Genomic DNA, 88524 nt, shown 5'->3' on the forward strand with positions numbered 1-88524 from the left:
ATCGCCGGTGACGCGATGACCGGGACGCCAGAAACGCCCGAGCTTCTTGATGTCCAGATGCAACAGGCCCCCGGGGTTCGGGTACTCATACCGGTTTACCGGGCGCGCCGGCTCCAGTTCCGCCAGGCGATGGAAGCCGGCGCGCTTGACCAGGCGGCCGACCGTGCTCGCCGCCATGGTCAGGTGCTGGGCGATCTGCCGATAGGTCCAGCGCTCACGGCGGTGCTCGATGACCTGGCTCGCAATGGCTGCGTCCGTAGCATGGGGGCAGCGATGCGGCCGGGAGGATCGATCGAGCAGCCCGGTGGCGCCCTCATCGCGGAAGCGCCGCAGCCACTTGTACGCCGTGCGCACGCTCACCCCCGCTGCATGGGCCGCTTCCTCCACCCGCAAGCCGTGTTTAAGCACCCGCTCCACGAGCAGGGCTCGACCTCGGGGCGTAAGACGGGCATGTTTATGCAGGTTCATCCGGGGCTCCTGGCGTGCTGGTTGGGTCGCACCTCCAGAATCCCGGGATCGCCCCGGGTGAACAACCTACTGAGAGATCACAGCTAGTTGATGCTGCGAAGCCGGGCCCGGCCGGCGGACGTCGGCAGCGACGAGGATGTCCGCTTTGGGTCGATAGCGGACGCCGGACAGTCAGACGGGATTCGATAGTTGCGCCTCGAACGGGCGGATGCTCAGACGCGCATCGTGCCTGACGAACGTGCCTCAGCCCGCCATCGCGCGCAGCCGTTCGGCCGTGGTGGCGTCGGCCGGCACGAATGCTTCCAGCGCCAGCTCGGCCAGGGTGATGTCGACCGGCGTGCCGAACACGGTGGTGGTGCTGAGCATGGAGAGCACATGGCCGTCGACTTCCAGTTGCATGGGCACGGCGATGGTCGAGGCGATGTCGGTGCCCGGCGTCCCACCGGGCATGGGCAGCGCGTGCAACTCGCGCAGCAGGGCGATGAGTTGTGGGTCGTGGCTGGCGTCGATCTGCTGGTGCAGGCGGTGCAGCAGGTGCGCGCGCCACTGGCCCAGGTTGCGGATGCGTGGCGCGAGACCGGCCGGGTGCAGGCTCAGGCGAAGTACGTTGACTGGCGGTTCGAGCAGCTCCGGTGCAACGCCGCCGAGCAGGCGCAACGTGGCCTGGTTGCTGGCGACAAGTTGCCAGTAGCGATCCACCGCGAGCGCGGGGTAGGGCTCAAGGCCCTTGAGCAGCAGGTCGATGGTGGCGCGGGCGCTGGCGAGGGCGGGATCGTCCAGCGTGCGCTCGCGGAAGGCCGGGGCGAAGCCGGCGGCGACGAGCAGTGCGTTTCGTTCGCGCAGCGGCACGTCCAGGTATTGGGCCAGGTGCAGGATCATGTCGCGGCTCGGGTTGGCGCGGCCGGATTCGACGAAGCTCAGGTGGCGCGCGGATATCTCCGCACCGGTGGCCAGATCGAGCTGCGAGAGGCGGCGATGGCGACGCCATTCGCGCAACAGGTCACCGATGGGGCGCTGGGTGTCGAGGGCTTGGGCGTTCATGGCATCCATGATGCTGTAGGAGCGCACCCTGTGCGCGAGCGCCGCGCCGGGTTGCGCGGGATGGTGAGGTTGCCGGTCCCGCCCAAGGGCGCTCCTGCGGGGGCGGGCGTTTCGCGGCTTGCGAATGAAGACCTTGGGCGAGGGCGTTGGCGTTGCCCCGGGGGGGCGCCCTTGGGCGCGACCGCCATGCGAGGCTGCGCGGGGACGGTGAGCTTGCCGCTTCGCGCACCAGGGTGCGTCCTACAAGGGGCAGGCCGGCTGCAGTTCGGTCTCGCGCAGGAACACGCCGATGTCCTCCACCAGTCGCTCGAAGTGCGTGTGATACAGCCCGTGCGGCGCGCCGGCGTACTCGACGTAACGGCTGTGCGGCACCAGCGTGGCGATCGCGCGGCCTTGCTCCACCGGCTCGCTGACGTCGCGGTCGCCGTGGATGACCAGCAGCGGCACGTCGATGGCGGCCAGCTCCGCGCGTTGGTCGTCGCGTTTGGCGCGGAAGCATTCGACCAGGGCCTGCAACGAGGCATCGCGGATGATGTCGATGGTGTGCTGCACGAACTCAGGCGAGGTATGGGTCTCGGCGGGCAGGAAGAAGCCGTCGGCGTTGTCGGCGAGCCAGCGTGGGAGGTCGTCGCGGATGGCAGCGAGCACGGCCTCGGTGGTGGACTCGTCCATGCTCCACGACGTACGGCTGCCCTCGGCGTAACTGGGCGCGACCGGGGCCAGGAAGACCGCACGCGCCACCCGGGCGCTGCCGTGGCGGGCGAGATAGCGGGTCGCTTCGCCGCTGGCCATCGAATGGGTGACCAGCGTGGCCTCGTGCAGGTCCAGGTACTCGAGCAGTTCGGCCACGTCGTCGGCCAGGCGATCGAGCTGGTAGCCGCGGCCGGGATCGTCCGAGCGACCGTGGCCGCGACGGTCCAGCGCGATGCAGCGGTAGCCGAGCGCGTTGAAGTGCAGCATGTGCCGGTCCCACGCGCGCGAGTCCAGTGCCCAGGAGGCGAGGAAGACGATCGGCTGGCCGTGGCCCCAGTCGCGGTAGAACAACGTGGTCCGGTCGGTGGTGGCGAAGTGGCTCATGAGTGTGGACTCCGAATGCGGGGCGGGAAGGAGTGCCTGGCGGCGCGGGCTCAGGCGGCCATCGGGACCTTGTCGAGGAAGCCATGCACGCGGCGGATGCGTCCCTCGTCCAACTCAGCGACGTCAAACCCGATCACCAGCGGTTCGTCCGCACCTGGCGCGGCCAGGTGCCAGTGGAAGCGGGCCACGTCGTGGTGCGCGTCGACGTCGCCGGCCAGCGTGAAGACGTGGCCGGGGAACATGCCCTGCACCGCATCGATGGTCGTGTCGATGGCTTCCCAGCCGCGCGCCTGCGCCAGCGGGTCGGTGTAGACGGCGTGCTCGGCATAGACGTCCTCGATCAGCACGCGGCGGCGCAGTGGGTCGGTCTCGTTCCAGGCGCGGATGTAGTTGGCGATGAGTTCGCGGGTGGCGTTCATGGCGGTGCTCCGTGGTGGGTGTGGGCACAGCTTGCGGCCGCTGCCGAGGCGAGGCGATTACCTGGCAGGTAATGGAACGCGTCGGGCTTCTCGCCGCCGCGACGTCGTGCGCCGGATGCTGGCCGCCCCTGCAGAGGGAGCCCAAGGCCATGAGCAGACAGCGCAACCCCGACGAACCCGAACGACGCATCACGCGCCCCGGCACGGGCGCCGACCACCCGCCCGACGAACCGGCACGCGCCGGCGAGCACGGCGGCGACCTGCGTCGCGACCGCCTGGACACCATCGAGTGGGCCGACGACCGCACGCGGGCGCTCGACCGCCCAGCCGGCATGGCGGAAGCGCCGATCGAGGACCTGATGGACGGCGGCGAGACGGACGCGGCCTACCGCGCGGAGGCGCGGCAGGCGACGCCCACGATCGACCCCGAAAGCGGGAGCAGCGACGACGGCGCCTAGTGCGCCGGCGTGGCTTCCGCTGCCACCATCGACGGGCGCGGACGCAGCAGCAACCCGCCGAGCAGCGCGGCCAGTACCGCGAAGCCGGTCCCGGCCAGGAACGCGGCGCGATAGCCTGCGTTGAGCGCGGCCGCCTGCGCGAGCCCGGCGTCCAGCGCCGTCCCGGTGCGCGCCGCCGCCAGGCTGGCGAGCACCGCCAGGCCGAGCGCGCCGCCCATCATGAAGGCGGTGTTGACGATGCCCGAGGCGAGCCCGGCATCGCGCGGCGCGACGTCGTTCATCGCCGCCAGCAGCACCGGATTGAACGCGATGCCGGCACCCAGGCCGAGCAGCACCATGCCCGGCAGCACGTCGACGAGGAAATGTCCGTCCGCCGGTGCGCGCGCAAACAACGCCAGGCCGATCGCTGCCACCAGCAGGCCGCCGGCCAGCGGACGGCGGATGCCGAACCGCATCACGATGCGCGCGGACAAGCCCAGCGAGCAGGCCGCCATCACCAGATTGCCGGGCAGGAAGGCCAGGCCCACTTCCATAGGCCCGTAGCCGAGCACCAGCTGCAGGTACAGCGCGGACAGGAAGAACCACGCAAACATCGCGCCGGCCCACAGCACGCCGACCACGTTGGCGATCGCCAGATTGCGCAGGCGGAACAGCTTCAGCGGCACCAGCGGCGCGCGCACGCGCGTCTCGATGAAAACGAACAGCACGAACAGCGCCACCGCCTCGGCGAGCATGCCCAGAGTGCGCGCCGACAGCCAGCCGGCCTGGTTGCCGTCGACGATCGCGTAGACCGCCAGGATCAGCGCCGCGGTGACGGCCAGCGCGCCGCCGACGTCCAGCTGGCGCACGTCGCTGCTGCCGTGCACGGCCGGCAGCAGCCTGAGCGAGGCGACGAACACCGCCAGCCCGATCGGCAGGTTGACCAGGAACACCCAGTGCCAGCTCAGCGTGCTCACCAGCCGGCCGCCCAGCAGCACGCCCACGCTGCCGCCGCCGGCGCAGACGAAGCCGTACACGCCCATCGCCTTGGCCCGCTCGGACGGTTCGGCGAACAGGTCCATGATCAGCGACAGCGCCACCGCGGTGACTACCGCGCCGCCCAGCCCCTGGATGCCGCGCGCGATCACCAGCCACTCGCGCGAAGCGGCCATGCCGCACGCCAGCGACGCGGCGGTGAACGCCACCAGCCCCAGCAGGAACAGCTTGCGATGCCCGAACAGGTCGCCCAGCCGCCCGCCCAGCAGCAGGAAGCCGCCATAGGTCAGCACGTAGGCGTTCACCACCCAGGCCAGCGTCGCCTCGGAGAAGCCCAGGTCGGCACGGATCGAGGGCAGCGCCACGTTCACGATGGTGGTGTCGAGCACGATCATCAGCACGCCCAGGCACAGCACGGTAAGGGCGAGCCAGCGGCCGTCGCGGGTCGGGGTTGGCATGTTCAAGCGGGCGCTCCTTTGGGGGCGGGCAGCATGGCAGGGATGGATGGGGCGATCAGCTGTCATGACGACGATCCAAGCCGGCCGGGATCGACATTCCGCCGCGCCGGTGGGGGCGTGCGAGAATTCCCCGCATGAACCTGCTCGCCATCGAAACCAGCACCGAAGCCTGCTCCGTCGCACTCGTGCACGGGCAGGAAGTGATCGCCCGCAGCGAACTGGCCCCGCGCCGACACGCCGAGCTGGCGCTGCCGATGGCCGACGCGTTGCTCGCCGAGGCCGGACTGGGGCGGCACGCGCTGGACGCGATCGCGGTCGGCCGTGGCCCGGGTGCGTTCACCGGCGTGCGGCTGGGCGTAGCGCTTGCCCAGGGCATGGCGCTGGCGCTGGACCGGCCGGTGGTGCCGGTGTCCTCGCTGGCCGCGCTGGCGCTGGAGGCTCCCGAAGACGACGCAGCGATACTGGCCGTGATCGACGCGCGCATGGGCGAGATCTATGCAGCCTGTTATCGACGCGACGGCAACGGCGGACTGGTGGCGCTGGATGAGGAGCGCGTCTGCGCACCCGATGCGCTGGTGGTGCCGCAAGCCGAGGTGTGGAACGTCGTCGGCAGCGGCTGGACGACGTACGCGCAGGTGCTGCGCGGGCATCTGACCGGCGAGCTGCAACAGGCCGAAGGCGACCGCTATCCGCAGGCCCGCCGCGTGGCGGAACTGGCCGTGCGCGAATACGAGGCCGGCCGAGCCGTTGCGCCGGAACATGCCTTGCCGGTGTACCTGCGCGACAAGGTCGCGCTGACGCTGGCAGAGCAGGGGCGCGCCACGCCCTAGCTTCCGGGACCCTTCGACTTCGGCCCTGCGTGCCTACGCTCAGGGCGAACGGTTACGGAGACCATGCGCTTTCGATCCGGCGTGGCCTCGAGCTCGGGGACGGTCACCGAAACGCGGGCTCCAGTCCGATACGGCATGCGGCAGCTGCGCCGAACGAACGGAAAATGCCTCCGTTCGCCCTGAGCGTAGCGCAGCGAAGTCGAAGGGCCGCGATCCCCGTGGCTGCCTCAAAGCTGCCCGATCGCCAACTGCACCAGCAGGCTGCTCACCGCCACCGCCACCCACACGCCGAACCCCAGCAGGATCGGCCGCGGTCCGCTGGAGATCATCCGGCGCAGGTTCGCCGACAGCCCGATCGCGGTCAGCGCCGTGATGATCAGGAACTCCGCCAGCTGGTGGATCAACGGCTGCACCGCCGCCGGCACTAGCCCCGCCGTGCGCACCGCCGAGGCGACCAGGAACCACAGGATGAACCAGGGAAAGATGCGCTTGAGGCTGAAGTCGGCGGTGCCTTTCTTTTTCTCGCGCATCGCCACCATGACTGCCAGGGTGATGCACACCGGGATGATCAGCGTGGCGCGGGTGAGCTTGACGATGGTGGCGTAGTCGCCCGCCGCGTGGCTGTAGCTGTAGCCGGCCGCGACCACCGAGGAGGTGTCGTTGATCGCCGTGCCCGCCCAAAGGCCGAAGCCGAGGTCGGACAGGTGCATCAGGTGCCCCAGCAGCGGGAACAGCAGCACTGCCACCACATTGAACAGGAAGATGGTGGAGATCGCGAACGCGGTGTCGTGCTCGTCCGGCTTGATGATCGGCGTCACCGCCGCGATCGCCGAGCCACCGCAGATCGCCGTGCCCACGCCGATCAGCACCTTGAGCTGGTCGTGCACGCCGAGCAGCTGGCCCAACCCCCATGCCGCGACGAAGGCCGCGCTCATGGTGATCAGCGTCACCGACAGCGACTCCAGGCCCGTCTTCGCCACCTGGTCGAGGCTGAGCCCGAAGCCCAGCGCGATGATCGACCACTGCAGCACCTGCTTGCCGGCGAACTGGATGCCGGGCGTGAAACGGGCGCCGGGCGACACGGTGTTGCGCACCAGGATGCCAAGCACGATGCCGATTACCGGTCCGCCGACCAGCGGCGCGAGCCGGCCCAGCCACAACGCCACCAGCGCGATGACGAGCGCGAGGCCCAGACCGGGCAGGCGGGCGGACAGGGTGGGTGCGGGCGTGGTGGAGACGGCGGTCATGTGAGGCTCGGATGGCGAAGCGCGGCCATTGTCCTTGCGCGCTGCCATCAACAAAACTTTGCATGTTTGATGATCGGTATAAGCTTCGCTGAATGCTCAACATCACACCCCGCCAGCTCGACGTGTTCGTGCAGACCGCACTGCACGGCAGCCTGCGCGCCGCCGCCGAGCGCGTTCACCTGACCCAGCCGGCCGCCAGCATGGCGCTGGCGGAGCTCGAGCGGCAGCTCGGCGCACCGCTGTTCGACCGCGAACGGGGGCGGCTGTACCTCAACGCGCGCGGGCGTGAACTGCTGCCGCGCGCGCAGGAACTGCTCGAGCGCCACGCGGAGCTGGCCCGCTTCGGGCAGGGCGATGCGCAGGCGCTGGCCGGCGAGCTGCGCATCGGCGCCAGCAACACGGTCGGCAACTACCTGGTCGGCGAACTGCTGGGCGGTTTCGTGCGCGCGCAGCCGCAGGTGGCGATCCGCCTTCGCGTGGCCAATACCGACACCATCGCCTCGCAGCTGCTCGACCACGCGCTGGACGTCGGCTGTGTGGAGGGCCCGGTCGCGCATCCGCAACTGGAACTCAAGCCCTGGCGCGAAGACCGGTTGCGCGTGTGCGCGGCGCCGGAGCATCCGCTGGCGCGCAAACGCGCGCTCAAGCCGGCAGACTTCGCCGGCGCCCGCTGGGTGCTGCGCGAACCGGGTTCGGCCACGCGCGCCACCACCGAGCGTGTGCTGGCACAACTGCCGCCGGGCGACACCGTGCTCGAGCTGGACCAGATCGAGGCCATCAAGCAGGCCGTCGCCGCCGGCCTCGGCATCGCCTGCTTGCCCGACGTGGCGCTGGTCGATGCGCTGGCAACCGGACGGCTGGTCGCACTGAAGACACCGTTCCTCGACCTCCGGCGCACGCTGTCGCTCTTGCTGCACCGCCAGAAATACCGCGGCGCATTGCTGGAAGCCTTCCTGCAAACCGTCCGCTGACCAGTGAATCCCTCCCCCGCAGTCGCGAGGGAAGGATTCGGTTGTGCGGGTCGCCGTAGCTGGAACGGGACTCCCGCGGCGCGCTCTGGAAGCCTTCCCGCCAACCGTCCGCTGACCAGTGAATCCTTCCCCCGCGCGCGGGGGAAGGTGCCCGAAGGGCGGATGGGGGAAGCCTTGCGAAAGCTCCCCGTCGACCCGGCCCAAGAGCGCCACCATCCGCCTGTCGGCACCTTCCCCGCAGTCGCGAGGGGAGGATTCGGTTGTGCGGGTCGGCGTGGCTGGAACGGAAATCCCGCGTCGCGTTCTGGAAGCCATCCCGCCAACCGTCCGCTGACCAGTGAATCCTTCCCCCGCGCGCGGGGGAAGGTGCCCGAAGGGCGGATGGGGGAAGCCTTGCGAAAGACCTCCCCTCCGATCCGGCCCAAGAGCGCCCCCATCCGCCTGTCGGCGCCTTCCCCGCAGTCGCGAGGGAAGGATTCGGTTGTGCGGGTCGAGGTCGCCTTTTGCAGGTACGGCCTCTTTGCCGATGGATTCACCTGATCGACGCTAGCGTCCGGTGGCCATGCCATCGCGTCCCGTCAGCAACCCTTTCGGCGTCCCGCTTGCCAAACCGGTGGACGAGGTGCCGGCGGGCGCGCTCGCCACGTTGCGGCGCAAGGCGCGCGATTGCCAGGCGTGTCCGCTGTGGCGCTATGGCACGCAGACGGTGTTCGGGCAGGGGCCGGCCTCGGCGCGGGTGATGTTGATCGGCGAGCAGCCGGGCCTGCACGAGGACCGCGAAGGCGTACCGTTCGTCGGCCCCGCCGGGCAGTTGCTCGACCGCGCGCTGGGCGAGGCGGGGCTGGACCGCGAGAAGCTGTACCTGACCAACACTGTCAAGCACTTCAAGTACGAAACCCGCGGCACGGCCAAGCTGCACAAGCGCGCCAACGCCGCCGAGCAGGCCGCCTGCCGGATGTGGCTGGCGGCCGAACTGCTGCGGGTGAAGCCGAAGCTGGTAGTGGGTCTGGGCGCGATGGCCGCGCAGACGATGTTCGGCAACGCCTTCCGCATCACCCGCGAGCGTGGCGTGTGGCGGCCGTTGGGCGAGGGTGCGCGGGGCTTGGCGACGTGGCATCCGTCGGCGGTGTTGCGTATGCCTGAGGAAGAGAAGCGGCACGCGGCATTTGCCGAGCTGGCGGCAGATCTGCGGGCGGTGGCCGGGGCGCTTGAAGCGCTGGATCGGGCAGGCCGCTAATGGAAGTCCCGCGACCGCACGTCCAGCTCGCCCAGCATGGGCGTCAGATCCTCCAGCGAACGCGCGATCAGGTGCCGCACGCCGTGCTCGCTCTCCACGTGACCCTCGATCGCCAATAGCCGCGACGCGAGCAGCACACGTCGCTGGCGCAGCACCACGCGTCGCCAGATCACCACGTTGGTCAGCCCGAATTCGTCCTCGATCGTCAGGAACACCACGCCGCTGGAGGTCTGCGGCTGCTGGCGCAAGGTGACGATGCCGGCCACGCGCACCGGACGTCCGTTGGGCACGCCGGCCAGTTCGTTCGAGGCGAGGTAGTGCCGTGCGCGCAGCCGCGGACGGAGAAGCCGCAGCGGATGTGGGCCCAGCGTGGTGCCGGTGAGCGCGTAGTCGGCGCGCAGGTCCTCGCCGCGCGTAGGCAGCGGCAGCGCGATGGCCTCGGTTTCGGGCGTGGAGCCGGGAAACAGCGGCAGCTGCGGTTCCACCCCGGCGATCGCCCAGCGCGCGCGATGACGATGGCCGGCCAGCGCGCGCAAGGCTCCCGAATCGGCGAGCAGGGCCTGGTCACGGCGATCGAGTTGCGCGCGAATGCTCAGGTCCGCCACGTCGACGAACGGCCATTGTTTGCGAGCGGCCATGATGTCTTTCGCGGTCGCTTCAGAGAATCCCCGGATCAGCCGCAGGCCCATGCGGATCGCCGGCTGCAGACGTGCATCGCGTTCGGGTTCCAGCGTGCAGTCCCAGTCGCTGTGGCGCACGTCGACCGGTAGCGTGCGGATGCCGTGGCGGCGGGCGTCCTGCAGCAACTGGTCCGGCGAGTAGAAGCCCATCGGCGCGGAGTTGATCAACGCGCAGGCGAACGCCGCCGGCTCGTGGCATTTGAGCCAGCTGCTGACGTAGGCGAGCAGGGCGAAGCTGGCGGCGTGCGATTCGGGAAAGCCGTAGCTGCCGAAGCCCTTGATCTGTTCGAACAGGTGCTCGCCGAACTCGCGGCTGTAGCCGTTCTTCAGCATGCCGGCAAGCAGTTTCTCGCGATGCGGTTCCAGTCCGCCATGGCGCTTCCAGGCTGCCATCGAACGGCGCAGCGCGTCAGCCTGGCTGCCGTTGAAGTCGGCCGCGACCATGGCGATCTGCATCACCTGTTCCTGGAACAACGGAACGCCGAGCGTGCGCTCGAGGACTCTCTTCAATTTCTCGGATGGGTAGTTGACCGGCTCTTCGCCATTCCGCCGGCGCAGGTAGGGATGCACCATGTCGCCCTGGATTGGGCCAGGACGCACGATCGCCACCTCGATCACCAGATCGTAGAACGCCTTCGGCTTCAGGCGCGGCAGCATGGCCATCTGCGCGCGCGATTCGATCTGGAACACACCAATGGTGTCGGCGCGGCTGATCATGTCGTAGGTGGGTTTGTCGTCCTTGTGGTCCTTGTTGATACCGGCGATGGTGTACTCGCCGCGACCGCTGTCACGCAGCAGGTCGAAGGTCTTGCGTATTGCCGTGAGCATGCCCAGCGCCAGGCAATCCACTTTCAGCATGCCCAGCGTGTCCAGGTCGTCCTTGTTCCACTGGATCACCGTACGGCCGTCCATCGCGGTGTTCTCGACCGGCACCAGCGTGGTGAGCGGGTGCTCGGAAATGACGAAGCCGCCGGGGTGCTGGGAGAGGTGGCGCGGGAAGCCGATCAGCTGCACGGTGAGTGCGAGGACCTGGCGTATCAGCGGCGTGTCCGGATCGAAGCCGCGCTCGCGCAGGCGGTCCGATGGTGGGACTTCGCCGCTCCAGCGGTCCAGCGTCGAGGAAAGCTCACCGACAAGCTCCGGCGTCATGCCCAGCGCACGCGCCACGTCGCGGATGGCGCCGCGACCGCGGTACTCGGTGGCCACCGCGGTGAGTGCGGCCCGGTCGCGGCCGTAGCGCTTGAACACGTACTGCAGGACTTCCTCGCGGCGCTCGTGCTCGAAGTCGACGTCGATGTCCGGCGGCTCGTCCCGGTCGGCCGAGATGAAGCGCTCGAAGAGCAGGTTGCTCGTTTCCGGATCGGCTTCGGTAATGCCGAGCACAAAGCAGACGAGCGAATTGGCCGCCGAGCCGCGGCCCTGGCACAGAATGTTTTCCGATCGCGCGAAACGCACGATGTCGTGCACGGTGAGGAAGTAGGACTCGTACGCCTTGGTCCGGATCAGCGCCAGTTCGTCCTCGATCTGCTTGCGCCACGCGTCCCTTTCGCCGCCTGGCCAGCGCCAGCGCACACCTTCCTCGACCAGTTGGCGCAGCCAGGTGGTCGGGGTGTGGCCTTGCGGCACCAGCTCGTGCGGGTAGGTGTAATCAAGTTCCTCCAGCTTGAACGTGCAGCGCTGCGCGATCTCGACGCTCTCCGCGAGAAGTTCGGGCGGATAGATGGCCGAAAGCGCACGGCGTGTGCGCAAGTGGCGCTCGCCGTTGGGGAACAGGCGATGGCCGGCCTGCGCCACGGTGGTGTGGTGGCGGATGGCGGTCATGACGTCCTGCAGCGGGCGGCGGGCGCGCACGTGCATGTGCGCGTCGCCGCTGGCGACCAGCGGCAGGCTGAGGCGTTCGCCGACGGCACGCAGGGATGCCAGGCGCGCGGCGTCGTCGGGACCGCGGTGCAACTCGACCGCGAGCCAGCAGCGGCCCGGGAAGCGTTCCTTCAACCAGCTGCCTTCGGACTCGTCCGGTTGCGCGCCCGGCAACCACAGGGCGAGCAGGCCGCCGGTTTCTCCCAGATCCTCGCGCAGGAATTCATAGCTACCCTTGGGCGCACGACGGCGTGCGGTGGTGATGAGCTGGCACAGCCGCGCGTAACCTTGGCCGCTCTCCACCAGCAGTACGCATTTGTCGCCGTCGGCGAACTGGAACTCGCTGCCGACGATCAGCCTGACGCCGGTTTCGCGGGAGGCTTCCAGCGCGCGCACGATGCCGGCGAGGGTGCATTCGTCGGTGATCGCGAGCGCACTGTAGCCCTGTTGCTGTGCGCGTTCGAACAGTTCGATTGCCCGCGAAGCGCCGCGCTGGAAGCTGAAGGCGGAGAGGCAATGGAGTTCGGCGTAGTCCGGCAGGCTCATGCCGCTGCCTTTCGACTCTGGCGCGCCTTTCGCAGGAGCGCACCCTGTGCGCGACCGGTGACGCCGTGAACTTCGGTTGCGTGAGGATGGTGGTCGCGCACAGGGTGCGCTCCTGCAGGGAAGGCATGCGGGGTCGTGACGAAACGACATTGCACGGCAAACGCGGTTTGGAGTTGGAGGTTCATGCGAACCACCCGTGCAGCATGAAGCCCTCGCGCTCGCCGACCGGGCAATAGGCCCAGGCGCGCTGGCCGGCGGCGGTTTCCACCACGTAGTAGTCGCGCCGCACGTCGCCATCCCACCAGCCGCTTTCGACGCGCTCGGGGCCGGCCAGGATGCGCAGTTCGCGCTCGCGCAGCGGAATCGGCTGCGGCAGCAGCCAGCCGGGGCGGGGCTGGGGTGGGGCGGGGGCGCTCTGGCCATGGTCGCGCCAGGCGCGTTCGGGGCGGTGGTCGGCGTGGACCGACAGGCCGTGCACGGCTTCGTCGCCCAGACGCGCGCGCAGGCGCTCGCGCAGTTGCTCCCACGGCACCGCCTGTTGCGGACGCACGTCGAAAAGGTCACGGCCAGCCGGGACGAATGGCGGCAGTTCGCGCGCGATCAGTTGCAGGGCACGCACCGGCGCGGCCAGTTGCACCACATCGAGCCGTCCGCGGGCCAGTTCGAACAGCATGCCCCCGTCGCGCTCGGGAGCGAGCAGGCCGACCGGCACTTCGGTGGCGGCGCCACGCTCGTGCTCCAGCCGCAGCACGAAGCGTTGTACGCCGCCGTCGCGACCGGCGAGGTATGCGGCGAGATCGCCGGTCATGCGGCGCAGCGGGAACAGCAACTGGCCTGTCGCGCCGACCTCGTAGTTGAACTCGATGCGCGACTCGAAATGATCCGGCGGCTGGTAGCAGGTAAGCGGCGTGGCGAGTGTGCCGGTGAGGCGATCGAGCTGGTCGAGGGTGTCGGCGCCGACGCGCCGCCCCAGCGCCGCGCGCGGCAGGGCATAGACCTGGGCGAGCCGGCGCAGGCCCATGCGGCGCAGGCTGTCGGCCGCTTCCGGCGGCAGCCCGGCGCGTTCTACCGGCAGCTGGCCGAGCGCCTGCTTCAGCGGCGCGTCGTGGGTGATCGCCAGGCCGTCGTGCACGCCGGCCAACGCGCGTGCGGCCCACGGGTTGGGTGCGAGCGCGATGCGATGGCGGAAGCCGAGCGCGACCAAGTCCTCGCGCAGCAGCGCTTCCATCCGCGGCCATGGCCCGAACAGGCGGAAACTCGCCTCCACTTCGATCAGCAGCGAAGCGGGCATCTGCCGGCTGACCTGCGCACCGTAGCGGTAGGCCCAGGCGGCCAGGAAGTCGTGCCAGCGCGTGGTTTCGAGCGGATCGTGCTCGACCGTGGCAAACCGCGCGCAGATCGCCTGCGCGGTGGCCAGCGGCAGGCCCGCACGCAGGCCCTGTGCCTTCGCGGCGGCGTTGACCGCGCGCAGCACGCGCCGCTGCACGGGGCCGTCGACCAGCACCAGCGGCTCGTCCGGCGTGGCATGGCGCCGGAGAACGCCGTCGAGCGCCAACTGCGGCAACAGGATGCAGGCCCACAACATGCCGTGGCCTCAGGCGCGATCCGGGACAGCCGTGGCGGGACTGTCCGGGGGAGCTTCGGACGTGCCCGTCGGCAGCGGCCAGGGCAGCGGCTGCGCTGGCGGATTGCCACCGCGGCACTTGAGCACGCGCAGGCGTGCGGGGCGGGTTTCCATAACCAATCGCAGCGCGGCGGGCGAGGCATGCGCCGCGGCCGAGGCAGGGCGCATCGCGATGCCCAGGCACTGTCCGGTTTCCGCCGCCAGTTGCAGCCGGCGCAGCGTGCGGTCGTCGGCATGTTGCGGCCAGCACAGCACGGCGGCGCAGGCGGCCGAGCGCAGGCATTGCTCGGTTGCCCAGGGCACGTCACGCGCTTCGGCGCGCACCACCTGCAGCCGGTCCAGTCGCACGCCGGCGTTGGCCCAGGCGGCGGGGAAAGGCAGGTAGGGCGGGGCGATCAGCGCGACCCGCCCGTCGGCCTGGGTCAGGCGCGCGAGCGTGGGCCACAGCAAGGTCAGTTCGCCGATGCCATCGAGTGGCAGCAGCACTTCGCTCAAGGCGGCTTCGGGCCAGCCGCCGCTGGGCAGGGTGGCGTCCAGCCGCGGGAAGCCGGTCGGCTGGCGCGAGGGCGGACGGGCCTGCGGCTGGCCGCGCCAGAGGCGGCGGGCATCGAACAGGTGATCGAGGGCGACGACGTTGCTCATGCGCACAGCCCCATCGAGTGCGCTTCAACCCATCGCTCCGCATGTCCATGGAGGGCTGAAGCCCGTCCTGCGGCAGCTGCGCATGATGCGGCCTGGTCGCAAGGCCTCCCCCATCCGCCCTGCGGGCACCTTCCCCCGTGGGACGGGGGAAGGCTCATCCTCGCAGCCGCACGCTTCCGATCCTTCCCCCGCTTGCGGGGGAAGGTGCCCGAAGGGCGGATGGGGGTGAGCGGAGCGCGGCCTTCCCGATGGGCCGCCGCCGGGAGGCGCTGGCGCCCGCCCCAGCCTGCGTGGGCGTTCATCAGCCGGGCCTCACCAGCCCCGCGAACAAACCCTCGATGGCGAAGTCGGTGGCGCGCGGGTCCACTTCGATCGGCGCATAGGCGGGATTGCGCGGCAGCAGGCGGATGTGGCCGTCCCTGCGTTCGAACCGCTTGACCGTGAACTCGCCCTCCAGCCGCGCCACCACCGTCTGGCCGTGGCGTGCCTCGGGCGTGCGGTGCACGCCGATCAGGTCGCCGGGGAGGATGCCGTCGAGCAGCATCGATTCGCCCACCACTTCCAGCAGGTAATCCGGCTTGAGGCGGAACAGCGAGGCGTCCAACGCGACCTCCCGTCGTACCTCGGCGTCCGAACCGATCGGCCGGCCCGCCGCCACGCGACCGAGCAGCGGCACGGTGAGCGTCGGCACCGGCTCGCCTTGGCGCAGGCGGATGCCGCGTGCCTGGCCGGGCACCCATTCGATGTGTCCCTCGCGCGCCAGCGCTTCCAGGTGCAGCCGCGCCGAGCGGTTCTGCTTCAGGCCCAGCGCGGCGGCGATCTGCAGCTGCGAGGGCGGATAGCCGTGTGCCGCGACGTGTTCTCGCAGGTAGTCGAGCAGGGCCTGGCGGATGGGGGTCAGGGTCATGTTACTAATATTAGTACATCGAAGAAGGTCGCGGCAGGGGGAGGCTTTTGGCATTATTTCGTTAAGGGGAATCCGGCACTTTGCCGAAAGCCTGAAGGCCCGAGGGACTGCGATGCGTCCGCGAAGGACTTCAGGCGTGTGGGGAAAACACATGATGTGCGCTTTGCTGCTGGGCGTTGGCTTGCTGCTGGGTGTGCCCGCGGCGGCCGCCAATGCGCCGGCCCCCGCTCCCGTTGCTGTCGAAGCGTCCCCGGACCGGGTCCTGCCGACTCCGCAGTTCCGCCGCTACGGCAGCGCCGATGGCCTGCCCAGCAGCCTGGTCTACACCGCCGTGCAGGCGCCGGACGGCACCATGTGGTTCGGCACCAAGAACGGCATTGCGCGTTTTGACGGTGTCGAGTTCCGCAATTTCCGCCACGTTTCCGGCGACCCCGATTCGCTCGCCGGCAACGGCATCTCCTCGCTGCTGATCGACAAACAGGGGCGGCTGTGGGCCGCCGGTCTGGACGCCGGCCTGAACCGGCTCAATGCCTCCACCGGCAGGTTCGAGCACTGGAAACACGACCCGGCCGATCCCGACAGCCTGGTGAGCGAGAAGGTGTGGGCGCTGGCGCAGACGGCCGACGGCCTGTGGGTGGGCACCCGCTTCGGGCTGGACCGCATGCGCCCGGACGGCAGCTTCGAGCACGTCGTCAACCCGCTGCTCGGCCCCGGGCCCGCCGACTTCGGCGAGGTGGCGACGCTCTACGTCGATCCGCGCCAGCGCCTGTGGGTCGGCAGCATCCACGGCATTTTCCGGCGCGACACGGACGGCAGCTGGCACCAGATATTGCCGGCCGACCCGGCACAGACGGTGGACGCCTGGCGCATCGACGGCAACGGCGAGGAGGTACGCATCGCCACCGTGCGCGGGTTGCTGGTGGTCGGGGCCGACGGCCGCGCGCACCGTTTCGCACGCGACGTGCTGCCCGACACCAACGTGATGGCGAGCACCCGCGATCAGTCCGGCCGGCTGTGGATCGGCACCCAGCGCGGCCTGTTCCTGCAGGAACGGCCGGACGGCCCGGTCCTTCCCGTGATGAACCGCCCGGTGCTCTACGGCAACCTGCCGGGCACCTGGGTGTGGCAGCTATTCGTCGATCGCGAAGGCGGCCTGTGGGTGACCACGCTCGATGGCGGCGTGGCCTACCTGGCGCCGGGCTGGTTCAGTTTCAGCCGCTACACGCACGTGCCGGACAATCCGGCGAGCCTGCGCGACTCGGTGGCCACGACCATGGCGCGCGGACGCGACGGCCGTCGCATCTGGGTCGGCGAGCGCGACGGGCGCGTGGATCGGCTCGACCCCTACACCGGCAAGGTCGAACATGTGCTCTCGGGCCTGCGCGGCGACGTGCTGGGCATGACCGAGGGCAATGGCGGCCGCCTGTGGGTCGCGGTGCAGGGCACGCTCTATCGCACGCAGGGTTCGCAGGCCGTCGCGGTCGACCCGGAAGGCCGGATGTTCCGTCGCCCGCTGGAAGTCGAGCCCGGCCCCGACCATCGCCTGTACGTTCGCACCTTCCGCGAGGGACTGTTCCGCGTCGATCCGGACACGCTCCAGGTGACCCGCGTGCCGATGCACCAGGCCGACGACAAGATGCTGTGGGGCGCCCAGATGACGCTCAACGACCGCGGCACCTTTTACTACGCCAGCGAAGGCGGGCTGATGCAGCTGGACGCCACGCACAGCTTCTTCGAGCCGGTGCCCGGCGGGCCCACCGGCATCTCGGTGGAGGCCTTCAGTTTTTCCACCGACGGTTTGTGGCTGGCCACGCCCGACGGGCTGGAACAGTACCGCTACCGCGACGACGGCCTGGCGCTGGTGCGCCACGTGGACATGGCGCACGGCTGGCCCTCGGTCGGCGTGGTCGACATGCGCGTGGATGCGCGCGGGCGGGTGTGGATCTTCGGCACCGATGGCCTGTGGCGCTTCGATCCGGATACCGGCCGCTTCCGCTCGTTCGGCCTGCAGGACGGCCTGAGCAACACCGAGTTCTCGCGCGGCTTCGCGCTGATGCCCGATGGCAATCTGTACGCCCCCACGCTCGGCGGCGTAGTTGCCTTCAACCCCGACCGCGTGTGCGAGCAGGCCACCGTGCCGCAACTGGCGCTGACCCGTGTGCGGGTGCGCCGCCACGGCGTGCTGGTGGATCTGCCGCTGGGCCCCGGTCCGATCGAGGTGGACTGGCGCGACCGTGAGTTGGGCGTCGAGGCGCGCGTGTTCTCCTATGTCGACCCCTCGGCCAACCATTACCGCTTTCGGCTTGATGGGCTGGACAACAGCTGGGTGGACGTCGACAGCCGGGGCCAGCGCGACTTCGCCGGGCTGGGCGCAGGTGACTACACCTTGCGCGTGATGGCGGTCGGCGCCGGTGGCGCCTGGGCGCACCTGGCCGCGCCGCTGCGCATCCATGTCGAAGCGCCACCGTGGGCACGCTGGTGGGCCTGGCTGACCTACGCCATCACCCTGGTGCTGGTCGTATGGACCGCGCTGCGGTTCTGGCGCCGGCGCATCGCGCAACGCCACCGCATCGCGATGTCCGAGCAGCAGCGCTGCCTGGCCGAGGAGGCCAGCGCCGCCAAGACCCAGTTCCTGGCCACCCTGAGCCACGAGATACGCACGCCGATGACCGGCGTGATGGGCATGGCCGAGCTGCTGCTGACCACGTCGCTCAAGCCCGAGCAGCGCGAGTACACCCTGGCCATGCAGCGCTCCGGCGGCATGCTGCTCAAGCTGCTCAACGACGCGCTGGACCTTGCGCGCATCGAGGCTGGCCGGCTCGATCTGGAATGCGCGCCGTTCGACCCGCGCCAGCTCGTCGACGACGTGGCGCAACTGCAATTGGGCCACGCGCAGGCCAAGCGCCTGTCGCTCACCGTGGACCTGGCCGACGACCTGCCGCCGAAGGTGGTCGGCGATGCGGTGCGTATCAAGCAGGTACTGCTCAACCTCACCCACAACGCGCTGAAGTTCACCGAATACGGCAGCGTGAAACTGTGCGTGCAGCGCTACACCGATGGCCTGGTCTTCAGCATCGCCGACACCGGCCCGGGCATCCCCGAATCGGCGCAGGCGCGGCTGTTCCAGCGCTTCGAGCAGGTCGATGGCCCGCAACGGCGCGCCGGCAGCGGCCTGGGACTGGCGATCTGCCGCGAGCTGGTCGGCATGATGGGCGGCGACATCGAACTGGAATCGCGCCTGGCCCAGGGCACGACCTTCCGCGTGTGTCTGCCGCTGCAGCCGCCCGCGGGCGGCGTCGGTGCGACCGTTGTGGCCTCCGCGCCGATCGGCCGCTCGTTGCATGTGCTGCTGGTCGAGGACGACGCGATCGTCGCGGCGGTGATCCGCGGCCAGCTCGAACGCCAGCATCACCGCGTCTGCTACGTCGCCAACGGCCTGGGCGCGCTGGCCGAACTGGATCAGTCGCGCTTCGATGCGATGCTGCTGGACCTGGACCTTCCCGGCGTGGATGGGTTCCAGGTCGCCCGCCTGATCCGCCAGCGCGAGGAGGCCGGCCGGCGCACCCCGATCATCGCCATCACCGCACGCTCCGGCGGCAGCGAGGAAGCGCAAGCGTACGAAGCGGGAATGGATGCGTTCCTGCGCAAGCCCTTCAGTGGCGAGGAGCTCGCCGAGCTGTTCGTGGCACTCGTGCCCGAACCGGCCATGCCCGCGGGCGAGGTGGTGGATCCGGCCTGAGCGCGCGCCGGCACGTCGGCGCTCAGCTCAGCAGGAGCAACCGATGGGCGTCATTGACCTGTTCGAGCGTGGCATAGCAGTGCGCCATGACACACGCGCCTGTCCATTCCGGCGCCACGCTCGTCGCGGAGGTCATCGTCATCGGATGATAAAGCTCGCCCTCGACGCTCAACGTGGGCGGGAAGGAGAGGGCCGCATCCGTGACCTTACTGACGATCTTTCCGTGATGGCTTCCGCCGGCCAGCAGGCATTTCCAGGTGCGGTGGTTCACGAGGCCGACTCCTTTGCGTCAGCCGGGCAAGATCGGTCTAAAACCGTGAAGGACAAGTGAAAGCGGAGACGGCTGCACCAGGACAATCAAGGCAAAGCCGGCACGTTTCTGAACGGGCCTTCGAGCGGCAACGAGGTCCGTCCCGCGGGCAAAAGAAAAGGGCCTGCATATCTGCAGGCCCTTCGGGACACCTGGTGGCCGGGGACGGAATCGAACCGCCGACACGGGGATTTTCAATCCCCTGCTCTACCAACTGAGCTACCCGGCCGGGAAGACGTCAGCACACTTGAATGCGTGCTATGCGAGCCGCGCATTAAACAGTGTGCGGGGGCTTGCGTCAAGGCTCGTCGGGGGCGACGTAGCCGGCCGGTTGGGTAACCTCGCCGCCGCCGAAGAAGTATTTTTCCATCTCACCGGCGAGGAACTGGCGGGTCTTCGCTTCCAGCGGGTTGAGGCGGTATTCGTTGATCAGCATGGTCTGGTGGCCGAGCCATTGTTGCCACGCCTGTCTGGAGACCTGTTCGTAGACGCGCTGGCCGAGCGGGCCGGGCCAGGGGGCGAAGTCGAGGCCTTCGGCGTCGATGTCGAGCTTGGCGCAGTGGACGGTGCGGGGCATGGCGGATTTCCAGTGTTACCCGGGATGCCGTTCGCGCTGAGCGTCGCTTGCGCCAGCAAGCGGAGTCGAAGCGTGGCGCGATGTGGCGACAGTCCTTCGACTTGGGCCTGCGGCCCGCGCTCAGGACGAACGGCTGTGGGGCGGTTGTGGTTCAGGACGAAAGGCGTGGTTCGTGGGCCAGTGCTTCGAGCAAGGTACGCACGGGGGCGGGCAGGCCGAGCTTCGGCCATTCGTCGCGGGCGTACCAGCGCGGCGACGCATTATCGGCGATGGAGGGATGGCCTGTCGCGCCCTCGAACAGCAGCGGCTCGACCTGCAGCCGGTAATGGCTGAAGACGTGGACGAAAGGCGTGAGCGGTTGCGCGTCGTCCAGTTGCGCGTGCGTCTGCGCCAGGCGCCAGGCCGTGTCGTGATCGGGTGCCTCGGGCAGGCTCCACAGGCCCGACCACACGCCGCTCGGGCCGCGCCGCTCCAGCAGCACGCGGCCCTGCGCATCGCGCAGCACGAGCATCGTGGTGCCGCGCGTGGGCAGCGTCTTGCCGGGCTTGGGCGTAGGCAGCTGCGCGGTACGCCCTTCGCGGTGCGCGACGCAGGCGTCGGCGAGCGGGCAGGCCAGGCACAGCGGGCGCGAGCGCACGCAGACGGTGGCGCCGAGATCCATGATCGCCTGGGTATAGTCGGCTACGCGCTCGTATGGCGTGTGCGCGTCGGCCCGTTCCCACAACTGTTTTTCGACCACGCTCGAGCCCGGGTGGCCTTCGATGCCGTGGTAGCGGGTGAGCACGCGCTTGACGTTGCCGTCGAGTATCGGCAAGCGCAGGCCGTGCGCCTGGGCGAGGATCGCACCGGCGGTCGAGCGGCCGATGCCCGGCAGTGCGGCGAGCGCGTCGAAGTCGCGCGGCAGCTCGCCGCCGTGTCGCTCCACGCACAGTTGCGCGGCGCGATGCAGGAAGCGTGCGCGGCGGTAGTAGCCCAGGCCCGACCACAACGCGAGCACGCGGTCTTCGTCGGCCGCGCCGAGCTCGCGCAACGTCCGCAGGGCCTCGGTGAAACGCTGGAAATAGGGGATGACCGTGGCGACCTGCGTCTGCTGCAGCATCACTTCGGACAGCCATACGCGGTAGGCGTCGCGCCGCCCATCCGGCGTGGCAGCCTGCCAGGGGAGGTCGTGGCGCCCGTGGCGGTCGAACCAGGGCAGCAGGTCGGCGGCGAGGGTCGAATTCATCGGCCGTCGCTGGCCGTTGTGGCGGGTGAGCTGGTACTGGACGCGGGGGCGGGCGTCAATGTCATCTGCAGGCCCTCGACGTGCACGCCGGCCACGTCCAGCGTGGCCGCATCCACGCTTCCGCTGCCGGGAGGCACGCCCAGCCGTGGACCTTCCTCGTCGCCGATGTGCGACCACCATCGCGCCACGCCCAGCGGCGGCAGGCGCAGGTCCAGGTGGTTGCCCGGACCGTCCAGCTTGAGCGCGAGCAGCAGTGGGTCGCTCTGGTTGGCGGGACTGAGCTGCAGCGAGATGTCGTAGCGACCGGCGTCGGCATGGTCGAGCGAGCCGGCGAGCGTGGCTGCGGCATCGGCGGCACCGTGCCAGTGCGCCTCGCCGGTCAGGCGCATCGCCAGCACGACACCGCGGGTGAAGTTCAGGTCGATGTCGTTGAGCTGCAGCGCGTTGCCCTGGATGCGCGGGGTGGCGGTCAGGCGCAGCTGCATCGGCGTGCCGCCGGCGTCCTTGGCGGAGATCACCAACGGGAACGGCTGGCCGGAAAGCAGGTTGCCGGCGTCGAGCGAGAAATCGCGCAGCAGCAGCTTGTTGCCGCTGACGATGGTGCCGCGGGCGATGCGCACGCCGGTGTCGATACGCGGGATATTGGGAGCGCCGTTGCCGCCCGAAGGCAGGCTGGAAAGCCAGGCCTGCAGGGCGTCCAGGTCCACGCGTGGCGCGTCGATCTCCAGTCGGGAGATGACCGTCGGGCCGCCGAACAGCGTGCTCCAGGGCAACGCCAGGCGGCCGTTGGCGGCCAGCAGGATCGGCATGGTCGCGCCCTGCGCGGTAAGCGTGAGCCCCTCCAGTTCCAGCGCCGGGCGCGGGAACAGGGTGGGGCTGGCGGGGCTGGCCAGGCTGAGCTCGAGGCCTGCCTGGCGCGCCTGCTCCTGCAGCATTGCGGTGAAGCGCTCCGGCTGCAGCAGCAGGTAGACAGTGACCAGCAACGCGACCAGCCCGGCGACCAGGACGCCGGCCAGGCCCAGCAGCGCGATGCGCAGCCGTCGCGACATCGCCGCTCAGGTCCGCGCCAGCGTGGCCGGCAGCAGGCCGTCGACGAAGGCGCGCGCGTCGAACTGGCGCAGGTCGGTGGCGCTCTCGCCCAGGCCGACGAAGCGGATCGGCAGGCCGAACTCGCGCGCCAGCGCGAACACCACGCCGCCCTTGGCGGTGCCATCGAGCTTGGTCACGACCAGGCCGGTCACGCCCACGATCTGCTGGAACTGGCGCAACTGGCTGATCGCGTTCTGGCCGGTGGTGCCGTCGATCACCATCAGCACTTCGTGCGGCGCGTCGGCGTCGATCTTCTTGAGCACGCGGGCGATCTTGGACAGTTCGTCCATCAAGCCGCCCTGCGTGTGCAGGCGGCCGGCAGTGTCGGCGACCAGCACGTCGGCGTTGCGCGAGCGAGCGGCCTGCAGCGCATCGAAGATCACGCTGGCCGCGTCCGCATCCTGGCCCTGCGCGATCACCGGCACGTTGTTGCGCTCGCCCCAGGTCTTCAGCTGCGCCACCGCGGCAGCGCGGAAGGTGTCACCGGCGGCGAGCAGCACCTGGCGGCCCTCGTCGCGCCAGCGGCGCGCGAGCTTGCCGATCGTGGTGGTCTTGCCCACGCCGTTGATGCCCACGGTGAGTACGACGAACGGCTTGTGGCCGCCGATGTCCAGCGGCTGCTGCACCGGCACCAGCATCGCCACCAGCGCCTCGCGCAGCGCAGCCAGCAGCGCGTCCGCGTCGGCGAATTCGCGTTTGTGCATGCGCTTGCGCAGGCCCTCGACCAGCGTGGTGCTGGCTTCCACGCCCACGTCGGCGGTGATCAGCAGGGTTTCGAGTTCGTCGAGCAGGTCGTCGTCGAGCTTGGGGTGGCGCACGAACAGCGAACTGAGGCCCTTGGCGAAGCCGCTGCCGGCGAGACGTTCGCGCCAGCTGCGCCTGGCGGGTGCGGATTCGGCCTCGGTCGCGGGGGGCGGCGGCTCGTCGACGACGGCCGGCTCATCGGGGGCAAGTTCGGCGCGCGCCTCGTCCAGCACCGGGCTGGCGTTGTCCAGCGCGGTCGCGTCCGCGGCGTGCGCGTCGCCCGGCGGCGTCTGCCCCTGCTCGGCCGGCTGCTCCGAAGTCGTTTCGGTGGGTTTCTTCTTCCAGAATTTGAGCATTGCGGCGGCGTTTCCAAGACAATGCGCGGATGCTATCACCCGCTACCAGACTGGCCGCTGAGGGCCGTTCGTACCTGCGCCTTGCATGGGAACGACGGATTGCGGCTTGCGCAAAGATGGCGGTCGCGCACGGGGTACGCTCCCACGAGGGGATGTCGAAGTGACCGGTCGCATCCGCATCATTGGGGGCAGCCTTCGGAATTCGCGGCTGGACGTGCCCGACCTGCCCGGGCTGCGGCCGACGCCGGAGCGTGTGCGCGAGACGCTGTTCAACTGGCTCGCGCCGGTGATCGCCGGCGTGCAGGCGCTGGACCTGTGCGCCGGGACCGGCGCACTGGGCATCGAGGCGCTGTCGCGTGGTGCCGGTGCGGTCCGCTTCGTCGAACGAGACGCGCTCGCGGCCAAGGCCTTGCGTGACAACCTCGCACGGCTGAAGGTCGAGGGCGCGGTGACCGCCGCCGATGCGGCGGCATACCTGGACGGCGCGGCAACGCCCTTCGGACTGGTGTTCCTGGATCCGCCCTTCGCCGCGGACCTGTGGCCGGTGCTCGCGCAGCGGCTGGAGCAGGGCGGCTGGCTCACGCCGACGGCCTGGATCTATGTCGAGTCGCCGCGTGACCGGGTGCCGGCACTGCCGATCAACTGGTCGCTGCATCGTGAGGGAAAGGCGGGCGAAGTGCGCCATGCGCTCTATCGCCGCTGCACGGCGCTTCCGTTAAGCTAGCCGCCACTTTTGCGCTGCAGCCCCCACGTGAACAAAGCCTCGGTGAACAAGCGCCTGGCCGTGTATCCCGGCACCTTCGACCCGATCACCAACGGCCATGCCGACCTGGTGTCACGCGCCGCGCCGCTGTTCGAGCGGGTGGTGGTGGCGGTGGCCGAAAGTTCCGGCAAAGGCCCGGGCTTCAGCCTGGACGAGCGCATCACGCTGGCTCGTCTGGCCCTGGCCGACCTTCCCAACGTGGAGGTGCGCGGCTTCAACAGCCTGCTGGCCGACTTCGTCACCGACATGGGCGCGGGCGTGATCATCCGCGGCCTACGCGCGGTGTCGGACTTCGAATACGAGTTCCAGCTGGCGAGCATGAACCGCCACCTGATCCCGCAGGCGGAAACGCTGTTCCTCACCCCGGCGGAGCAGTACAGCTTCATTTCCTCCTCGCTGGTGCGCGAGATCGGTCGCCTTGGCGGCGATATCTCCAGTTTCGTGCATCCGGCAGTGCAACAGGCCATGCGGCAGCGCTGGCGCAAATGAGGATGCCCTGATCCATTCGATGCAGCCTGCGTAGAATGGAAGCGGCCATCCTCCAATCCATTCACAGGGAGACACCCATGCGTAAGTTCCTGATCGCCGCAACCTTCGCCCTGGCCGGCAGCCTGGCGCTGTCCGCCTGCAACAAGCAGGACGACAGCCAGCAGACCACCCAGCAGGCCGCCGCGCCCAAGCCGACCAACCCGAACGACGCGCAGGCCTGGAACGCGTACCTGGGCCAGATCGTGCAGAACAACATGCAGGGCATGACCGCCGAGCGCCCGTACGCCTACCTGGTGCCGGCCGGCGACGACGAGGATGCCAAGGCCAAGTACGACCGCCAGCTGAGCAACGTGCAGGACGTCATCGCCCGCGGCGTGCTGCCGGGCAACCTGCTGGCCTTCGCCGGCCCGAACTCGGCCAAGACCGCCGACTTCGTGACCGCCGCCTTCGCGGGTGCCAAGCCGGGCTCGTTCAAGGACGTGATCGTGCTTTTCATCGGCGATGAGGCCGACAAGGATCGCGTGACGACCGCGCTGCAGCCGACCGGTGCGACCGTGCGTTTCGTGGCGATGTAAGCCACGCTCAACGCGCCCGATGCGCCCGCGATGCCACAAGGCGTCGCGGGCGTTTTCGTTTGCGGGCCACGCAGGGCGGGCTTGAGCGCACCACCCCGCGCCGGCCGTGGCACTCTCAAGGTGGGCTGAAGCCCACCTTGAGAGTGCCGTGGAATGGAGCGGCCGGGTAAGGATGGCCGCGCCGCGCTACCATTGAGGCCATGTCCCTGAAGATTCTCGACACCTGCGTCAACTGCGACGTCTGCGAGCCCGCGTGCCCCAACAAGGCCATATCGATGGGCGAGGACTATTACGTCATCGACCCGGCCCTGTGCACCGAATGCGTGGGCCACCATGACGAGCCGCAGTGCATGGTGGTCTGTCCGGTCGAATGCATCATCCTCGACCCCGGCCACGCCGAGACGCGCGAGCAACTCGAACTGAAATACCGCCAGTTGATGGCCAAGGAGACCACGGCATGAGTCTGTCCCTGCGTTGGCGAGCCCTGTTGCTGAGCCTGTTGCTGACCAGTACCGCCGCCTTCGCAACGGACCCGCCGGCCCAGGCGAAACCCGTCGCTCCCGCCACCACGGCAGCACCGAAACCCGGTCATGCGGCGATCGCCAGCGCCAACTTCCTGGCCACCAACGCCGGCCTGGACGTGCTGGCCAGGGGCGGCAACGCGTTCGACGCGGCAGTGGCGGTGGCCTCGACGCTGTCGGTGGTCGAGCCGGAGAGTTCCGGGCTGGGCGGCGGTTTCATGGCCGTGCTGCGACGCGCCTCGGATGGGCGCGAGGTGTTCATCGACGCACGCGAGGTAGCGCCGGCAGCGGTCGATGCGAAGGATTACCTCAACGCCGATGGCTCGCCCAACCGCGACGCGGCGCTGAACGGTCCGCTTTCGGCCGGCATTCCGGGCGAACCGGCGGGCCTGGCCTGGCTCTCCCGGCATTACGGCAAGCTCCCGCTGTCGGCCTCGCTGGCGCCGGCGATCCGCACCGCGCGCGACGGCTTCCAGCCCGACAGCCGCCTGCGCAACGCGATCGCCGAGCGTGCGGACGACCTGAAGCGCTGGCCCGCTTCCGAAGCGAAATATTTCGTCGACGGCAAGCCGCCCGTCGAAGGCAGGCTCTGGCACGATCCGGACCAGGCCCGCACGCTCGAGATCCTCGCCAAAGAAGGCCGCGACGGCTTCTACCGGGGTGAGGTGGCCAGGAAGCTGGTGGCCGCCGTGCGCGCGGCCGGCGGCAACTGGACCGAGGCGGACCTGGCCGGCTACCAGGTCAAGGAGCGCGCGCCGATCAGCGTGGACTACCGCGGCTACCGCATCGTCACCGCGCCGCCGCCGTCCTCCGGTGGCGTGGCCATCGCCGAGATCCTCAACATCCTGCGCGGCGTGGACATGGACAAGCTCGACCGTGCCCATCGCGTGCATTACGTGGTCGAGGCGATGCGCCGCGCCTTTCGCGACCACAACGATTACCTGGGCGATCCGGACTTCGTGAAGATGCCGCTGGACATGCTGCTGTCGCCGTTCTACGCCGACGGCCTGCGCCAGAGCATCCTGCCGGACAAGGCCACGCCCTCCTCGATGCTGCCGCACACCGGCGCCTCCGATCCCGGTCCGCACACCACGCATTTCTCGATCATCGACAAGGACGGCAACATGATCGCCGTCACCTCGACGGTGAACTACACGCTCGGTTCCACCTTCGTCGCCGCCGGCACCGGCGTGCTGCTCAACGACGAGATGGACGACTTCGCGCTGGTGCCGGGCAAGCCCAACGTCTACGGCCTGCTCGGCAGCAAGGCGAACGCGCCGGTCGGGGGCAAGCGCATGCTTTCCTCGATGTCGCCCAGCCTGGTGATCGGCCAGGACCGCACCGCGGTAATCGGTTCGCCCGGCGGCTCGACCATCATCACCCAGGTGCTCGAAGGCATCCTCGCCTTCATCGATGGTAAGGACGCCGGCGCCATCGTGGCGCAGAAGCGCTACCACCACCAGTTCCTGCCCGACCGGGTGGACGTGGAACCGGGCGTGTTCGACCCGGCCACCGCGAAAGAGCTCCAGCGCATGGGCTACACGCTGCACCCGCGTGATCCTTGGGGCTTCATGAACGTGGTCACCTGGGACCACCGCAGCAATACGCTGCAGGCGGCCAGCGATCCGCGACGGCCTTCGGGCCTGGGCAAGGTGCAGTAGGCCGTACTTCCCCGCAAGGCTTCCCCCATCCGCCTGTCGGCACCTTCCCCCGTGCAACGGGGGAAGGCTCGGTGACCTCCCTCCCGCAAGGTCCGCGCCGCCGGTTCTTCCCGTGCCACGGACAAGGTGCCCGTCGGCGGATGGGTGCCTTTGCCTCGCGCCCCATCCTCGCCACCGGCAGACAGCAGTGCCCCCCCTGCGTAGAATCCGGGGAAGCATCCTTTGACGGGGGACGTGTCATGCAGCTGTGGTCCCTTGAGGGCAACACCCAGAAACTCGACGGCGGGGCGATGTTCGGCAATGCGCCGCGGGCCATGTGGGCGCGCTGGATCGAACCGGATGCGGAGAACCGCATCCCGCTGGCCTGCCGCTGCCTGCTGGTGAAGGACCTGGACGGCCGCAACGTGCTGTTCGAAACCGGCATCGGCGCGTTCTTCGAGCCGAAGCTGCGCGAGCGCTACGGCGTGGTCGAGGACCGCCACGTCCTGCTCGAGTCGCTGGCCGAAGCCGGCCTCTCGCACGAGGACATCGACGCGGTGGTCCTCTCCCACCTGCACTTCGACCACGCCGGCGGCCTGCTGGCGCCGTGGGCGGAAGGGCAGCCGCCGCGGCTGCTGTTTCCCAAGGCCATCTTCGTGGTCGGCGCCGAGCACTGGCGCCGCGCACAGTCGCCGCATCCGCGCGACCGCGCCTCGTTCATCCCCGAACTGGCCGGTCTGCTGGAATCCAGCGGCCGGCTGGAACGGGTCGAGGGGCCGCATTCGAAGGCGCTCGGCGAATCGGTGCGCTTCCACTTTTCCGATGGCCACACGCCCGGGCTGATGCTGTCCGAGGTCGGCGGCGTGGTGTTCTGCGCCGACCTGATCCCGGGCCGGCCCTGGGTGCACCTGCCGATCACCATGGGTTACGACCGCGCGCCGGAAACCCTGATCGACGAGAAACGCGGCTTCCTCGAAGACAAGCTCGCGCGCGGCGTGCGGCTGTTCTTCACCCATGACCACGCCTGCGCGGTGGCCAAAGTGACCCGCGATGACCGCGGCCGCTTCGGCACGACGGACGAACAGGCCCGGCTGCGTGGCCAGCCTGCCGGGGCGGTGGGGTGAGGCGCCACCTGCGGGTCGGCACGCGGGCCCTGCTGCTGCGCGGCATCGGCGCCGTGCTGTTGATTGCGGGTCTGGGACTGGCGGCGGTCACCGAACGCGGTCTGCTGGTGCATCACCTGGCCGCGGCGCGCCACGGCGGCGACGTGGTCCAGGCCGGCTCGCGCGGTCCGCAGCCGGGACAGCACGGCAGCATGGTGCTGGTCTCCGGTACGCCCGAAGTGACCGAGGCGCCGCACGACCCGGACTTCAATCTGACCGTATCCACGCCGGTGCTGAGCCGCCGTGTGGAGATGTTCCAGTGGCGCGAGGTACACGTCGGCGATGACGTGCACTACGAGCTGGACTGGTCCGACGACCTGCAAGACACCAGCCGGTTCGAGCAGCCGCGCGGGCACGCCAATCCGAAGGAGCTGCCGCTCAAGGGGCAACGCATCATGGCGGGCAAGGTCCGCGTAGGCGGCTTTGCGCTGGGGCCGCTGCTGGTGCGTGCGCTGCCCGGCACGGAGACGGTGGCGCCCGATCCGTCGCATCTGCCGGCCAACCTGGCCGCGAGCTTCAGCCTCTATCACGACTACCTGACTACCAGCGTCGACCCCGGCTCACCGCGGTTGGGCGACGTGCGGGTGAGCTGGCAGGCGGTGCCGGTGCAGCCGGTGACCATCTTCGCCCAACTGGATGGCGACCGACTGGTGCGCGCCAGCCAGGCGGATGACCAGGGTTACCAGGTGCAGGTGGGCGACCGCGCGCTCAGCGACGTGCTGCCGGACGTGCCCGAGCCGCCGGAGTTCACCGTGTTCCGCCGCCTCGGCGCGATCCTGCTGGCCGCGTTGGGTGCGTTCCTGCTGCTGTGGGAGCGCCGCCAGCGCGTCGGTGACGTGGCTCTGGCGCTGGGCGTCGGCGTGGCGGCCATCGGCGCGGTGTCGTGCGCTTCGTGGCTGGGCGGCGAGTGGGCACCCGTACTGAGCTGGCTAGCCGTGACGGTCGCCGGCGTGCTGGTGGTGGTCCTGCTGCACCGACGGATGTGGCGGTCGGACAGGGCGCACTGACGGGGCGCTCCGTGTTCGCGGGGAGCTCCAGCTGGCGCAGTGTGACATCCTGAGATCCTTCCCCGTTCACGGGGGAAGGTGCCCGCAGGGCAGATGGGGGAGGCCTCGCGAAAGGCTCACCCAGGCGCTCCGCTCAAGAGCGCCCCCATCCGCCTGTCGGCATCTTCCTTCGCGTTCGCGGGGGTGGGGGGAGGCTCGCAGGGAGGTGGCGTCGCGTCCGGGAACTTGCCCCGCGACGGCCGCTGCCGGTGACAGTCGACCAGCGAAAGGCCCGGGCCCTTACGGGAAAGGGCCCCGTTCGGGGCCCCGAGAAAGAAGAACGCCTCTGCGAGCCTTAAGCCGCCGCAGCCTGCGCTTTGTGATCGGCGAAGGCGTACACCTGGTCCGCCCATTGGGTCGCTTCCAGGTAGATGCCGGCCATGCGCTGGATCTGCTGGGGCTGGGCCTGGCCGCTCAACTGGCCGGCTTCCCAGGCATGGATCTGCTCCAGCAGCGGGCCGAACGGTCCGCGGTTGCCGACCAGCGCCTCACGGATCTCGGGCACCAGCGGCAGCTGTTCGAGCACGAACTCCATCGGCGCACACATCAGCGTGTCCAGCAGCGAGAACAGTCCGACGGTGAAGGCCATTTCCTTCTGCTGGCGCGGCATGTGCGACGCCAGCTGCTCGCACATGTGTGCGCGGATCAGCGCGGTGCGCAGCAGCTCCGGCGGGCGGTCGTCCATGCCGCCGAGCGACATGGTGTAGATCCAGTTGCGCATGCGCGTGACGCCGAAGAAGATCGCCGCCTGCTGCACCGACTTCAGCTGCTTGGGCAGGCCGAAGTAGGCCGAGTTGACGCAGCTCAGGAGCTTGTATGAAAGGATCGCGTCGTTGCGGATGATGTCGCCCAGCTCCACCGGGCCGGGGCTGTTTTCCTGCAGTTCGCGCATCAGGCGCAGCATCGACAGGCGGTTGGCCGAGAGCACCGGGACCTCCACCTGGTCGGGGATCAGCAGGTAACGGCCCTGGATCGCCTGCAGCGGAAGCTCCAGGCAGCGGTGGTAGGTAGCGTGGTCGTCGACGTGGCCGGCGATCACCCAGATGCCGCGCTCGTGCAACTGCTGCGCGCGCTCGCGCAGTTGCTCGGGCGACAGCGCGCGGGCGTCCAGCCGCACGAACTGCACGATCTGCAGCAGTGCCTCGAACGCGACCGAGCCATGCAGATCGGCCGCGCCGACGTCCAGCATCAACAGGCAGCCGCGCTGGGCCATCCTGTTGAGCCGCTCCATCAGTTCGGGGTCGTCGGCCATCGCCGGCTGCAGCACCACGCCGAAGCGCGGCTGATGCTGCAGTACGTCGGTCTGACCCAGCAGCAGTTCGCGCGAGAGGGTCAGGAAGGTGCGGTTGCCGCGCACCAGGCGGGTCAGCGCGCCATCGGCCAGGGTCGAGAGCACGCGCTGCATCAGTTCGTGCTCGTCGCCGGCGTGGCGGTGAAACATCACCTCGTAGGCGAACAGCTCGCGTTTCTGGTCCAGCATCGGCACCCGTACCACCGGCAGCGGGATGTCGCGGTTGCCGGCAAGGCGGGACTGGGCAGAAACGGCGGTATCGCTCATGGTCTTGATCTACTCGCGGGCTTGCCCGCCTGGGGTGGATCGCCACCGGCCTCGCGGCACGGTGTCCGTAAGACTTGACTCTCTGGGTCAGGCCGAAGCCAGGTGGTGCGAGCGCAAGGCCGTGCGCACTTCGCCACCGGGTCCGTACACGCTGCGCGCTTCGCCGCCCTGGCCGCTCAGCACGGCCAGCGCTTCACGCACCTGTGCCAGCCGCTGGCTGACCAGGCTGCCGTTGCGCTGGTTCATCTCGTGGCACCCACGCAGCAGGCCGAGCACCTCGCGCCAGCGCGGTTCGGTGCGCGCGGCTGCGGTCGGCTCCAGCTTGAGCATCTGCACCCGTTCGGCGTCCAGCTCTTCCAGTCGCTGCATCAGCGCCTGTTTCTGGCTCCCGGCGCGGTCCAGTGCGGCCGCATCGGCGGCGACCAGTGCTTCGCGCTCGGCGACCAGGGTGGCCGAAAGCTCGGTGGCGGCCCGGTGCAGGTCCTCCACCACCGCATCCAGCGCGGCTTCGAGCTCGTGGTGCAGCAGCTTGCCCATGACGTGCGGTTACGGCTTCGCCGGGCCGGCGATCTGCGCGTCGAGCGCGATCATCTTGTCGGCGATGGCGGCCGGATTGACTTGGTAGCTGCCGTCGGCGATCGCCTGGCGGATCTTCTCCACCCGCTTGGTGTCGATCGCGGACTGGCCGTCCACCCTGGCGGCATCCTGCAGCGCGCGCGCCGAGTCGGTCAGGCGGACGCTGTCGTCCTTGCCCGGCACGCTGGCGGGGGCGTCGGTCGCGGCGTTGTTGCTGCCGGCCGCGGCACCGTTGGCCTGGTTGCCGGGCGCCTGGGGCAGAAGCGGCAAGCCGTTGTTGGAAATGGTCGTGTTCATCGGTCCTTCTCGAGTCGGTTAGGGCCCTGTCCTTTGGGGAATCGGCCGGGCTGGAGAAAACTTTAGTGGTGTCGGGAACATCGGTTTTCGGCGACCGTTCTAAGGTAGCGCCACGACGACGCCGGGGCCGCGCACGATCGCGTCCACCACCCGGCCGGAGCTGGGGTTGCGCACCCGCAGACGGGCCCCCGCGTCGCCGCTGCCCAGGGCAATGCCCTCGGCGCGCACCGCGATGCCGCCCAGTTCGGCGACCAGCTGCACGTGGTCGCCCGCGCGGACCGTCTGCCGCCCGCCCAGTGCGCCGGGCGTGAGTACGCTGCCGGCGGCGACCGGGCGCGACAGGCTGCGCTCGGCCACCTGGTCCAGGCCGCCGATGTAGCCGTAGGGCAGGCGGGTGACGTCGCGCTCCTCGATGCGCACGTCGGCCGCCACGATGCCGTCGCCGCGGATCAGCGGCCGGTTGGCGACCAGCACCTGGCGCCAGACCTTCAGCGTGACCGGCACGCGCAGGCTCCAGCCATCGGCGGTCGGGCAACGCATCAATACGCTCAGCCGCGGCGTCGTGCGCAACCCGCCAGGCAGGCTGGCGGTCAGCGGCACGGCGCAGTCGGCGATGTGCAGGCGCGGGTCCAGCGCCTCGGATTTCACCTCGACGCGGCTCCCCGGCGCGGCGTACTGCTGTTCGACGAACCGCTCGGCCTGGGCGCGCAAATCCGCTTCCGCCAGCGGCGCGGCGAGGGCCGGCAGCGGCAGCAACAGCGCGAGCAGCAGGCCGCGGCGCGCCAGGGCCATCAGGCCTCCGCCAGCAGGGCGGCGAGCTGGGTGACCAGTGCCTCGCGCTCGGATTCCAGCCGCTGGCTGAGCTGCTGAGCCTGTTCGACCTGGCCGTTGCAGAGCAGGCCGACAAAGGCATTGCCGTGCTCGGACAGGCGTGCGCCGGCCTCGCTGAGCGCGCTGGCGGCGGGGTGATCCGGATGCTGTGCGGCCAGACGGCGTACCGTGCGGTCCAGCGCCTCGGTATCGAACCAGCGCCGGTCCAGCGCGCCCGGTTCGAGCAACGCCAGCTCGGTCGCCTGGCGGATGCCCTGGGCCGATTCGCGCACCGCCAGGCTCAGGCTGGCCGGGTCGTTGCCCGCCTCCTGCTCCAGCCAGCCCAGCGCAAGGCGGTGAGCGAGCAGGGCGGCACGGCTGAGCGACTCGCTCTGCCGGCGCGCCTCGGTGCTGCGCCGCTGCAGCGCGCCGAGCGCGGCCTGCGCGGCGGCCGCACGGGCCTGCTGCACGTCCTGTCCCTGGCGCAGTTGGGCGATCTTTTCGCTGGCACTGGCAAGCGCCTCGGCGCTCTTGCCCATCGCGCCGTTGGCCTGGCTGACGCCGGACTGGGCATGCTCCAGGCGCTTCATGCCCTGCTGCACGTCGACGTCCAGTTGCCGGGAGAAATCGCCGATGGAGCCGGTGACCGTCTCGATCTCGGTGGTGGCCTGGGTGGTTTTCTCGGCCAATTGCTTGACCTCGTCGGCGACCACCGCGAAACCACGACCCGCCTCGCCCGCGCGGGCCGCCTCAATCGCCGCGTTCAGCGCGACCAGGTTGGTCTGGTGGGCGATTTCCTGCACGACACCGGTGAGTTTGCGGATCTGCTCGACTTGCTCGGCCAGGCGGGACTGGTTGCGGTTCATCGCCGAAAGCGCGCTGCGCAGCAAGCGCAGTTGGCCATCGAGCTCGCTCACGCCGGTGCTGCCGGTCTGGCGGGCCTGTTCGACTTGCGCCAAGCCATTGGCGACCTGCTGCAAGGCCGTCGAGATTCCGGCACTGGCGTCCGTCAAGCGGCCGACGCCGTCGCGGCTTTCCTGGGTGGCCTTGTCCAGCGAGGACTGCTCACGCCCCAGCAGTTGCGCGGCGGCGAGCACCAGGCCTTGCTGTTCCAGGGTCTGCAGCGCCAGCACCGACGGCTGGCCGGCGTCCAGGCGGGCCAGTAGCGGCGCCAGTGCGCGGGCGACCGCGGGATGCTGGTTGGACAGCTGTACGAGGCGGGCCTCGTCGCCAGCGGCGGCCGCTTGGACCAGCGCGGCCAGGGACTGGCTACGGATCAGGCTCATGGGGATTGCGGTTCCTGCGGATGAATGTTCAGGACATCGTCTGGATGCGTCGAAACTTGAACAAGCAACGCCTGTGCCACCCCTGGCTCGCCTTTCCCCGTTCACGGCGGAAGCTGCCCGGAGGGCGGATGGGGGAAGGCTTGCGGGGAGCCCGCCCGGGCATCGCGCCCAAGAGCGCCCCCATCCGCCTGTCGGCACCTTCCCCCGCGTTCGCGGGGGAAGGCTCGGGGTGGCGACCCGCGGCTCTGGTCCTTCCCCTCCGCGTTCGCGAGGGAAAGCTCGGGGTGGCGGCCTGCGGCACTGGTCCTTCCCCTCCGCGTTCGCGAGGGAAGGCTCGGGGTGGCGGCCTGCGGCACTGGTCCTTCCCCCGCGTTCGCGAGGGAAGGCTCGGGAAGGTGCCCGGAGGGCGGATGGGGGAAGGCTTGCGGGGAGCCCGCCCGGGCATCGCGCCCAAGAGCGCCCCCATCCGCCTGTCGGCACCTTCCCCCGCGTTCGCGGGGGAAGGCTCGGGGAGGCGACCCGCGGCTCTGCTCTTTCCCTCCGCGTTCGCGAGGGAAGGCCCGGCGGTGGGATTCCGTCCTTTGGCCTTTTGCGGTGAACGCTCGCGAGTGCGGGCCGGCACCTCAAGCACACGGATGGGCGGCCGATACGCGGGGGCTAGTCCTTAACTTTGCTGGAGAACTGCATGGCCGGCGCGCTGCTGGAAAACGTCGAACGCCAGACCCGCCTGGCCGGGCACAACCGCGTGGCGATGCTGCTGTTCCGCCTGGGCGATGAGCAGCTGTTCGGCATCAACGTGTTCAAGGTGCGCGAGGTGCTGCGCCGTCCGCCGCTGGAACGGATGCCCGGCGCGCACGCGCTGATTGCCGGCAGCTGCGACTACCGCGGGCAGACGATCCCGGTGATCGACCTGGCCGCGGCCCTGGGTTACCCGGCGCTGATCGAGGAGCCGTCGGCGCATCTGATGGTCACCGAGTTCAGCCGCACGGTGCAGGGCTTCCTGGTCTCGGACCTGAAGAACATGGTCCATTGCGAGGGCGAATCGCTGGTCGCCCCCAGCGCCGCGCTGGGCTTCGGCCCGCGCGTCAACGCAGTAACCCGGATCAACGGCGCGCTGGTGGCGGTGGTCGACGTGGAGCACGTGCTGGCGAGCATCGATGGTGCGCCGGGCGAGCTCTCCACCCAGATGCAGCGCGCCGCCGGCGCCCACACGCTGCGCCCGCGCCGCGTGCTGGTAGCGGACGATTCGGTGGTCGCGCGGCGCCGGCTGATCAGCATCTTCCAGCAGATGAACATCGAGTGCGTGGTGGCGCAGGACGGCCGCGAGGCGCTCGACCGCCTGAACGCACTGGCCGATGGCGACCCGGAAGAGGGCGTCAACCTGGTGGTCTCCGATATCGAGATGCCGCGACTGGACGGTTACGCGCTGACCCGCGCGATCCGTGAGACGCCTACGCTGCGGCGCCTCAAGGTCGTGCTGCACAGCTCGCTGAGCGGGCTGTTCAACGAGGCGATGGTGCGCGAGGTCAACGCCGACCGCTTCATCGCCAAGTTCCAGCCGGACCTGCTGGCGCAGGCGGTGATCGACCTGCTGCCGGAAGAGGGCGAAGGCTGACTCCACCTGTAGGAGCGCCCTCGGGCGCGACCGCCGTGCGTCCAGGTCGCGCCCAAGGGCGCTCCTACAAGGTCATCGGGTGGGTGTCGGAAATCCGACTCTGCCCGTAACCGAAAACCCGACTCAACGCGCAAAGCCAGTCACGCCAAGGCTTCGCGACCCCATGGCACACAACTTGCCTCCAGCCCCGTGCGGACGAACCAGCCGCGCGGAGGCAAGCGATGAGCCAACCCATCGACAACCTGTTCGGCATGCACACCGGCGCCATGGCGCTGTGGCAGCGCCGTACCGAAGTGCTGGCCAGCAACCTGGCTAATGCCGACACGCCCGGGTACCTCGCCCGCGACGTCGACTTCCGCAAGGCACTGGCTGCCGCCGGCAGCAGCGGCGACGGCAGCCTGCCGCTGGCCGCACCGACCGCCGGCCAGATCGATCCGGTGGCGCAGGCGCGCGACACGCTCGCCTACCGCGTGCCGACCCAGCCGAGCATGGACGGCAACACCGTCGACGCGCAGCAGGAGCAGGCCGCCTTCGCCGCCAACAGCGTCCATTACCAGGCAAGCATGGCCTTCATCACCGCGCAGATCCGCATGCTGCGGACCGCGATCACCGGAGGCCAGGGCTGATGTCGCTGTTCAACGTCTTCAACGTCGCCGGCTCGGGCATGGCGGCGCAGTCTACCCGGCTCAACACCGTGGCCAGCAACCTGGCCAACGCCGACAGCGTGGCCAGTTCGCCCGACGCCGCCTACCGCGCCAAGGAGCCGCTGTTCGCCGCGATCCGCAACGGCCTCAACGGCCAGCCGGCCGACGCCGGCAGCGAGGGCGTCAAGGTGCTGGGCGTGACCGAAAGCCCCAACGCCATCACCAGCCGCTACGAGCCGGGCAACCCGCTGGCCGATGCCGACGGCTACGTCTACCAGAGCAACGTCAACCCGGTGGACGAGCTGGTCAACATGATTTCCGCCTCGCGTTCGTACCAGAACAACGTCGAGGTGATGAACACCGCGCGCCAGCTGATGCAGAAGACGCTGGACCTCGGCAAATAAGGAACGGCCATGAGCGACCTCGCCATCAACTCCAACACGGCCGCCGGCGCCGCCAGCGCCCTGGGTCAGACCAAGACGCTGAGCCAGTCGGACTTCCTCAGCCTGCTGATCCAGCAGATGCGCAACCAGGATCCGACCCAGCCGATGGATTCCTCGCAGATGGTCAGCCAGCTGGCGCAGATCAACCAGGTCTCGGCCACGCAGAACCTGCAGACCTCCTTCGACGCGCTCGCGCAGTCGATGCAGGGCAACCAGTTGCTGCAGGCCTCCAGCATGGTCGGCCGCGACGTCACCGTGCCCTCGGCGGTCGGTCGCCTGCAGGGCGGCAGCCTCGATGGCGCCGTGAACGTGCCCGACGGTGGCGGCCGCACGCTGGTGCAGATCGTCGACAACGCCGGCAACGTGGTGCGCAGCATCGACCTGGGCACGCAGACCGCGGGCCTCACCGACTTCCACTGGGACGGCACCGGCAACGACGGCCAGCCGCTGCCCCCGGGCACCTACGGCCTGGCCGCGCAGACCGGCAATGCCGCGGTGGCCACCTATGTCACCGGCAAGGTCGCCGGCGTGGGCATGACCAGCGCCGATGGCGCCTATCTCGACGTGGACGGTTTCGGCGGCGTGCTGCTGAGCCAGGTCGCGCGCGTCAACTAATTCATCAGGGGAAACACCGATGGCTTTCAATATCGCGCTGAGCGGCCTGAACGCGGCCTCCAAGGACCTCGAGGTCACCGCCAACAACATCGCCAACACCGGCACCACCGGTTTCAAAGGCTCGCGTGCCGAGTTCGCCGAGCTGTACAACTCGGCCGGGCGCAACCTCTCGGCAACGGCCATCGGCAGCGGCGTGCGGCTGGCCGACGTGGCGCAGCAGTTCGCCGCCGGCAACGTGGAGAACACCGGCAACAGCCTGGACTTCGCGATCAGCGGCGACGGCTTCTTCACCATGCGCGACGGCAAGGGCTACTCCTACACCCGCGCCGGCGCGTTCAACCAGGACAACAACGGCTACGTGGTCAACACCTCGGGCCAGCACCTGCAGGTGTTCCCGCCGGCCGGCAACGGCTTCGACACCAGCACCATGGTCGACCTGCAGCTGACCAACGCGCAGAGCGCGGCGAAGGCGACCGGCAGCGTCCAGATGTCGCTGAATCTTCCTTCGGACGCCACCGCGCCGACCACCACGCCGTTCAGCCCGACCGACGCGCTGAGCTACAACCAGGCCACGCCGTTCACCGCCTACGATTCGCTCGGCGCCACCCACAACGGCACCGTGTACTACGTCAAGGACGCGGCGGCGAACACCTGGAACGCCTACCTGTACGTCGACGGCGTCTCTGCCGGCGCGCCGCAGACGCTTTCCTTCAACACCAGCGGCGCGCTCGCGACGCCGGCCGGCGGCAAGCTGAATTTCGGTGCGTTGGCGGTGAGCCCGGGCGCCGATCCGCTGACGCTGTCGATCGACGTCAACAAGGTCACCCAGTTCGGCAACGCCTACGCGCTGAGCTCGATCAACCAGGACGGCTACCCGAGCGGCACGCTGTCGGGCATCGACGTGTCCAGCGAAGGCGTGGTGCAGGCCAAGTATTCGAACGGCCAGGCCGTTTCGCTGGGCCAGCTTGCACTGGCCAACTTCAACAACCTGCAGGGCTTGCGCCAGCTCGACAACACCGGCTGGGCGGCCTCGTTCGATTCGGGCACGGCGATCATGGGCGTGGCGGGCCAAGGCACATTCGGCGCGGTGCAGTCGGGCGCGCTGGAAGCATCCAACACCGCCGACCTCACCGCGCAGCTGGTGAACATGATCAAGGCGCAGCGCAACTACCAGGCGAACGCGCAGGTGATCTCCACCGACGACAAGCTGACCCAGACCATCATCAACATCCGCAACTGACGCTGACGTCCGGAGTTCCGCATGGATCGTTCGCTTTACGTCGCCATGACCGGCGCCACGCAGATGATGCGGGCGCAGACCGAAGTGGCGCACAACCTCGCCAACGCCGACACGGTCGGCTTCAAGGCGCAGATGTCGGCTTTCCAGGCGCTGCCGGTGCAGGGCCCCGGCCTGCCCACGCGCATCAACGGCGTGGCGCAGGGCGAAGGCGTCGACCTGCGCGGTGGCGCCGAGATCCAGACCGGCCGCGAGCTGGACGTCGCGGTGCAGGGTGACGGCTGGATCGCGGTGCAGGCGGCCGACGGCAGCGAGGCCTACACCCGCGCCGGCAACCTGCAGCTCACCGCCGACGGCCTGCTGACCGATTCGCGCGGCAACCTGGTGCTCGGCGATGGCGGCCCGATCAGCCTGCCGCCGGCGACCCAGGTGTCGATCGGCAACGACGGCACCGTCTCGGTAGTGCCGACCGGCCAGGGCCCGGAAACGATCGCCTCGGTCGGCCGCCTGAAACTGGTCAACCCGCCGGCGAACCAGCTCGCGCTGGGCAGCGATGGCCTGATGCACCTGGCCGGTGGCGCCACCGCGCCGGCCGACCCGGCGGTGGGCGTGAAGTCCGGCGTGCTCGAGTCGAGCAACGTCAACCCCTCGCAGACGCTGGTGCAGATGATCGAGCTGTCGCGCCAGTACGAACTCCAGGTCAAGGCGATCAAGAACGCCGATGACAACGCGCAGTCGGCGACCCGCCTGCTGTCGCTCACCTAAGTTTTTCAGGAGACAACCATGTTCTCTTCCCTGTGGGTCGCCAAGACCGGTCTGGATGCGCAGCAGACGCGCATGGACGTGGTCTCGCACAACCTCGCCAACGCCAACACCACCGGCTTCAAGAGCTCGCGCGCCTCGTTCCAGGACCTGGTCTACCAGAACCTGCGCCAGCCCGGCGGCCAGACCACCGAGCAGACCAACGCCCCGTCCGGCCTGATGCTGGGCACCGGCGTGCGCGTGGTCGGCAACGAGAAGCTGTTCACCCAGGGCAACATCGAGCAGACCGGCAACTCGCTGGACCTGGCCATCCAGGGCCGCGGCTTCCTGCAGGTGACCATGCCCGACGGCACCATCGCCTACACCCGTGACGGTTCGCTGCACATGGACCAGAACGGCCAGGTGGTCACGGCCAACGGCTACGCGGTGGATCCGGCGATCACCATTCCGGCCAACGCGCAGTCGATCACCATCGGCAGCGACGGCACGGTCAGCATCACGCTGCCCGGCCAGGCCGCGCCGCAGCAAGTGGGCACCGTGCAGCTGGCGGACTTCATCAACCCGGCCGGCCTGCAGCCCAACGGCGACAACCTGTACCTGGAAACCGCCTCGTCGGGCTCGCCGCAGATCGGCCAGCCGGGCCTGAACGGCCTGGGCACGCTGGCGCAGGGCGCGCTGGAAAGCTCGAACGTCAACGTGGTCGAGCAGATGGTCGACATGATCGAGACGCAGCGGACCTACGAGATGAACTCCAAGGCCATCTCCGCCGCCGACCAGATGCTGCAGTTCCTCACCAACAAGACCTGAGCGTAAGCCGTCATGTCCCTGTTCCGCCTTTCCATCGCTGCCCTCGCGCTGGCACTGCTTGCCGGTTGCGCGGCGATGCCCGCGCGCGACGACGGCGCGTGGGCGCCGACCCCGCCGATGCAGCCGGAGATCGCCGCCGCGCCGGCCGACGGCGCGATCTACCACGACAACCAGAACATGGAGCTGTTCGCCGACGCCCGCGCGCACCGGGTGGGCGACATCCTCACCATCGTGCTGGTGGAAAGCACCCAGGCCAGCAAGAAGGCCAGCACCAGCACCAGCAAGAAGGACAAGGCCGACGTCGCCGCGCCCACGATCATGGGCAAGGACCTGACCATCAACGGCAACCCGCTCAGCGTGGGGCTGGACAGCGAACGCAACTTCGACGGCAGCGGTTCGTCCAGCCAGTCCAACCAGCTCACCGGCCAGATCACCGTCACCGTGGCGCAACGCCTGTCCAACGGCAACCTGATCGTGCGCGGCGAGAAGTGGCTGACCATCAACCAGGGCCAGGAACTGGTGCGCATCGCCGGCATCGTGCGCCCGCAGGACATCGGCCAGGACAACACCGTGGCCTCCACCCGCGTCGCCGACGCGCGCATCAGCTACACCGGCCGCGGCACGCTGGCCGACGCGAACACGCGCGGGTGGCTCTCGCGCTTCTTCAATTCCAAGTGGATGCCGTTCTGATGAACGCCATGAATTCCAGCCCCGCGCGCACTGCTCCCTCTCCCCTCCGGGGAGAGGGCTGGGGTGAGGGGTCGATTGTCGCGAGTGGCATTCGTCTGACGCGCGCTGCTTTTGCGTCTCTCAAGCGTCGCCTGCACAACCTTGTCTGCAAGAGTGGCCCCTCACCCCAACCCTCTCCGCGGAGAGGAGAGGGAGCTGGTCTGAGGCTCGCGTTCGGCCTTGCTCTTTGCCTGCTGGCCGCCCCGACTCACGCCGACAAGATCCGCGACCTCGCCTCCGTCGGCGGCGTGCGCTCCAACCAGTTGATCGGTTACGGCCTGGTCGTGGGCCTGGACGGCTCGGGCGACCAGACCACCCAGGCCCCGTTCACCACGCAGAGCCTGGAGAACATGCTCCAGCAGTTCGGCATTACCGTGCCGCCGAACGCGCGCCCGCAGCTCAAGAACGCCGCGGCGGTGACCATCACCGCCGAACTGCCGCCGTTCGCCAAGCCGGGCCAGGTCATCGACGTCACCGTCGCCTCGATTGGCAATGCCAAGAGCCTGCGCGGTGGCGAGCTGCTGATGTCCCCGCTGCGCGGCGCCGACGGCAACGTCTACGCGATCGCCCAGGGCAGCGTGGTGGTTGGTGGCATCAGCGCGCAGGGCAAGAGCGGCTCCAGCGTGCAGGTCAACATTTCCGCCAGCGGGCGCATTCCCAATGGCGCCTCGGTCGAACGCAGCGTGCCCAGCTCCTTCAGCGGCGCCGGCGACCTGATGCTCAACCTCAACACCCCCGACTTCACCACCGCCGCGCGCGTCGCGCAGGCGGTCAACGCCGCCTTCGGTGCCGGCACCGCCACGCCGGTCGACGGCGGCACCATTTCCGTGCGCGGCCCGCAGGATCCGGCGCAGAAGGTCGCCTGGCTGGGCATGATCCAGAACCTGGACGTCACCCCGGGCGATGCGCCGGCACGCGTGGTGGTCAACTCGCGTACCGGCACCGTGGTGATCGGTTCGGACGTCAAGGTGACCGCCGCCGCAGTGGCGCACGGCGCGATCCAGGTCACGATTAGCGAGCAGCCGCTGGTCAGCCAGCCGCAGCCGTTCTCGCGCGGGCAGACCGCTGTGGTGCCCAGTTCCGACGTGCAGGTCAGCGAGGACGGCGCGCACATGTTCAAGTTCGGCCCCGGCGTCAGCCTGGACACGATCGTGCGCGCGGTGAACCAGGTCGGCGCCGGTCCCAGCGATCTGATCTCGATCCTGCAGGCGCTCAAGCAGGCTGGCGCGCTTCATGCAGAGCTCGTGGTGATCTAGCGACACGCGACGGAAAAATGACGCCCGCCAACGCCTCCCTGCCGGCACTCGACACCTGGACCGACCTGTCCGGGTTCAACCAGTTGCGCGCGCAGGCCAAGGGCGACGACCAGGCGGCGTTGCCGAAGGTCGCGAAGCAGTTCGAGGCGATCTTCACCCAGATGATGTTGAAGTCGATGCGCGAGGCGAACGCCAGCTTCGGCGACAACGACGTCGGCGACAGCCAGCAGGGCAAGGCCTACCGCGACCTGTTCGACCAGCAGCTTTCGCTCTCGCTCTCGCAGGGCAACAACGGCCTGGGGATCGCGCGCATGCTGGTGCGCCAGCTCGGCGGCAAGGACGCCGAGCCCAAGCCCGAACCGACCACCGACAACAAGGCGCTGCTCGCCAGCGTCGCCGCCGGCGCGCTGCCGGGGACGGCGGCCGCCAGCCTGTTCGGCCCGCTCGCGGCCGGCGCCGAGGCTGGCACCCGCGCACTGCTTCATCTGGGCGAAAGCGCCGCCGGGCAGGGCGATGGCCTGTTGCCGCTGACCGCCGATGCGAACGCAACGCAGGGTTGGCGCGCCACGCTCGGCGAACTGGCCCAGGGCGCGGTCAACGTGGTCAGCAAATTCATTCCGGGCGACCCGGCCGGCTTCGTGCGCGCGATGGCGCCGCACGCCCAGGCCGCTGCCGACAAGCTCGGCGTCTCGGTGCGCGCGCTGCTGGCGCAGGCGGCGCTGGAGACCGGCTGGGGCAGGCACCTGCCACATCGCCACGACGGCTCCAGCAGCTTCAACCTGTTCGGCATCAAGGCCGGCGGCAGCTGGGACGGTGACAAGGTCAGCGTGCCCACGCTCGAGTACGAAGGCGGCGTGGCGGTGCGCAAGCGCGACAACTTCCGTGCCTACGGCAATCCGTCCGAAGCCTTCGCCGACTACGCGCGCATGCTCTCCGACAACCCGCGCTACGCGCAGGCGCTGGGCAAGGGCGAGAACATCGCCGGCTTCGCCCATGCGCTGAGCCGCGGCGGCTACGCGACCGATCCGTCCTATGCCGCCAAGATCACCGCCATCGCCAATAGCCCGCAGATGCGCGAGGCGTTGGCGGCGCTGGATGCGGGGTCGTTCAAGTGAGGTGTCAAGTTGCCGTCACAGGGGGCATGACGCATGCCTCCCCGCAAGGGCGCCCCCATCCGCCTGTCGGCACCTTCCCCCGTGGAACGGGGGAAGGCTCGATGGGCCGCATCCCGAATCCTTCCCCCGTTCCACGGGGGAAGGTGCCCGAAGGGCGGATGGGGGCGAGCTTGCCTCGGCCCCCGCGCCCGCGCGTCACCAAAACGGAAAACCCCCATGGCTGACCTGCTTTCCACCGGCGTCTCCGGCCTGCTCGCCGCCCAGGTGGGCCTGAGCACCACCGGCCACAACGTCTCCAACGCCAACACCGACGGCTACAGCCGCCAGCAGGTGACCTTCGCCGCGCGCGCGCCGCAGGCCGAGGGGCGCTATTACGTGGGCACCGGCGTGGATACGCAGGCCGTGCAGCGCGCCTACAGCCAGTACCTCAACACCGCGCTGTGGTCGGCGTCCTCCTCCAAGGGACGCGCCGACGCCTACCAGGCGCTGACCGACCAGCTCAACAACCAGCTCTCCGGCAGCAGCAACCTGCAGTCGTCGCTGGATACCTTCTTCGGCGCGGTGCAGGACGTGGCCAATGCCCCGGCCGACGCCTCCGCGCGTGGCGTGCTGCTCGCCCGGGCCGGCGCGCTGGCCAGCACCTTCCGCGCGCTGTCCGGCCAGTTCGACAGCCTCGATGGCCAGGTGCAGCGGCAGGTGACCGACACGGTCGCCTCGATCAACAGCGACAGCGCCGCGATCGCCAAGCTCAACGAACGCATCCGCTCCTCCACCGGCGCCGAGCCATCCGACCTGCTCGACCAGCGCGACGCGCTGATCAGGAAGCTCTCGGGCGAAGTGGGCATCAGCGTGGCGACGCAGAACGACGGCACGCTCAGCGTGTTCGTCGGCAACGGCCAGGCGCTGGTGAGCGGCACGCAGTCCTACGCGTTGGGCACGGCGCCGAACACCTACGACGCGACGCGCCTGGAGATCGTCGACAAGGGCACCGGCGCGGTGCTGAGCGGACGCATCGGCGGCGGCACCCTCGGTGCGCTGCTCGACTTCCGCAGCAACGTGCTCGACCCGGCGCAGAACCAGCTCGGCCGCGCCGCGCTGGCCATGGCCGATGCGTTCAACGCGCAGCACGCGCAGGGTGTCGATCTCAACGGCCAGGTCGGCGGTGAATTCTTCACCGTGGCCGGCCCCACCGTGCAGGCGGCCAGTGGCAACGCCGGCAGCGCCACGATCTCGGCCAGCATGGCCGACCTTGGCGCGCTGGGCAGCCAGGACTACACGCTCTCCTTCGATGGCAGCGCCTGGAATCTCAAGGACGCCAGCGGCGCCGCGGTGGCCATGACCGGCACCGGCACCGCGACCGACCCATTCGTGGCCGGGGGTTTGAACTTCGTGGTCGGTGGCGGTGCAGCCAGCGCGGGCGACAGCTACCGCATCCAGCCCAGCCGCAACGCCGCCGGCAGCATGGCGGTGGCGATCACCGATCCCAACAAGATCGCGGCCGCCGTGCCGCTGCTTGGCAGCGCGGCCAGCGCCAATACCGGCAGCGGTGCGATCGGTTCGCTCACGGTCGCCGACGGTACCGACCCCAACCTGTTCACCGCATCGAACATCGTCTTTTCCTCGCCCACCAGCTACAGCATCGACGGCGGCCCGGCGCAGACGTTCACCTCCGGCACGCCGATCGTGCACAACGGCTGGAGCCTGACCCTGGACGGCGCGCCGGCCGCCGGCGACAGCTTCGGCGTCAAGGCCAATGCCAACGCGCGCGGCGACAACGCCAACGCGCTCAAGCTCGGCGCGGTCGCCGATCTGGGCGTTCTCGATGGCGGCGCCACCAGCGTCGGACGCGCCTACGGACAACTGGTCGGCCAGGTCGGCAGCGCCGGTTCGCTGGCCGACGATGCGGCCAAGACGCAGGGCGCCGTGTTCAACCAGGCGATGGCGGCGCAGCAGAGCGTCAGTGGCGTGAACATGGACGAGGAGGCCGCCAACCTGGTGCGCTTCCAGCAGGCCTACCAGGCATCGGCGCAGATCATCACCGCCGCCAACACCGTATTCAACGCGCTGCTCGGCGCGTTCAAGTAAAGGATCGCCAAGCCATGCGCGTCTCCACCCACTGGATGCAGCAGCAGTCGGTCAACACGATGATGGACCGGCAGGGCGACCTGTCCGGCATCCAGACCCAGATGGGCACCGGCAAGCGCATCAACCAGCCCTCCGACGATCCCGTAGGCGCTGCGCGCGCGGTCGAGCTGACCCACCTGGGCGCCGACACCGCGCAGTACCAGCGCAACATCACTTCAGCCAATGCGCGACTGGGGCTGGAAGACCAGGTGCTCGGCTCGGTCAACAACGTGCTCGGTCGCGTGCGCACGCTGCTGCTGCAGGGTATGAACGCCACGCAGACCGACGAGTCGCGCAGCGACATGGCGGCCGAGATGGTGCAGTTGCGTGGCCAGCTGCTGGGCATCGCCAACAGCAAGGATTCGCAGGGCGATTACATCTTTGCCGGCAACCGCACCGGCGCACAGCCATTCATGTCGCAGGGCGGTGGCGTGAGCTACGTCGGCGACGAGGGTCAGCGCATGGTGGCCGCGGGCCCCGGCCTGCAGGTGGCCACCGGCGACCCCGGCAGCGGCATCTTCATGAACGTCGCTACCGGCAACGGCACGTTCGCTGTCGCAGCCGGCGCCGGCAACAGCGGCACCGCCGTGGCAGGGGCGAGCAGTGTCGTCGACGCTGACGCGTGGGATGGCGCCAGCTACCAGGTCACCTTCACCGCCGCGGACACGTTTGAAGTACGCGATGGCGGCGGCGCACTGGTCACCAGCGGAAGCTATGACGCCGGCAAGGGCGGCACCGTTGCCTTCCGCGGCGTGCAGGTGGCGTTCTCCGGCACGCCGGCGGCAGGCGACAGCTTCAGCGTGGCGCCCTCGTCCAACCAGAGCATGTTCGACACGCTGGACGGCATCATCGCCACGCTGACCAAGCCCGGCAGCGGCGGCGCAGACATGCAGAACGCGCTCAACGGCCAGCTGGCCAATCTCGACCAGGCGGTCGGTTCGGTCATCGAGGCGCGCGCTGCCGTAGGCGGGCGCATGAACGCGCTCGACCAGCAGGCCTCGCTCAACGACGACCTGACCCTGCAGTACAAGAGCGCGCTGTCCAACGTGCAGGATCTGGATTACTACGATGCGGTGAGCAAGCTGAGCCTGCAGAGCTCCGCATTGCAGGCGGCGCAGCTGACCTTCAGCAAGCTGCAGAACATGTCGTTGTTCGACTACATCAAATAGCGCACGACTCTCCAGTAGCCCGCTTGCGGGCGACGTCTTTTTTTTTGCGAGATCAAGGCAGAAGCATCGCCCGCAAGCGGGCTCCCGCAAAAGGTTGGACCTCGTTTCGCGCGCGATTCGACAAAACATCGAAAAAAGCAGTTGACCCACTCAAGTTTCCATGATTGACGTCGAAAAAGGTCCTGAGGCGGCGGTGTTCCCCACGGAATCCCCGCTGGCTACCACCGCCGGCCACCGGCACTAAGACCCTATTCGGAGAAATTCCCATGGTCATGAGCGTCAACACCAACATCAGCTCGCTGAACGCCCAGAACAACCTGGCGAAGTCGCAGAGCAAACTCGCCACCGCGATCGAGCGCCTGTCCTCGGGCATGCGCATCAACAGCGCGAAGGACGATGCCGCCGGCCTCGCCATCTCGACGCGCTTCACCACCCAGATCAACGGCCTGAACCAGGCCGTCAGCAACGCCAACGACGGCATCTCCCTGGCGCAGACCACCGAGTCGGCGCTGAACGAGGTGACCAACAACATGCAGCGCATCCGCCAGCTGGCGGTGCAGTCGGCCAACGCCACCAACTCCGATTCCGACCGCCAGGCGCTCAACGCCGAGGTCGAACAGCGCTTGGCCGAGATCACCCGTATCGCCACGCAGACCACCTTCAACGGTCGTCACGTGCTGGACGGCAGCTTCGGCAAGGCCGCCTTCCAGGTCGGCGCCAACGTCGGCGAGACGATCTCGGTCAACCTGAGTCAGGGCGTCAAGACCAGCCAGGTCGGCCAGATCGCCACGGCCAGCTCCAGCGCCTTCTCCACGGGCCTGAAGATCGACGGCGACCTGACCGTGCAGATCGGCAGCGGCAGCACGGTCAACGTCGCCAAGGGCACCTACACGTCCGTGGACGACCTGGCCAAGGCGATCAACACCGCGGCCAGCAAGGCCGGTGCCACCGGTGACGTGGCCACCGTTGCCGCCTCCGGCGAGCTGACGATCACCAACCCCTCGGCCACCGACGCGGTGACCTTCGCTGGCCAGGTGGCGACCGATCTGGGCATCCCGACCGTGGCCGGTGGCGGCGCCGCTGCCGACAGTACGGGTGCTGCCGACGCCGTCGGCGACATCATCCTGGGTTCGGGCGACCTGACCCTGAAGGTCGGCGACGGCGCAGCCGTGGCCATCGGCGCCGGCACCTATCACGGCGTGCAGGAACTGGCCGATGCGATCAACGCCAAGGGCATCAACGGCCTGCACGCCTCGGTGGACGAGAACAACAAGCTGCAGCTGGCGGCGCAGGACACCCTGGTCGTCGGTGGCACCGATGCCACCAAGGCCGGCCTGACGGCGGGCACCAACGTGCTCGACGGCGCGCTGAGCGACGTCAACATCAAGACGGTCTCCGGTGCGAACGACACCATCGACCGCATCGACGCGGCGCTGGCCTCGATCAGCTCCATGCGCAGCGACCTCGGCGCGGTGCAGAACCGCTTTACCTCCACCATCGCCAACCTGCAGACCATCTCGCAGAACCTGTCTGCCTCGCGCAGCCAGATCCAGGATGCGGACTTCGCGGCCGAGACGGCCAACATGTCCAGCGCGAACATCCTGCAGCAGGCCGGTGTCTCGGTGCTGGCCCAGGCCAACTCCACCACGCAGAGCGTGCTCAAGCTCCTGCAGTAACCGTTGCAGACCGGAGGCGGCCGCGGCAACGCGGCCGCCTCTCCCTTGAAAGGAACCCAGGCCCATGGCAGTCACCGTAAGCTCAACCTCCCCCACGACGGGTTTGCTGACTTCCATGGGCGTGGGCTCCGGCATCGACGTCGAAAAGCTCGTCACGACCCTGGTCAACGCCAAGAAGAAGCCGCAGCAGGACCAGATCACCAACCAGGCGACCGCCACCAACACCGAACTCTCCGCGCTGGGGCAGGTCAGCTCAGCGCTGTCCGCGCTGCAATCGGCCCTGGCGCCCCTGAAGGACGGCAGCGCCTTCAACGCACGCTCGATCAGCAGCTCGGACAGCACCATCGTCTCGGCGGGCAGCGCCGCCGGCACCGCCGCCGCGGTCAGCGGCAGCTACAAGATCGATGTCACCAAGCTCGCCAGCGGGCTGAAGGCCAATTCCGGTGCCTTTGCCAACGCCAATACGGCCGTGGGTACCGGGACGCTCACGCTGGCGGTGGGCGGCCAGTCGATGAGCCTGTCCCTGGACGACAGCAACAATTCGCTTGCGGCCATCCGCGATGCGATCAACAAGTCGCCGGACAACCCCGGCATCGCTGCAACCATCGTCACCGGCGACGATGGCTCCCACCTGGTGCTCAGCAGCACGCGCACCGGCGCGTCCAACGGCTTCACGGTAAGCAGCAGCGGTGGCGACGGCGGGCTGGCCGCGCTCAACTACGATCCTGCCGCCTCCAGCGGCAATGCGCTCAGCGTGATAAGTGCGGCCCAGGACGCCCAATACAGCATCGACGGACTGCCCGCCCACAGCGCGAGCAACACCGTGGACGGCGCCATCGACGGGCTGACGCTGGCTCTTGCCAAGGAAGGGACCAGTACCGTCACGGTCGCCAACGATGGCTCGAAAGCCACCTCGGCGCTGAGCAACCTGGTCAACACCTACAACAGCTTCGTCGGCATCTACCAGGCGCTGACCCGTTACGACACCACCAGCGGCAGCGCCGGTGCGATGATCGGTGACGCCACGCTCAACGGCATCAGCGCCAAGCTTGCGCGCGTCGTCAGTGGTGCCGCCAATGGCGCGACGCTTGCTTCCATCGGCATCTCGCTGCAAGTGGACGGGACGCTCAAGCTCGACAGCGACAAGCTTGGCACGGCCCTGTCCGACGGCGGCGCCAAGGTCGCCAACCTGTTCGGTGGGGACGGCGGCTTCAGCGCGCTTCTTTCCGGCCAACTGGACCAGTGGATGGGCGACTCGGGCGTGATTGCCGGCCGCACCAAGGACCTGAGCGCCAAGCTCAAGGACCTCGGCGACCAGCAGAAGGTGCTCGACAGCCGCATGGCCGATCTCACCGCGCGCTACCAGGCCCAGTTCACCGCGCTGGATACGCTGATGAGCAAGCTCAACAGCACCAGCAGCTACCTCACCCAGCAATTCGACGCGCTCACCGCGGCGGCAAAGAACAAGTAAGCGAGGAAAACCATCATGGCATTCGGATATGGCGCCGGCGCTTATCAGCAGATCCGCTCGCACGGCGGCGTGGAGTCGGCCGACCCGCACGGCCTGATCACGCTGCTGATGGACGGCGCGCTCGAGCGCCTGGTCACCGCACGCGGCCACATGCAACGCGCCGAGATCGGCCCCAAGGGCGAACTCATCGGCCGCTGCATCGAGATCATCGGCGGCCTGCGCGATGCGCTCAACCACGAGGTCGACACGCCGCTGGTCGGCCAGCTCGACCAGCTCTACGACTACATGAGCCGCCGCCTGCTGCACGCGAACCTGCGCAACGACGTCGGCGCACTCGACGAGGTCAGCACCCTGTTGCAGAAGGTGCGCAACAGCTGGGTGCAGGTGCCGCTGGAAGCCCGTCGTCCCGCCGGCGCCGCCGCGTGAACGACGCATTGCCGCTCGCCCTGGCGATGACGCTAACCCGCGCCATGCTCGACGCGGCCCGCGTCGGCGACTGGGAACAACTGGTCGCACTGGAGGCCGAACGCCATCCGTTGGTCATGCGGCCGGTGGCACAGGACGAGGACAGCGTGCGCCAGCTGGGCGAACTGCTTGCGCTGGACCGGGAACTGAACGCGCTGGTCGCGCAGGCGCGCGACCAGGCCGGGTCGCAATGGCAGGCCGGACAGGATCGCGCCCGCGCGATCGCCGCCTACGGCGGCTGACGCCCTGCACCTTCGTGCCGCGGCCATGGGCCAAGGCGTGCGGAAGTGGCATCAGATGGCCCTTGCTCCCTCTCCCCTCCGGGGAGAGGGCTGGGGTGAGGGGCCAGGGCTTGCGGGAAGTTGTGTACAGGCCCTTGCGCCCTCTCCCCTCCGGGGAGACGGCTGGGGTGAGGGGCCAAGGCTTGCGGGAAGTTGTGTACAGGCCCTTGCTCCCTCTCCCCTCCGGGGAGAGGGCTGGGGTGAGGGGCCAAGGCTTGCGGGAAGTTGTGTACGAGCCAGATCAGGTCTAGCTGTCGGGACGAAAATCAGGTGGGCTCGACAGAAGCTCCCCCGCGAGCCCCGGCCCCTCACCCCAACCCTCTCCCCGGAGGGGAGAGGGGGCAATCGTCGTCCTTGCGGACGGCTGTCATTTAATAAGAGCGGGGCCGGCCCGCCGCTTGCATACTCACCCCCGATGAACCCCGCCGTCGGAGAAACGACATGACCGCCAGCGCCTGGAACGAGTTCGAGCAGCGCCTTGCCTGCGAGGACAGCTGGCATGCCGACAGCCAGGCGCTTGCCTGGCCGCTCCCCGAAGGGCTCGCCCAGCGGCTGGCGGAGCGAAACGCCGCCGCGCTCGCTTCGGTGGCCGCGCTGGAAGAACGCCGCGCCGAAAGCGCCGACGACGACAATCCGGTGATGCAGGAACTGTCGAGGCTGGACGCCAAACTCAACGCGCTGATCGACATGATCAACCGCATGGCCACGCCCGCCGACGCGCTGCCGCCGCGCCAGGCGTTGCGCTTCAACGCCATTGGCGCCGTATTGCCGGCGGCGCTGGTTCCCGCCGGCGAGGGGCTGCTGTTGCGCCTGCGTTTCGACGCCTGTCCGGGCATGCCGCTGGAGCTGCCCGCGCAGGTGGCGCGTCGGTTCGACGACGGCAGCGTCTTCGTCGCCTTTCACGCGCTCGGCGATGGCGTCGCAGCGTCACTCGAACGGTTCGTGTTTCGTCACCACCGACGCAAAGTGGCAGGTGCGCGTCAGGCCGGGATCTGACCGGCCGCCGTCGCAGCGTGAGCGCTGCACGGCCAACACGTGAAGCACTTCACAGAATCACCACATCCCGCGTCGTCCGTTTGACGGCCGCCCGGGGTGACGGTGTCGTGCTGTGTCACTCCGCCGACGGATGCCTGGCGCCGGCAAACCGTCGCCGATGCTCGGTTCCCGCGTAACGCCATGTCGACACAATCTTCACATGTGACGCATTAGGGCCACTCGCCCGTCCGCGGACAGGCGCAACAGCCGCGAACGCTGGCCTTCTTCTTGCTCCCTCCCTCGCGTGACCGGTGACGGAAAGCCGGCAGTCCAAGAAGTACGAACACTGCAGGACAGCCGGCGGTTCGTCGTTCAGCGCGTCAAGCGGAGGCATACACAATGAGCAAGGTCGATTTCCTGGTGATCGAGTCGAACGAGTCGCGGGCCGAATGCATCCTGTCGGCGTTGCACTTCCTCGGTTATCACCCGCAGCGGGGCGAGGACTGCACCGCCGTGGAGGAGTCGACCCACGCCTGGCGTGCCGTCTACGTCGGTACGGTCGAGGACGCTGAGGAGGCCGAGCGCCAGTTCGCCCTGCTGGGCGATGCGGCCAGCCACGTGCCGGTGCTGCTGGCCAGCGACTCGGCCTGGGCGGCGCGCCTGTGTGCATCCAGCTCGCCGTTCGCCGCCCGCGTCGGCATGGTCGAGTTCCCGCTGCGTTACGAGCAGCTGGCCGAAGTGATGCGCAGCCTGTACGCCCGCCTGCTCGGTGGCCGTCGCGGCGAGTTGCGCTTCGTGGGCGACTCCGCGCCGATGCGCCGCGTCAACGCGCTGATCCGCCAGGTCGCCCCGTTCGATTCGTCCGTGCTGGTGCTGGGCGAGTCCGGCACCGGCAAGGAGATGGTCGCGCGCACCATCCATGAATGTTCGCCCCGTCGCGACAAGCCGTTCGTGGCGATCAACTGCGGCGCGATCCCGGCCGAGTTGCTGGAAAGCGAGCTCTTCGGCCACGAGAAGGGCGCCTTTACCGGCGCGATCAGCACCCGCAAAGGCCGCTTCGAGATGGCCGAGGGCGGCACGCTGTTCCTCGACGAGATCGGCGACATGAGCCTGACCATGCAGGTCAAGCTGCTGCGCGTGCTGCAGGAACGCGTGTACGAGCGCGTCGGCGGCAACAAGACCCAGCGCTGCGACGTGCGCATCATTGCCGCCACCCATCGCAACCTCGAGCAGGCGATCGCCGAGGGCAAGTTCCGCGAGGACCTGTTCTACCGGCTCTCGGTGTTCCCGCTGGAAATGCCCGGGCTGCGCGAGCACCTGGACGACCTGCCGGTGCTGATCAACGAATTCAACCAGCGCCTGGCGCGCCGCGGCCTGGGCAGCGTGCGCTTCTCCGCCGGCGCGGTGAACGCGCTGCACCAGTACGCCTGGCCGGGCAACGTGCGCGAGCTGTGCAACCTGGTCGAGCGCCTGGCGATCCTCTACCCGCACGGCGAGATCCGCGCCAGCGACCTGCCGGAAAAGTACCGCGGCCGCCAGGCGGTGGAAGAAGTGCAGGGCGCCTCGCTGCTGGCGCTGATGGACGGTGCGCCGATGCCTGCCGCGATGGCCGCCGCCGTGGCGGTGGCGCCCGACGCGACCGTGCTGCCCGAAGGCGGCCTGGACCTGAAGGACCACCTGGCCGACATCGAGGTGGGCCTGATCCGCCAGGCGCTGGATATCACCGGCGGCGTCGTCGCCCACGCGGCGAAGCTCTTGCACATGCAGCGCACCACGCTGGTCGAGAAGCTGCGCAAGTACGGGCTGCAGAACAGCCTGGCGGCCTGATTCCGGCGCCAATGGTCAATGGTCAATGGGGAATCGTTGGCGCGCTCAAGCGGCCATGCGCGCCGAGGAACGCTTCTGCGATTGACCATTGGCCATTGACCATTCCCGGCCCCTCACTGGCACACCTCGTGCAACCCCTCCCCTGAAAACCCGCCACGCGCCGGAAACCCGACATGAGCACGATCGACGTCAACAACCTGCTCGCCCAGATGCGCCAGATCTCCAGCCAGGTGCGCCCGGCGGAGAGCGCGCTGAAGGCGGCGCCGGCGGCGAAGGCGGACTTCGGCGCGCTGCTGAAGGAATCGATCGGCAGCGTCGGCCAGAGCCAGCAGCAGGCTGGACAGATGGCGGCGGCGTTCGAGCGCGGCGATCCGGGCGCGGACCTGGGCCGCACCATGGTGGCGATCCAGAAGGCCGATCTCTCGCTGCGCACGATGACCGAAGTGCGCAACAAGCTGGTCGATGCCTACAAGGAAATCATGAACATGCCGGTGTGAGCACCGGCCTGACGTTCTCTCTCCCGCTTTACGGATGATTCGTACCCATGGCTGACAACGCCATCGCCACCACCGACAGCCCGGCCAATCGCTTCGACCTCAAGCAGCTCGCGCGCAGCCCGGCCTCCCGCCAGTTGCTGCTGCTGGTCGGCATGGCCGCGGCCGTCGCCCTGGGCGTGGCCGTGGTGCTGTGGTCGCGCGGTCCCAACTGGGGCCTGCTCTACGCGGGCCTGGGCCAGCAGGACGCCGCCGCGATCACCCAGGCATTGCAGTCGACCAACACGCCCTACCAGCTCGGCAACGACGGCAGCTCGATCATGGTGCCGGCCTCCGATCTCGCCGCCGTGCGCCTGCGCCTGGCCGGGCAGGGCCTGCCGCAGGGCACCGCCTCGAACGCGATGCCGCAGGCCGACTCGCCCTTCGGCATGAGCGACCTGGCCGAGCGCACGCGCTACCAGCAGATGCTGGAGACCGACCTGGGCAACACCATCGGCAGCCTGCAGGGCGTGCGCGCCGCGCGCGTGCACCTTGCCCTGGCCAAGCCCTCGGCCTTCATCCGCGACAGCCGCCAGGCCAGTGCCTCGGTGCTGGTGACGCTCTATCCCGGTCGGCAACTGGATGCGAGCCAGGTGGCCGCGATCGTGCACCTGGTGGCTGCCTCGGTGCCGGACCTGGATGCCAAGCAGGTGTCGGTGATCGACCAGCAGGGCCAGCTCCTGACCGGCAGCGATCCGGACAGCGCCGCCGCCGTGGGCGACAGCCGCCTGCGCCTGGCCACGCGGATGGAGAACAGCTACGCGCAGCGCATCGAGGAACTGCTCACGCCGCTGGTCGGCCCGGGCAAGGTGCACGCGCAGGTTTCGGTGGACCTGGACTTCAGCGCCACCGAAAAGGCCAGCGAAACCTTCGACCACGAACACCCGGCGCTGCGCAGCGAGCAGACCAGCAGCGAACACCGTGCCGACGGCAGCGCCGCCGACGGTGGCGTGCCCGGCGCGCTCAGCAACCAGCCACCGGTGATGGCCGCCCAGCCGACCGCCGCCAACCCCAACGCCGGCGGCAAGGCCGCGGCCGCGCCGACGGCCACCGCGCAGACCAGCACCGGCGACAGCTCCTCCAGCGCCACCCGCAACTACGAAGTGGGCCGCACCATCAGCCACACCAGCGACCCGGCCGGCCGGCTGGCGCGCCTGAGCGTGGCGGTGGTGGTCGACAACAAGACCGTGAGCGGCCCCAAGGGCGACACCAGCGTGCCGTTCACCCCGCAGGAACTGGACCACCTCACGCAGCTGGCCAAGAACGCGGTCGGCTTCGACCAGACCCGCGGCGACAGCGTCAGCGTGATCAACCAGGCCTTCCGCATGACGCCGGCCACCGATGCGCCCGAACAGGCGCCGCTGTGGCAGCGCCCCGGCGCGCTGGACCTCATCAAGCAGGCGATCGGTGTGCTGATCGCGCTGATCGTCGCCTTCGGCCTGCTGCGGCCGCTGCTCAAGGGGCTGTTGCGCAGCGCGCCGCAACCGGCGCTGGCCGCCGCCGGGCCCGTGCCTACGGTTTCCGTGCGGATTGCCGATGACGATGACGAGGGGAACCGGCTGTCGGGACCGCAGGTGATCGGTTATGAGCAGAAAGTGGGACTGGCGCGACGCATGGTCAGCGACAACCCCAAGCAGGTGGCGCAGGTGGTCAGGAACTGGGTCAGCGAGGACGGCGGCTAAACGTCGATGAAACAGGAACCGCAAATCACCGGCGCGCAGCGCGCCGCGATCCTGCTGCTCACCCTGGGCGAGCAGGACGCCGCCGAAGTCCTCAAGCACCTGTCTGCGCGCGACGTGCAGGCGGTCGGCCAGGCCATGGCAGTGCTGACTTCCGTCTCGCGCGAGCAGGTCGACAAGGTGCTTACCCGCCTGCACGACGACATGGGTTCGCAGACCGCGCTCGGGGTCGGCACCGAGGACTACATCCGCAAGATCCTCACCAACGCACTGGGTGAAACCAAGGCCGGCAGCCTGATCGACCGCATCCTGCTGGGCCGTTCCAGCAAGGGGCTCGAATCGCTCAAGTGGATGGAAGGCCGCGCCATCGCCGAGATGGTCGGCCAGGAACATCCGCAGATCATCGCGCTGGTGCTGGCCCACCTGGAGCACGACCAGGCCGCCGAGGTGCTCGGCTACCTGCCGGCGCGCACGCGCTCGGACGCGATCATGCGCATCGCCACGCTCGACGGCGTGCAGCCGCACGCGCTCAACGAGCTGGACGAGATCATGGAGCGCCAGTTCTCCGGCAACACCAACAAGCTGAAGTCCGCCAGCGTGGGCGGCCTCAAGGCCGCGGCCGACATCCTCAACGCGATGGAATCCAGCCGCGAGGCCGAGCTGATGGCCGCCATCCGCAGCCACGATGCGAACCTGGGCAGCAAGATCGAAGACCTGATGTTCGTCTTCGACGACCTGGTCGAGCTCGACGACCGCTCGATGCAGGCGCTGTTGCGCGAAGTGCCCTCGCCGCGCCTGATCGTGGCGCTCAAGGGTGCCGAGCCATCGATCCGCGAAAAGATGTTCGCCAACATGTCCAAGCGCGCCGCCGACATGCTGCGCGACGACCTGGAAGTGGCCGGTCCAGTGCGCGTGTCCGAAGTCGATGCCGCGCAGAAGGAAATCCTCGGCATCGCGCGCCGCCTGGCCGATGCCGGCCAGATCACCCTCGGCAGTTCGGATGACCTGGTCTGATGAGTGCCGTGCTCACCCGCGAGGCAGGCGCCGGTTACCAGCGCTGGGAGCCGCCGCAGGTCGGCGCCGCAGCCGCGCCGGCGCCCGCGGAGGCGCCGAACCACCCGACCGTCAGCGACCTGGAAGCGCTCGAGCGCCAGGCGCGTGAGGAAGGCCATGCCGCCGGCCTGGCCCAGGGCCTGGCCGAGGCGCGCGCGCAGGGGCGCGAGCAGCTGGCGCGGCTGGCATCGATCTGCGAGCAGGCGGCACGCCCGCTCGAAGCGCTCGATGCCGACGTGGAGCAGGAACTGGCGCAACTGGCCATGCTCGTCGCGCGCCGCGTGATCGTCCAGGAACTGGCCGCGCGGCCCGAGCTGATCGCGCAGGCCGTCCGCCAGGCCGCCGCCGCGCTGCCCGCCGCCACGCGTGAGCTGCGCGTGCGGCTGCATCCGGACGACCTGGCCTTGATGCGCGAACTCGATGCGGCCGAAACGCACTGGCAGCTGGTGGCCGATCCGGCGCTCAAGCGGGGCGATTGCCTGCTCGAAAACGAACGCTCGCGGCTGGATGCGCGGGTGGAAACACGCCTGGCGGTAATGGTGGATGCGGTGCTCGGGGACGAGGCGGGCGCATGAGCGTGATCGGCTGCGGCAAGGCCTCCCCCATCCGCCTGTCGGCACCTTTCCCCGTGGAACGGGGGAAGGACCCGGTGGCGCACACCTCCGCAAGATCCTTCCTGCGCGCACTTGCCCGATCCCTCCCCAGCGGACTTGCCCGATCCTCCCCCGGCGCGCGCGGGAAGGTGCCCGAAGGGCGGATGGGGGCCACCCGCCGGATGCCCCACCAGCTCACCCCATGACCCGCGCCTGGACCGAACAACTCGCCCGCCGCCGCCAGCGCGCGCAGGCCGCCCACACGCTCACGGTCGAAGGCCGCCTGCGCCGCGTGGTCGGGCTCACCCTTGAGGCCGAGGGCTGCGAAGCCGCGCTCGGCGCGCGCTGTCTGGTCGACACCGCCGACGGCAGCCAGCTCGACACCGAAGTGGTCGGTTTCGCCGACGAACGCCTGCTGCTGATGCCTGTCGGTGAAATGCACGGCGTGCTGCCCAACGCCCGCGTGCGCCCGCTTGCCCATGCCGGCGGCCTGCCGGTCGGCGCGGGCCTGCTCGGTCGCGTGATCGGTGCCGACGGCGTGCCGCTCGATGGTGAAGGCCCGCTGGACACCGGCGAACACGCCGCGCTCAAGGCCGAACCCATCAACCCGATGGCGCGCAAGCCCATCGACACCCCGCTGGACACCGGCGTACGCGCGATCAACGCGTTGCTCACCGTCGGCCGCGGCCAGCGTCTTGGCCTGTTCGCCGGCTCCGGCGTCGGCAAGTCCACGCTGCTGGGCATGATGACCAAGTACACCGACGCCGACGTGGTGGTGGTGGGCCTGATCGGCGAACGCGGCCGCGAGGTGAAGGAGTTCGTCGAGCACACCTTGGGCGTGGAAGGCCGCCGCCGCGCGGTGATCGTCGCCGCGCCGGCCGACGCGCCGCCGCTGAAGCGCCTGCGCGGCGCGCAGTACGCCACCGCGATCGCCGAATGGTTCCGCGACCGTGGCCAGCGCGTGCTGCTGCTGATGGACTCGCTCACCCGTTACGCCCAGGCCCAGCGCGAGATCGCGCTGGCCATCGGCGAGCCGCCCGCCACCAAGGGCTACCCGCCGTCGGTGTTCGCCATGCTGCCGGCGCTGGTCGAGCGCGCCGGCAACGATGCCGAGGGCGTGGGCTCGATCACCGCCTTCTACACCGTGCTGACCGAAGGCGACGACTACCGCCACGATCCCATCGCCGACGCCGCGCGCGCGATCCTGGACGGCCACATCGTGCTCTCGCGCGACCTGGCCGAGGCCGGCCACTACCCGGCGATCGATATCGAAGCCTCGATCAGCCGCGTGATGCCGGCGGTCACCGCGCGCGAGCACCAGCGCGCCGCGCAGCGCTTCCGCCAGGTCTACTCGGCCTACCGCCAGCAGCGCGACCTGATCGCGGTGGGCGCCTACCAGAAAGGCTCGGACCCGCAGGTCGACCAGGCCATCGTGATGTGGCCGCGGCTGCGCGGGTTCCTGCAGCAGGAAGTGGACGAACCGATGAGCCTGGCCGACGGCATCGCCGCCCTGAACGCTCTCGCCGCCGAGGCCGCCGCGTGAGCAAGCGCGCCGACCGCCTGCAGCCGGCCGCCGACCAGGCCAAGCAGCGCAGCGAAGACGCCGTGCTCAAGCTGGCCGAGCAGCAGCAGCGGCTGGCCAAGGCCGAGCGCCAGTTGATGGAGCTGCGCGGCTACCGCCAGGAATACGCCAGCCCGCCGAGTGTCGGCGGTTTGACGGCCACCGCGCTGATGAACCGCCAGCAATTCGTCGAACGCATCGACCGGGCGATCGAACAGCAGGCCGTCGAAATCGAACGCCAGCGCCGCCTGCTCGACCAGATGCGCGGCCTGTGGCGTGACGCGCATGCCCGCGAAGCCGCGCTGGACAACGTGATCGACCGCTACCGCGAGCAGGACCGCAAGGCCGAGGAACGTCGCGAACAGAACGACATCGACGAGCGCATGCAGTACCGCCGCCCCGCGCGCTAGCGCTTGGCGCGAAGTTTGCTGGCCTCTCACCGACGTATGCCGCTTGAAGCCTTGATGAGGAAGTGCCCATGAGCGCGACCACCGCCGCCGTGAACCCCGTCCAGCCGACCCCGCCGCCGGCCCGGCCCGCCGCAAGTCCGGCGTCCGGCACGGACGAGAGCCGCTTCGACCGCCACCTGGATGCCGCCCGCCAGCAACACGGGCAGGCGCAGGACAAGCCGGCGCAGGACGACCCCAGGCACGAGGCGGCAACATCCGAGGCGCCGGCCAAGGCGCAAACGCAGAAACCGGTCGAAGCACCCGCGAAGGACGAGGGCGACCCGGACGCCGCCGCGCTGGCCGCGGCCATGCTCGCGCTGATCGGGCAGGCCGCACCGGCCAAGCCGCTGACGGCGGCCGGCATGGTGGCCCATGCGGCGAACAAATCGGTGACCGCCGGAACCGGCGCCAAGACCCCGGCCGCGATGGTTTTGCTCGCCAACACCGCCGCCACCACGGCGGCTGCCAGGACCGCGATCAACGTCGAGGCCAACGCGCTGGCGACGATGATCGCCAAACCCGCCGAGCAGAAAGATGCGCCGATCGACCCGGCACAACTCGGCAGCCTGTCGGCCAACCCGATGCCGGCGCCCGAGGCCGCCACCACCGTCGCGCCGGCGCACAACCTCAGCGTCGCCAGTCCGGCAGGCACCCCGGCGTTCGCGCAGGAGTTGGGCCAGCACGTGGTCTGGCTGGGCCTGCAGGACGTCAAGCAGGCGCGCATCCGCCTGCACCCGGAGGACCTGGGCGCGATGGACGTCAAGGTCAGCATGAACCACGACCGCGTGGACGTGAGCTTCGCCGTGCAGCATCCGGCGGCCGTGCATGCGGTCCAGCAGACGCTGCCGCAGCTTGACGCGCTGCTGGCGCAGCACGGCCTGGCCCTCGGCCAGGCCGACGTGGGGCAGCGCCAGCAGCACGGCGAAGGCGGGCGCGGTGGCGAGGCAGGTGGGGCGATCGGCGAGATCGAGGCCGAGCCCGCCGTGATGGCGAGCATGCCGGTCGCAGCGCTCGGGATGCTCGATACGTTTGCCTGAGGGCTCGGGCCCTTCGACGCCACCCTGCGGCCACCTCTGCGGTGGCTGGGATCCGTTCGCGCTGAGTGCAGGCGCCGAAGTCGAAGCGTGCTCGTCGCACGCCGACCTTCGTGCACCGGCGTGTATCCCGCCCAAGAGCGCCCCCATCCGCCTGTCGGCACCTTCCCCCGCGTTCGCGGGGGAAGGACTCGGGCTCGGACGCCGCGACCGCGATCCTTCCAGGGTCGCGGGGGAGGGACCCCGGGCCCGGGCGCCGCGACTTCCATCCTTCCCTTCCACCGCGTTCGCGGAGGAACAACTTCGGCCCGGGCGCTGCGACCTCGATCCTTCGCCCGTTCACGGGGGAAGGTGCCCGAAGGTCGGATGGGGGAAGCCTTGCGAAAGCCCCCCCATCCGCCCCCTTCACGCCCCGCCGGTTTCCAGACACCCGCCGTGATCGCGACGCGCCCGTTCCCCGGCACGCGTCAAGAAAGCGCCACGCCTGCCGCAAACCCTGCAGGACCAACGCTCCGGGCCGTGGCACGCGGATTGCAACAAGGCCCGTGCAAGGCGGTGCCCCGAGCGCCAGCCGAAGAAAAACGACAACGAGGTTGAGGCATGGCAAGTACGGAACAGGAAGCGGTGGCGCCGACGAAGAAAAAGCGCTCGCCGCTGGTGATCGGCCTGGTGGTGGCGCTGCTGGCGGTGTCCGGCGCGTGCGCCTATCTGTTCACCTCGCGCGGACACGACAAGCCGGCCGCCGCGTCCACCGACAAGGAAGGCGGCGCGGCCGCACCGGCAAAGACGCAGCCGGAATTCTTCCTGCCGCTGGACCCGGCCTTCGTCGTCAATTTCCGCGACGACGACGCGATGCGCTACCTGCAGGTCGGCGTCACCCTGATGTCGCACGACCAGGCCGCGCTGGACACCGTCAAGGGCGTCGACCCGGTGGTGCGCAACGCCCTGGTGATGCTGTTCAGCCGCCAGAGCTACTCCGTCCTCACCGACCCGGCCGGCAAGCAGAAGCTGCAGGCCGAGGCGCTGGAGGCCGTGCGCAAGATCGTCCAGGCGCGCACCGGCAAGCCCGGCATCGACGCGCTGTACTTCACCAGCTTCGTGATGCAGTGAGGCATCGCCCATGAGCGACCTGCTTTCCCAGGACGAAATCGACGCGCTGCTGGACGGCGTCACCGGCGGCAGCGTCGCCACCGGCGAGGACGAGCCGCCACCCACCGAAGCGGTGCAGGCCTACGACTTCACCCAGCAGGACCGCATCGTGCGCGGCCGTCTGCCGACGCTGGAGATGGTCAACGACCGCTTCGCCCGCTTCTTCCGCCTGGGCGTGTTCAACGTCCTGCGCAAGAGCTGCGAGGTCTCGGTGCTGGGCGTGAAGATGGTGAAGTTCGCCGAGTACGTGCACAGCCTGGCGGTGCCGAGCAACCTCAACCTGGTGCGCATCAAGCCGCTGCGCGGCACCGCGCTGGTGGTGTTCGAGCCGCGGCTGGTGTTCACCGTGATCGACAACTTCTTCGGCGGCGACGGGCGCTTCCACGCGCGCATCGAGGGCCGCGATTTCAGCGCCATCGAAAACCGCGTGATCCAGATCATGCTCACCGAGCTGTTCGGCGCCATGACCGAGGCGTGGAACCCGGTGCTGCCGCTGGAGTTCGAGTACATCAACTCCGAGATCAACCCGCAGTTCGCCAACATCGTCAGCCCGACCGAAACCGTGGTGATCTCGCGCTTCCACGTCGAGCTCGACGGCGGCGGTGGCGAGATCCACCTGACGCTGCCCTACGCGATGGTCGAGCCGATCCGCACGCTGCTGGACGCTGGCGTGCAGAGCGACCTGGCTGACCGCGACGACCGTTTCACCGAACACCTGCACGAGGAAGTGCTCGACGCGGAAGTCGAGCTGAGCTCGCTGCTGCTGGAGGCGCAACTGTCCATTGGCGACTTCCTGCAGCTGCGCCCGGGCGATGTGATCCCGGTGACGCTGCCCGAGCTGTGCACCGTCTTCGCCGAAGACGTGCCGGTGTTCCGCGGCCGCTACGGCCAGGCCAACGGCCAGACGGCGATCCAGTTCCAATCCCATGTCGGTCGCCGCGAACGGCGCGCGTCCGGCGAGTTCACAGAGAAGAAAAGCGCATGACTGCCAATGACGCCGCGGTCGCCGACCGCATCGAATCGGACGCCCTGAGCGGTTTTGCCGTTGAGGGTGGGGATGTCAACCTGGACATGATCCTGGACGTGCCGGTGACGGTCGCGATGGAGGTCGGTCGCACCCGCATCAGCATCCGCAACCTGCTGCAGCTCAACCAGGGTTCCGTGGTGGAGCTGGACCGCGCCGCCGGCGAGCCGCTGGACGTGTTCGTCAACGGCACGCTGGTCGCCCACGGCGAGGTGGTGGTGATCAACGAGAAGTTCGGCATCCGCCTGACCGACGTGGTCAGCCCGGCCGAGCGCGTTCGCAAGTTGCGGTGAGGCCGTGATTCGGGATTCGGGCTTCGGGATTCGGCTGCGGGCGCTTGCGCCCGTGGCGGCGGCGCCCGAAATGAATGTCGGGGGCGAGTTGCTGCGGGTGTTGTTGAGCCTGGCCGCCGTCATCGCGTTGATTTTCGTGGCGGGCTGGATGAGTCGACGGCTGCAAGCGCGCAATCTGCCCGGGGGGCGGCGCATCCGTTGCGTCGAATCGATGGCGGTGGGCGCGCGCGAGCGCGTGCTGCTGATCGATGCCGACGGCAAGCGCCTGCTGGTCGGGGTGGGGCAGGGTGGCCTGCGCACGCTGCACGTGTACGAGGGCGAGGCGCCGGTCGACGCCAACCCGCCGGCGCCGTCGCCGGTCGCTCCCAACTTCGCGCAACTGCTGTCGCGCTGGAAAGGCAAGTCGTGAAATCGCAGGTCGTGAAAGTGATGTCGTTCCGTGGCGCACGCTGGCTGCTCGCGCTGGTGCTGATGGTGTTGCCGCTGTCTGTCTTCGCGCAGGCGGCCCCCGCGCCGGCCATGCCCGCACCCGCGTTGAGCATGCCGGCGAGCCCCAGCCTGTCCGGTGGCGGCATTCCCGTGTTGACCGTGCACGATGCGCCGGGCGGTGCGAAGAACTGGACGCTGTCGCTGCAGTTGCTGGGCCTGATGACGGTCCTGACGCTGCTGCCGGCGATCCTGCTGATGATGACCTCGTTCACCCGGATCATCATCGTGCTGGGCTTCCTGCGCCAGGCGCTGGGCACGCAGTCGACGCCACCCAACCAGGTGCTGCTCGGCCTGGCGCTGTTCCTGACGCTGTTCGTGATGGGCCCGGTGTTCAACAAGGCCTACAGCGATGGCGTCAAGCCGTACATGGACGGCCAGATGTCCGCCGAGCAGGCGCTGCCCGCCGCCAGTGCGCCGTTCAAGCGCTTCATGCTCGACCAGACGCGTGATGCCGACCTGCAGCTGTTCACCCAACTGGCCAAGGAGAAGCCCTTCGCCAGCAAGGACGACGTGCCCTTCCGCGTGGCGATGCCGGCGTTCCTGACCTCGGAGCTGAAGACCGCGTTCCAGATGGGCTTCCTGCTGTTCATCCCGTTCTTGATCATCGACCTGGTGGTCGCCAGCGTGCTGATGTCGATGGGCATGATGATGGTCTCGCCGATGATCATCTCGCTGCCGTTCAAGATCATGCTGTTCGTGCTGGTCGATGGCTGGACGCTGTTGATCGGCACGCTGGCCGGGAGCTTCTACACATGACGCAGGCCCCCGCTTCTGCTCCCTCTCCCCTCCGGGGAGAGGGTTGGGGTGAGGGGTCGGGGCTCGCGAAAGAGCTTGTTCGCAGCCATGCACACCTTTCCGCTTTTCCCGAAGCAAAAGCTTCCCGCTTCCCGCACACCCACTTCCCCCGCGAGCCCCGGCCCCTCACCCCAGCCCTCTCCCCGGAGGGGAGAGGGAGCTTGATGTGCGGCTCGCCCGAGCATTCCCATGACCCCTGAATCCGTCATCCAGTTCGGCCAGCACGCCCTCTACATCGCGATCCTGGTGGCCGCGCCGCTGCTGCTCACCGCCCTGGCGGTGGGCCTGCTGGTCGGCGTGATCCAGGCGGCCACGCAGATCAACGAGATGACCCTCTCGTTCATCCCCAAGCTGATCGCCATGGCGGTGGTGGCGCTGATCACCGGCCCGTGGATGCTGCGCACGCTGGTGCAGTTCACCCGGCAACTGATCGAGGGGTTGCCCGGGGCCGTCAAGTGACCACGGTGGACCTCGCCCAGCTGGAGAACTGGCTGGGCGGCCTGCTGTGGGCGATGGGTCGCGTCGGCGGCCTGTGCCTGATCGCACCGGTGCTGGGCTCCGGCGTGATCCCCGCGCGCATCCGCGTCGCTCTGGTGGTGATGCTGACGCTGGTGCTGGCGCCGCTCGCACCGGCGGCGGTCGATCCGTTCAGCGCCAGCGGCGTGGCGACGATGATCGGGCAGATCCTGATCGGCGCTTCGGTCGGCTTCGTGCTGAAGCTGGTGTTCGAGGCAGTGGCGTTCGGCGGCGAGCTGGTCGGGCAGGGCATGAGCCTGGGCTTCGCCGAGGTGGTCAATCCCGGCGGTGGCGGCAGCACGCCGGTGCTCAGCCAGTTCTACATGGTGCTGGTGACGCTGCTGTTCCTGGCGCTCAACGGGCATCTGCGGTTGATCCAGCTGCTCGCCGACAGTTTCCAGACGCTGCCGCCCGGCCCGGTGGCGATCAGCGCCGAGGGGTTGCACGCGGTGGTGCTGTTCGGCACGCACCTGTTCGCCGGCGCCGTGCGCGTGGCGTTGCCGGCGGTGACGGCGCTCTTGGTGGTGAACATCGGCTTCGCCGCGATCAGCCGCGCGGCGCCGTCGATGAACCTGTTCGCGGTGGGCTTCCCGATCACCCTTTGCCTGGGCTCGCTGGCGCTGTGGATGGGCCTGCGCGCGTTGCCCGGCGCATTCGAAACCCTGCAGAACAGCGCCTGGTCGCTGATGCACGAACTGGTCGGAGGCTGATGTCATGGCCGAGAACGACGACCAGGAACGCACAGAACAACCCTCCGAAAAACGACTTAAAGAGGCTCGCGAGAAAGGCGACATCCCGCGCTCGCGCGACCTTTCCGGCGCGCTGGTGGTGCTGGCCGGGGTGGCCGCGCTGCTCTCGGGCAGCGAAGGGGCCATGGCGCATGCCCGCACCATCTACCGCCTGGGCCTTTCCTATAGCCGCGAGGCGCTGTTCTCCGATGCGTTGCCCGGCCGCGTGCTCGCCATGGCGGTGCGCGAGGCGTTGATGCTGCTGATGCCGGTCGCGCTGGCGACGATCCTGGCCGCGCTGGCCGCGCCCGTGTTGCTGGGCGGCATCCACTTCAGCGGCCAGGCACTGCAGCCGAAGTTCGACCGACTCAACCCGGTCACCGGCCTGGGTCGCCTGGTTTCGATGCGCGGGCTGGTCGAGCTGGTCAAGTCGCTGGTCAAGCTGCTTTTCATCGGCGGGGCGTTGGCGCTCCTGCTCAAACATTCGGTGGACGAGCTGCAGGCGCTCGGTCGCGCGGACGTGGTGCTTGGCGTGGCGCGCGCGATGTCGCTGCTGGGCCGCTCGGCGCTGCTGTTTGGTGCCCTGCTTCTGCTGATCGGCGGCGCGGATGCGCTCTACCAGAAGTTCGACCACGCCAAGCGCCTGCGCATGACCCGCCAGGAGCTCAAGGACGAGTCGAAGGAGACCGAGGGCAACCCCGAACTGAAGGGCCGCATCCGCCAGGTGCAGTTCGAGATGTCGCGCCGCCGGATGATGCAGGAGCTGCCCAACGCGGACGTGATCGTCACCAATCCGACCCACTTCGCCGTTGCGCTGAAATACGACGAAAACGGCGCCGGCGCGCCGCGCGTGATCGCCAAGGGCGTGGACGTGCTGGCCCAGCAGATCCGCCTGGTGGCGAGCGGCCACCGCATCCCGATGGTCGAGGCGCCGCCGCTGGCACGCGCCTTGTATGCCACCACCTCGCTGGGCCGGGAAATCCCGGTCTCGCTGTACGTGGCGGTGGCGCAGGTGCTGGCCTACGTCTACCAGTTGAAGCAGGCGACGGCACGCGGCGACGAGCCGCCGCCGGCGCCACGGCCCGAGGTCGATCCGGACCTGATGGGCCCCTACAAGCTCTAAGAGGAAGCGTAAATGGCCGCCGCAGGCGCAATGGAAAGTCTCAAGCAGCTCGGGCGCCGCGGCGTCGGCGCGCCGGTGGTCATGCTGGCGATGCTGGCGATGGTCATGCTGCCGATGCCGCCGTTCCTGCTGGACATGCTGTTCAGCTTCAACATCGCCCTGTCGCTCGTCATTTTGTTGGCGGTGATCTACGTGATGCGGCCGCTGGAATTCGCCGCTTTTCCGACGGTCGTGCTGATGGCGACGCTTTTACGTCTCGCCCTGAACATCGCCTCGACCCGCGTGGTGCTGCTGCACGGCCACGACGGCCCGGGAGCGGCCGGCAAGGTGATCGAGGCGTTCGGCGAGTTCGTGATCGGCGGCAACTTCGCCGTCGGCCTGGTGGTGTTCGCGATCCTCACCATCATCAACTTCGTGGTGGTCACCAAGGGCGCCACCCGCGTGTCCGAAGTGACCGCCCGCTTCACCCTGGACGCGATGCCCGGCAAGCAGATGGCGATCGACGCCGATCTCAACGCCGGCCTGCTGACCCAGGAGCAGGCCCGCGAGCGCCGCCAGGAAGTGCGCGAGGAAGCGGACTTCTACGGCTCGATGGACGGTGCGTCCAAGTTCGTCCGCGGCGACGCCACCGCCGGCATCCTGATCCTGTTCATCAACATCGTCGGCGGCTTCTTCGTCGGCATGTTCCAGCACGGCCTGGGCGCCGGCGAATCGGCCAAGACCTACACGCTGCTGACCATCGGCGACGGCCTGGTCGCGCAGGTGCCGGCGCTGATGCTCTCGATCGCCACCGCGGTGATCGTCACCCGCGTGTCCAAGTCGCAGGACATGGGCAAGCAGGTGCTCGGCCAGGTGTTCGGCCAGCCGCGCGCGCTGGCGGTGGCCGGCGCGGTGCTGGGTGTGATGGGCCTGATCCCGGGCATGCCCAACCTCGCCTTCCTGCTGCTGGGCGGCTGCTGCGGCGGCGCGGCGTACCTGATGATCAAGCGCGAGCGCGAGACCAAAGAGAAGCTGGCCGAGGCCATCGCCCAGCCGGAAGCCGCGGCGGCGCAGGTGCCGGCCGAGCGGATGGAGCTTGGCTGGGACGACGTCGCCAGCGTCGATCCGCTGGGCCTGGAAGTGGGCTACCGGCTGATCCCGCTGGTGGACACCCACCAGGGCGGCGAGCTGATGGGCCGGATCAAGTCCGTGCGTCGCAAGCTCTCGCAGGAGTTCGGCTTCCTCGTCCCGGCGGTGCATATCCGCGACAACCTGGACTTAGGTCCGAACACCTACCGCGTCACCCTGATGGGCGTGCCGATGGGCGAGGCCGAGGTGCACAACGAGCGGCTGCTGGCGATCAACCCCGGCCGTGTGCACGGGCCGTTGCAGGGCATCCAGACGCAGGATCCGGCGTTCGGCCTGGAAGCGGTGTGGATCGAACAGGGCCAGCGCGAGATGGCGCAGAGCCTGGGCTACACCGTAGTCGACCCGGCCACCGTGGTAGCCACGCACCTGTCGCACATCCTGCAGACGCACGCGCACGAGCTGATCAGCCACCAGGACGTGCAGCAGCTGCTCGACCGCCTGGCGCAGACCGCGCCCAAGCTGGTCGAGGACCTGGTGCCCAAGCGCATGGCGCTGGGCGTGGTGGTCAAGGTGCTGCAGAACCTGCTGGCCGAACGCGTGCCGATCCGCAACATGCGCACGATCGTCGAAACCTTGGCGGAGCACGCGGGGCAGAGTCAGGATCCCGGCATGCTCACCGCCGCCGTGCGCGTCGCGCTCGGCCGGCAGATCGTGCAGGAGATCACCGGCCTGGGCACCGAGGTGCCGGTCATCACGCTGGCGCCGGAGCTGGAGCAGATTCTCATGAACTCGCTCTCCGGCGGCGGCGTGGCCGGCGCGGCGGTCGAACCGGGCCTGGCCGACCGCCTGCAGCAGAGCGTCGCCGACGCCGCGCGCCGCCAGGAAATGAGCGGCGAAGCGGCCGTGCTGCTGGTCGCGCCGCAGCTTCGCCCATGGCTCGCGCGCTTCACCCGTCACGTGGCACAGAACCTGCACGTACTGGCCTACAACGAGGTGCCGGACAACCGCAGGGTGCGGCTGGTCCAGGCGCTGGGACGTTGAGGAGCCGGGAATCGTGAATAGCCAATCGGGAATCGTACAAACGCGCACGCCATGGGCTGGCGCGAAACGCCTCAACCATTCCCCATTGACCATTCGCCATTCCCGCTTGCGGAGCAAGCAATGAAGATCAAACGTTTCGTAGCGCCGGACATGCGTCAGGCGATGCGCGAAGTGCGCGAGGAGCAGGGCCCGGATGCGGTGATCCTGTCCACGCGCAAGATTGACGAAGGCATCGAAATCATCGCCGCCGTCGATTACGACGAGGCGCTGGTGCGCGAAGCCGCGCGCCACGGCGCAGCGCCCGCGCCGGCCGCGGAGCCGCCGGCGTTGCCGGTGCGTGCTTCCACGCCGCCTCCGCCGCCCCCGCCCGTGCGTGAGGCGCGCGTCGAAACGCTGGCGGTCGCCAATCGTTCGACGCCGATGGCTGACGCAGCAAAGGCCTCCCCCTCTCCCCAGCCCTCTCCCCCGGCTGCGCCGGGGGAGAGGGAGCGCCCGCAGCCCGCTCTTCGTAGGAGCCCGCTTGCGGGCGATGCTCTCCCCGCCAACGCCAACGCCAACGCCAACGCCAACGCCAACGCCAACGCCAACGCCAACGCCGCGTCGGGCATGCCCGAATCGCGCATCGACGAACCGACCCCGGTCCACCCGCTGATCGAGCGCGCCGCGCAGGACACCGTGCGCATGCGCGCCGAGCTGTCCAGCCTGCGCGAGATGCTCGAGATGCAGCTTTCCAGCCTGGCCTGGAACGACATGGAACGCCGCCAGCCGATGCACACCCGCGTGTTGCGCGAACTGACCCGGCTCGGCATCGACGCCGACGTCGCCCGCGCGCTGGCCGATGAACTGCCGGCGCAGATGACCCCCGAACAGGCGCGCTACCTGCCGCTGGGCATGCTCAGCCGCGGCATCGCGGTCAGCGGCCGCGGCCGTTCGGAGGAGGGCGGCGTCACCGCGCTGGTCGGCCCGACCGGCGTGGGCAAGACCACGACGCTGGCGAAACTCGCCGCGCGGGCGGTCGTGCGCCACGGCGCTTCGCAGGTCGCGCTGGTGAGCACCGACCACTACCGCATCGGCGCCGCCGCGCAGCTGGAACATTACGGCCGCCTGCTCGGCGTGCGCGTGTACCCGGCGTACGACGCCGACAGCCTGCGCCAGGTCCTGCAGCTGCTGAAGGGCTGCCACACCGTGCTGGTCGACACCGCCGGCCTGGCCGGCAACGACCCGCGCCTGGCCGAACAGCTGGACGCGCTGCGCGAGGCCGGCGAGCTGCGCGCGTGCCTGGTGCTGGCCGCCAACGCACAGGCGCAGTCGCTGGAAGACGCCGTGCGCGCCTACCTGCCGGTCAAGCCGCACGCAGCAATCCTGACCAAACTCGACGAGGCACCCAGCCTCGGCGGCGCGCTGTCGGTGCTGATCCGCCACCGGCTGGCGCTGGACTACACCACCGACGGCCAGCGCGTGCCCGAGGACATCGCCGCCGCCGACGCACGCCTGCTGGTGTGCCGCGCCGCGCAGGCGCTCAAGGGCAACGTGCCGGCCGCCGACGAGGCGGTGCTGGCCGAACGCTTCGGCACGATGGTGGTGCAGGCATGAGCGGAATCCTTGCAATGAATCAGGCGTGGGGCTTGAAAGACATGTTCAACGCGATCACGGGCGAGCGCGACAGCGCCCCGCCCGCACCGCACCGGCCGCACCAGGCGGTCAATGCCGGCGCACCGCGCCGCCGCTGCCGCGCGATCGCGGTGGCCGGCGGCAAGGGCGGCGTCGGCAAGACGACCGTGGCGGTCAATCTCGGGATGAGCCTGGCGATGGCGGGCCGCGACGTGATGCTGCTGGACGCTGACATGGGCCTGGCCAACGTCGACGTGCTGCTCGGCCTGGCGCCCTCGCGCCACCTCGGCCACCTGCTGGACGGAACGGCCACGCTGGAAGAGCTGCTGCTGGACGCCCCGCACGGGCTGAAGGTCATCCCCGGTGGCTCCGGCGCGCGACGCCTGGCGCAACTGGGCAACGGCGAGCACGCCGCGGTGATCCGCGCGTTCGACGAGCTGCCCAATCCGCCGGACTATCTGCTGGTCGACACCGCCGCGGGCCTGTCCGACAACGTGGCGATGTTCGCCGCCGCGGCCGATGACGTGGTGCTGGTGGTCTGCGACGAGCCGGCCTCGCTCACCGATGCCTACGCGCTGGTCAAGGTATTGAGTCGCGACTTCGGCGTGCGCCGCTTCCGCTTCGTCGCCAATCAGGTGCGCAACCTGGGCGAGGCCCGCGCGCTGCACCAGAAGCTGGCCAAGGTCAGCGACCGTTTCCTGGACGTGGTGCTGGATTTCTTCGGCTTCGTGCCGCAGGACGAGCGGCTCAAGCAGGCCATCCGGCGCCAGAGCGCGGTGGTGGACCTGTGGCCGGCGGCGCGTTCGTCGCAGGCATTCAAGCAATTGGCAGGTGCGGTCGATAACTGGGAGGAACCCGCGCGCGCGGGCCTGGACCGCATCGCGTTTTTCGGTGGCCAGGCCGTGACGGCGTCGGGGTGGTGAGATGAGCGTGGCATCGGAATATCTCCAGCTGCAAAAACAGAGTGCGGATGAGTTGGTGCGCCAGCACGCGCCACTGGTGCGTCGTATTGCCTATCACCTGATGGGACGCCTGCCTCCCAGCGTGGACGTGGGCGACCTGATCCAGTCCGGCATGATCGGCCTGCTGGAAGCCGCGCGGCACTACGCCACCGACCGCGCCGCCAGCTTCGAGACCTACGCCGGCATCCGCATCCGCGGCGCCATGCTGGACGAGCTGCGCAAGACCGATTGGACCCCGCGTTCGGTGCACCGCAAGGTGCGCGAAGTGGCCGAGGTGGTGCGCCAGATCGAGATCGAGACCGGTGCCGACGCCGAGGACGCCGAGGTCATCAAGCGGCTTGGCGTGAGCGCGGAGGAGTACCACGCGATCCTCGCCGATGCCGCCAGCGCGCGCCTGCTCAGCCTGACCGCGCCGGACGATGGCGACGGCTCGCCAGCCTTCGACGTGATCGACCAGGGCAACCTGGGACCGTCGGAGAACATCGAGCAGGAAGGCCTGCGCCAGGCGCTGATCGACGGCATTTCCGGCCTGCCCGAGCGCGAGCAACTGGTCATGTCGCTGTACTACGAGCAGGAATTGAACCTGAAGGAAATTGGCGCCGTGCTCGGCGTGACCGAGTCGCGCGTGTGCCAGATCCACGGCCAGGTGATCGTGCGGCTGCGCGCGCGCCTTGGCGATTGGCGTGAGGATGGGATGGGGGATTCGGGAGTCGGGAATCGCAAAGGCAAAGGCCGGCGCGCTTCCCCGCCCGATCGCTCCTCTCCCCGCTGACACCCAAGCCGAATCCCGAATCCCGAATCCCGAATCCACGGCAGAGGCCCAATGGACAAGAACATGAAAATCCTCGTGGTGGACGATTTCTCCACCATGCGGCGCATCGTCAGGAACCTGCTGGTGGAGCTGGGCTTCACCAACACGCTCATCCAGGAAGCCGACGACGGCAACAACGCGCTGACCATGCTCAAGAGCCAGCCGTTCGACATGGTCGTGACCGACTGGAACATGCCCAACATGACCGGCATCGACCTGCTGCGCGCGATCCGCGCCGAACCGGCGCTCAAGGGCCTGCCGGTGCTGATGGTCACGGCGGAGAACAACCGCGACCAGATCATCGCCGCGGCCCAGGCGGGCGTGAACGGCTACATCGTCAAGCCGTTCAACGCGGTCACGCTGAAGGAAAAGCTCACCAAGATCTTCGAGCGCCTCGCCGCCGCCGGAGCCAGCGCATGAGCGCCGTCCTGTCCACCTTCGACGAAGCCGCGCTGCCGGCCGAGCTGCACGATCTGCTCAACAGCGCCGATGGCGCCGCGTTCGAGCAGGCGCTCGATGCGCTGGTGCGCCAGCGCGAACAGCACCTTTTCCGCGCGCTGGGCCTGCTCGCGCGCGACCTGCACGGCGCGGTCAGCCGGCTCGGCAACGACCTGGCGCAGGAAGGCGTGCCCGGCCGCGTGGCCGACGTGCGCAAGCATCTGAATGACGTGCTGGAGATGAGCGCGCAGGCGGCCCATCGCAGCATCGATTTCGCCGAGCGCATGAGCCCCGAGGCCGATGCGCTGGCGCAGTGTGCCGAGCAGGTGCTCGCCTCGGCCGCGCCGTGCGATCCGGTCGCCGACCTGGCCCGCCAGGCCAGCGCGTTCGCCGGCAACTGCCGCGACGGCCTCAACGACATGGTGATGGCGCAGTCCTGGCAGGACCTGTCCGGCCAGCGCATCAAGAAGGTCGTCAACTTCATCGAGTCGGTGGAGTCGTCGCTGCTGGAGCTGGTCCGCCTGACGGGTGCGCTGTCCGGCCGCGAGCCGCCGCCGGTGGTGGAGAAGATCTCCGGCCAGGACGAGGCGGACCGCCTGCTCAGCGAATTCGGCTTCTGAGCCGGACCGGAGCGAGCATGGATCCCTCACTCGACGCCGAACTGCGCGACGATTTCCTGGTCGAGGCCGGGGAACTGGTCGAGCGCCTGTCGGAACAACTGGTCGAGCTGGAAGCCAGCCCGCGCGACGCCGACCTGCTCAACGCGGTGTTCCGCGCGTTCCACACGGTCAAGGGTGGCGCCGGCTTCCTCGCTGTCGAGCCGATGGTGCAGCTTTGCCACCATGCCGAGGATCTGCTCAACGTCGCCCGCAACGGGGCGCTGGTGCTGGACTCGGCCCGGATGGACGCGCTGCTCGAAGCGCTCGACCTGCTCAACGCGATGATGGATGCGCTGCGTGGCGGTGCGTCCATGGCGATGCCGCCGCCGGCGCTGCTCAAGCGGCTTATGCCGGGTGCGGCGGCACCCGCCCCGGCGCCGCCGCCGGTCGCCGCGCCCGTGGCGCCGCCGGCGGATGGCAGCATCGACGACAGCGAATTCGAAGCCCTGCTCGACAGCCTTTACGGCACCGCCGCGCCGGGTACCGTGCCACCGGCCGCGCCCGCGCCCGCGACCATCAACGACGACGAGTTCGAAGCGTTGCTGGACAACCTGCACGGAACCGCGGCACCGGGTGCCAGCGCCCCGGCACCCGGCAACAGCATCGCCGACGACGAGTTCGAGGCTCTGCTCGACAACCTGCACGGCAAGGGCGGTGCGCCCGGTGCCGTGCCGGTCCCGGCGCCTGCCGCTCCGGCACCCGCACCGGCGCCCGCCCGCGCGGCCGCGCCGGCCGAGACCAGCGTGCGCGTGGACACTGGCCGGCTCGACGCGCTGGTCAATCATGCCGGCGAACTGGTGCTGGTGCGCAACCGCCTGCAAAGCCTGGCGCAGAAGAGCGGCGATGAAACCCTGGCGCAGGCCGCGGCCGAACTCGACCGCGTCGCCGATGAGATGCAGGGCGCGGTGCTAGCCATGCGCATGCAGCCGGTCGGCCGCCTGTTCCAGCGCTTCCCGCGCATCGTGCGTGACCTCGCCCGCCAGCTCGGCAAGGAAGTGGACCTGGTCACCGAAGGCGAGGGCACCGATCTTGATCGCAGCCTGGTCGAGGCGCTGGCCGACCCGTTGATCCACCTGCTGCGCAACGCGCTCGACCACGGCCTGGAAATGCCCGAGGAACGCGTGAAGGCCGGCAAGTCCCGCCGCGGCACCGTGCGCCTGTCCGCCAGCCAGCGTGGCGAGCGCATCGTCATCGCGGTGAGCGACGACGGCCGCGGCATGAATCCCGACGTGCTCAAGCGCAAGGCGGTCGAAAAGGGCGTCATCGACGAGGCGCAGGCCGCGCGCCTGACCGAGAACGAGTGCTACGAGCTGATCTTCCGCCCGGGCTTTTCCACCGCCGCGCAGATATCCGATATCTCCGGTCGCGGCGTCGGCATGGACGTGGTCAAGACGCGCGTGGCGGAACTGGGCGGCACCCTCGCGGTGCGCTCGAAGCTCGGCCACGGCAGCGCGCTGGAACTGACCGTGCCACTGACCCTGGCGATCCTGCGCGTGCTGATGGTGCGCGTGGGCCCGCGTCTGTTCGCGCTGCCGCTATCCAACGTGGAGGAAGTGTTCGAACTCACCTCCGGCCAGGACCGCATGCTCGATGGCCGCCTGGTGGCCAACCACCGCGGCCGCGCGTTGCCGCTGGGCGACCTGGCCGGCTGGGCCGGCGTGCTTGGCGCCGCGCCGCGCCACGTCGTGGTGCTGCACATCGGCCACCAGCGCATCGGTTGCCTGGTGCATGAGGTGCTTGGCCGCGAGGACGTGATGGCCAAGCCGCTCGGTCCCCTGTTCGAGGGCCTGCCCGGCATCGCCGGCGCCACCGTGACCGGCGATGGCGCCCTGGCGCTGGTGCTCGACCTGGCCGGCCTGGCCGACGACGGCGGGCAACTGCTGCCGTCACTGAGGGCGGCGGGCTGACATGGATCTGGTGAGCCTTGTCGGCACGATCCTGGCCTTCCTGGTCATCATCGTCGGCACCATCCTCAAGGGCTCCACGATCGGCGCGCTGGTCAACCCGGCCGCGTTCGTCATCGTCTTTGCCGGCACCATCGCCGCGCTGATGGTGCAGACGCCCGGCAGCGTGCTGCGCCGCGCGCTGGGCATGTTGCCGCTGGTCTATCGGCCGCCGGTGTTCCAGCCGTCCGACCTCATCACCCGCATCATTGCGTGGAGCGAAATCTCGCGCCGCCAGGGCCTGCTCGGCCTGGAGCCGGCGATCGACGAAGAGAGCGACGGCTTCGTCCGCAAGGGCCTGCAGATGCTGGTCGATGGCGGCGAGCCGGAGGCGATCCGCGGCGTGCTCGAAGTGGAAATGGAGGCGCGTGAACACAACGAACTGGTCGCCGCCAAGGTGTTCGAGAACGCCGGCATCTATTCGCCGACCATGGGCATCATCGGCGCGGTGATGGGCCTGATGGCGGTGATGCAGAACCTGGCCGACCCGAGCAAGCTCGGCCACGGCATCGCCGCCGCCTTCGTCGCCACCATCTACGGCGTGGCGCTGGCCAACCTGCTGATGCTGCCGATGTCGGCGCGACTGAAGGGCCTGGTGCGCAAGCAGACGCAGATGCGCGAGATCCTGGTCGAGGGGCTGGTGTCGATCGCCGAGGGGGACAACCCGCGGCAGATCGAGGCCAAGCTGCAGGGGTATCTGTCGTGAACCGCCAGCGGCACGCAAGCCCTGCAGGAGCGCCCTTGGGCGCGACCGGGATGGCGGTCGCGCCCAAGGGCGTTCCTGCAGGGGAGATGCGGGCTTTTCCGGGAGCCTGCCCATGAAACGCAAGCACCACGAGGACCACGTCAACCACGAGGCCTGGGCGATCCCCTATGCCGACCTGATGACGCTGCTGCTCGCCTTCTTCGTGGTGATGTACGCCGTCTCGGTGGTCAACGAGGGCAAGTACCGCGTCATGTCCGAGTCGATCATCGAGGCGTTCAACGGCTCCAGCCACGTGATCGCGCCGATGCCGCCGACGAACGCCAGGCCGCATAACGTCGATCCGGCCATCGCCGCGCCGCGGAGCCAGCCCGGCGCCGCCGCCGCGCCGGTGGCGGTGCCCATTCCGCTGCGTCCCGCGTCTCGGCGGATCGTCGCCCAGCGCGCCCCGCACGAGACCCTGCGCGACGTGCAGGCCGCACAGGAAGCACAGCGCCAGGCCAACCTCACGCGCATCCAGCACGAGGTGGAAAAGGCGCTGCAGCCGCTGATCGACAAACAGCAGGTGGTCGTGCGGCGCACGCCGAACTGGCTGGAGATCGAGATTCGCACGGACATCCTGTTTCCCAGCGGCGTGGCGCAGCTCTCGCACCAGGCCGACGCGGTGCTCAGCAACCTGGGCGGCATCCTGGCGCCGTTCGGCAACCCGCTGCGCATCGAGGGCTACACCGACGACAAGCCGATCAATACGGCCGTCTTTCCGTCCAACTGGGAGCTGTCGGCCGCCCGCGCCGCCAGCGTGGCGCGCCTGTTCACCGAACACGGCGTGAGTCCCGCGCGCCTTGGCATCATTGGCTGGGGCCAGTTCCGGCCAGCGGCCGACAACACCACAGTGGAAGGCCGCAACCGCAATCGTCGCGTGCTGGTCGTGGTGCTGAGCGACCATGCCACGCCGACGCGCTACTCCGGCGGCACCGATCGGATCGGCCAGCTCGCCGACGCCACTCCGTCCGCCGGCACGGCCGCCGAGCCTGATCCTTCAGCCGCGGCGCTCGCCGGGGCTGGCGCACCGCCAAGCGCGCCCAAGGCTGCGGTGCACGTTGTCGAAGCACCGTTGATTGTCATGCCCGGGCGCGCCAAGTGAACCGCGCCGCCATCACCAAGAAATTTAGATCATGAATGCAACGGCCACTCCGAACCCCCAGCACTGGCTCACCTTTCAACTCGACGGCCAGGCCTACGCCGCGCCCTTGACGCAGGTGAGCGAAGTGATCCGCATCGGCGAAGTGACGCCGGTGCCCGGTGCCGCGTCGGACCTGCTCGGCATTCGCCACTTGCGCGGGCAAGTGGTACCGGTGCTCGACGGACGCCGCCGGCTCGGCTTGCCGTCGCGCGACGGCGACTCGGACAGCGTGCGCGTGGTGATGCTCAACCACGCCAGCCATGCCGTCGGCCTGCGTGTGGATGCGGTCGGCGAACTGCTGTTGCCGGGGAACGACGCGATTGCCCCACCGCCGCCCGGCCGCGCCGCGCGCGTGGACGATCCGGTCATCGGGGTGCTGCCATGGAAGGGCGGCTTCGTCGCGCTGCTGGACGTGCGCCGGCTGTGCCGGCTGCCGGAGTCGGATGCGGCGTGAGTGAGGGGTTTTTCGCAAGGCTTCCCCCATCCGCCCTGCGGGCACCTTCCCCCGTAAACGGGGGAAGGAAAGCATTGTCCCAGGCGATCTGCCGCCCTCCCCCGTAGTACGGGAATGGCCGCGCCTCGGTAACAAGACGCCCCACCGAGCCTTCCCCCACAAACGGGGGAAGGGAAGCATTGTCCCAGGCTATCTGCCGCCGTCCCCCCGTAGTACAGGAACAGCCGCACCTTGGTAACAAGACTCCCCACCGAGCCTTCCCCCGTTTACGGGGGAAGGTGCCGACAGGCGGATGGGGGAGACCTTGCCTCGACCGTCCACGGCCCGCAGTGCAGAAGCCGTTGGACCCGCTAAGCCCGGGGTGAGCAGTCAGGAACAACGCCACCCCGAAAAAGTCGCCGCACCCGGGATCAATCCGGCTCTTTCGGCACCTCGCCATACCCCGCCGCCTGCAACTCCTCGCGCGTGGTCAGCGCCGACAGCGCTAGCGTCATACCGGGACGGATGTTGGCCGCGACGAAGTTCTGGTGCCCCAGCGCCTGCCCGCACACCACCATGTCGACGTCCGCCTGGCGCAACTGCCGGATCAATCCGGCGTTGGGATTTGGATGGCCGAACTTCTTCTGGTAGGCCGCATCCGACAGCGCCAGATCCACGCCACGTCCGTAGAACAGCACCACCAGATGCACTTTTTCGCTGGGCACGCCCGCCAGTGCATACAGGTTGAGCAGCTTGGCCGCGGTGTGCAGGCGACGGTTGATTTCACCGCGGGTGGGCTCGTCGCTGTCGATGTCGATGTACAGCCGGTGTTCGGCCGTGGTCGAGGGCATCAGCGCATCGGGTCCCACCGGCAACACGCCGCCGGCGCCGTGGATGCGCGGGTACGTCAGCCGCGTGTCGGGTTGCGGGCGTGACATGGTGAAAGCCACGGCAGCCGCGCAGGCGATCAGCAGCAGTGCGATACCGAACCACGCCAGCAGGCGGCGGATGGGCTTGGGGGCAAGGTCGTCGTCGGACATGGTCGTGGCTTTGCTGTAGGACATCCTGAGGTTGTCTCCTTGGCCGGAATCCTCCGGTACGCAGTGCATCAGTGTAGAAAAGGCGCGTGAATTGACGGGCAAGGGGCCGCACCCGTGGTGGCGGGTGTGATGCCGCGCACACTCGCGCGCGACCGGCGACTCAATGTGCCGGTTCCGAACCGAGCAGGTGCCCGTTGACGCGCTGGCCATACAGCGACATCGGCGTGTCGTGGAAGGCCTTGCGCGTGGCCGCCACGTCGCCCTTGTAGCGCGGGTCCTGCGGGCGTTCGTGGGCATCCATGAAGATCGCCACGTCCCATGCGTCCTGGTCGCTCAGGCTGCCGCCACGGCTGAGCGGCATGTTCGCCTTGATAAAGGCCGACGCCTTGTCCAGTTCGTGCATGCCGGCGCCCCAGTTGAACGAATCCGGACCCCACAGCGGCGGGAACACGTAGTCGCCGGCGACTTTCTGCCCCTGGCCGTCCGCGCCGTGGCAGAGCGCGCAATCGCGCGCGAACACCGCCTGGCCGCGGGCGTAGTCCGGCTTCTTCGCCGGCGATGAAACCTTCGGATAGCCGGCGCCTTCGAGTTTCACGCCGTGCGGCGCGCCTTGCGCCATCCAGGAGGAATAGGTTTCCAGCGCAAGGATTACCTTGTCGCCCAGCGGCGGCGCCTTGCCGTTCATGCTGTACATGAAGCAGCCCTGCAGGCGCTCGCCGTAGCTGTTCACGTGATGGTTCTTCTTGCGGTACTGCGGATACATGCCGTACGCGGCCCACAGCGGCGCCGAATCGGCGAGCCGCCCCGCGTCGAGGTGGCAGTTGACGCAGGCCAGGCCGTTGCCGACGTAGGCGGGCGCGGCCTTGCGCGTATGCATGAAGATCTCCCGACCCAGCCGCACCATGTCGCCGTAGGGACCTTCCGGAATCGCCGATTCGGGCGGCGGGGCGAACGCGGGGGCCTTGGTCGCAGCCGCGCTGGCTTCGGCGGCGTGCGCATCCATCGGGGTGTGATCCGTGCAGGCGCCGAGAGCGAGCGTGGCGAGCAACAGGACGGGCAGGCGGGTGCTCATCGTTGTTTGCTTCCGGCCGGCAGCGGTTGCGCGGCGAACCATGGGTACAGTCGCGAGGTCCCTGGCGTCGAGCTTGCGGCTCCGGTGTGGGTAGGCCCCGTACGGAGGCTGGCCGTCGTCCTTGCCGCGGTTCGCCGGTACCCGGGCGGCCGCGGCGTTCGTCGAGAGCGACGAGCTTACCCCGATCCAACTGGCAACCAACACGCACATCCGTTCCAAGCGCACGTTCGTACTCCCCATCTGCCGTGCCGCCATCGCGTCACCGCCCAAACATCTACAAGTAGCGATGGCGGCGTGGAGAAAGTGTCAGGGCGGAGGTCGAAGCAGGCGGCTTGCGTGCCGCCCGCGCCGAGGTGCCAAGAATGCAAAAAAGTGACGCCGCCATACGTCGCGGACAGGAAAGCCGATTTGCCCGAGCGCGCCTGTTCAGCTAAATCGGCCTATTGCACGGTCGAGCCATTCATGAGCACTTGAGCGCCTACGCATGCTCATGTAGCTTCGATGAAGCTGCTCGTGCAACGCGGGCTGCCTTGGGGACAACTAGGGGATGGATATGCCAGGCCAGGGATGGGCACGCGCGTGCCTTTGTGCTGCGTTTCTTTTGGTGGTGAACGCTCCGGCAACAGCCACCGATGCCAGACCGGAGGACGAATACAAGAAGCTCGTCCGGGTCGACGAAAACATCCAGCCGCTGGGTGAGCATCCTTTCGGCGAAAACATCGGTCTGTACGACGGATCGCTGTCTTTCACCCAAACGGACGTGAGCTTGGGCGGCAACGGGCTTCCGCTGGCGCTCACTCGTCAGTTCCAGGTCGAACACGATCGGTATGTGCGCTCGCAGTTTGCTTTTGGCGACTGGGATCTGGTGCTGCCTCACCTGGAGACGATGACCGTCTCCGGCTTCGATCCGGTATTGCGTCGCATCAGCGGTTGGGAGGTCGAAACGGCCCCTGGCATCGATCCGAATTTGCGTTGCACGTATTTCAACACTCCGCCCACGGTAACCATGCAGCCAGGAGACTCGGCGCTTACCTCATGGGAGCCTAGGGATTGGTGGAAGGGCTATCACCTGGTTCTTCCCGGACAGGGAAGCCAGGACATGCTGGCCAATCACGATCCGGCAAGCCGTTCGGTATATCCGGCGGTAACCAAGAACCAGTGGCGCTTCAGTTGTCTGGGCTCCACCAGCAACGGCGCGCCTGGCGAAGGGTTCTTGGCGCAGGCGCCGGATGGCACGAGGTACTGGTTCGATGAGTTGGTCTATCGCGGTGCACAGGGGCTGGTGCGCCCGTTGTACGAATCCGGAATAGCGTCCAGGGCAGGCGGTGGAAGGATGGACGCGCTCTGGGCGTCGCGAGGGGACATTCTGGAGAATGTCATCGCATTGTTGTCCGGATCCTCGGTCGCGCATGCGGCCCCTTCTACGAACTCGATCCAGAGGCAAGTGGCCCAGATGTTGGTGACCCGGATTCAGGATCGTTTCGGGAACTGGCTGGTTTTCCAATACGACAGCGGCCTTTTGACCGGTATCACTGCCAGCGACGGACGCGCGCTGAGCGTCGAATACGTTCAAGGCACGCCGCGCATTCAAAAACTAGTGCTGCGAACGTCAACGGACGGGGTCCGCACCTGGACCTACGCCTATACCTCCGACGTGCTCGCTCCAGCCCTGAGCTCGGTGACCTTGCCTGACGGCAGCCAGTGGACATACGACCTCGGCAGTTTCGACGCCGCCTCGCTCAGCCCCGGCAACAACCATTCCAGTTGCGTGCAACTGGGCACGCCAACTTCGTTGGCCTCCGTCGTCGGCACGGTGACCCACCCGTCGGGGTTGCAGGGCATCTTTACGCTGAAACCGGTCAAGCGTGGCCGGTCGCTTGTGCCGCGCGATTGCAAGGGGATGGAGCGGTTCGACGAGGACGCGCAGGGAAGCTACGCCTCTATCCCGGATGCCTGGTATGGCCTCTCGATACAGGATCGAACCCTTTCGGGCGCAGGCATCCCTCCCGGCAGGACCTGGCAGTACCGTTATTCGGCGCCCAACGAAAGCTGGTCGGACTGCACCGGCACGTGCGCGACCACGGTTTACACCGATGTCGAGAACCCCGACGGCAGCACGGTGCGCTATCTCTTCAGCAACAAGTTCGATCACACCGAAAGCTTGTTGCTGAAGACCACCTACTACACGGGTGCCGCCGGTTCCGCGGCCCTGCGGACCGAAAGCAACAGCTACGCAGATCCGGACACTGCTCCGCTCCCTGCCGAGGCTGGCGCTGTCCTGCAGGAAAACGTCAACACGCAACAGATAACCCGCTACTTCCCCCTCCAGCGGCGCCAGATCGTCCAGGATGGCGCGGACACGTACACCTGGGAGGTGGTGGCGTTCAACGGCTACGCCCAAGCGACAAGAGTCAAGCGCTACAACTCTTTTTCCAGCCAGGCGATGGAAGAAGACACGACGTACCTCAACGATACCGGTCTATGGGTGTTTGGCTTGCCCGAGCGGGTGACCAATCGGACCACCGGCAAGGTCGTGGACGAGTACACGTACAACACCAGCAACCTTACCCTTGCCAGCCGCGCGCATTTCGGCCAGACGGTGATGAGCTACGCCTTCAATGCGCAAGGCCAGTTGGCGAGCTTTACCGACGGCAGAGGAAATAGCACGACGCTGGATAGCTACAAGCGCGGCATCCCCCAGACGATTGACTATCCGGACGGCACGCATCAACGCCTGGTGGTGGATGACTTTGGCCAGATCAAAAGCATCACCGATCAGGCCGGCGCCACGACTTCCTACGGCTACGACGCAATCGGCCGCTTGGCCCGCATCGACTATCCCGGCGCAGACGAGCAGGCCTGGTACCCCAGAACGTTCAGCTATGAGTTTGTGAATAGCGCTGAGCGCGGGGTGGCTGCCAACCACTGGCGGCGCGTCGTCAGCAAGGGCGATCAACGCCAGGTGACTTACTTCGATGCGCTGCTCCAGCCGGTTCTGACCGACAGCTACATGGAAGGACGCGGCGACTCCCACAGCAACGTGCGCGTCGACTACAACTACAAGGGCTTGACCACGCTCCAGTCTTATCCCGCCAGTGGTACTCCCGACCTGTCAGCGCTAGGCACGGGCGTCCACAGCCTCTACGACCCGATCGGGCGACTGACCCTTACGCAACAGGATTCCGAGCTGGGCGCCTTGAGCACCTCCGTGGCCTATTTGTCCGGGGCGCGCAGAAAGGTGACCGACCCCAGGAACAAGGCGACCATCACCCGCTACCAGGTCTTCGACCAGCCCGTCTACGAAAGCCCTGTCACGGTCGATGCGCCTGCGGGCGTGTCCCAGGAAATTACCCGCAACATCTACGGCAATCCCACGGAGATCCGCCAATACGGTAGCTATAACGGGTTCACCGAGGACGAACGCAAGACGCTGGTCTACGACGACCAGCAGCGACTGTGCCGCACCATCGAGCCGGAGAGCGGCAGTGAAGTGTTGGCCTATGACGAGGCAGGCAATCTGGCCTGGAGCGCAGCAGGCCTGAGTCTCCCGGCGCCTACGACGGGTACCGAAGCCGATTGCGGGCGGACTCTTGTTCCCCCGGAGGCCAGAACAACCCGCGCTTACGATCCGATGAACCGGGTGCTCTCCAGCCTCTATCCGCAGGGGACACCCGGTGTCGCCTTCCACTACCTCGCAACGGGGCAGATCGACAAGGCCTGTTCCGGCGCCGTGAGCTGGACCGCCGAGACGTGTTCCGGGTTCTCGATCTGGACGTACGGCTACAACGCCCTGGGGCAGATGAAGTCCGAGTCGCTCGACGTCGAGGGCCATCAATGGCCGATCACGTACAGCCATGATCGATACGGCAGCGTTTCCAGGATCACCTACCCTGATGGCAAGGAGCTCGATTACGCGCCCGATGCCATGGGCCGCCCGTCCAAGGTGGGCGTCTACGCCGCCGACATCGTCTATTTCCCCAGCGGCAACGTGCAGTACTACCGCCTGGGTGACGGCACGGAATACATGGGCGTGGAAAACGAGCGCCAGATCCTTGGAAGCCTCAACTATTTCCATCCATCGTCCGACCCTCACGCGCCCGAAGCGGTGCTGTCGCAGCAGTACACCTACGATCCCAGCGGCAACCTGACGATCGTGGACGCCCTTGACGATCGGCGAGACAAAAGCTTTGGCTACGACGACCTCAATCGCCTCACCTTCGCCCAGGCCACGGGCCTGTGGGGTACGGAGACCTATGCCTACGATCCGTTGAACAACCTGCGGCAGCTCAGTAGCGATGGCCTAAACCGCAGCTACGTTTACGACGGGTATCGCCATCTCGCGCAGATAACGGCGAACGGCTCCACGCTGCACACCTTCCATTACGACGCCCAGGGCAATGTCACGCAAAAGGACGGCACCAGCCTGGTGTTCGACAAGGCCAACCGGCTGACCCAGGTCGTAGGTGGAAGCGCCTATGCCTACGATGCGCACGGACGTCGGATCAAGAAGACAAGCCCGACCGGTGACGTCTACTACCTCTACACCACCGACGGCCGCCTGCTTTACCAGTTTGATGCGGCCGCCAACGTTGAGACCGACTACGTCTACCTTGGCCGCAAGCTGCTGGCCGAAGTCCATCGCAACGTTGGCGACCTGGTGCTCAACCCACCAGCGAACATCTACTTCAGCAATGCCCCGAATGACGGCAGCTATACCGTGGGATGGTTCCAGGTTCCCACGGCGCGCTACGAGTTGCAGGAGAGCCCGGACAGCGGTGCCAGCTGGCACGAGGTCTACAGCGGCACTGTCAACAGCAAGAGCTTCAGTGGGCAGGCTGCCGGCAGCTACCTGTATCGGGTGCGTGCATGCACGCAAGAGTGCAGCGATTGGCGTGAGTCCCCTGCGATGGGGGTCTGGCCGCAGTTGGCTACCGTCACCGTGCCAACCGGCCTGCAGAGCGCCAGTTTCACTGTCAGCTGGACACGGCCAAGCACGGCAACCCGCTTCGACGTCGATCAGCAGCAGGACGGCGGCAACTGGGTGCGTATCGCAACGGACACGCCCGGGCTGTCGATCTCGCGGTCCGGGCTTGCCGTAGGCAGCTATGTCTACCGCGTCGCGGCCAAGAGCAGCTACGGCAGCCGGGGATGGGCAGCGTCCGAGCCGGTAACCGTGCTCTATGCACCTACCGCAATGCCTTCGCTGAGCGTTCCGTCGGTAAGCAGCCAGGCCAGCTACACGGTCAGCTGGAGTGCCGTGGCGAACGCCGACCGCTATGAGTTGGAGGAGCAGCAGGATGCCGGCGCCTGGGGCGCCCGGTACAACGGCGCCAGCCGCTCTACGGTCGTCAGCGGCGTCACCAACGGCGCGCACTACGGCTACCGGGTCAGGGGCTGCAACGCAGTCGGTTGCGGGCCCTATAGCGCGGTCGCGACCGTGGCGATCGCCATTCCGCCGCCAGCGCCCACGGCCGTGTACGCCAACGACCTGCGCGTCAATCCCAAGCTCGAAACCCTGACGGTGGTGTGGCAGGCGTCCGCTGGCGCAACGTACTACGAAGTCAAGGATGCCGACACCGGTAGCGTGGTGGGCAGCACGACCGGTACGTCCAAAGAGGTGGAGAGCGTCTACGACGGGCCGCTTTCCATGCACTCGTATGCCGTACGTGCGTGCAACCCGTACGCCTGCAGCGGCTGGGTCAGCGCTGTCCAGCGCGATGTGTACAACCCGCCCAGCACGGCGCCGAGCCTGAGTGCCCCCAGCACCAATGGAACGGGCAGCTATACGGTGAGCTGGGGCACGGTCTTCCAGGCCTCCAGCTACACCTTGCAGGAGAGCGTCAACGGCGGTGCCTGGTCCACGGTCTACAGCGGCGGCGGCACGTCCAGGTCGTTCAGCGGCAAGGCGGTTGCGAGCTACCGCTATCGGGTCATGGCCTCCAACAGCGGTGGCAATGGGCCGTGGAGCGCCACCGTGACCGTCACGGTAGCGATCGTCACCAACGTGACGGGCGTGACGGCGCAGGTACGGTGGGTCAGCACGGGGTTCAGTGCGATAGCCAGCGCCCCCTCGCTCAAGGCGGCCCCCGCCGGTTCGACGGACGTCTCGCCGAGCATGATGCCGCCACCGCCCGAGCCGACCTACGCGTGGTTCCTCACCGCCAGCTGGAACGGGGCGACCGGTGCGACGCGGTATGAGGTACGGGCGACCGATACGGTCACGGGAGCGGTCAAGACTTTCAACGTCACGACGCTCTCCATCCCGGCCACCGAGGTCAGTCATTCCGGGCAGAGCGTCACGGCACGTGCCTGTGATGCCAACGGCTGCTCGGCGTGGTCCAGCCCGGTGACGGCGGTGAAGCTATGAGGCGGGAGGGGGAGGGCAAGCGCGTTGGCGCGATCCGGCCGTGGATCAGGGAGGGAGCAATCGTGAAAGCATCAGGTTGGAGAGGCGCGGCGTGGGCGCGCGTTGCGGCGGTCGTGCTGACATTGCTGAGCCTGTGCTGGGGTGGCCCGGCGCCGGCGGCGGAAACGACGACGTACGTGTTGACGGATGTGCAGGGCACGGTGCTGGCGCGGGAGGATGCGCAGGGCAACATCATCGCGCGGTACGACTATCGGCCCTATGGCAAGCAGCAGGCGGGGCCGGTGGCAGCGGGGCCGGGGTATACGGGGCATGTGGAGGATCCGGATACCGGGCTCGTTTACATGCAGCAGCGGTATTACGATCCGGAGGTCGGGCGGTTCCTTAGCGTGGATCCCGTTCCCGTTCTTGCAGGCGAAGTGGCGACATTTAACAGATTTTCCTATGCAGATAACGAGCCTGTAGGCAACTTTGATCCGTTTGGTGAATCGTGCGAAGGTCAACGCGGCCCATGCTCGGACGATGATGAACCATCAATGCCTAAGCCACTTCCCGTGTCCCCGCAGGTCCAGAGGATGCGCGATACAGCCGATTGCGGGGGATGTATTCAGCCGAGCATTGCCGCTTACGTGCAGGCAAGCTCGTCGTCGTCCAATAAACCCTCCTCCAATGCTTCTGGCATATTGTCGGTGGCCTCAATATCACCGATATTTAAGCTCCCCCCGGGGCGAACAATATTTCGAAACACGTTGTCAAAAAAAGTTCTCAAATGGGTTGATGATAAAGCATCGAAGGCATTGCTAAAAAAGCTATCCCTCAAAACTTTGAGCATTAGCAAAAGCGGCCTCGCGGAGGCAACCCCTTGGACTTTTTTTGCCGGAGCAATGACTCATGTCGACGATCTTGGTGGATGTGAGCATGGGGTATGCGCCGATGAGGTTCCGGCCAGTGAACGCCTTCCGCCACCAAAAGTAGGTGAATAAGTTGTCAAGAAAACTTCTGATTACTTTGTTCTGGCTGCCCATGATCTTCTTTGGGGAGGTGGCTGGGCGCGAGCTGTTCAGTGCGGGAACTTTTGCTTTTTACTCGTTCCTCACGCTTTGGGTATTTCTTAATGTCGTATTGGTTCTTAAGGTATGTGCGGTTAATGGGAGAATATTGGTCATCAGGATGGCCACGTACTTTTTTGCGGAATCCGCTGCGCTACTGATAGTATTGAAGGTTGCCTCTTAGGGTCAATAAAAAGGGGTGGGAGTAGTTAAATCTTGTCCACTATGACGTGCCATGGTCGGCTGGTAGCGGCCCGCCCAGTATTATTTCAATCATCCGTTAAATTAAATGGGGCGTAGAAAATTTAATCGGTACGAGGTTGCACCGGCACCGGCGTAAGCTCCCCCACTAGGCAGACATCTCGAAAGTAGAACTTTTTGGCATCGTTTCCGAGCCAGGAGGTTCCATAAAGAAGTCGAAGTTCACCGAGACGCATATCGTCTCGATCCTCAAGCAGGCCGACGCCGGGGTGCCCGGCAATTAAAGGGGACGTAGGTAATTAAGTTGAGCCGGGGCAACTAGCTTTCGTCACTTGTGGCACGCCTTGGCCGGCCGCGCGGTCGGCTGACGGCGGGTCGCCCCAGTGTTGCTTCGACCATCCGTTGGAAGCGTTCGTCACCAAGGACACGTTCTTGTTGGGCGTAGGTACGCAGGCGCTGGAGCTCTTCGATAGTGATGCCGGCGTCCAGCCAGGCTCTATAAGCAATCGCGCGGTCCCGTGCATTCTTGCCCATGCCCAAATAAAGCGGATGGGGCGCAACGAGCGGGTCGCTCGCGCGGGCCAGGTGGGTGTGGACGCTCGACCACCGGAACGGGAGCTAACGGGGTCAGGTTCACTTACTGGGTGCAATACAACCGGCTGCGGGCCCTATGGTGCGGTCGCGACCGTGGCAATCGCCATCCCGCCACCGGCGCCCACGGGCGTGTACGCCAACGACCTGCGCGTCAATCCCAAGCTCGAAACCCTGACGGTCGTGTGGCAGGTATCCGCTGGCGCCACGTACTACGAAGTCACGGATGCCGACACCGGCAGCGTCGTGGGCAGCACGGCCGGGACGTCCAAAGAGGTGGAGAGCGTCTACGACGGGCCGCTTTCCATGCACTCGTATGCCGTGCGTGCCTGCAACCCGTACGCCTGCAGCGGCTGGGTCAGCGCTGTCCAGCGCGATGTGTACAACCCGCCCAGCACGGCGCCGAGCCTGAGTGCCCCCAGCACCAATGGAACGGGCAGCTATACGGTGAGCTGGGGAGCTAACGGGGTCAGGTTCACTTACTGGGTGCAATACAACCGGCTGCGGGCCTTATGGCGCGGTCGCGACCGTGGCAATCGCCATCCCGCCACCGGCGCCCACGGGGGTGTACGCCAACGACCTGCGCGTCAATCCCAAGCTCGAAACCCTGACGGTCGTGTGGCAGGCATCCGCTGGCGCCACGTACTACGAGGTCAAGGATGCCGACACCGGTAGCGTCGTGGGTAGCACGACCGGTACGTCCAAAGAGGTGGAGAGCGTCTACGACGGGCCGCTTTCCATGCACTCGTATGCCGTGCATGCGTGCAACCCCTACGCCTGCAGCGCCTGGGTCAACGCCGTTCAACGCGACGTGTACAACCCGCCCAGCGCGGCGCCGAGCCTGAGTGCCCCTGGCACCAATGGAACGGGCAGCTACACGGTGAGCTGGGGCGCGGTCTTCCAGGCCTCCAGCTACACCTT

Annotated in this window: 80 protein-coding genes and 1 tRNA gene; 58 read left to right on the forward strand and 23 right to left on the reverse strand. The window is 68.5% G+C overall.

What is annotated here, in order from left to right; translation table 11 throughout:
- The 4 genes from J7I44_RS03395 to J7I44_RS03410 form a co-directional block, all read right to left on the reverse strand.
- Positions 1 to 468 (reverse strand): leucine zipper domain-containing protein (locus J7I44_RS03395; protein WP_209615776.1); only part of this gene is annotated, 468 nt, incomplete at its 3' end.
- A 243-nt stretch (positions 469 to 711) separates the two neighbouring features.
- Positions 712 to 1509 carry a helix-turn-helix domain-containing protein gene (locus J7I44_RS03400; protein WP_209615779.1) on the reverse strand — a complete coding sequence of 266 codons (798 nt, stop codon included), beginning with the start codon at positions 1507 to 1509 and terminating at the stop codon, positions 712 to 714.
- Positions 1510 to 1749: 240 nt separating this feature from the next.
- Entirely contained in the window at positions 1750 to 2586 is an 837-nt protein-coding gene (locus J7I44_RS03405; protein ID WP_209615782.1) for an alpha/beta fold hydrolase, read from the reverse strand.
- Positions 2587 to 2636: 50 nt separating this feature from the next.
- Positions 2637 to 3005: a nuclear transport factor 2 family protein gene (locus tag J7I44_RS03410; protein ID WP_209615785.1), complete on the reverse strand. Its 369-nt coding sequence runs from the start codon at positions 3003 to 3005 to the stop codon at positions 2637 to 2639.
- Between the two features lie 149 nt (positions 3006 to 3154).
- Between J7I44_RS03410 and J7I44_RS03415 the strand changes: the two genes are divergently transcribed.
- Positions 3155 to 3463: a hypothetical protein gene (locus J7I44_RS03415; protein ID WP_209615787.1), complete on the forward strand. Its 309-nt coding sequence runs from the start codon at positions 3155 to 3157 to the stop codon at positions 3461 to 3463.
- Here J7I44_RS03415 and J7I44_RS03420 read toward each other — a convergent pair.
- Complete coding sequence (locus tag J7I44_RS03420) at positions 3460 to 4896, reverse strand: DHA2 family efflux MFS transporter permease subunit (protein ID WP_245187904.1); 1437 nt, start codon at positions 4894 to 4896, stop codon at positions 3460 to 3462. The genes J7I44_RS03415 and J7I44_RS03420 overlap by 4 nt on opposite strands.
- 134 nt (positions 4897 to 5030) lie before the next feature.
- Between J7I44_RS03420 and tsaB the strand changes: the two genes are divergently transcribed.
- Entirely contained in the window at positions 5031 to 5726 is a 696-nt protein-coding gene (gene tsaB / locus J7I44_RS03425; RefSeq protein WP_209615793.1) for a tRNA (adenosine(37)-N6)-threonylcarbamoyltransferase complex dimerization subunit type 1 TsaB, read from the forward strand.
- 227 nt (positions 5727 to 5953) lie between these two features.
- On the opposite strand, the gene J7I44_RS03430 is transcribed toward tsaB, so the two are convergent.
- Entirely contained in the window at positions 5954 to 6973 is a 1020-nt protein-coding gene (locus J7I44_RS03430) for a YeiH family protein (protein ID WP_209615796.1), read from the reverse strand.
- A gap of 92 nt (positions 6974 to 7065) precedes the next feature.
- On the opposite strand from J7I44_RS03430, the gene J7I44_RS03435 reads away from it, so the two are divergent.
- Both J7I44_RS03435 and J7I44_RS03440 read left to right on the forward strand, forming a co-directional pair.
- Positions 7066 to 7944: a LysR substrate-binding domain-containing protein gene (locus tag J7I44_RS03435; RefSeq protein WP_209615798.1), complete on the forward strand. Its 879-nt coding sequence runs from the start codon at positions 7066 to 7068 to the stop codon at positions 7942 to 7944.
- Positions 7945 to 8506: 562 nt separating this feature from the next.
- Positions 8507 to 9181, forward strand: a complete 675-nt coding sequence (locus J7I44_RS03440; RefSeq protein ID WP_209615802.1) for a UdgX family uracil-DNA binding protein — start codon at positions 8507 to 8509, stop codon at positions 9179 to 9181.
- Here J7I44_RS03440 and J7I44_RS03445 read toward each other — a convergent pair.
- The 4 genes from J7I44_RS03445 to lexA form a co-directional block, all read right to left on the reverse strand.
- Complete coding sequence (locus J7I44_RS03445) at positions 9178 to 12417, reverse strand: error-prone DNA polymerase (RefSeq protein ID WP_425599738.1); 3240 nt, start codon at positions 12415 to 12417, stop codon at positions 9178 to 9180. The two genes, J7I44_RS03440 and J7I44_RS03445, sit on opposite strands and share 4 nt — an antisense overlap.
- A gap of 31 nt (positions 12418 to 12448) precedes the next feature.
- Positions 12449 to 13852: a Y-family DNA polymerase gene (locus J7I44_RS03450; protein WP_209615808.1), complete on the reverse strand. Its 1404-nt coding sequence runs from the start codon at positions 13850 to 13852 to the stop codon at positions 12449 to 12451.
- A gap of 9 nt (positions 13853 to 13861) precedes the next feature.
- Positions 13862 to 14533 (reverse strand): translesion DNA synthesis-associated protein ImuA, encoded by a 672-nt coding sequence (gene imuA, locus J7I44_RS03455; protein WP_209615811.1) that lies wholly within the window; start codon positions 14531 to 14533, stop codon positions 13862 to 13864.
- Positions 14534 to 14834: 301 nt separating this feature from the next.
- Positions 14835 to 15440, reverse strand: a complete 606-nt coding sequence (gene lexA, locus J7I44_RS03460; RefSeq protein ID WP_209615814.1) for a transcriptional repressor LexA — start codon at positions 15438 to 15440, stop codon at positions 14835 to 14837.
- Between the two features lie 151 nt (positions 15441 to 15591).
- Between lexA and J7I44_RS03465 the strand changes: the two genes are divergently transcribed.
- Complete coding sequence (locus tag J7I44_RS03465) at positions 15592 to 19179, forward strand: hybrid sensor histidine kinase/response regulator (RefSeq protein WP_209615817.1); 3588 nt, start codon at positions 15592 to 15594, stop codon at positions 19177 to 19179.
- A 22-nt stretch (positions 19180 to 19201) separates the two neighbouring features.
- On the opposite strand, the gene J7I44_RS03470 is transcribed toward J7I44_RS03465, so the two are convergent.
- The 6 genes from J7I44_RS03470 to ftsY form a co-directional block, all read right to left on the reverse strand.
- Positions 19202 to 19450, reverse strand: coding sequence for a hypothetical protein (locus J7I44_RS03470; protein ID WP_209615820.1), 249 nt, complete (start codon positions 19448 to 19450; stop codon positions 19202 to 19204).
- A gap of 192 nt (positions 19451 to 19642) precedes the next feature.
- A tRNA-Phe gene (locus tag J7I44_RS03475) sits at positions 19643 to 19718 on the reverse strand.
- 69 nt (positions 19719 to 19787) lie between these two features.
- Positions 19788 to 20066, reverse strand: a complete 279-nt coding sequence (locus J7I44_RS03480) for an oxidative damage protection protein (RefSeq protein ID WP_209615823.1) — start codon at positions 20064 to 20066, stop codon at positions 19788 to 19790.
- A gap of 151 nt (positions 20067 to 20217) precedes the next feature.
- On the reverse strand, positions 20218 to 21291 hold the full coding sequence (gene mutY, locus J7I44_RS03485) for an A/G-specific adenine glycosylase (RefSeq protein ID WP_209615826.1): 1074 nt from the start codon (positions 21289 to 21291) through the stop codon (positions 20218 to 20220).
- Positions 21288 to 22340 (reverse strand): AsmA family protein, encoded by a 1053-nt coding sequence (locus J7I44_RS03490; RefSeq protein ID WP_209615829.1) that lies wholly within the window; start codon positions 22338 to 22340, stop codon positions 21288 to 21290. The genes mutY and J7I44_RS03490 overlap by 4 nt, the downstream gene beginning before the upstream one ends.
- A 6-nt stretch (positions 22341 to 22346) precedes the next feature.
- Positions 22347 to 23480 (reverse strand): signal recognition particle-docking protein FtsY, encoded by a 1134-nt coding sequence (gene ftsY / locus J7I44_RS03495; RefSeq protein WP_209615832.1) that lies wholly within the window; start codon positions 23478 to 23480, stop codon positions 22347 to 22349.
- Between the two features lie 160 nt (positions 23481 to 23640).
- Here ftsY and rsmD point away from each other — a divergent pair, with 160 nt between their 5' ends.
- The 7 genes from rsmD to J7I44_RS03530 all read left to right on the forward strand — a co-directional run bounded on the left by rsmD (position 23641) and on the right by J7I44_RS03530 (position 29638).
- Entirely contained in the window at positions 23641 to 24204 is a 564-nt protein-coding gene (gene rsmD, locus J7I44_RS03500) for a 16S rRNA (guanine(966)-N(2))-methyltransferase RsmD (protein ID WP_209615835.1), read from the forward strand.
- A 27-nt stretch (positions 24205 to 24231) separates the two neighbouring features.
- Complete coding sequence (gene coaD / locus J7I44_RS03505) at positions 24232 to 24732, forward strand: pantetheine-phosphate adenylyltransferase (RefSeq protein WP_209615838.1); 501 nt, start codon at positions 24232 to 24234, stop codon at positions 24730 to 24732.
- 77 nt (positions 24733 to 24809) lie between these two features.
- The gene (locus J7I44_RS03510; protein WP_209615841.1) at positions 24810 to 25307 is read left to right on the forward strand and encodes a hypothetical protein; all 498 of its coding nucleotides are present in this window, start codon (positions 24810 to 24812) and stop codon (positions 25305 to 25307) included.
- A 200-nt stretch (positions 25308 to 25507) separates the two neighbouring features.
- Positions 25508 to 25768, forward strand: coding sequence for a YfhL family 4Fe-4S dicluster ferredoxin (locus J7I44_RS03515; protein WP_209615844.1), 261 nt, complete (start codon positions 25508 to 25510; stop codon positions 25766 to 25768).
- Positions 25765 to 27489 carry a gamma-glutamyltransferase gene (ggt, locus tag J7I44_RS03520; protein ID WP_209615847.1) on the forward strand — a complete coding sequence of 575 codons (1725 nt, stop codon included), beginning with the start codon at positions 25765 to 25767 and terminating at the stop codon, positions 27487 to 27489. The genes J7I44_RS03515 and ggt overlap by 4 nt, the downstream gene beginning before the upstream one ends.
- A 239-nt stretch (positions 27490 to 27728) precedes the next feature.
- Positions 27729 to 28592, forward strand: coding sequence for an MBL fold metallo-hydrolase (locus J7I44_RS03525; RefSeq protein ID WP_209615850.1), 864 nt, complete (start codon positions 27729 to 27731; stop codon positions 28590 to 28592).
- Complete coding sequence (locus J7I44_RS03530) at positions 28589 to 29638, forward strand: TMEM43 family protein (RefSeq protein ID WP_209615854.1); 1050 nt, start codon at positions 28589 to 28591, stop codon at positions 29636 to 29638. Before J7I44_RS03525 ends, J7I44_RS03530 begins: the two co-directional genes overlap by 4 nt.
- A gap of 334 nt (positions 29639 to 29972) precedes the next feature.
- Here the strand turns inward: J7I44_RS03530 and J7I44_RS03535 are convergent, their stop codons facing one another.
- The 5 genes from J7I44_RS03535 to J7I44_RS03555 all read right to left on the reverse strand — a co-directional run bounded on the left by J7I44_RS03535 (position 29973) and on the right by J7I44_RS03555 (position 34204).
- Positions 29973 to 31235 carry an EAL and HDOD domain-containing protein gene (locus tag J7I44_RS03535; protein ID WP_209615857.1) on the reverse strand — a complete coding sequence of 421 codons (1263 nt, stop codon included), beginning with the start codon at positions 31233 to 31235 and terminating at the stop codon, positions 29973 to 29975.
- An 87-nt stretch (positions 31236 to 31322) separates the two neighbouring features.
- Entirely contained in the window at positions 31323 to 31772 is a 450-nt protein-coding gene (locus J7I44_RS03540) for a flagella synthesis protein FlgN (RefSeq protein ID WP_209615860.1), read from the reverse strand.
- Positions 31773 to 31781: 9 nt separating this feature from the next.
- On the reverse strand, positions 31782 to 32108 hold the full coding sequence (flgM, locus tag J7I44_RS03545) for a flagellar biosynthesis anti-sigma factor FlgM (RefSeq protein WP_209615861.1): 327 nt from the start codon (positions 32106 to 32108) through the stop codon (positions 31782 to 31784).
- A 99-nt stretch (positions 32109 to 32207) separates the two neighbouring features.
- Positions 32208 to 32900: a flagellar basal body P-ring formation chaperone FlgA gene (flgA, locus tag J7I44_RS03550; protein ID WP_209615865.1), complete on the reverse strand. Its 693-nt coding sequence runs from the start codon at positions 32898 to 32900 to the stop codon at positions 32208 to 32210.
- The gene (locus J7I44_RS03555; protein WP_209615869.1) at positions 32900 to 34204 is read right to left on the reverse strand and encodes a methyl-accepting chemotaxis protein; all 1305 of its coding nucleotides are present in this window, start codon (positions 34202 to 34204) and stop codon (positions 32900 to 32902) included. Before J7I44_RS03555 ends, flgA begins: the two co-directional genes overlap by 1 nt.
- A gap of 685 nt (positions 34205 to 34889) precedes the next feature.
- Between J7I44_RS03555 and J7I44_RS03560 the strand changes: the two genes are divergently transcribed.
- From J7I44_RS03560 to J7I44_RS03770, 43 genes are all read left to right on the forward strand, one after another.
- Positions 34890 to 35819: a chemotaxis protein gene (locus tag J7I44_RS03560; RefSeq protein ID WP_209615872.1), complete on the forward strand. Its 930-nt coding sequence runs from the start codon at positions 34890 to 34892 to the stop codon at positions 35817 to 35819.
- A 221-nt stretch (positions 35820 to 36040) separates the two neighbouring features.
- Entirely contained in the window at positions 36041 to 36445 is a 405-nt protein-coding gene (gene flgB / locus J7I44_RS03565) for a flagellar basal body rod protein FlgB (RefSeq protein WP_209615873.1), read from the forward strand.
- Entirely contained in the window at positions 36445 to 36867 is a 423-nt protein-coding gene (gene flgC / locus J7I44_RS03570) for a flagellar basal body rod protein FlgC (protein WP_209615876.1), read from the forward strand. The genes flgB and flgC overlap by 1 nt, the downstream gene beginning before the upstream one ends.
- Positions 36868 to 36876: 9 nt before the next feature.
- On the forward strand, positions 36877 to 37521 hold the full coding sequence (locus tag J7I44_RS03575) for a flagellar hook assembly protein FlgD (RefSeq protein ID WP_209615879.1): 645 nt from the start codon (positions 36877 to 36879) through the stop codon (positions 37519 to 37521).
- Positions 37522 to 37540: 19 nt separating this feature from the next.
- Positions 37541 to 38761: a flagellar hook protein FlgE gene (gene flgE, locus J7I44_RS03580; protein WP_209615882.1), complete on the forward strand. Its 1221-nt coding sequence runs from the start codon at positions 37541 to 37543 to the stop codon at positions 38759 to 38761.
- A gap of 21 nt (positions 38762 to 38782) precedes the next feature.
- Entirely contained in the window at positions 38783 to 39523 is a 741-nt protein-coding gene (flgF, locus tag J7I44_RS03585) for a flagellar basal-body rod protein FlgF (RefSeq protein ID WP_209615885.1), read from the forward strand.
- 18 nt (positions 39524 to 39541) lie between these two features.
- The gene (gene flgG / locus J7I44_RS03590) at positions 39542 to 40327 is read left to right on the forward strand and encodes a flagellar basal-body rod protein FlgG (RefSeq protein ID WP_209615888.1); all 786 of its coding nucleotides are present in this window, start codon (positions 39542 to 39544) and stop codon (positions 40325 to 40327) included.
- 12 nt (positions 40328 to 40339) lie between these two features.
- Positions 40340 to 41017: a flagellar basal body L-ring protein FlgH gene (gene flgH / locus J7I44_RS03595; RefSeq protein WP_209615891.1), complete on the forward strand. Its 678-nt coding sequence runs from the start codon at positions 40340 to 40342 to the stop codon at positions 41015 to 41017.
- An 8-nt stretch (positions 41018 to 41025) separates the two neighbouring features.
- Entirely contained in the window at positions 41026 to 42312 is a 1287-nt protein-coding gene (locus J7I44_RS03600) for a flagellar basal body P-ring protein FlgI (RefSeq protein WP_209616008.1), read from the forward strand.
- Positions 42313 to 42329: 17 nt separating this feature from the next.
- Entirely contained in the window at positions 42330 to 43427 is a 1098-nt protein-coding gene (gene flgJ, locus J7I44_RS03605; RefSeq protein ID WP_209615894.1) for a flagellar assembly peptidoglycan hydrolase FlgJ, read from the forward strand.
- Between the two features lie 216 nt (positions 43428 to 43643).
- On the forward strand, positions 43644 to 45512 hold the full coding sequence (flgK, locus tag J7I44_RS03610) for a flagellar hook-associated protein FlgK (protein ID WP_209615897.1): 1869 nt from the start codon (positions 43644 to 43646) through the stop codon (positions 45510 to 45512).
- Positions 45513 to 45526: 14 nt separating this feature from the next.
- Positions 45527 to 46720 carry a flagellar hook-associated protein FlgL gene (gene flgL / locus J7I44_RS03615; RefSeq protein WP_209615900.1) on the forward strand — a complete coding sequence of 398 codons (1194 nt, stop codon included), beginning with the start codon at positions 45527 to 45529 and terminating at the stop codon, positions 46718 to 46720.
- 266 nt (positions 46721 to 46986) lie between these two features.
- Positions 46987 to 48396 (forward strand): flagellin, encoded by a 1410-nt coding sequence (locus J7I44_RS03620; RefSeq protein ID WP_245187902.1) that lies wholly within the window; start codon positions 46987 to 46989, stop codon positions 48394 to 48396.
- A gap of 64 nt (positions 48397 to 48460) precedes the next feature.
- The gene (gene fliD / locus J7I44_RS03625; protein WP_209615908.1) at positions 48461 to 49867 is read left to right on the forward strand and encodes a flagellar filament capping protein FliD; all 1407 of its coding nucleotides are present in this window, start codon (positions 48461 to 48463) and stop codon (positions 49865 to 49867) included.
- Between the two features lie 15 nt (positions 49868 to 49882).
- Positions 49883 to 50293, forward strand: coding sequence for a flagellar export chaperone FliS (gene fliS / locus J7I44_RS03630; RefSeq protein ID WP_209615911.1), 411 nt, complete (start codon positions 49883 to 49885; stop codon positions 50291 to 50293).
- Positions 50290 to 50574, forward strand: coding sequence for a flagellar protein FliT (locus J7I44_RS03635; protein WP_209615913.1), 285 nt, complete (start codon positions 50290 to 50292; stop codon positions 50572 to 50574). Before fliS ends, J7I44_RS03635 begins: the two co-directional genes overlap by 4 nt.
- 480 nt (positions 50575 to 51054) lie before the next feature.
- Entirely contained in the window at positions 51055 to 51609 is a 555-nt protein-coding gene (locus J7I44_RS03640) for a PilZ domain-containing protein (RefSeq protein WP_209615916.1), read from the forward strand.
- 378 nt (positions 51610 to 51987) lie between these two features.
- The gene (locus J7I44_RS03645) at positions 51988 to 53415 is read left to right on the forward strand and encodes a sigma-54 dependent transcriptional regulator (protein WP_209615918.1); all 1428 of its coding nucleotides are present in this window, start codon (positions 51988 to 51990) and stop codon (positions 53413 to 53415) included.
- A gap of 173 nt (positions 53416 to 53588) precedes the next feature.
- A complete protein-coding gene (gene fliE / locus J7I44_RS03650; protein WP_209615922.1) occupies positions 53589 to 53912 on the forward strand; it encodes a flagellar hook-basal body complex protein FliE in 324 nt (107 codons plus the stop codon).
- A 47-nt stretch (positions 53913 to 53959) separates the two neighbouring features.
- Entirely contained in the window at positions 53960 to 55630 is a 1671-nt protein-coding gene (fliF, locus tag J7I44_RS03655; RefSeq protein ID WP_209615925.1) for a flagellar basal-body MS-ring/collar protein FliF, read from the forward strand.
- A 6-nt stretch (positions 55631 to 55636) separates the two neighbouring features.
- Positions 55637 to 56641 carry a flagellar motor switch protein FliG gene (gene fliG / locus J7I44_RS03660; RefSeq protein WP_209615928.1) on the forward strand — a complete coding sequence of 335 codons (1005 nt, stop codon included), beginning with the start codon at positions 55637 to 55639 and terminating at the stop codon, positions 56639 to 56641.
- A complete protein-coding gene (locus J7I44_RS03665) occupies positions 56641 to 57255 on the forward strand; it encodes a FliH/SctL family protein (RefSeq protein WP_209615931.1) in 615 nt (204 codons plus the stop codon). The genes fliG and J7I44_RS03665 overlap by 1 nt, the downstream gene beginning before the upstream one ends.
- Before the next feature lie 220 nt (positions 57256 to 57475).
- Positions 57476 to 58816 carry a flagellar protein export ATPase FliI gene (gene fliI, locus J7I44_RS03670; RefSeq protein WP_209615935.1) on the forward strand — a complete coding sequence of 447 codons (1341 nt, stop codon included), beginning with the start codon at positions 57476 to 57478 and terminating at the stop codon, positions 58814 to 58816.
- On the forward strand, positions 58813 to 59244 hold the full coding sequence (fliJ, locus tag J7I44_RS03675; protein ID WP_209615938.1) for a flagellar export protein FliJ: 432 nt from the start codon (positions 58813 to 58815) through the stop codon (positions 59242 to 59244). The genes fliI and fliJ overlap by 4 nt, the downstream gene beginning before the upstream one ends.
- A 68-nt stretch (positions 59245 to 59312) precedes the next feature.
- A complete protein-coding gene (locus J7I44_RS03680) occupies positions 59313 to 60320 on the forward strand; it encodes a flagellar hook-length control protein FliK (protein WP_209615942.1) in 1008 nt (335 codons plus the stop codon).
- Positions 60321 to 60917: 597 nt separating this feature from the next.
- Positions 60918 to 61427: a flagellar basal body-associated FliL family protein gene (locus J7I44_RS03685; RefSeq protein ID WP_209615946.1), complete on the forward strand. Its 510-nt coding sequence runs from the start codon at positions 60918 to 60920 to the stop codon at positions 61425 to 61427.
- 10 nt (positions 61428 to 61437) lie between these two features.
- On the forward strand, positions 61438 to 62451 hold the full coding sequence (gene fliM, locus J7I44_RS03690; protein WP_209615949.1) for a flagellar motor switch protein FliM: 1014 nt from the start codon (positions 61438 to 61440) through the stop codon (positions 62449 to 62451).
- On the forward strand, positions 62448 to 62783 hold the full coding sequence (gene fliN, locus J7I44_RS03695) for a flagellar motor switch protein FliN (RefSeq protein WP_209615952.1): 336 nt from the start codon (positions 62448 to 62450) through the stop codon (positions 62781 to 62783). Before fliM ends, fliN begins: the two co-directional genes overlap by 4 nt.
- Before the next feature lie 70 nt (positions 62784 to 62853).
- Positions 62854 to 63192, forward strand: a complete 339-nt coding sequence (gene fliO, locus J7I44_RS03700) for a flagellar biosynthetic protein FliO (RefSeq protein WP_209615955.1) — start codon at positions 62854 to 62856, stop codon at positions 63190 to 63192.
- 20 nt (positions 63193 to 63212) lie between these two features.
- On the forward strand, positions 63213 to 64028 hold the full coding sequence (gene fliP, locus J7I44_RS03705) for a flagellar type III secretion system pore protein FliP (RefSeq protein WP_209616011.1): 816 nt from the start codon (positions 63213 to 63215) through the stop codon (positions 64026 to 64028).
- Positions 64029 to 64256: 228 nt separating this feature from the next.
- Entirely contained in the window at positions 64257 to 64526 is a 270-nt protein-coding gene (gene fliQ, locus J7I44_RS03710) for a flagellar biosynthesis protein FliQ (protein WP_209615958.1), read from the forward strand.
- Complete coding sequence (fliR, locus tag J7I44_RS03715) at positions 64523 to 65293, forward strand: flagellar biosynthetic protein FliR (protein WP_209615961.1); 771 nt, start codon at positions 64523 to 64525, stop codon at positions 65291 to 65293. Before fliQ ends, fliR begins: the two co-directional genes overlap by 4 nt.
- Before the next feature lie 4 nt (positions 65294 to 65297).
- Positions 65298 to 66434, forward strand: coding sequence for a flagellar biosynthesis protein FlhB (flhB, locus tag J7I44_RS03720; protein ID WP_209615964.1), 1137 nt, complete (start codon positions 65298 to 65300; stop codon positions 66432 to 66434).
- A 12-nt stretch (positions 66435 to 66446) separates the two neighbouring features.
- Entirely contained in the window at positions 66447 to 68543 is a 2097-nt protein-coding gene (gene flhA, locus J7I44_RS03725) for a flagellar biosynthesis protein FlhA (RefSeq protein ID WP_245187903.1), read from the forward strand.
- Between the two features lie 120 nt (positions 68544 to 68663).
- Positions 68664 to 70136: a flagellar biosynthesis GTPase FlhF gene (gene flhF / locus J7I44_RS03730; protein WP_209615967.1), complete on the forward strand. Its 1473-nt coding sequence runs from the start codon at positions 68664 to 68666 to the stop codon at positions 70134 to 70136.
- Positions 70133 to 71077 carry a MinD/ParA family protein gene (locus J7I44_RS03735; RefSeq protein ID WP_209615970.1) on the forward strand — a complete coding sequence of 315 codons (945 nt, stop codon included), beginning with the start codon at positions 70133 to 70135 and terminating at the stop codon, positions 71075 to 71077. Before flhF ends, J7I44_RS03735 begins: the two co-directional genes overlap by 4 nt.
- 1 nt (position 71078) lies before the next feature.
- Positions 71079 to 71888 carry an RNA polymerase sigma factor FliA gene (locus tag J7I44_RS03740; RefSeq protein ID WP_209615972.1) on the forward strand — a complete coding sequence of 270 codons (810 nt, stop codon included), beginning with the start codon at positions 71079 to 71081 and terminating at the stop codon, positions 71886 to 71888.
- A 51-nt stretch (positions 71889 to 71939) separates the two neighbouring features.
- A complete protein-coding gene (locus J7I44_RS03745) occupies positions 71940 to 72347 on the forward strand; it encodes a chemotaxis response regulator CheY (RefSeq protein WP_209615975.1) in 408 nt (135 codons plus the stop codon).
- Complete coding sequence (locus tag J7I44_RS03750; protein ID WP_209615978.1) at positions 72344 to 72985, forward strand: protein phosphatase CheZ; 642 nt, start codon at positions 72344 to 72346, stop codon at positions 72983 to 72985. Before J7I44_RS03745 ends, J7I44_RS03750 begins: the two co-directional genes overlap by 4 nt.
- 17 nt (positions 72986 to 73002) lie before the next feature.
- On the forward strand, positions 73003 to 74931 hold the full coding sequence (locus J7I44_RS03755; RefSeq protein ID WP_209615981.1) for a chemotaxis protein CheA: 1929 nt from the start codon (positions 73003 to 73005) through the stop codon (positions 74929 to 74931).
- A 1-nt stretch (position 74932) separates the two neighbouring features.
- The gene (locus J7I44_RS03760; protein ID WP_209615984.1) at positions 74933 to 75673 is read left to right on the forward strand and encodes a flagellar motor protein; all 741 of its coding nucleotides are present in this window, start codon (positions 74933 to 74935) and stop codon (positions 75671 to 75673) included.
- 112 nt (positions 75674 to 75785) lie between these two features.
- Complete coding sequence (gene motD, locus J7I44_RS03765; protein ID WP_209615987.1) at positions 75786 to 76814, forward strand: flagellar motor protein MotD; 1029 nt, start codon at positions 75786 to 75788, stop codon at positions 76812 to 76814.
- A gap of 31 nt (positions 76815 to 76845) precedes the next feature.
- Positions 76846 to 77307: a chemotaxis protein CheW gene (locus J7I44_RS03770; RefSeq protein WP_209615990.1), complete on the forward strand. Its 462-nt coding sequence runs from the start codon at positions 76846 to 76848 to the stop codon at positions 77305 to 77307.
- A gap of 410 nt (positions 77308 to 77717) precedes the next feature.
- On the opposite strand, the gene J7I44_RS03775 is transcribed toward J7I44_RS03770, so the two are convergent.
- Positions 77718 to 78350, reverse strand: a complete 633-nt coding sequence (locus J7I44_RS03775; protein ID WP_209615993.1) for a DsrE family protein — start codon at positions 78348 to 78350, stop codon at positions 77718 to 77720.
- Between the two features lie 136 nt (positions 78351 to 78486).
- Positions 78487 to 79398, reverse strand: a complete 912-nt coding sequence (locus J7I44_RS03780) for a c-type cytochrome (RefSeq protein ID WP_209615996.1) — start codon at positions 79396 to 79398, stop codon at positions 78487 to 78489.
- A gap of 547 nt (positions 79399 to 79945) precedes the next feature.
- Here J7I44_RS03780 and J7I44_RS03785 point away from each other — a divergent pair.
- The 3 genes from J7I44_RS03785 to J7I44_RS03795 form a co-directional block, all read left to right on the forward strand.
- Positions 79946 to 85765, forward strand: a complete 5820-nt coding sequence (locus J7I44_RS03785) for an RHS repeat domain-containing protein (protein WP_209615999.1) — start codon at positions 79946 to 79948, stop codon at positions 85763 to 85765.
- A 62-nt stretch (positions 85766 to 85827) separates the two neighbouring features.
- A complete protein-coding gene (locus tag J7I44_RS03790; RefSeq protein ID WP_209616002.1) occupies positions 85828 to 86745 on the forward strand; it encodes an RHS repeat domain-containing protein in 918 nt (305 codons plus the stop codon).
- Positions 86746 to 88132: 1387 nt separating this feature from the next.
- Positions 88133 to 88524, forward strand: a 392-nt coding sequence (locus tag J7I44_RS03795; RefSeq protein WP_209616005.1) for a hypothetical protein, incomplete at its 3' end; no start/stop codon positions are given.

The organism is Frateuria flava (genome assembly GCF_017837635.1).
GTDB classification, from domain to species: Bacteria; Pseudomonadota; Gammaproteobacteria; order Xanthomonadales; family Rhodanobacteraceae; genus Frateuria_A; species Frateuria_A flava.

Bases quoted from the DNA above. Each gene is read 5' to 3' on its own strand.
- J7I44_RS03400 (WP_209615779.1), bottom strand. From the start codon at position 1,509: ATGAACGCCCAAGCCCTCGACACCCAGCGCCCCATCGGTGACCTGTTG.
- J7I44_RS03405 (WP_209615782.1), bottom strand. From the start codon at position 2,586: ATGAGCCACTTCGCCACCACCGACCGGACCACGTTGTTCTACCGCGAC.
- J7I44_RS03410 (WP_209615785.1), bottom strand. From the start codon at position 3,005: ATGAACGCCACCCGCGAACTCATCGCCAACTACATCCGCGCCTGGAAC.
- J7I44_RS03415 (WP_209615787.1), top strand. From the start codon at position 3,155: ATGAGCAGACAGCGCAACCCCGACGAACCCGAACGACGCATCACGCGC.
- J7I44_RS03420 (WP_245187904.1), bottom strand. From the start codon at position 4,896: ATGCCAACCCCGACCCGCGACGGCCGCTGGCTCGCCCTTACCGTGCTG.
- tsaB (WP_209615793.1), top strand. From the start codon at position 5,031: ATGAACCTGCTCGCCATCGAAACCAGCACCGAAGCCTGCTCCGTCGCA.
- J7I44_RS03430 (WP_209615796.1), bottom strand. From the start codon at position 6,973: ATGACCGCCGTCTCCACCACGCCCGCACCCACCCTGTCCGCCCGCCTG.
- J7I44_RS03435 (WP_209615798.1), top strand. From the start codon at position 7,066: ATGCTCAACATCACACCCCGCCAGCTCGACGTGTTCGTGCAGACCGCA.
- J7I44_RS03440 (WP_209615802.1), top strand. From the start codon at position 8,507: ATGCCATCGCGTCCCGTCAGCAACCCTTTCGGCGTCCCGCTTGCCAAA.
- J7I44_RS03445 (WP_425599738.1), bottom strand. From the start codon at position 12,417: ATGTCGTTTCGTCACGACCCCGCATGCCTTCCCTGCAGGAGCGCACCC.
- J7I44_RS03450 (WP_209615808.1), bottom strand. From the start codon at position 13,852: ATGTTGTGGGCCTGCATCCTGTTGCCGCAGTTGGCGCTCGACGGCGTT.
- imuA (WP_209615811.1), bottom strand. From the start codon at position 14,533: ATGAGCAACGTCGTCGCCCTCGATCACCTGTTCGATGCCCGCCGCCTC.
- lexA (WP_209615814.1), bottom strand. From the start codon at position 15,440: ATGACCCTGACCCCCATCCGCCAGGCCCTGCTCGACTACCTGCGAGAA.
- J7I44_RS03465 (WP_209615817.1), top strand. From the start codon at position 15,592: ATGATGTGCGCTTTGCTGCTGGGCGTTGGCTTGCTGCTGGGTGTGCCC.
- J7I44_RS03480 (WP_209615823.1), bottom strand. From the start codon at position 20,066: ATGCCCCGCACCGTCCACTGCGCCAAGCTCGACATCGACGCCGAAGGC.
- mutY (WP_209615826.1), bottom strand. From the start codon at position 21,291: ATGAATTCGACCCTCGCCGCCGACCTGCTGCCCTGGTTCGACCGCCAC.
- J7I44_RS03490 (WP_209615829.1), bottom strand. From the start codon at position 22,340: ATGTCGCGACGGCTGCGCATCGCGCTGCTGGGCCTGGCCGGCGTCCTG.
- ftsY (WP_209615832.1), bottom strand. From the start codon at position 23,480: ATGCTCAAATTCTGGAAGAAGAAACCCACCGAAACGACTTCGGAGCAG.
- J7I44_RS03510 (WP_209615841.1), top strand. From the start codon at position 24,810: ATGCGTAAGTTCCTGATCGCCGCAACCTTCGCCCTGGCCGGCAGCCTG.
- J7I44_RS03515 (WP_209615844.1), top strand. From the start codon at position 25,508: ATGTCCCTGAAGATTCTCGACACCTGCGTCAACTGCGACGTCTGCGAG.
- ggt (WP_209615847.1), top strand. From the start codon at position 25,765: ATGAGTCTGTCCCTGCGTTGGCGAGCCCTGTTGCTGAGCCTGTTGCTG.
- J7I44_RS03525 (WP_209615850.1), top strand. From the start codon at position 27,729: ATGCAGCTGTGGTCCCTTGAGGGCAACACCCAGAAACTCGACGGCGGG.
- J7I44_RS03535 (WP_209615857.1), bottom strand. From the start codon at position 31,235: ATGAGCGATACCGCCGTTTCTGCCCAGTCCCGCCTTGCCGGCAACCGC.
- J7I44_RS03540 (WP_209615860.1), bottom strand. From the start codon at position 31,772: ATGGGCAAGCTGCTGCACCACGAGCTCGAAGCCGCGCTGGATGCGGTG.
- flgM (WP_209615861.1), bottom strand. From the start codon at position 32,108: ATGAACACGACCATTTCCAACAACGGCTTGCCGCTTCTGCCCCAGGCG.
- flgA (WP_209615865.1), bottom strand. From the start codon at position 32,900: ATGGCCCTGGCGCGCCGCGGCCTGCTGCTCGCGCTGTTGCTGCCGCTG.
- J7I44_RS03555 (WP_209615869.1), bottom strand. From the start codon at position 34,204: ATGAGCCTGATCCGTAGCCAGTCCCTGGCCGCGCTGGTCCAAGCGGCC.
- J7I44_RS03560 (WP_209615872.1), top strand. From the start codon at position 34,890: ATGGCCGGCGCGCTGCTGGAAAACGTCGAACGCCAGACCCGCCTGGCC.
- flgB (WP_209615873.1), top strand. From the start codon at position 36,041: ATGAGCCAACCCATCGACAACCTGTTCGGCATGCACACCGGCGCCATG.
- flgC (WP_209615876.1), top strand. From the start codon at position 36,445: ATGTCGCTGTTCAACGTCTTCAACGTCGCCGGCTCGGGCATGGCGGCG.
- J7I44_RS03575 (WP_209615879.1), top strand. From the start codon at position 36,877: ATGAGCGACCTCGCCATCAACTCCAACACGGCCGCCGGCGCCGCCAGC.
- flgE (WP_209615882.1), top strand. From the start codon at position 37,541: ATGGCTTTCAATATCGCGCTGAGCGGCCTGAACGCGGCCTCCAAGGAC.
- flgF (WP_209615885.1), top strand. From the start codon at position 38,783: ATGGATCGTTCGCTTTACGTCGCCATGACCGGCGCCACGCAGATGATG.
- flgG (WP_209615888.1), top strand. From the start codon at position 39,542: ATGTTCTCTTCCCTGTGGGTCGCCAAGACCGGTCTGGATGCGCAGCAG.
- flgH (WP_209615891.1), top strand. From the start codon at position 40,340: ATGTCCCTGTTCCGCCTTTCCATCGCTGCCCTCGCGCTGGCACTGCTT.
- J7I44_RS03600 (WP_209616008.1), top strand. From the start codon at position 41,026: ATGAATTCCAGCCCCGCGCGCACTGCTCCCTCTCCCCTCCGGGGAGAG.
- flgJ (WP_209615894.1), top strand. From the start codon at position 42,330: ATGACGCCCGCCAACGCCTCCCTGCCGGCACTCGACACCTGGACCGAC.
- flgK (WP_209615897.1), top strand. From the start codon at position 43,644: ATGGCTGACCTGCTTTCCACCGGCGTCTCCGGCCTGCTCGCCGCCCAG.
- flgL (WP_209615900.1), top strand. From the start codon at position 45,527: ATGCGCGTCTCCACCCACTGGATGCAGCAGCAGTCGGTCAACACGATG.
- J7I44_RS03620 (WP_245187902.1), top strand. From the start codon at position 46,987: ATGGTCATGAGCGTCAACACCAACATCAGCTCGCTGAACGCCCAGAAC.
- fliD (WP_209615908.1), top strand. From the start codon at position 48,461: ATGGCAGTCACCGTAAGCTCAACCTCCCCCACGACGGGTTTGCTGACT.
- fliS (WP_209615911.1), top strand. From the start codon at position 49,883: ATGGCATTCGGATATGGCGCCGGCGCTTATCAGCAGATCCGCTCGCAC.
- J7I44_RS03640 (WP_209615916.1), top strand. From the start codon at position 51,055: ATGACCGCCAGCGCCTGGAACGAGTTCGAGCAGCGCCTTGCCTGCGAG.
- J7I44_RS03645 (WP_209615918.1), top strand. From the start codon at position 51,988: ATGAGCAAGGTCGATTTCCTGGTGATCGAGTCGAACGAGTCGCGGGCC.
- fliE (WP_209615922.1), top strand. From the start codon at position 53,589: ATGAGCACGATCGACGTCAACAACCTGCTCGCCCAGATGCGCCAGATC.
- fliF (WP_209615925.1), top strand. From the start codon at position 53,960: ATGGCTGACAACGCCATCGCCACCACCGACAGCCCGGCCAATCGCTTC.
- fliG (WP_209615928.1), top strand. From the start codon at position 55,637: ATGAAACAGGAACCGCAAATCACCGGCGCGCAGCGCGCCGCGATCCTG.
- J7I44_RS03665 (WP_209615931.1), top strand. From the start codon at position 56,641: ATGAGTGCCGTGCTCACCCGCGAGGCAGGCGCCGGTTACCAGCGCTGG.
- fliI (WP_209615935.1), top strand. From the start codon at position 57,476: ATGACCCGCGCCTGGACCGAACAACTCGCCCGCCGCCGCCAGCGCGCG.
- J7I44_RS03680 (WP_209615942.1), top strand. From the start codon at position 59,313: ATGAGCGCGACCACCGCCGCCGTGAACCCCGTCCAGCCGACCCCGCCG.
- J7I44_RS03685 (WP_209615946.1), top strand. From the start codon at position 60,918: ATGGCAAGTACGGAACAGGAAGCGGTGGCGCCGACGAAGAAAAAGCGC.
- fliM (WP_209615949.1), top strand. From the start codon at position 61,438: ATGAGCGACCTGCTTTCCCAGGACGAAATCGACGCGCTGCTGGACGGC.
- fliN (WP_209615952.1), top strand. From the start codon at position 62,448: ATGACTGCCAATGACGCCGCGGTCGCCGACCGCATCGAATCGGACGCC.
- fliO (WP_209615955.1), top strand. From the start codon at position 62,854: ATGAATGTCGGGGGCGAGTTGCTGCGGGTGTTGTTGAGCCTGGCCGCC.
- fliP (WP_209616011.1), top strand. From the start codon at position 63,213: ATGTCGTTCCGTGGCGCACGCTGGCTGCTCGCGCTGGTGCTGATGGTG.
- fliQ (WP_209615958.1), top strand. From the start codon at position 64,257: ATGACCCCTGAATCCGTCATCCAGTTCGGCCAGCACGCCCTCTACATC.
- flhB (WP_209615964.1), top strand. From the start codon at position 65,298: ATGGCCGAGAACGACGACCAGGAACGCACAGAACAACCCTCCGAAAAA.
- flhA (WP_245187903.1), top strand. From the start codon at position 66,447: ATGGCCGCCGCAGGCGCAATGGAAAGTCTCAAGCAGCTCGGGCGCCGC.
- flhF (WP_209615967.1), top strand. From the start codon at position 68,664: ATGAAGATCAAACGTTTCGTAGCGCCGGACATGCGTCAGGCGATGCGC.
- J7I44_RS03735 (WP_209615970.1), top strand. From the start codon at position 70,133: ATGAGCGGAATCCTTGCAATGAATCAGGCGTGGGGCTTGAAAGACATG.
- J7I44_RS03740 (WP_209615972.1), top strand. From the start codon at position 71,079: ATGAGCGTGGCATCGGAATATCTCCAGCTGCAAAAACAGAGTGCGGAT.
- J7I44_RS03745 (WP_209615975.1), top strand. From the start codon at position 71,940: ATGGACAAGAACATGAAAATCCTCGTGGTGGACGATTTCTCCACCATG.
- J7I44_RS03750 (WP_209615978.1), top strand. From the start codon at position 72,344: ATGAGCGCCGTCCTGTCCACCTTCGACGAAGCCGCGCTGCCGGCCGAG.
- J7I44_RS03755 (WP_209615981.1), top strand. From the start codon at position 73,003: ATGGATCCCTCACTCGACGCCGAACTGCGCGACGATTTCCTGGTCGAG.
- J7I44_RS03760 (WP_209615984.1), top strand. From the start codon at position 74,933: ATGGATCTGGTGAGCCTTGTCGGCACGATCCTGGCCTTCCTGGTCATC.
- motD (WP_209615987.1), top strand. From the start codon at position 75,786: ATGAAACGCAAGCACCACGAGGACCACGTCAACCACGAGGCCTGGGCG.
- J7I44_RS03770 (WP_209615990.1), top strand. From the start codon at position 76,846: ATGAATGCAACGGCCACTCCGAACCCCCAGCACTGGCTCACCTTTCAA.
- J7I44_RS03775 (WP_209615993.1), bottom strand. From the start codon at position 78,350: ATGTCCTACAGCAAAGCCACGACCATGTCCGACGACGACCTTGCCCCC.
- J7I44_RS03780 (WP_209615996.1), bottom strand. From the start codon at position 79,398: ATGAGCACCCGCCTGCCCGTCCTGTTGCTCGCCACGCTCGCTCTCGGC.
- J7I44_RS03785 (WP_209615999.1), top strand. From the start codon at position 79,946: ATGGATATGCCAGGCCAGGGATGGGCACGCGCGTGCCTTTGTGCTGCG.